General features: G+C 59.5%; 100 protein-coding genes and 5 pseudogenes. 50 read left to right on the top strand and 55 right to left on the bottom strand.

What is annotated here, in order from left to right; translation table 11 throughout:
• Positions 1-72: 72 nt before the first annotated feature.
• From CAI21_RS08845 to CAI21_RS08820, 6 genes are all read left to right on the top strand, one after another.
• Entirely contained in the window at positions 73-2,064 is a 1,992-nt protein-coding gene (locus tag CAI21_RS08845; protein ID WP_116301956.1) for a methyl-accepting chemotaxis protein, read from the top strand.
• Positions 2,065-2,587: 523 nt separating this feature from the next.
• Entirely contained in the window at positions 2,588-3,016 is a 429-nt protein-coding gene (locus CAI21_RS25895) for a nitrate- and nitrite sensing domain-containing protein (RefSeq protein WP_147305070.1), read from the top strand.
• A complete protein-coding gene (locus CAI21_RS08835) occupies positions 2,923-4,572 on the top strand; it encodes a methyl-accepting chemotaxis protein (RefSeq protein WP_404840867.1) in 1,650 nt (549 codons plus the stop codon). Before CAI21_RS25895 ends, CAI21_RS08835 begins: the two co-directional genes overlap by 94 nt.
• Before the next feature lie 537 nt (positions 4,573-5,109).
• Positions 5,110-5,298: a hypothetical protein gene (locus CAI21_RS08830; RefSeq protein ID WP_116301953.1), complete on the top strand. Its 189-nt coding sequence runs from the start codon at positions 5,110-5,112 to the stop codon at positions 5,296-5,298.
• A gap of 101 nt (positions 5,299-5,399) precedes the next feature.
• On the top strand, positions 5,400-5,765 hold the full coding sequence (locus CAI21_RS08825; RefSeq protein ID WP_116302038.1) for an antibiotic biosynthesis monooxygenase family protein: 366 nt from the start codon (positions 5,400-5,402) through the stop codon (positions 5,763-5,765).
• A gap of 52 nt (positions 5,766-5,817) precedes the next feature.
• On the top strand, positions 5,818-6,369 hold the full coding sequence (locus CAI21_RS08820; protein ID WP_116301952.1) for a YdeI/OmpD-associated family protein: 552 nt from the start codon (positions 5,818-5,820) through the stop codon (positions 6,367-6,369).
• 190 nt (positions 6,370-6,559) lie between these two features.
• On the opposite strand, the gene CAI21_RS08815 is transcribed toward CAI21_RS08820, so the two are convergent.
• Positions 6,560-8,890: a nitric-oxide reductase large subunit gene (locus CAI21_RS08815; RefSeq protein ID WP_116301951.1), complete on the bottom strand. Its 2,331-nt coding sequence runs from the start codon at positions 8,888-8,890 to the stop codon at positions 6,560-6,562.
• Between the two features lie 178 nt (positions 8,891-9,068).
• On the opposite strand from CAI21_RS08815, the gene CAI21_RS08810 reads away from it, so the two are divergent.
• The 4 genes from CAI21_RS08810 to CAI21_RS08795 all read left to right on the top strand — a co-directional run bounded on the left by CAI21_RS08810 (position 9,069) and on the right by CAI21_RS08795 (position 12,040).
• Positions 9,069-9,470, top strand: a complete 402-nt coding sequence (locus CAI21_RS08810) for a YbaN family protein (RefSeq protein ID WP_116301950.1) — start codon at positions 9,069-9,071, stop codon at positions 9,468-9,470.
• Positions 9,467-10,645, top strand: coding sequence for an NnrS family protein (locus CAI21_RS08805; RefSeq protein WP_258868076.1), 1,179 nt, complete (start codon positions 9,467-9,469; stop codon positions 10,643-10,645). Before CAI21_RS08810 ends, CAI21_RS08805 begins: the two co-directional genes overlap by 4 nt.
• A gap of 12 nt (positions 10,646-10,657) precedes the next feature.
• On the top strand, positions 10,658-11,128 hold the full coding sequence (locus tag CAI21_RS08800) for an Rrf2 family transcriptional regulator (RefSeq protein ID WP_116301949.1): 471 nt from the start codon (positions 10,658-10,660) through the stop codon (positions 11,126-11,128).
• A 201-nt stretch (positions 11,129-11,329) separates the two neighbouring features.
• Positions 11,330-12,040 carry a TSCPD domain-containing protein gene (locus tag CAI21_RS08795; RefSeq protein ID WP_116301948.1) on the top strand — a complete coding sequence of 237 codons (711 nt, stop codon included), beginning with the start codon at positions 11,330-11,332 and terminating at the stop codon, positions 12,038-12,040.
• A 185-nt stretch (positions 12,041-12,225) separates the two neighbouring features.
• Here CAI21_RS08795 and CAI21_RS08790 read toward each other — a convergent pair whose 3' ends face one another.
• Positions 12,226-12,618 carry a hypothetical protein gene (locus CAI21_RS08790; protein ID WP_116301947.1) on the bottom strand — a complete coding sequence of 131 codons (393 nt, stop codon included), beginning with the start codon at positions 12,616-12,618 and terminating at the stop codon, positions 12,226-12,228.
• A 94-nt stretch (positions 12,619-12,712) separates the two neighbouring features.
• Between CAI21_RS08790 and CAI21_RS08785 the strand changes: the two genes are divergently transcribed.
• The 11 genes and pseudogenes from CAI21_RS08785 to CAI21_RS08745 all read left to right on the top strand — a co-directional run bounded on the left by CAI21_RS08785 (position 12,713) and on the right by CAI21_RS08745 (position 20,041).
• On the top strand, positions 12,713-13,519 hold the full coding sequence (locus CAI21_RS08785) for a GNAT family N-acetyltransferase (RefSeq protein ID WP_147305069.1): 807 nt from the start codon (positions 12,713-12,715) through the stop codon (positions 13,517-13,519).
• A 30-nt stretch (positions 13,520-13,549) separates the two neighbouring features.
• Positions 13,550-13,912, top strand: coding sequence for a DUF1801 domain-containing protein (locus tag CAI21_RS08780; RefSeq protein WP_116301945.1), 363 nt, complete (start codon positions 13,550-13,552; stop codon positions 13,910-13,912).
• The gene (locus CAI21_RS08775) at positions 13,902-14,465 is read left to right on the top strand and encodes a GNAT family N-acetyltransferase (protein ID WP_116301944.1); all 564 of its coding nucleotides are present in this window, start codon (positions 13,902-13,904) and stop codon (positions 14,463-14,465) included. Before CAI21_RS08780 ends, CAI21_RS08775 begins: the two co-directional genes overlap by 11 nt.
• 2 nt (positions 14,466-14,467) lie before the next feature.
• On the top strand, positions 14,468-14,590 hold the full coding sequence (locus CAI21_RS25890) for an NAD-dependent epimerase/dehydratase family protein (RefSeq protein WP_404840866.1): 123 nt from the start codon (positions 14,468-14,470) through the stop codon (positions 14,588-14,590).
• Between the two features lie 370 nt (positions 14,591-14,960).
• Entirely contained in the window at positions 14,961-15,290 is a 330-nt protein-coding gene (locus tag CAI21_RS08765) for a Rossmann-fold NAD(P)-binding domain-containing protein (RefSeq protein ID WP_116301942.1), read from the top strand.
• Positions 15,291-15,332: 42 nt separating this feature from the next.
• Positions 15,333-15,749, top strand: a complete 417-nt coding sequence (arfB, locus tag CAI21_RS08760; protein ID WP_116302036.1) for an alternative ribosome rescue aminoacyl-tRNA hydrolase ArfB — start codon at positions 15,333-15,335, stop codon at positions 15,747-15,749.
• 25 nt (positions 15,750-15,774) lie between these two features.
• Positions 15,775-15,993: a GFA family protein gene (locus tag CAI21_RS25885; protein ID WP_220347807.1), complete on the top strand. Its 219-nt coding sequence runs from the start codon at positions 15,775-15,777 to the stop codon at positions 15,991-15,993.
• Positions 15,992-16,171: pseudogene (locus CAI21_RS25880) on the top strand (GFA family protein); the annotation flags it as partial. The gene CAI21_RS25885 and the pseudogene CAI21_RS25880, both read left to right, overlap by 2 nt.
• Before the next feature lie 53 nt (positions 16,172-16,224).
• Positions 16,225-18,150, top strand: a complete 1,926-nt coding sequence (locus CAI21_RS23725; RefSeq protein ID WP_220347806.1) for a DUF2339 domain-containing protein — start codon at positions 16,225-16,227, stop codon at positions 18,148-18,150.
• Positions 18,078-18,938: a DUF2339 domain-containing protein gene (locus tag CAI21_RS08750; RefSeq protein ID WP_220347825.1), complete on the top strand. Its 861-nt coding sequence runs from the start codon at positions 18,078-18,080 to the stop codon at positions 18,936-18,938. The genes CAI21_RS23725 and CAI21_RS08750 overlap by 73 nt, the downstream gene beginning before the upstream one ends.
• A gap of 113 nt (positions 18,939-19,051) precedes the next feature.
• A complete protein-coding gene (locus CAI21_RS08745; protein WP_116301940.1) occupies positions 19,052-20,041 on the top strand; it encodes an LLM class flavin-dependent oxidoreductase in 990 nt (329 codons plus the stop codon).
• A 27-nt stretch (positions 20,042-20,068) separates the two neighbouring features.
• Here CAI21_RS08745 and CAI21_RS08740 read toward each other — a convergent pair whose 3' ends face one another.
• Entirely contained in the window at positions 20,069-20,338 is a 270-nt protein-coding gene (locus CAI21_RS08740; RefSeq protein ID WP_116302035.1) for a YrhK family protein, read from the bottom strand.
• A gap of 116 nt (positions 20,339-20,454) precedes the next feature.
• Between CAI21_RS08740 and CAI21_RS08735 the strand changes: the two genes are divergently transcribed.
• Positions 20,455-21,189, top strand: coding sequence for a response regulator (locus CAI21_RS08735; RefSeq protein ID WP_116301939.1), 735 nt, complete (start codon positions 20,455-20,457; stop codon positions 21,187-21,189).
• Here CAI21_RS08735 and CAI21_RS08730 read toward each other — a convergent pair.
• Positions 21,178-23,823, bottom strand: a complete 2,646-nt coding sequence (locus CAI21_RS08730; RefSeq protein WP_116301938.1) for a bifunctional acetate--CoA ligase family protein/GNAT family N-acetyltransferase — start codon at positions 23,821-23,823, stop codon at positions 21,178-21,180. The two genes, CAI21_RS08735 and CAI21_RS08730, sit on opposite strands and share 12 nt — an antisense overlap.
• 287 nt (positions 23,824-24,110) lie before the next feature.
• Between CAI21_RS08730 and CAI21_RS08725 the strand changes: the two genes are divergently transcribed.
• Both CAI21_RS08725 and CAI21_RS08720 read left to right on the top strand, forming a co-directional pair.
• Complete coding sequence (locus CAI21_RS08725) at positions 24,111-24,776, top strand: TetR/AcrR family transcriptional regulator (protein ID WP_181919333.1); 666 nt, start codon at positions 24,111-24,113, stop codon at positions 24,774-24,776.
• A 104-nt stretch (positions 24,777-24,880) separates the two neighbouring features.
• Complete coding sequence (locus CAI21_RS08720) at positions 24,881-27,352, top strand: acyl-CoA dehydrogenase (protein ID WP_116301936.1); 2,472 nt, start codon at positions 24,881-24,883, stop codon at positions 27,350-27,352.
• 1,087 nt (positions 27,353-28,439) lie between these two features.
• Here CAI21_RS08720 and CAI21_RS08710 read toward each other — a convergent pair.
• Positions 28,440-29,138, bottom strand: coding sequence for a hypothetical protein (locus CAI21_RS08710; protein WP_147305068.1), 699 nt, complete (start codon positions 29,136-29,138; stop codon positions 28,440-28,442).
• A 409-nt stretch (positions 29,139-29,547) separates the two neighbouring features.
• On the opposite strand from CAI21_RS08710, the gene CAI21_RS23720 reads away from it, so the two are divergent.
• The 7 genes and pseudogenes from CAI21_RS23720 to CAI21_RS08675 all read left to right on the top strand — a co-directional run bounded on the left by CAI21_RS23720 (position 29,548) and on the right by CAI21_RS08675 (position 38,022).
• Positions 29,548-30,318, top strand: a complete 771-nt coding sequence (locus CAI21_RS23720) for an ATP-grasp domain-containing protein (RefSeq protein ID WP_220347805.1) — start codon at positions 29,548-29,550, stop codon at positions 30,316-30,318.
• The gene (locus CAI21_RS23715; protein ID WP_220347804.1) at positions 30,315-30,851 is read left to right on the top strand and encodes an ATP-binding protein; all 537 of its coding nucleotides are present in this window, start codon (positions 30,315-30,317) and stop codon (positions 30,849-30,851) included. The genes CAI21_RS23720 and CAI21_RS23715 overlap by 4 nt, the downstream gene beginning before the upstream one ends.
• Positions 30,852-30,872: 21 nt before the next feature.
• A pseudogene (locus CAI21_RS08700) lies at positions 30,873-32,896 on the top strand (CocE/NonD family hydrolase).
• Positions 32,897-33,383: 487 nt separating this feature from the next.
• Positions 33,384-33,905 (top strand): DUF4402 domain-containing protein, encoded by a 522-nt coding sequence (locus CAI21_RS08690; protein WP_181919332.1) that lies wholly within the window; start codon positions 33,384-33,386, stop codon positions 33,903-33,905.
• Positions 33,906-34,119: 214 nt separating this feature from the next.
• Positions 34,120-34,878, top strand: a complete 759-nt coding sequence (locus CAI21_RS08685; RefSeq protein ID WP_181919331.1) for a fimbrial biogenesis chaperone — start codon at positions 34,120-34,122, stop codon at positions 34,876-34,878.
• The gene (locus tag CAI21_RS08680) at positions 34,844-37,534 is read left to right on the top strand and encodes a carboxypeptidase-like regulatory domain-containing protein (RefSeq protein WP_116301930.1); all 2,691 of its coding nucleotides are present in this window, start codon (positions 34,844-34,846) and stop codon (positions 37,532-37,534) included. Before CAI21_RS08685 ends, CAI21_RS08680 begins: the two co-directional genes overlap by 35 nt.
• Positions 37,535-37,617: 83 nt before the next feature.
• Positions 37,618-38,022 (top strand): DUF4402 domain-containing protein, encoded by a 405-nt coding sequence (locus CAI21_RS08675; protein WP_181919330.1) that lies wholly within the window; start codon positions 37,618-37,620, stop codon positions 38,020-38,022.
• Between the two features lie 40 nt (positions 38,023-38,062).
• Here the strand turns inward: CAI21_RS08675 and CAI21_RS08670 are convergent, their stop codons facing one another.
• Complete coding sequence (locus CAI21_RS08670) at positions 38,063-38,791, bottom strand: helix-turn-helix transcriptional regulator (RefSeq protein WP_116301928.1); 729 nt, start codon at positions 38,789-38,791, stop codon at positions 38,063-38,065.
• A gap of 874 nt (positions 38,792-39,665) precedes the next feature.
• The gene (locus tag CAI21_RS08660; RefSeq protein ID WP_147305066.1) at positions 39,666-40,556 is read right to left on the bottom strand and encodes a HEPN domain-containing protein; all 891 of its coding nucleotides are present in this window, start codon (positions 40,554-40,556) and stop codon (positions 39,666-39,668) included.
• Between the two features lie 221 nt (positions 40,557-40,777).
• On the opposite strand from CAI21_RS08660, the gene CAI21_RS08655 reads away from it, so the two are divergent.
• From CAI21_RS08655 to CAI21_RS08630, 6 genes are all read left to right on the top strand, one after another.
• Positions 40,778-42,010, top strand: coding sequence for a protein kinase domain-containing protein (locus CAI21_RS08655; protein ID WP_116301925.1), 1,233 nt, complete (start codon positions 40,778-40,780; stop codon positions 42,008-42,010).
• Between the two features lie 63 nt (positions 42,011-42,073).
• Entirely contained in the window at positions 42,074-42,892 is an 819-nt protein-coding gene (locus CAI21_RS08650; protein ID WP_116301924.1) for a hypothetical protein, read from the top strand.
• Between the two features lie 241 nt (positions 42,893-43,133).
• Positions 43,134-44,894 (top strand): alkaline phosphatase D family protein, encoded by a 1,761-nt coding sequence (locus tag CAI21_RS08645; RefSeq protein ID WP_116301923.1) that lies wholly within the window; start codon positions 43,134-43,136, stop codon positions 44,892-44,894.
• 25 nt (positions 44,895-44,919) lie between these two features.
• Positions 44,920-45,789 carry a metallophosphoesterase gene (locus tag CAI21_RS08640; protein ID WP_116301922.1) on the top strand — a complete coding sequence of 290 codons (870 nt, stop codon included), beginning with the start codon at positions 44,920-44,922 and terminating at the stop codon, positions 45,787-45,789.
• Complete coding sequence (locus tag CAI21_RS08635; RefSeq protein WP_116301921.1) at positions 45,726-45,971, top strand: hypothetical protein; 246 nt, start codon at positions 45,726-45,728, stop codon at positions 45,969-45,971. Before CAI21_RS08640 ends, CAI21_RS08635 begins: the two co-directional genes overlap by 64 nt.
• A gap of 412 nt (positions 45,972-46,383) precedes the next feature.
• The gene (locus CAI21_RS08630) at positions 46,384-48,612 is read left to right on the top strand and encodes an IgaA/UmoB family intracellular growth attenuator (RefSeq protein ID WP_116301920.1); all 2,229 of its coding nucleotides are present in this window, start codon (positions 46,384-46,386) and stop codon (positions 48,610-48,612) included.
• 103 nt (positions 48,613-48,715) lie between these two features.
• Here the strand turns inward: CAI21_RS08630 and CAI21_RS08625 are convergent, their stop codons facing one another.
• The 39 genes and pseudogenes from CAI21_RS08625 to tssJ all read right to left on the bottom strand — a co-directional run bounded on the left by CAI21_RS08625 (position 48,716) and on the right by tssJ (position 91,190).
• On the bottom strand, positions 48,716-52,153 hold the full coding sequence (locus CAI21_RS08625; RefSeq protein WP_181919329.1) for an ankyrin repeat domain-containing protein: 3,438 nt from the start codon (positions 52,151-52,153) through the stop codon (positions 48,716-48,718).
• 423 nt (positions 52,154-52,576) lie between these two features.
• Positions 52,577-52,963 carry a type II toxin-antitoxin system VapC family toxin gene (locus CAI21_RS08620; protein ID WP_116301918.1) on the bottom strand — a complete coding sequence of 129 codons (387 nt, stop codon included), beginning with the start codon at positions 52,961-52,963 and terminating at the stop codon, positions 52,577-52,579.
• The gene (locus CAI21_RS08615) at positions 52,960-53,193 is read right to left on the bottom strand and encodes a type II toxin-antitoxin system Phd/YefM family antitoxin (protein WP_181919328.1); all 234 of its coding nucleotides are present in this window, start codon (positions 53,191-53,193) and stop codon (positions 52,960-52,962) included. Before CAI21_RS08615 ends, CAI21_RS08620 begins: the two co-directional genes overlap by 4 nt.
• 299 nt (positions 53,194-53,492) lie before the next feature.
• On the bottom strand, positions 53,493-54,374 hold the full coding sequence (locus CAI21_RS08610) for a hypothetical protein (protein WP_116301917.1): 882 nt from the start codon (positions 54,372-54,374) through the stop codon (positions 53,493-53,495).
• The gene (locus tag CAI21_RS08605; protein WP_116301916.1) at positions 54,374-54,628 is read right to left on the bottom strand and encodes a hypothetical protein; all 255 of its coding nucleotides are present in this window, start codon (positions 54,626-54,628) and stop codon (positions 54,374-54,376) included. The genes CAI21_RS08610 and CAI21_RS08605 overlap by 1 nt, the downstream gene beginning before the upstream one ends.
• Before the next feature lie 147 nt (positions 54,629-54,775).
• Positions 54,776-55,906, bottom strand: a complete 1,131-nt coding sequence (locus CAI21_RS08600) for a hypothetical protein (protein WP_116301915.1) — start codon at positions 55,904-55,906, stop codon at positions 54,776-54,778.
• Positions 55,907-56,221: 315 nt separating this feature from the next.
• On the bottom strand, positions 56,222-56,425 hold the full coding sequence (locus CAI21_RS08595; RefSeq protein WP_116301914.1) for a hypothetical protein: 204 nt from the start codon (positions 56,423-56,425) through the stop codon (positions 56,222-56,224).
• Between the two features lie 37 nt (positions 56,426-56,462).
• The gene (locus CAI21_RS08590) at positions 56,463-57,596 is read right to left on the bottom strand and encodes a hypothetical protein (protein ID WP_116301913.1); all 1,134 of its coding nucleotides are present in this window, start codon (positions 57,594-57,596) and stop codon (positions 56,463-56,465) included.
• Between the two features lie 47 nt (positions 57,597-57,643).
• On the bottom strand, positions 57,644-58,834 hold the full coding sequence (locus CAI21_RS08585; RefSeq protein WP_116301912.1) for a hypothetical protein: 1,191 nt from the start codon (positions 58,832-58,834) through the stop codon (positions 57,644-57,646).
• A gap of 231 nt (positions 58,835-59,065) precedes the next feature.
• On the bottom strand, positions 59,066-60,136 hold the full coding sequence (locus CAI21_RS08580; protein ID WP_147305065.1) for a hypothetical protein: 1,071 nt from the start codon (positions 60,134-60,136) through the stop codon (positions 59,066-59,068).
• Between the two features lie 61 nt (positions 60,137-60,197).
• Positions 60,198-60,518, bottom strand: a complete 321-nt coding sequence (locus CAI21_RS08575) for a hypothetical protein (RefSeq protein ID WP_116301910.1) — start codon at positions 60,516-60,518, stop codon at positions 60,198-60,200.
• A 66-nt stretch (positions 60,519-60,584) separates the two neighbouring features.
• A complete protein-coding gene (locus tag CAI21_RS08570; protein WP_147305064.1) occupies positions 60,585-61,310 on the bottom strand; it encodes a hypothetical protein in 726 nt (241 codons plus the stop codon).
• A 116-nt stretch (positions 61,311-61,426) separates the two neighbouring features.
• Positions 61,427-61,873 carry a hypothetical protein gene (locus CAI21_RS08565; RefSeq protein ID WP_116301908.1) on the bottom strand — a complete coding sequence of 149 codons (447 nt, stop codon included), beginning with the start codon at positions 61,871-61,873 and terminating at the stop codon, positions 61,427-61,429.
• Positions 61,870-62,247 carry a hypothetical protein gene (locus CAI21_RS23120; protein ID WP_181919327.1) on the bottom strand — a complete coding sequence of 126 codons (378 nt, stop codon included), beginning with the start codon at positions 62,245-62,247 and terminating at the stop codon, positions 61,870-61,872. The genes CAI21_RS08565 and CAI21_RS23120 overlap by 4 nt, the downstream gene beginning before the upstream one ends.
• Before the next feature lie 15 nt (positions 62,248-62,262).
• Positions 62,263-65,529: a hypothetical protein gene (locus CAI21_RS08555; RefSeq protein ID WP_147305063.1), complete on the bottom strand. Its 3,267-nt coding sequence runs from the start codon at positions 65,527-65,529 to the stop codon at positions 62,263-62,265.
• Between the two features lie 251 nt (positions 65,530-65,780).
• On the bottom strand, positions 65,781-66,320 hold the full coding sequence (locus CAI21_RS08550; RefSeq protein WP_116301905.1) for a DUF4150 domain-containing protein: 540 nt from the start codon (positions 66,318-66,320) through the stop codon (positions 65,781-65,783).
• A 31-nt stretch (positions 66,321-66,351) separates the two neighbouring features.
• Positions 66,352-67,323 (bottom strand): hypothetical protein, encoded by a 972-nt coding sequence (locus CAI21_RS08545; RefSeq protein WP_116301904.1) that lies wholly within the window; start codon positions 67,321-67,323, stop codon positions 66,352-66,354.
• Positions 67,324-67,468: 145 nt separating this feature from the next.
• The gene (locus tag CAI21_RS08540; RefSeq protein ID WP_116301903.1) at positions 67,469-68,533 is read right to left on the bottom strand and encodes a DUF2169 family type VI secretion system accessory protein; all 1,065 of its coding nucleotides are present in this window, start codon (positions 68,531-68,533) and stop codon (positions 67,469-67,471) included.
• Positions 68,526-69,746, bottom strand: coding sequence for a hypothetical protein (locus tag CAI21_RS08535; protein ID WP_116301902.1), 1,221 nt, complete (start codon positions 69,744-69,746; stop codon positions 68,526-68,528). Before CAI21_RS08535 ends, CAI21_RS08540 begins: the two co-directional genes overlap by 8 nt.
• Before the next feature lie 2 nt (positions 69,747-69,748).
• Positions 69,749-70,180: a hypothetical protein gene (locus CAI21_RS08530; protein ID WP_116301901.1), complete on the bottom strand. Its 432-nt coding sequence runs from the start codon at positions 70,178-70,180 to the stop codon at positions 69,749-69,751.
• Positions 70,181-70,239: 59 nt separating this feature from the next.
• Complete coding sequence (locus tag CAI21_RS08525; protein ID WP_116301900.1) at positions 70,240-72,315, bottom strand: type VI secretion system Vgr family protein; 2,076 nt, start codon at positions 72,313-72,315, stop codon at positions 70,240-70,242.
• Between the two features lie 49 nt (positions 72,316-72,364).
• On the bottom strand, positions 72,365-75,079 hold the full coding sequence (gene tssH, locus CAI21_RS08520) for a type VI secretion system ATPase TssH (protein WP_116301899.1): 2,715 nt from the start codon (positions 75,077-75,079) through the stop codon (positions 72,365-72,367).
• A 30-nt stretch (positions 75,080-75,109) separates the two neighbouring features.
• A complete protein-coding gene (locus tag CAI21_RS08515) occupies positions 75,110-75,742 on the bottom strand; it encodes a type VI secretion system baseplate subunit TssG (protein ID WP_258868919.1) in 633 nt (210 codons plus the stop codon).
• Between the two features lie 89 nt (positions 75,743-75,831).
• Positions 75,832-76,107: pseudogene (locus tag CAI21_RS24755) on the bottom strand (type VI secretion system baseplate subunit TssG); the annotation flags it as partial.
• On the bottom strand, positions 76,071-76,901 hold the full coding sequence (locus CAI21_RS08505; protein ID WP_220347803.1) for a type VI secretion system baseplate subunit TssF: 831 nt from the start codon (positions 76,899-76,901) through the stop codon (positions 76,071-76,073). The gene CAI21_RS08505 and the pseudogene CAI21_RS24755, both read right to left, overlap by 37 nt.
• Positions 76,898-77,797 carry a type VI secretion system baseplate subunit TssF gene (locus CAI21_RS08500; RefSeq protein ID WP_181919325.1) on the bottom strand — a complete coding sequence of 300 codons (900 nt, stop codon included), beginning with the start codon at positions 77,795-77,797 and terminating at the stop codon, positions 76,898-76,900. The genes CAI21_RS08505 and CAI21_RS08500 overlap by 4 nt, the downstream gene beginning before the upstream one ends.
• Positions 77,781-78,218 (bottom strand): type VI secretion system baseplate subunit TssE, encoded by a 438-nt coding sequence (tssE, locus tag CAI21_RS08495; protein ID WP_116301895.1) that lies wholly within the window; start codon positions 78,216-78,218, stop codon positions 77,781-77,783. Before tssE ends, CAI21_RS08500 begins: the two co-directional genes overlap by 17 nt.
• A 330-nt stretch (positions 78,219-78,548) precedes the next feature.
• Complete coding sequence (locus tag CAI21_RS08485; RefSeq protein ID WP_116301893.1) at positions 78,549-79,202, bottom strand: hypothetical protein; 654 nt, start codon at positions 79,200-79,202, stop codon at positions 78,549-78,551.
• Positions 79,203-79,360: 158 nt separating this feature from the next.
• The gene (locus tag CAI21_RS08480) at positions 79,361-79,846 is read right to left on the bottom strand and encodes an Hcp family type VI secretion system effector (protein WP_116301892.1); all 486 of its coding nucleotides are present in this window, start codon (positions 79,844-79,846) and stop codon (positions 79,361-79,363) included.
• 260 nt (positions 79,847-80,106) lie between these two features.
• Entirely contained in the window at positions 80,107-81,636 is a 1,530-nt protein-coding gene (tssC, locus tag CAI21_RS08475) for a type VI secretion system contractile sheath large subunit (RefSeq protein WP_116301891.1), read from the bottom strand.
• Positions 81,637-81,659: 23 nt separating this feature from the next.
• Complete coding sequence (gene tssB / locus CAI21_RS08470) at positions 81,660-82,208, bottom strand: type VI secretion system contractile sheath small subunit (RefSeq protein ID WP_116301890.1); 549 nt, start codon at positions 82,206-82,208, stop codon at positions 81,660-81,662.
• Positions 82,209-82,288: 80 nt separating this feature from the next.
• Positions 82,289-83,839 (bottom strand): type VI secretion system protein TssA, encoded by a 1,551-nt coding sequence (tssA, locus tag CAI21_RS08465; RefSeq protein WP_116301889.1) that lies wholly within the window; start codon positions 83,837-83,839, stop codon positions 82,289-82,291.
• Positions 83,839-84,888 (bottom strand): type VI secretion system-associated protein TagF, encoded by a 1,050-nt coding sequence (gene tagF, locus CAI21_RS08460; RefSeq protein ID WP_116301888.1) that lies wholly within the window; start codon positions 84,886-84,888, stop codon positions 83,839-83,841. The genes tssA and tagF overlap by 1 nt, the downstream gene beginning before the upstream one ends.
• Position 84,889: 1 nt before the next feature.
• A complete protein-coding gene (tssM, locus tag CAI21_RS08455) occupies positions 84,890-88,537 on the bottom strand; it encodes a type VI secretion system membrane subunit TssM (RefSeq protein WP_116301887.1) in 3,648 nt (1,215 codons plus the stop codon).
• A complete protein-coding gene (locus tag CAI21_RS08450; protein ID WP_147305060.1) occupies positions 88,534-88,734 on the bottom strand; it encodes a DotU family type IV/VI secretion system protein in 201 nt (66 codons plus the stop codon). The genes tssM and CAI21_RS08450 overlap by 4 nt, the downstream gene beginning before the upstream one ends.
• Entirely contained in the window at positions 88,719-89,303 is a 585-nt protein-coding gene (gene icmH, locus CAI21_RS08445; protein ID WP_116301885.1) for a type IVB secretion system protein IcmH/DotU, read from the bottom strand. Before icmH ends, CAI21_RS08450 begins: the two co-directional genes overlap by 16 nt.
• A 6-nt stretch (positions 89,304-89,309) precedes the next feature.
• On the bottom strand, positions 89,310-90,026 hold the full coding sequence (tssK, locus tag CAI21_RS08440) for a type VI secretion system baseplate subunit TssK (protein WP_181919324.1): 717 nt from the start codon (positions 90,024-90,026) through the stop codon (positions 89,310-89,312).
• Between the two features lie 11 nt (positions 90,027-90,037).
• Entirely contained in the window at positions 90,038-90,634 is a 597-nt protein-coding gene (tssK, locus tag CAI21_RS08435) for a type VI secretion system baseplate subunit TssK (RefSeq protein ID WP_116301883.1), read from the bottom strand.
• An 85-nt stretch (positions 90,635-90,719) separates the two neighbouring features.
• Positions 90,720-91,190, bottom strand: coding sequence for a type VI secretion system lipoprotein TssJ (gene tssJ / locus CAI21_RS08430; protein ID WP_116301882.1), 471 nt, complete (start codon positions 91,188-91,190; stop codon positions 90,720-90,722).
• 917 nt (positions 91,191-92,107) lie between these two features.
• Between tssJ and CAI21_RS08420 the strand changes: the two genes are divergently transcribed.
• Positions 92,108-93,079 (top strand): NAD(P)/FAD-dependent oxidoreductase, encoded by a 972-nt coding sequence (locus tag CAI21_RS08420; RefSeq protein ID WP_181919323.1) that lies wholly within the window; start codon positions 92,108-92,110, stop codon positions 93,077-93,079.
• 32 nt (positions 93,080-93,111) lie between these two features.
• Here CAI21_RS08420 and CAI21_RS08415 read toward each other — a convergent pair whose 3' ends face one another.
• On the bottom strand, positions 93,112-94,494 hold the full coding sequence (locus CAI21_RS08415; RefSeq protein WP_116301879.1) for a sigma-54-dependent transcriptional regulator: 1,383 nt from the start codon (positions 94,492-94,494) through the stop codon (positions 93,112-93,114).
• Positions 94,478-95,343: pseudogene (locus CAI21_RS25550) on the bottom strand (sensor histidine kinase). The gene CAI21_RS08415 and the pseudogene CAI21_RS25550 overlap by 17 nt, the downstream one beginning before the upstream one ends.
• Before the next feature lie 897 nt (positions 95,344-96,240).
• On the opposite strand from CAI21_RS25550, the gene CAI21_RS08405 reads away from it, so the two are divergent.
• From CAI21_RS08405 to CAI21_RS08375, 7 genes and pseudogenes are all read left to right on the top strand, one after another.
• Complete coding sequence (locus CAI21_RS08405; RefSeq protein WP_116301878.1) at positions 96,241-96,660, top strand: DUF4168 domain-containing protein; 420 nt, start codon at positions 96,241-96,243, stop codon at positions 96,658-96,660.
• 245 nt (positions 96,661-96,905) lie between these two features.
• Positions 96,906-97,456, top strand: a pseudogene (gene sufT, locus CAI21_RS08400) (putative Fe-S cluster assembly protein SufT).
• Positions 97,457-97,492: 36 nt separating this feature from the next.
• Entirely contained in the window at positions 97,493-98,059 is a 567-nt protein-coding gene (gene efpL / locus CAI21_RS08395; RefSeq protein WP_116301877.1) for an elongation factor P-like protein EfpL, read from the top strand.
• Between the two features lie 123 nt (positions 98,060-98,182).
• A complete protein-coding gene (gshA, locus tag CAI21_RS08390; protein ID WP_116301876.1) occupies positions 98,183-99,670 on the top strand; it encodes a glutamate--cysteine ligase in 1,488 nt (495 codons plus the stop codon).
• Positions 99,671-99,712: 42 nt separating this feature from the next.
• Positions 99,713-100,618, top strand: a complete 906-nt coding sequence (gene trhO / locus CAI21_RS08385; RefSeq protein WP_116301875.1) for an oxygen-dependent tRNA uridine(34) hydroxylase TrhO — start codon at positions 99,713-99,715, stop codon at positions 100,616-100,618.
• A 99-nt stretch (positions 100,619-100,717) separates the two neighbouring features.
• The gene (locus CAI21_RS08380) at positions 100,718-101,104 is read left to right on the top strand and encodes a ProQ/FINO family protein (protein WP_116301874.1); all 387 of its coding nucleotides are present in this window, start codon (positions 100,718-100,720) and stop codon (positions 101,102-101,104) included.
• A gap of 179 nt (positions 101,105-101,283) precedes the next feature.
• The gene (locus tag CAI21_RS08375) at positions 101,284-102,117 is read left to right on the top strand and encodes an undecaprenyl-diphosphate phosphatase (RefSeq protein ID WP_116301873.1); all 834 of its coding nucleotides are present in this window, start codon (positions 101,284-101,286) and stop codon (positions 102,115-102,117) included.
• 42 nt (positions 102,118-102,159) lie between these two features.
• Here the strand turns inward: CAI21_RS08375 and CAI21_RS08370 are convergent, their stop codons facing one another.
• The 7 genes from CAI21_RS08370 to CAI21_RS08340 form a co-directional block, all read right to left on the bottom strand.
• Positions 102,160-103,185 (bottom strand): metal-dependent hydrolase, encoded by a 1,026-nt coding sequence (locus CAI21_RS08370; RefSeq protein WP_116301872.1) that lies wholly within the window; start codon positions 103,183-103,185, stop codon positions 102,160-102,162.
• Positions 103,185-104,327 (bottom strand): lipocalin-like domain-containing protein, encoded by a 1,143-nt coding sequence (locus CAI21_RS08365; RefSeq protein ID WP_116301871.1) that lies wholly within the window; start codon positions 104,325-104,327, stop codon positions 103,185-103,187. The genes CAI21_RS08370 and CAI21_RS08365 overlap by 1 nt, the downstream gene beginning before the upstream one ends.
• A gap of 2 nt (positions 104,328-104,329) precedes the next feature.
• Positions 104,330-106,828 carry an ABC transporter permease gene (locus CAI21_RS08360; protein ID WP_258868072.1) on the bottom strand — a complete coding sequence of 833 codons (2,499 nt, stop codon included), beginning with the start codon at positions 106,826-106,828 and terminating at the stop codon, positions 104,330-104,332.
• Positions 106,825-107,508 carry an ABC transporter ATP-binding protein gene (locus CAI21_RS08355; protein WP_116301870.1) on the bottom strand — a complete coding sequence of 228 codons (684 nt, stop codon included), beginning with the start codon at positions 107,506-107,508 and terminating at the stop codon, positions 106,825-106,827. The genes CAI21_RS08360 and CAI21_RS08355 overlap by 4 nt, the downstream gene beginning before the upstream one ends.
• A 12-nt stretch (positions 107,509-107,520) precedes the next feature.
• Positions 107,521-107,904, bottom strand: coding sequence for a hypothetical protein (locus tag CAI21_RS08350; RefSeq protein ID WP_116301869.1), 384 nt, complete (start codon positions 107,902-107,904; stop codon positions 107,521-107,523).
• A 36-nt stretch (positions 107,905-107,940) separates the two neighbouring features.
• A complete protein-coding gene (locus CAI21_RS08345) occupies positions 107,941-108,807 on the bottom strand; it encodes an ion transporter (RefSeq protein WP_116301868.1) in 867 nt (288 codons plus the stop codon).
• A gap of 144 nt (positions 108,808-108,951) precedes the next feature.
• On the bottom strand, positions 108,952-109,386 hold the full coding sequence (locus CAI21_RS08340) for a hypothetical protein (RefSeq protein WP_147305059.1): 435 nt from the start codon (positions 109,384-109,386) through the stop codon (positions 108,952-108,954).
• Positions 109,387-109,686: 300 nt separating this feature from the next.
• On the opposite strand from CAI21_RS08340, the gene CAI21_RS08335 reads away from it, so the two are divergent.
• From CAI21_RS08335 to CAI21_RS08315, 5 genes are all read left to right on the top strand, one after another.
• Positions 109,687-111,048 (top strand): M20 family metallopeptidase, encoded by a 1,362-nt coding sequence (locus CAI21_RS08335; RefSeq protein WP_220347802.1) that lies wholly within the window; start codon positions 109,687-109,689, stop codon positions 111,046-111,048.
• 277 nt (positions 111,049-111,325) lie between these two features.
• Positions 111,326-112,498: a hypothetical protein gene (locus tag CAI21_RS08330; protein WP_116301866.1), complete on the top strand. Its 1,173-nt coding sequence runs from the start codon at positions 111,326-111,328 to the stop codon at positions 112,496-112,498.
• A gap of 3 nt (positions 112,499-112,501) precedes the next feature.
• Positions 112,502-113,656, top strand: coding sequence for a PorV/PorQ family protein (locus CAI21_RS08325; RefSeq protein ID WP_116301865.1), 1,155 nt, complete (start codon positions 112,502-112,504; stop codon positions 113,654-113,656).
• Positions 113,657-113,862: 206 nt separating this feature from the next.
• Positions 113,863-114,543: a DedA family protein gene (locus tag CAI21_RS08320; protein ID WP_116301864.1), complete on the top strand. Its 681-nt coding sequence runs from the start codon at positions 113,863-113,865 to the stop codon at positions 114,541-114,543.
• A 94-nt stretch (positions 114,544-114,637) separates the two neighbouring features.
• Entirely contained in the window at positions 114,638-114,856 is a 219-nt protein-coding gene (locus tag CAI21_RS08315) for a hypothetical protein (protein ID WP_116301863.1), read from the top strand.
• Positions 114,857-115,343 lie beyond the last annotated feature (487 nt).

Below are 115,343 nucleotides of genomic sequence, written 5' to 3'. Positions count from 1 at the left end.
TGGACAACACCAAGTTGCCCATCAGACAGGTTTGGCTATCTTCCCTGTTAAAACTCTGCGAGAAAGTCGGTCATGCTTATTCGTCTCAAGTCCTTGTACAGCTTGCTTTTGCTGACTTTTATTCTGGTCATGCTGGTGCTGACCGTCATGGCGCTAAGAGGGGTTGTCGCTCCCAGGTTATTTGCCATGGAGAGCGCGCTGGTTAGGCATGAGCTAGTTGCGATAGGCGAAGATATCCAAAGAGAGCTCGCGCAGGTTCAGGCTCAGCAGAGGGCTATAACTCAGCTGGTGCCCGTCTTGAAAAGCCATCAAATCGATGAGCAATTGCCCAGCCTTCTTGATCAATATGGCGAAGAAAAAGTGTTTGGAGGGGGCGTTTGGCCGTTGCCCAATCGCCGGACGCAAGGCCGAGAAAAACACAGCACTTTCTTTCACCGGGATGATTCCGGCCGGCTGGTCGAGAACTTCTACTGGAACTCGGACGAAGCGCCCAACTACTATGAGCAGCCGTGGTATCAGAACGGCCGCAACGCCCCAAAGGGCCAGTGCGGCTGGGCAAAAGCCTATGCCGATGGTGCCAGCGCGGAAGCTCGAACCAACTGCGCAATGGGGATCTATAAAGACAATACCCTCTACGGCGTTGCAACCATTGACGTTACCCTTGGCTTTTTCAACAACCTCGCCGCACGTAGCGAGGAGCGCATTAATGGGCAGGTGGTCATTTTCGAGCGTAGCGGTAAGCTCGTGAGCAATACCTCCGCCATTCCCGGCGACATTATTCTTTCCGATGTTCGTAGCCAGGCGAGGCATGCCGATATCACCCGCCAACTAGCCGGGATGAAACTCGACGAGGTTGGTTCTTCGATCACGAGATACAGAGGCTCGGACGGCAGCGAACTGACACTACTCGTTGAGGAAATAAGCGGTACGCCGTGGCTTATGGCCGCCAGCCTACCCTCATCGGCGCTTAATCGACAAAGCAACCAGCTGATCACGTTGTTGCTAGCGTTTCAGGCTCCGCTTCTTCTGCTTATGCTGGCGGCCATTATTTTTGCTCTGTATCGCTTGATGGCAAGACTGAAGAAGCTCAAAAGCAGTATCGACGACCTGTCAGCAGGCGAAGCGGATCTGACGCATCGCCTTGCAATCGGCAAAGGCGACGAGCTTGACGATATTGCGGGGTCGATCAATCGATTTATCGCTTATCTTCAGAAGATGGTTCTCGATATCAAGGTTTCCAGCGATAACATCAGCGGGTCGCTGGAAGCGCTAAAGTCCGGATCGGAAAACAGCGGCAATATATTGGCTGCTCATGCCGAGGAGACCGAGCAGGTCGCGACCGCTATTACGGAAATGAGCTATACGTCCGAAGCCGTCGCTAAGAGCGCTAACGATACGTCGGACTTTATTCGCAAGGTCAACAACCAAGCCGATGTTTCAAAGTCCCTTGTTTTCAAGGCATCTGAGTCCATGGAGGGGCTGCTGGGCAATGTAGACAACGCCTCGGAAGAAGTTAGCAAGATGAGCGCTTCGGTACAAAATATCTTGCCGATCCTTAACGCCATCTCGGACATCGCCGCGCAGACGAACCTGCTAGCGTTGAATGCTGCCATCGAAGCCGCTCGGGCCGGCGACCAAGGCCGTGGCTTCTCGGTGGTTGCCGACGAGGTTCGCGCCCTAGCCGCTAGAACGCAGAGCAGTACGGAAGAGATCAGCGCGCAGCTAAAGCAGCTGACTGAGAGTGTTGAATTAGTCGTAAATTCTATCGAGTCGACCAGAGCCAGCTCTGAGGTTACGGCGGAACACACCGCTTCGGTTAACAAGGGGTTGGATGACATGGCCGATGCCGTCCAAAAGATTCATGACTTAAGTATGCAGATCGCTTCGGCGGCAGAAGAGCAGAGCAATGCCTCACAGCAGGTGGACAGCAACGTGCAAAGCATCAAAGACATGGTCGGATCGCTGGTTAAGCAAGACGGACTTAACGCGCAGACGGCAGCGCAACTGTCGGAAGCTAACGCTCAGCTGGTTCGCCTGATTCGAGGGTTCAAGATCGAACAATAACGCAAGTATCGACGGAAGCGCCCATGAGGTTGGAGAAACTCTGAACGCAGACTCTCACCTGGAGCGTTGTATCAATCGACCAAGCGTGTCTTAGCGGTATTGTCGGCCCCTCGTAGGATGGGATTCAGGTCAAAGCCACAGGGGCCGAACCTATGCAAGCGATTGACAAAAAAGCAGATGAGTATCGCGGAGAGGACGTAAAGGCAGCTTGGCGAGCACACCTAAACGCAAAAGCGGGTGGGTTAACGCGCGAGGCAGCGCGCTGCGGTAAGTCGTAAAGCCCTTATTTCCGGCTAGAAAAGGCCGCCCCAAGGACGGAAGTACGCCTTACAGCGTAAGCTTTGCATGCCAAATCAATGCCTTTCGCAGGCCCGACCCTGCAACCCCTTCCCCACCTACCGTTCGGTTCATAATCAAGAAGGTGGTTGATTAGGGTCAACCTGCCATACAGCCTCGTCCCCTAAACTGCCGTGCCGGTAAGGCCCTTACCACTTCATTTCTGCCGCAGCACTTGGGGGGCATCATGCGCTGGTTCCATAACCTCGATATCCGTTGGAAGCTCTTGTTGTTCATTGCGCCGCTGGTGCTGGGAGTGCTGGCGTTAGCCGGGCTGCGCTTGCACGAGGCCCAGCTCGCGCGCGTGGCGGCAACCCAAACCGCCGCCTTGGCGCAGCTTAGCCACAAAGCCGGCGCGCTCGTGCATCAGCTACAAAGAGAACGCGGCCTTTCCGCCATCTATCTCGGCGGCGAGCCCGAGGCTTGGGAGCGATTGCAAACCCAGCGGCGTGCTACAGACCAAGCACTGAGTCACTATCGCGGTTTTTACAGGTGCAGAATGCAAGTCGCTACGATGGCGAGGTGCATCAGGTCATCGACCGGGCCGAGCAGGCCTTGGGCCGTCTGGAGGCTCATCGCCGCAGCGTCAACCGTGGCATGGAGCTGGGCGAGGTAATCGGTTACTACACCGGCATCAACTTTGAGCTGCTGCGGTTGGGTACGGCCGCTGCCGCGGGTGCGGGCGATGCCGAGGTCATGCGCGGGCTTATGCAATATGCAGCGCTGGGCGAGATCAAGGAGGCCGCCGGCCTGGAGCGGGCGTTGCTGGCCAACGCCTTGGCGGCCGGGGAGTTGGGCACGGCGCAGCGGCTCGCCCTACAGGATCTGTCGTCGCGCCAGCAAGCCCACGAGCAGTTGTTCGAGCGGCTGGCCGGGGAGCAGACGCTTGGCCTGCACCGGCAGTTATTGGTTGCGCCTACGGAGGCTGTCGACCGGGCCCGCGACACGGCCCTGATGGGCGAGTTCGATGGCCTTGGCGCTAGCCATTGGTGGCAGATTGCCAGCGTCCGGATCGATGCCTTGGATGAGTTACAACAGCAACTGGGCGCAGCATTGGTCGCCGAGGTCGGCGATCAGATCAGCTCTGCCCACGGTGCTTTTGCAGTCAATCTTGCTGCCATGCTGTTTGCCGTGCCCCTGATCGCTTTCGCTTGGCGCGTGAGCAATCGCATTGGCGTGCGTGTTAACCGCCTGCGTATGCTGATGCGGCGGGTGCGCAAAGAGTTGGATTTAGGCCTGCGTGCCGAAGACGAGGCTGCGGACGATCTGGGCGAGATGGCCGCTGCCCTCAATGAGATGTTGGAACGCTTTTCGTGGGTGGTCGCCGAGGTCAAACAATCGGCGCTGGAGTTGGCCTCCCCGGCCGAGCAGCTGGCGGCGGTCAGCGAGCAGACCAGTCAAGGCATCGGCCGTCAGCAAAGCCAGACGGAACAGGTGGCGACGGCGATGAACGAAATGAGCGCGACCGTGCAAGAGATCGCCCGCCTGGCCCAGGAGGCAGCGCAAAAGGCCCAGGAGGCCGATACGGAGACCTTGGCTACCCGCGAGGGGGTGCAGCAGATGCTTGCGGCTATGGAGCACTTAACCGGCGAAATCGCCCGGGCGGCAGACGTGGTGCGCCAGTTAGAAGAGCAGAGTACCCGCATCGGCAGTGTGGTCGCCATCATCGACGGTATCACCGAGCAGACCAATCTGTTGGCGCTCAATGCCTCCATCGAGGCTGCCCGCGCCGGCGGTGCCGGGCGCGGGTTTGCCGTCGTTGCCGACGAGGTCCGGACCCTGGCGGTACGCACCCGCGAATCCACTCAAGAGATCCGTACCGTGATCGAGCACCTGCAGACCGAGGCCAGCGGTGCTGCCGAGGCCATGGCGATCAGTCAGCGCGATTGCCGGCAAACGGCAGAGTTGGCCGCCGGTGCCGGCGAGCGTCTGGAAAACGTGGTGCAGGCGGTGGCGCAGATCAAGGATATGAACCTCCAGATCGCCGGTGCCACCGAGGAGCAAAGTGCGGTCGCCGCAGAGATCGATCACAGCGTCGTCGCCATTCGTGACATCGCCTTGGAAACTACCAGCGGCGCCGATCAAACCGCAGCCTCCAGCGAGCAGCTGGCACGCCTAGCACGCTCGCTGGAAGAAAGCTCGCGGGTGTTCCGGGTCCGCAGCGCGGCGTAAGCTCGTCGAAACAGGAAACAGGAGGACACCCAGCCAGCCACCCAGCCAGTAGAAGCGCTGCTGTATCGTGTGAGCGGTTGAATGGGGGAGTAAGCGATGAAGGTGGACGCCTCCCCCTCACACGGCGTCGCGGCGCGCCAGGCTTTTGGATTACACCCCAAAGCCAAACGAAGGGGAGACGTCCACTATGTCAGTAAAGCTCATCGGCATCGATGTGACAAAGTCTGTTTTTCAGCGGCGCGCAAACAATACGCCAGTTTCTAGCCGTGGAGCTTTTTGATGAGCTACAGTTACATCGTGTGGCTGTCCTGCTCATCTCTGCTCATCCGTCTGTTCGATGAAGGGGCATGCCGTCGTTGGTGCTAAGGAACATGCGGGTTCGAGACGGAGTCAAGACAACCCGCTTGTCATGTCAAGTCGTTAAGGAAGCGCTGAGCAATCCTCTTGTCCTTCTGGCGAAGTAGGGCCGCCGCTGTGTGGGGCCGGCCTGTTGGATGAGGCGATTGTTCAACAATAAGAACTAAGGAAGTTTCTGCGATGAATCCATTCGTTACCGCTTTGCTGCAGGATCTGGTTTTCTTCGGTGCTTTAATTGGGCTATCGGCATTTATCGCTAAGAAGCGAGGCCGCAATGTTTATCTTTGGGGCGCGTTAAGCATTCTGATTATTCCTATTCTCGTATTGCTGTTTTTGCCGAAGAAGAGCTATACGGTACCCAGCCGATAGCAGGGTTTATGAGCATGCCGCCGATCCCGTGCGCCGGCAACGAGGCGCGGCCCGCCTTCATGTTCGGCGTTATGTCCTGCCAAAGGGCGGAAGAGAGAGTAATGTCAGAAGCAATCAGCATCGCGGAGACCCTCGAACCTCCATATTACGCTGTGATTTTTACGTCTGTGCGTACTCATGTAGATGATGATTACCCAGAGATGGCGAAGCGCATGCTGGAACTCGCGCGCGAGCAGCCTGGTTTTCTCGGGGTCGAGTCGGTGCGGGAGAACGGCCTTGGCGTCACGGTTTCCTACTGGGCCAGCGAGGACGCTATCGGGCAGTGGAAGCAGAACCTTGAGCACCGCGAGGCGCAAAGTCGCGGCCAAAGCGAGTGGTACAGCCAGTACAAGGTGCGTGTCGCGAGAGTTGAGCGGGACTACGGCTTTGGCAATAGGCATAACACGTCGGTGGAGCCGCTGGCCTAGCGGCCGCAGAAAACTTCTGTGTTAGCGTGAGGGGAAATGGTGGGGTTGTGAAATGACAGCGAGCGATACGAGATCTCGGTTCAAGGCCAAACTGCTTCGGCCGGCAAAGCCGGGCGGCGATAGCCTTTGGGCTTTTGTCGTTTTGCCCGAGCACGTTAGCGCTAAGCTCCCTAGACGAGGGAGGACGACGGTAGAGGGTAGCATCAACGGCCATGCTTTCCGGGCCACGCTTGAGCCGGATGGCCAATTGAGTCACTGGTTGCAGCTTAACGAGGAGTTGCTCAAGGCCGCAGGTGCGAATATCGGCGACGAGGCATCGTTTGAGCTCATGTCTGTGGCGCAAGAGCCTGAACCCGATATGCCGTCCGACCTGCAGGAGGCTTTGGCGGCGTCGCCCGAGGCTCGGGCTGTGTGGGAAGATACTACCACTATCGCGCGCTTGGACTGGATTCATTGGATTACTTCCGCCAAGCAGGCCAAAACGCGTGTGAAGCGGATTAGCGATGCCTGCGACATGCTAGCGTCGGGTAAACGACGGGTTTGCTGTTTTGACCCGTCGGGTTACTACAGTAAGGCTCTCAGCGCGCCCAAGGCAGCGGATTAGGCTAAATAAGTTAGCCGGCTCGGGGAGCGGAATACTCCGCTAATATCGATCCGCCTGCTCGCCTCAGCGCTTTGCTTGCCATGGCTGGGGCAATGGACAATGGGGCTTTGCCGGGCCGTGACGTCGTCCGGCATGTGACGCATGAGATAAAAAAACGGCCCGCGCTGCGGGCGTTCTGCTTCAGTTGAGTTTACTGATGGGTTGTGGAGGCAACGGTAGTGGCGGCTGCCGGTTCGCTGCTCGGGCGCGGCGCTGGGGCCGTGACCGGGCGCTGCGGTTGCTGGCTGGTGCGGCTGCCCTTCCAGAGGAGGAAAGAGAACCAAGCCAGGACCAACACGCCGGCGGCGAAGATCACATCCCCCGGTACCCGTAGCCACACGAAGAAGTGCATCAGGTCCGACTGCACGATCGCTGGCGAGCGGGCATACCACAAGCCTTCCGTGATGCTGGCCCAGGCCTGGTAGATGCCGGCCGGGAGCAGGGACAGGAACACCATGGCAGCCAGGCCGATGTTAAACAGCCAGAAGGCCGGCTTGAGCAGGTGGTCGCGCCAAGCGGCATCGACTGTCATGCCGCGCAGGCAGAACAACATTAGCCCGATGCCAAGCATGCCGTAGACCCCGAACAGCGCCGCGTGGCCGTGCGCCGCCGTGGTGTTGAGCGCCTGTACGTAGTACAGCGACAGCGGCGGGTTGATCAGGAAGCCGAGCAGCCCGGCACCGACCAGGTTCCAGAACGCGACTGCGACGAAGAACAGAATCGGCCAGCGGTAGCGCTGCACCCAGGGCGCGGCTTTACGCAAGCGCAGGTTCTCGTAGGCCTCGAAACCGATCAGCACCAGCGGGACGACTTCCAGCGCCGAGAACATGGCGCCGATGGCGATCACCGAGGTCGGCGTGCCGGCGAAGTAGAGATGGTGCAGGGTACCGAGAATACCGCCGAACAGGAAGATGATCGTGGCGAACAAGGTCGCATCCACCGCCAGCTTAGCGCGGATCAAACCGATACGGGTAAAGATCAGTGCAATGACGGCGGTAGCGAACACTTCGAAGAAGCCTTCCACCCAGAGGTGAACGACCCACCAACGCCAGTAGGTGACCATCGACAGGTGGGTGTGTTTGCCCCACATCAGGCCGGCAGCATAGAACAAGCCGATGGCGATCGTCGATAAGAACAGAATCAGGATCAAGGCACGGTTGTCGGCCGGTTGTTTCAGGGCCGGCCATAGCGCGCGGCCGACGAGAACCAGCCACAGCATGAGCCCGATAAACAGCAGAATCTGCCAGAAGCGACCCAGATCGACGTACTCCCAACCCTGATGGCCGAACCAGAAGTTGGCATCCAGGGAGAAGAATTGATGCACTCCGAGCCACTCGCCGGCTAAGGAACCGACTACCACGAATACCAGGGCGGCATAGAGAATGTTGACGCCTAGCTTCTGGTATTTAGGTTCACGGCCGGAAACTAGCGGCCCGATATACAAGCCGGTAGCCAGCCACGCCGTGGCAATCCAGAAAACGGCCAGCTGCGTGTGCCAAGTGCGGGCAACGGAGTAGGGGAGATACTCGGCGAGCGGAAAGCCAAAGAAGCCGTGGCCTTCGACCGCGTAGTGCGCGGTAATCGCTCCCAGCGTCATTTGCGCTAGGAATAAGGCAACGACGGTGTAGAAGTATTTTGCCGTGGCGCGCATCGACGGCGTCGGTTGCTTGCCGAGTAGCGGGTCGTTTTCCGGCGGCTTGGGCAGCTCGTCTTCGTGCCGGGTGGCGACGTAGTACCACACCAGGGCGGCGATGCCGGCCAGCAGAAGAATAATGCTGGCCATCGACCACATGGCTGTGCCCGGGGTGGGGGAGTTGCCGACCAAAGGCTCCGGCGGCCAGTTGCTGGTATAGGTTATGTTGGAGTCGGGCCGGTTGGTGGTTGCCGCCCACGCGGACCAGAAGAAAAATCCGGGAAGTAATTCACGGCGTCCTTCGTCGGGCAGTGCATTGTGCGGGATGGCGTACATCTCGCGCAGTTCGGCCAGTTCCGGCGCGTTACCGAATAAGTCGCGATAATGCCGGTGGACGTATTGAATGGCCTCGGCACGCTCCGGTGATACGGTAATAATGCCTGTTTCCGGATTATAGCTATTGTGGCGCATCTCCGCCTTTAGGCGGTCGCGCAAGCCAGCCTGGGTCTCGCTCGGCAGTTCCCGGTAGTCCATGCCGTGCTGGTTGCGGGCCCAGATATTGAGCAGGGCCTCCGCTTCGCGACGGAGCCAGTCGGCTGTCCAGTCAGGCGCTAGATAGGCGCCGTGGCCCCACACCGAGCCGACCTGTTGGCCGCCGGTGGTTTGCCAAACTTGGCGGCCGGTTTGAAGTTCTTCCAACGTATAGAGGAGGGTACCGTCTTCGCTGACCACCTGCTCGGGCATGGGGGGCGCTTTACGGTAGATTTCGCCGCCTATCAGCCCTAAGGCTAGGAAGGAGGCGACAAAGAGGATCCCGAGGATCCACCATAATCGCTTGGTTGGGTTCATAATGAATGAGCCTCCTTGAGTGGAATGAAAAGCTGTCGCCACAAAGATTCTTATTAAATGAATCTTTAGGGGTTGCTGAAGATCCTCTCGCTATCGGGAGCAAGCTGTAATGATCGGAATCAAGAACGCGATAAAAATGTATGTAAAATGAATCTTAATGAAGACTAGGAGGTCGACCATGTCTGAGCTGGTTCCTGCTTTACATCGTCGCGTGCCTTATCTGTGCTTGTCTTACGTGTGCATTGCCTTAGGGGCGGCGGGCGTCATATTGCCGTTATTGCCGACGACGCCATTTTTGTTATTGGCCGCTTGGTCGGCTTCTCGCGGCTCGCCAAGGCTTGATCGTTGGTTGCGCCAACACCCTCGCTTTGGCCCGGTTTTGCGTGCTTGGCGCGAAGAGCGGGCGGTGCCGTTACGGGCAAAGAAGCTCGCCGTTGCCCTGTTGGCGAGTAGTTGGGCAATCTTATGGTTGACCGGAGCGCCAGGATGGCTGCTGCTTGGCACCGCCGGCTTGTTTTTATGCGTCGGCGGTTTCGTTTGTACGCGGCCGTCGCCGTACCGCCCTCGGAGTACAATATGATGACGCAATCACCGCCTCCGCTGTTAGCGTATCCCTTTCGTCCTTTCTTCCTGCTTACAGGCGTGTATGCCGCCGTTAGCATCGTCGCTTGGCTTGGTTTTCTTTATGGCGGCTGGCCGTTGCCGTTGGGAGGACACGCGGTTTATTGGCATGCTCACGAAATGCTGTTCGGCTTTATTGCCGCCGCGATCGCCGGTTTCTTATTAACGGCGATGACCAACTGGACCGGAGCACCGCCTTTGAAGGGAGGCGGGCTGCTTGCCTTGTTGCTGCTTTGGTTGGCGGGACGGGTGGCAATGTGGCTGACAGGCTACTTGCCCAGCGCTCTGGTGGCCGTGGTGGATATCAGCTTTTTGCTGGCGGTAGCGCTCTATGCCGGTACGGTGCTGAGGCGTTACGGTAATCGACGCAACTACTTGCTGGTGGCGGTGTTACTGCTGTTTGCCGTCGCGAATACCCTGATGCATTTGCAGTTCATGGGGTGGGCGATGAGCGCGGTGTTAGGGCAGACGCTCGCGTTCAACCTGATCACACTGTTAATGGTGATTATAGCCGGTCGAATAACGCCGGCTTTTACCGCCAATTGGTTAAGGATGCAGGGCCAAGATCCGGCTCAGGTGCATCGTTCGGAGCGTTTGGACCGCTGGGTTTTGATTGTCACCGCCCTGATGATTCCAGCAGATTTAATAATCGCTTATGCTTGGGTAGGCGGTTTGGTTGCACTGGCGGCTGCATTGGTCAATGGTGTGCGGCTCTGGCAGTGGTCGGGGTGGCTCAGTCGTCGGGAACCGCTATTGTGGATTCTGCACCTGGGGTATCTCTGGTTGGTGGTAGCCCTGGTGCTGAAGGGGCTAACGCCATTCTTAAACTGGCCGGCCAGCATTTGGTTGCATGCGATGGGCGTAGGTGCCGCCGGCGTTTTGATCCTCGGGGTGATGACGCGGGTCGCGGTGGGACATACCGGGCGGGCGTTACATCTGGTCCGCTGGGGTGTGCTGATCTACCTAGCGGTTAATATTGCCGCCGGGTTACGTTTGTTGGCTGCCACCGACCTGCTCGACTACCAGTTAGGCCTTAGTTTGAGCGGAGGCGCCTGGAGTCTCGCATTTCTACTCTTTGTCGTCCTGTACTGGCCGATTCTCAGTCGTCCCCGTGCCGATGGCCGGCCGGGGTGAACGAGGGGCATCATGCATATTACTCGCTATACCGATTATTCCCTGCGCGTGCTCATATTCGTCGCGCTTAAAGGCGAACAGCTTAGTACCATACGCGAGATTGCCGATAGTTACGGCATTTCTAAGAACCACTTGATGAAGGTGGTCCATGAGCTGAACCGTAAGGGCTATTTGGGCACAGTGCGGGGGAAGAACGGCGGGGTGCGCTTAGGGCGCGCTCCGGAAACAATCAATATCGGCGAACTGGTACGGGCTACCGAGCAGGATTTGACCTTGGTGGAATGCTTCGGGCCGGATAATGCGTGCGTTATCACCCCGTCGTGTCGATTAAAAAACGTGCTGGCCGAAGCGCTTGAGGCTTTCTTCTCGGTGTTAGATCGCTACACCCTGGCGGATGTGCTGATTGCGGACGAGCGAGCGCCGCTGGTCCAGTTGCTGCGTATGGACTGGCCGCGGTCGCGGACATCGCAGGAGGAGGTATGAGCGGCTAATAGGCTTTCTACATATGGTAGTGTTGTGCTCTAGGAAGCCCCATATAGTGTGTTATACTTGCCGTTTATCCAGGGCGGTCGGCAAAATCTCCTCGCGTCGCGGCGCGGAGGCGTAGGGAATCAGCTTAAGCTGGTGTACATTAAGCCGCCATTAGCCGTTTCTCCAAGGATTTGTTTCAAGGGCGGGGCCTATATGACTATAAAAGTTTCCAAGAAGATCGTCGGTTACGATGTAGTAAAGCCGGGTGAAGACAAGCCGGAGCCGGCAGCCGCTTCCGAGGAGCAGATCGAACAAATGCATGAGCTGTTCCAGCGGCCGGAAGTGTTGGTGGGACAGACGTACAAGGTCAAAACCCCGCTCTCCGAGCATGCCCTTTACGTGACGATCAATGATGTAGTGCTCAATCCGGGTACCGATCACGAGGTGCGGCGTCCCTTCGAAGTTTTTATTAATTCGAAGAATATGGATCACTTCCAGTGGATCGTTGCGCTGACTCGGATTATCTCTGCCGTATTTCGTAAAGGCGGCGACTGCACCTTTTTGGTTGAAGAGCTACGCTCGGTGTTCGATCCGCGCGGCGGGTACTTCAAACGCGGCGGTAAGTTCATGCCTTCCCTGGTCGCTGAAATCGGCGATTGTATAGAGCAGCATTTGCGCTATATCGGCATGATCGAGGATGATGAGATGGACGAGCACCAAAAGGCGTTCATCGAACAAAAGCGTGCCGAGTTCGAGAATCAGTGGTCGGCAAATAAACCGGACCTCAAACCAAGTGAAAAGAGTGAGCTTAAGGGCGAATACCCTGACGGTGCGCAGCTGTGCAGTAAGTGCAACACTCAGGCCGTGGTAATGATGGATGGCTGCATGACGTGTTTGAGCTGCGGCGATTCTAAGTGCGGTTAGCAGAAAGGTTGACCTATCGCCCCGTTTGAAGCGGGGCGATAGTTTTTCCTGGCCTGTCGGCGGCCGTCTAGGCTAAGTCGACGAGCATAGCGAATATGCGGTGCTTATTCGCCTGCCAAGAATGTCTATCCCTTCAAATACAAGGCGTTACAAAGCCTTCTTAAAGAGAGCGGTAGGCTCTCGCTCTACCGTTGCGCTTGCTCTTGGTCGGCGGTTGCAATTTCCCAGGCGGTGACCAGGGCTGCATAGGCGTCGTCAACTTCCTCTCTTGCGGCATCCCAAATAGGGGCCGGCGCTTGTTCCAGCGACTCGAAGTCTTCGTTAAGTTGTCGCCAAGCGTTGGTCACGGCGATAACATGTACTTCTTCGAATTCTTCCGGTTGCTCCTCGGCTTGCTCGGCTAGCGCCCTGACGCGTTGGCGCCAGTTAGCAATCTGCTCGGCCATATCTTGCCGATACGCTTCTCGCTCGGCGCGAACGGTGGGGTCTGGAGGGACGGGCTCGGTAGCGGCGATAGGGGTTGTTGCGGTTACCGCTATCAATAATCCCAAGCACAAAAGCAGAGTCGTTCGCAGCATACGTTCTCTCCTAAACTTATCTCGTGTAGTGAGGAACTGAGCGCCAACATTTCAAGAGCACGCAAAGACAATACTAAGAAGGGGCATGGAAAGCATGAGTGATTCTTCTATGGACGCGACCTCGGACGCCGCAGCGCTGTTAGCCGACGAAAATTTGGTGGAGTCGTTTCGTCAGCATGCCGATTGGCAGGCTTGTGTCGCTTATCGGGAGGACGACGGTGTTTTGCTGATGGCAGGGAATACGCCGTTTCCCATTCTTTACCGCAACTGTGCGCTGCGGCTTGACGCGACGTTACGCCCAAACGATGCCTTTGCCCAGGCCGAGCGGTTTTTCGCGGCGCATCGGCGCCACTACTCCTTTATCACGCGGGGTAAGGACAAAGGGTTGGAACCTGTATTGCGGGAGGCGGGGTTTGTCGAAAGAGTTGCTTCTCCGTGTATGTTGATTGAGAAGCCGGCAGTGGAGCCGACGCCGCCGGCAGGCGTGCGCGTCGAGCGGTTCGCGACAACACAGCATGTGGCGGATGCCGTTTCGGTGTGTATGAAGGCGTATGCTTTGCTCGATTTGCCCGGCGAGGAGGTGGCAGCCTTTTTCGAGTATCCCGAGCGCTTACTGACGCGCAACGTTACTGGGTTTGTCGCCTACCGGAACGACATGCCGCTGGCGACGGCGTTGACCCTACACAGCGGACAAAGCGCCGGGGTGTATTGGGTCGGTACGACACCGGAGGCGCAGCGGCAAGGACTTGCCGGCCTCTGCACTGCATTGGCGACTAATGCGGGGTTCGCTCGCGGTGCGAAGGTAGTGACCTTGCAAGCGACCTCGTTTGGTGCGCCCGTCTATCGTCGCCTTGGTTATAAAGTTTACGATGAGTTTAAGTTTTTCATGCGCAGTGAATAAGTGTATGCAAGAGCCAGAAGCGAGGAAAATATGTCACGGATCGATCGATTACTCGACGATATTCGCGCGACCGACGAGGCTCGGTACGAGCTGGTACAGCAATTGCGTGCCATCGTCTTCGAATTGAGCCCCCAGGCGACGGAGGAGGTGAAGTACGGCGGGTTATTATTTTTGCAGCGAGAACCCTTTTGTGGCGTATTCGCCTACGCAAAGCATGTATCGGTCGAGTTGCCGGAGGGGCATGCGTTAGTCGACCGGCATCAGGTGTTAGAGGGGCAGGGTAAATACCGACGTCACATTAAACTACGCGACCGCGACGATATTAGCCGTAAGTACGTCAAAGACTATGTCCAACAGGCCCTGGAGTTTTGCGTAAACAAAAATGCCTCATGAGAGTGCCCGTTTATATTTGCGGCAGTGGCAAGCAAGCGATCTTGCGCCATTTGCCGAACTGAATGCCGACCCGCGGGTTATGGCGCATTTTCCCAACCGCTTGGATCGGGCACAAAGCGATGCCATGGCCGAGCGCTGCCGAGCCTTGATCGAAGAGCGCGGTTGGGGCTTTTGGGCGGTGGAGGAGAAGGCCAGCAATACATTTATCGGTTTTGTCGGCTTGCATACGCCGGCGGCGGATTTGCCGTTTTCGCCTTGTGTCGAGGTGGGTTGGCGGCTGGCTTACCCTTTTTGGGGCAAGGGGCTGGCTACGGAAGCGGCTAAAGTTGCGCTGCAGATTGGTTTTAATGAGTTACGGCTCGATGAAATCGTATCGTTCACGGCCGTTAGCAACCAGCGCTCTCGGCGCGTGATGCGAAGGCTGGGGATGCAAGCTGCGGGGGTGTTTGAGCACCCAGCGATTCCGGCGGGGCATGCCCTGCGACGGCATTATTTGTTCCGCTTGTCGGCAGCGGCGTGGCGAGCGGGTGCTAACGAGGAGATACGATCTTGAAGGTGTTGGTGCTGGGGGGGACGGGGCAGATCGGTGCCCAAGTGACGCGCGAGCTACATCAACGGGGGGCTTGGGTCGGCGTTTTGTGTCGCTCCGCTAGGAGTATGGAAAAGCGGAGGCTTTAGGCGCTACGCCTCTGGCTGGCGATATCAAAAAGCCGGCCGCTTGGCTGGGGCAGCTTGCTCGTTACGATGCGGTGATTCATCTAGCCTCCACATTCGATGCGGATATGGCCTTAACCGATGCGAACCTATTGGCCGCATTGAGCGAAACGTTCGCGGCCGGCTCAGGCCGGAAGCGCTTACTCTATACCGGCGGCGGTTGGCTGTACGGTAACTCGCGACGAGTGCTGGATGAAACCGCGCCCTATGATCCGCCGCCGGAGTGGCGATGGGCGGCCGAGGCGGCACAGCGCGTTGTCAGACTGGATGGCGTTGAGGCCTGTGTCGTGCATCCGGCAAATGTGGTCGATGCAGGCGTGGGGCGCCCCCTATATTGCTTGAGGACGCCCAAGAGACGGGCCGGGTGCGGTTGCCGGTTGCGCGTGATGCGACATGGCCATTGGTGGAGCAATCCGCACTGGCTGTCCTGTATGCACTGGTGCTTGAAAAAGGCCTTCCCGGAGAAAGTTATTTAGCGGTTACCGAGGCTGGCGCGCCGGTTGTCGATCTAGCCGATAAGGTAAACGGCTTGCTCGGGTTAAAGGAGGAGCCGGTCTTTGTATCGCCGGAAGTATGGATGAATCAGTATGGGTCTTGGGCCAGCGGTTATGGCCTGAGTCAGATGTTAGCCGCGACCAAGGCTAAGGATGCATTAGGCTGGTAAGCACCTATCCAACGCTTGGTACGTTATCGTTTTTTAAAGCTTATGTTACAAATATCCCGTCAAGTCTCTATTCCCGAGTCGGAGATCGACATTCAGTTTGTTCGTGCTCAAGGCGCTGGCGGGCAAAATGTCAACAAGACGTCTACCGCGGCGCATTTGCGTTTCGATATTCCGGGATCGTCGTTGCCGCAGGTCTATAAAGATCGCCTATTGAGTTTGCGCGACCACCGAATAACGGCCGACGGGGTGGTGGTGATTAAAGCGCAACGTTACCGAACGCAGGAACAGAATCGGGAGGATGCCTACGCTCGATTGCAAGCGCTGCTACGTAGCGTTGCGGCGACACCGAAGCCGCGTAAGTCGACCAAGCCGAGCCTCGCCGCCAAGCGTAAGCGCTTGGAGAGCAAGACCAAGCGGAGCCGTTTGAAGGCGGGCCGCGGAAAAGTGACGGATTTTTAATAACCCAATCCGGAAGGGGGTAGGTATGTATCAGGGCGGGTGTTTATGTGGCAAAGTTCGCTATGAGTACGAGGGGGCGTTCGATGAGTTGTCCATGTGCCATTGCAGCCAGTGTCGCAAGGCTCAAGGGTCGGCGTTTGTTGCCGTTGCGCCTATCCGCTCGGCGCAGTTTCGGCTTGTTACGGGGCAGGAGTATTTAAAGGAATATCGCGCGCGCCGAATAAGGCGCGTGTTTTTGCCGTGAGTGCGGCAGTCCGCTCTATAGTGCGCGGGACGATCGCCCGGAAGTGAAGCGCCTTCGAGTGGGTACGTTGGATGGTTCGCCGCAGTTTGGTACGCGTTATCATCAGTTTGTGGGTTCGAAGGCAGATTGGTTCGAGATAGGCGACGATTTGCCGCAGTATACCGGTTTAGCGAAGTAGCTCGCTTCGTAGGCTCTGGCCCGGGACGCCAAGAACAAAAATAGGGGCTTTGCTTGATTATTAGCTTATTGGTGGGGGTTCTCGTCGGGGCGCTGCTCGTTGGCGGCTTAGGGTGGGGAGTCGGTAACGGCCTGTTGGCCGGTATTGTCGGCGCGGTGTTATGGGAGCTTCGGCGCACCCACGAACGCCTCGATCAGCTGCGCTGGGAGCAGCAGCGGCTGCAACGGCAATTTAACGAACTAAAAAACCAGCCACTGGAAGCCGCCGATGCGCGATCGGCCCCGTCTTCCGCCCCTGAAGCCGCAAGCGCTACCGCTAAGGCCGATGGCGAAGTCGCCGCTACGCCGCCGGTGGTCGAGGTGGCCGCGCCAGGCGCTGTTTTGCCGGCTACGGCTGCGGTGTCGACGAAGCGGCGCGAGTCGCCGGCCGTGCCCGCTTGGCTTCTGCGTTTTTTTACCACTGGCAATGTCGTTGCCAAAGTGGGTGCGATCCTGCTGTTTTTCGGTGTCGGCTTCTTGATGAAGTACGCTGCCGATCGAGCCTATTTTCCGATTGAGGTGCGAGTTGCTGCCGTTGCCATGTTGGGCATTGCTTTGCTTGCCGGCGGCGTACTGTTACGGCGCCGGCAAGAGGCTTACGGAACGCTTTTACAAGGCGTGGCCTTCGGCCTTCTGTTCTTAAACGTTTTTGTTGCCGCCAACCTGTACCAGATGTTACCGCTTGTGCTCGGGTTTGCGATTATGCTCGGGCTGGTGCTGATCGCCGGTGTTTTAGCCGTGGCGCAGGACAGCCGGGTTCTAGCAACCTTGGGGAGTGTGGGCGGCTTTCTGGCGCCGGTTTTAACGGCGAGTAGCGATGGCAGCCACCTACAGCTGTTTACCTATTACGCACTATTAAACCTCGGCGTACTCGGCATTGCCTGGTTCAAAGCCTGGCGAGAGCTGAACTTGGTCGGTTTCCTGTTTACCTTCGTCATGGGCGCTGCCTGGGGAATTTTTGCCTACCGACCGGAGGTGTATCTAAGTACTCAATTCTTCCTGGGCTTGTTCTTCGTGCTGTATGTCGCGGTAGCCATACTGTACGCCTTGCGCCAGCCCCTGCGGTTGCGCGGTTATGTCGATGCCAGCTTGGTGTTCGGCGTGCCTTTGGCGGCGTTTGCTTTACAAGCGGCTTTGGTGTCGCAGTTCGCCCACGGTGTCGGTACGAGCGCAGCGGTTGTTGCGGCGTTTTATTTCCTGCTTGCCGCCGTCTTATGGCGCCGTTGGCCGACCGAGCTTGGTTTGCTGTTTAAGTGTTTCACTGCTTTGGCAATCGGTTTTGCCAGCGTTGCGGTGCCGCTGGCTTTGGATGGACGTTCGACGGCTGCGGTGTGGGCGCTCCAGGGTGCGGCACTGGTGTGGCTAGGCCTGCGGCAACGGGAAGTGCTTAGCCGTATTGCCGGCCTCTTGTTGCAAGTAGCGGCTGCTACGGCGTTTTTGCTGAGTATTGAGCAACACGTTGCCGACCGGGCGGTGTTCAATGCCTTTTTCCTCGGCGCCTTGATGGTGAGCTTGGGCGGTTTGTTGAGCAGTGCCTTGCTGCGTAACAGACCGAAAGCCCATTGGGAGGCGGCCGCCTGCGCGGTTGCGCTGGCCTGGGGGCTGATTTGGTGGTTTGGAGCAAGCCTGTTTGAGTTGCACCGGTTGCTCAGTGTGCAACAGGGGTTGAATGCTAGCTTGTTGCTGTTTGCCGGCAGTGCCTGGTTGATGAGTGCCGTGGCGCGGCGGTTGTCGTGGCCGCAGTTGGGCGTAGCGAGCTTGGGCTTGTTGCCTGTGCTTGGCTTCATGGCGCTCGTTCAGTGGTTGCTGCCGGCGGTGGTGCATCCTTTTGCCGGTTGGGGGTGTTGGCGTGGGGCGCGGCTTTTGCCGTGCAGTACCGCTTGCTCTACCTGGGGCAGCTGGGTGCGCTCCATGCCGGGCTGCCGGTTTGGCATCAGCTGACGCTTACGCTAGCTGCGGTGCTAAGTGCCTGGAGCTTGGCCTGGGTGGCGAGTTCCTGGTGGCCGAGCGGAGGCGAGGCGGCGTGGTTAGCGTGGGGGGCTGTGCCTAGTCTTCTGGTCGCCGGCTTATTGCTGAAAGGGGAGCGCTTGTATTGGCCGGTGCAGGTTTATCCGCAGGTATACCGCGGCGACGGTCTGTTGCCGTTCGTCGGCTTTATTGCCCTGTGGAATTTAGCTGCCTGTAGTTTGCCGGTACAGCCGGTTGGGCTCCCCTACCTGCCTTTGCTTAATCCGTTAGAGCTAGTGCAAGCGCTTAGCTTGCTGCTGCTGGCCTATTGGCTGCGCGGGCTAAGTCGTTGGCCTAGCCGCGCTATTCGGCTGCCGGAGGCGTGGCTGCAACTGGGTTTCGGTGCTTTGGTTTTGGTTGTGTTCAGCACCGTACTGGCGCGTGCCGTGCACCACTGGCAGGACGTTGAGTACGCGCTGGGGGCATTGTTCGGTTCTATGGTCTTCCAAACCAGTGTGTCGATTCTTTGGACCTTGATGGCGCTGGGTTTGATGACCTATGCCCAGCGGCGGGCGGAGCGCGTGCTTTGGTTCTGCGGGGCCGCTTTATTAGGATTGGTTGTGGTTAAGCTTTTCCTTATCGACTTGGCGGGAAGCGGGACTTTAGCGCGTATTGTTTCCTTTGTGGCTGTGGGCGGCTTGATGTTGTTGATTGGCTATCTGGCGCCGCTGCCGCCGCGGGACGGCGGCCATTCGCAGCAGCCGGTCGCTGAAGGCAGTTAGTTGTCTAGGCAGGATGCTGAAAACGCTTTTTCAGCATCCTGATAGTCGCCGTACTTTCCCTGCGGTTTGTCGATAGCTTGCTATCTTTCCCCGCGCGCTGCTATAAATGGCGAATGATTCCATTCTCTGTGCTTGATCTTGCCCCTATCGTAGAAGGCGGCACCGCAGCTCAATCGTTTCGGCGAACCCTGGATTTGGCGCAACACGCCGAAACCTGGGGGTATCGCCGATTTTGGTTAGCCGAACATCATAGTTTGCTTGGTGTGGCGAGTGCGGCGACGGCCGTGCTGATCGGTCATGTGGCTAACGGAACCAAGACGTTGCGCGTGGGAGCCGGTGGAATCATGCTGCCCAATCACGCGCCGCTGGTGATTGCCGAGCAGTTTGGTACCTTGGAGTCGCTTTACCCGGGACGGATCGATTTGGGTGTGGGTAGGGCGCCTGGTACGGACCCGACCACTTCGCGGGCGTTACGCCGCAATTTGGCAACGGACCCGGACGATTTCCCGAACGATGTTGCCGAGTTGATGGCGTATTTTCGTCCGGCGCAACCTGGGCAGGCCGTGCGAGCGGTCCCAGGGGAGGGCTTGAATGTTCCCATCTGGATCTTGGGCTCGAGCTTGTTCGGGGCGCAATTAGCGGCTGCCATGGGTTTGCCTTACGCTTTTGCGTCGCATTTTGCGCCGGCGCAGATGATGCAGGCAATCGAGCTTTATCGTTCCTTGTTTCGCCCCTCCGAGCAGTTAGATAAACCGTACGTGATGCTTGGCTTTAATGTGTTTGGTGCCGACGAGGAAGGCCAAGCTCATTATCTAGCAACCTCGATGCAACAAGCATTCGTTAATCTGCGTACCGGGCGTTCCGGTCCGTTGCCACCGCCTGTTAAAGGATATTTGGAGAGCTTGCCGGCGCCGGCGCGGGCGATGCTCGACGATGTGTTGTCGTGCTCGGCGATCGGTACCCCCGAGCAAGTCCAGGCACAGCTGCGGGCATTTATCGATCGTACCGGCGCCGATGAGTTGATCGTCACTTCGCAGATCTTCGATCATCGGGAGCGCTTGCGTTCGTTTGAAATTGCGGCCGAAGCGCGGGAGTCTCTTTAGGGTCGTATCTGCGCGCTTAGCGTTTCTCTATGTCTTCCATTTTCCGGCCGGGGCAGGCTGCGCCTCGTGCGCTTCTTGTTTCTTCCGCCAGTCGCGAGCTAGCTTCATCGCGATGGTATTGCCGATGTTGCCGATCAGCATGCCCGTGCTGCCAATGATAAAGAACACCGTTCCCAGATTCTGTATCTCCCGCAGAAAGAGAATGCTGCCCGCCACGAAGCAGATGTTGCCGATTAAGCCGATAGTCGTGTGAATCCAAGTGTATTGTTCTACGCAGCGTGTTAGTAAGTCGTTCATACAGCGGGAAATGGTTCCGGCTAGCGGCTGCGCCAAGAGGTTGTGAGATCCGGTAGTGACAACGGCGCAGTTAGCAATTAGCATTTGGTAATAAACCACAATACAAGAGCAAACAGATGCCGAAAGCATCGATCCTTATCGTTGATGACGCTCGTCTCGTACGAGGATTTATAAAAAAAGCTTTCTCCCGGACCCGCGACTACGAGCTTCAGGAAGCCGAGGACGGCACCCAGGCACAAGCGGCGTTGCTAGCAGCCCGTTACGATCTCGTGCTTTGCGATTGGGATATGCCGAATATGGACGGGCACGCCTTGTTGCAATGGATGCGGGCGCAGGCGGACGAGCGTCTTGGCCGCACGCCTTTCATCATGGTGACCAGTAGCGGTGAGAAGGAAAAAGTCCTCCAAGCGGTCAAGGCTGGCGTGAACGGGTATTTGGTGAAGCCGTTCACCGCTGCTCAGTTGACCGATAAAGTGCACGAAGTACTAGCCCGCCAGCAACAGCAGAATGTCGATGAGGATATTCCTGACGAAGAGGCCGGGGCCTACGTGGCGAACCTCCGTTACCGAGAGGAAACGCTACGGGTACAGGTGGCGAACATTACGACCAAGGGGCTATTAGGAAAGTATAAGGCAAGTCTTGCCGGCCCTAGCTTGTTGTCTTCCGTCGTGGCGGAGCTGCCGCGGCGAGGCTCGGATAGCCCGGTATCCATCAAAGGCTATATCTATCGCATAGAAGCTGGCGAGGATAGTTGTACCCCGAAATATTTGCAAGTCGGAGTACGCTTTCAAGAGCTGGATGCCGATAAGCGCGAGTTTTTGATCGATTGTATTGCAGCCTTACGTTTCTGACTCTTGTAAGGACTTGCTAACGTGCTTAACACCGTAGTCTTCCTGGCTGGTACGGATGTCGAAGTTTAGTCGTTGCATAAGCTTTAGCATTTTTCGGTTATGGCTGAGGACGTCGCCTTCGATCCGTTGAATGCCTCGGTCGGCAGCGGTTTCCATGAGTTTTTCCATCAACTTTCGGCCGACTCCCCGGTGTTGCCAAGCGTCGGCGATGGCTAGGGCAAACTCGCAGCTTTCGCCATCTGGGTTGAGGGTGTAGCGAGCAACGCCAATTTGTTCTTCCCGACCTAATTCTTCGTGTAGGGCTACCAGTGCCATCTCGCGGTCGTAATCGATTTGCGTCAGCCTTACGAGCATCTGCGGCGTAAGTTGATTCAGCGTTTCCATGAAGCGGAAATATTTACTCTCCTGAGAGAGGTTGTGGACGAAAGCCTGTTCGGCCTCGGCATCTTCCGGCCGAATGGGGCGGACGGTGATTTGAGTGCCGTCCTTTAATTCGAGGGTGCCGACCAGGGAGGTCGGATAAGGGTGGATGGCCATGTGGCCGTAGCGTTCTTCGTTGTCCTGTGGCTTTTCGATGGAGAAGAACGCATCCACAGCTAGGGCTCCGGTCTCGTCTAATACCAGCGGGTTGATATCCAGCTCGCGGACGTGCGGCAGCTTACTGACCAAGTCCGACACGCGAAGCAGCACGTCTTCTAAGGCGCGCATGTCCACCGCGGGTGCTGAGCCGTCGCTCTTGAGGTGTTGCGAAATGCGGGTGCGGAGAATGAGGTCGCGGGCAATGAAGGTGTTTAATGGCGGTAGCGCGACCGAGCGGTCGCGAATAAGCTCAACCAAGGTGCCGCCTGCGCCGAAGCTGATGACCGGGCCGAACACAGGGTCGTGCGCGACGCCGACGATCAACTCTCGCCCGCTAGGTTTGTTATGCATCCGCTCCAAGGTCACGCGGTTAATGTTCATGCCGGGGCGGGCGCTCTGTGCGGCGACGATGAGGTCCGTATACGCCGCTCGTACCGCTTGCGCGTTGCCGATGTTCAATCTGACTCCGCCGATTCGCGATTTGTGGGCGATGTCGGGGGAGCTGATCTTCATTGCGACGGGATAGCCTAAAGACTCGGCGACAACCAGTGCTTCGCTGGCGCTGTGCGCTTCTACGGTTCTGACGACAGGGATACCGAAAGCGGTCAAAAGGGCTTTCGATTCCATGCTTGATAGCGAATGTCGGCCCTCTTCTAGGGCGGCTTCGATGATGAGGCGGGCGCCTTGAATATTAGAAGGTTGACGGACCGACATCGGGCCGGGCACTTGCAGCAATAGTTGTTGGTTGCGGTGATAGTGGGCCAAGTGGCTGAAGGCTTCGACGGCTGCTTCCGGCGTGTCGAAGTGAGGTACTCGGCTGTTTTGAAACAGGTCGCGCGCTTTACGCACCTGGGTATCGCCTAACCAGGAGGCTAATACCGGTTTGCGGCTATGTTCGGCGGCCTTGAGTAGACTTTCGGCGACGGCGGCCGGTTGGGTGCGGGCGTGCGGCGAGAGTAGAGCGACAATCCCGTTGATGTCTCGATCTTCTAGGCAACAGGCTGCGGCTTCGGCATAGCGCTCCGGGCCTGCGTCGGCACGCAGATCGACTGGGTTATTTACTGGCGAGGGGATAAGCGTTTCCAAGTGCTTCCGCGTTTGCTCTCCCAACGGCGGAACCGTCATACCAAGCTCCAGCGCTCGGTCGGTGGCGATGATGCCGGGGCCGGCGCCATTGGTCAAAATGGCCAAGCGGTTGCCGCGAACGCGATGCCCGCAGGAGAGAACTTGGGCGGCAGAGAATAATTGCTCTACGGTGAAAACGCGCACCGCGCCGGCTCTGGCCAAGGCCGCCTCGAACACATCGTCGGCGCCCACTAGGGCACCGGTGTGCGATAGCGTTGCCGGACTGGTTTCCCGGTGTCGGCCGGCTTTCATGACGATCACCGGTTTTATGCGCGCCGCCGCGCGCAGGCCGCTCATGAAACGCCGCGCATTATGGATCGCTTCGACATAGAGCAGGATGCTGCGAGTCGAGGCGTCGGTCGCGAGAAAGTCCAAGACATCGCCGAAGTCGACATCGAGCGCGTCGCCTAGCCCGAGCACCGTAGAGAAGCCAATCTGCCGTTGGTCGGCCCAATCCAGAATGGCGTTGCATAACGCCGAGGATTGCGAAATAAGCGCCATTTGCCCCGAGTGAGCCATGCTGCGGCAATCGCTGAGGTTGAGCTTCCCTCCGGGCCGGAGCAGCCCCATGCAATCGGGGCCGATAAGACGGATGTCGTGGCGCCGCGCTATGGCGATGAGCTCTTCCGAGCGCCCGTGGGCGTTCTCGTGCGGGCGGCGGAATCCCGACGATAGTATACAAACCGCGCGGATACCTTTCTCGCCGCACTCCTCTAGGACATTCGGTAGGGTGCGAGATCGCGTGGTGACGACGGCAACATCGACAGGCTCCTCGATGGCGGTGACGGAAGGGTAGCTCGGGCGCTGTTGTACTCGTCGATGGCCAGGGTTGACGGCATACACGGGCCCTTGAAAGCCGCTGGTCGCGATGTTGCGAAAAACCCGTTTACCCAGACTGTCGTCGCGGTCGCTAGCGCCGACAACGGCCACTGATGCGGGGTTGAAAAACGGCTGAGGTAGTGTCTAGCCATATCCCTACTCCAGTGTGCTCCTTAAAGACGTTCTTGTTCGCTGTTATGGTCTACCGCCTCCGGCGAGAGCGGGGCTCTTGGCTGCGGCTCACCGAGGAGTAATTACCACGTTTCTGTCTACTGTACCCCGGTTTTCCTTGCTTTGCTCTACCGACATGGTGGTTCTACTTGACGACGTTTTGATTCGAACGTATGGTTTAAACGGACGTATGAATTAAAGCGATCCGTTGCCGAGGAGACAGTCGATTGGCTCAACAAGCGGATACAAAAGAGCGCATCCTCGATGCGGCCGAAGCGTTGTTTTCCGAACATGGATTCGTGAACACGTCTATGCGCAGCATTACCCAGTCGGCCAATGTGAACCTCGCGGCCGTGAATTACCACTTCGGGTCTAAGGAAGAGCTGATCAAGGCAGTGTTCGCCCGCCGCCTGTTACCTCTGAATGAAGAGCGCATACGGCGCCTGGACGACGTGTTGGCGCAAGGCGTGACGCTTGAGCGTTTGTTGGAAGCCTTTATTGCGCCGCATTTGGAATTGAGCCAAGACCACGAGGAAGTGGGCGATCGTTTCGTCCGTTTGATCGGTCGCGGTTACACGGACCACGCCGAGTTTTTACGGGATCATATTCATCAGCTCAACAAGCCTTGCGTGGCTCGTTTTAAAGAGGCTTTTGCGGCGGAGTTGCCGCATTTGCCGAGAAAAGAACTCTCTTGGCGCTTGCACTTCTTGGTCGGTGCCGTCGCTCATACGATGGCCGGGCCGGACATGATTCGTTTGATGGCGGGGCGTCGTATTTCCGATCACGGGAATGCGCAAGCCTTGGTGCAACGCCTTATTCCCTTTCTGGCAGCGGGTCTACAGGCTCCGTTGCCGGAATCTCTGCCCGATCTTGAATTACGACATGCAGGCTGACGTCACCGATCTTTCGGGTTGGTGAACCGGCGAACGATAAAGGAACCCCGTAAGCGGGGAGATCGTGGCGATAGACGTTTGTTATTTTACTGGAGGGACTACGCATGTCTGCGCTTTTAGCCATTTTAGTACTGGTGGCCGGTGCCTGGGCACTGGCGTTTGCCGGTGCGTCCTTGAAAGTTTGGACAGCCGCCGTGGCCGTCTATATCGGCGGCTTGCTCGCAACCGGCGTTTTGGGGGCCGTAGGCACGCTAGTGGCAGCGGTTATTTTTATTCCCTTTGCCGTTTTGTTGAACGTTACCGCCTTGCGTAGCGTATTGATAACGAAGCCTATCTTTGCCACTTTCCGCAAAGTCTTGCCGCCGATGACGTCGACCGAGCGCGAAGCGCTGGAAGCCGGGGATACCTGGATTGAGGGCGATCTGTTCCAGGGGGCGCCGGACTGGAATAAGCTGCTCAATACTAAAGTCACCGAGCTTTCGAACGAAGAGCGGGCGTTCATCGACAATCAGGTCGAGACCTTATGCCGGATGATCGACGAAGACAAAATCGTCCGCGAAGAACACGACCTTTCTCCGGAAACCTGGGAATATATTAAGAAGGAAGGCTTTTTCAGTCTGATCATTCCCAAGCAGTACGGCGGTCGGCAGTTCTCCTCCCTGGCGCAGTCCACGGTTGTTACGAAAATTGCTACCCGCAGCATTTCCGCCGCCGTTACCGTGATGGTGCCGAACTCGCTCGGCCCCGGCGAGCTGTTGATGCACTACGGTACCCAGGAGCAGAAGGATTACTGGTTGCCGGGCTTGGCAAAAGGCGAGCATATTCCGTGCTTTGCGCTCACCGGCCCTGAAGCCGGCTCCGATGCCGGTGCGATGCCGGATACCGGCGTTGTCTGCAAAGGCGAGTATGAGGGTAAAGAAGTCCTCGGTATCCGCCTCAACTTTAGTAAGCGTTACATCACGTTGGCTCCGGTGGCGACCTGCGTCGGACTTGCGTTCAAGCTCTACGATCCGGAGGGTTTGCTGGGCGATCAAAAAGACGTTGGTATTACCTGCGCTTTGGTGCCGGCCGAACACCCGGGTATCGACATCGGCAAGCGCCACTATCCGATGGGCCTTGCCTTTATGAATGGGCCGATTCAGGGCAAGGACGTGTTCATTCCGTTGGATTGGGTAATCGGCGGCAAAGAGATGGTCGGCAAGGGCTGGCGGATGTTGGTGGAATGCCTCTCCGTGGGCCGTGCGATTTCGCTGCCGGCGCTTGGTACCGCAGCCGGCAAGATGACGTACCGCATGACCGGCGCATACTCGGCCATCCGGCGCCAGTTCAAGCTGCCGATCGGCAAGTTTGAAGGCGTGCAGGAAGCGATGGCGCGGATCGGGGGCTATGCGTATCGTCTAGAAGCCTCCCGCGTGCTGACGGCCAGTGCTGGCGACAACGGCATCAAACCTTCGGTCGTCTCGGCCATTGCCAAGTACCACATGACGGAGATGATGCGCGTCGCACTCAACGATGCGATGGACATTCACGGTGGCCGCGGCATCATTTACGGCCCGCGGAACTATCTGGGTTACGCTTATCAGGCCATTCCCGTCGGTATCACCGTGGAAGGGGCTAACATCCTGACCCGTAACTTGATGATCTTCGGTCAAGGTGCGATTCGTTGCCATCCGTTCGTCTTTCCGGAAATGGAAGCGGCGCGTAATCCCAACGAGCAGGAAGGTCTGGAAGACTTCGATAAGCTGCTGTTCGGTCATATCGGCTACTCGGTCAACCGTGGCGCGCGTGCGTTTACTTTCGGTCTGACGGGGGCGCTTTTCGCCAAGGCGCCGGTATCCGGGCCGACGGCCGGTTATTATCGTCAGTTGACGCGGATGAGCAGCGCGTTGGCCTTCGTTTCCGACGTCGCGATGGGTGTGCTTGGGGGCGAGTTGAAGCGTAAGGAACGCCTGTCGGCGCGCCTGGCCGATGTGCTCAGCCATTTGTATCTGGCAACTGCCGTACTGAAATTCCACTACGATGCGGGGCAGCCGGAAAACGAACTGGCTTACGTGCAATGGAGTGTCGAGAACTCGCTGTATGAGATCAGCAAAGCGTTCGACGAGTTCTTTGCCAACTTCCCGAACCGCGTTATCGGCCGCCTCATGCGCACGGTTGTTTTCCCATTAGGGCGTCCGTATCGGCAGCCGGCCGACAAGCTCGGCGCTAAAGTCGCCAACCAGATGATGGAGTTAGGCGGCGTACGCGACCGTGTTACCCAGTATGGTTTCTGGGCCGAGCAGGACGAGAACGACATCACTGGCCGTATGGAAGTCGCACTGCGGTTGTTGCCGGAAGCGGAGCCTGTATTCAACAAGTTCCAGAAGGCGGTTACGAAGCTTGATGTGCCTTCGTTCGATTTCGAGGAACGTCTGCAAGCTGCTGTCGCGGCGGGAGCGCTCAGCGACGGCGAGGCCGACCTGGTGCGCCGCTACGAGAAGCTGCGTTATGAGGCGATTATTACCGATGCTTTCGACAAAGAGGTGTTGGCGCCTAAGTCGCAGCGGGAGCCGGAGCTGGCGAGCGAAGTGGCGTAGGCGTTTGCTTTGTGGCTTGTAATGAGGGGCGGGCTTTGGCCCGCCTTTTTTGTGCTTTGGGGTGAAGGCTTTTGGGTGTTGGTTGGGGTTAGGTTCTGGTGTTGGTGGTTAAGTTTGGTGCGCTTCGCGCGATTGGTTTGGAAGGCGGGGTTCCGCCCCCGCACGGCGGGTTCCTTTTCTTGCTTGCCCAAGAAAAGGAACCAAAAGAAGGGCAGCCCGTTGTCTCGCCCCGCTAACGCGGGGTTCCCTGCGCTTCTCGGCTTCGAGCGGGGTCTGCCGACGGGCCATCCTTGGCCCGACGACAGACGCGCGGCTTGCCGTCAATGGCCGTAGCCCTTGGCAAAAGCCGCAACGCGGTATCCGGCGCCGACAAAACGCCCCTTCGGGCGGCTCAGAGACACGCCGTGGCGTTGTTGCCGTCCTTGCCAAGGACGACGCCATTGACGGCGGACGGCGCCTAGCCACAACGTGTCTCTGAGCCGCAGAGGCCTTAACCCAAGGCGTATCGCTCCCCAAGGGCCTTGTCGCTCGAAGCCTGCGATGCTCGGCGAGCCAAAGGGCGGGGTAAGAGCACTCCGTTCACCGCCTCTGCTATCCCTAACCCGCCTAACGCTGTTAACCGGGTTGGCGTTTGTGCCTAGGGAAGACGTTGATCGAAGGGGCTTGCTCTTGCCCGTTGGCGCTGCCGAGCATCGCAGGGGCTTTCGGCTAAGGCCCCGTAGGGGTGGCCGCCAAGGATGGCGGCCATTCGCCCGTCAGGCCAGGGATGGCCTGTCGGGCGAACCCCGAAAACCCCGAGAAGCGCAGGGCACCCCGCGCAGCGGGGCAGCGCCTCCGGGTCGCCTTTCTTTTGGTTCCTTTTCTTTGGCGACGCAAAGAAAAGGGACTCGCCCAAGAGGGCGAAACAGGCCGTTATGCATCGCTACAGGCAATAGCGACTAAGCGCAGGCCCGATTCCCGCCGTGCGGGGGGCGGAACCCCGCCTTCTAAATCAAGCGCGCGAAGCGCACCACACCAAACCACCAACACCAGAAACTAACCACAACAAACAACAAAACGCCCCCACCAAACCTCCCCAAACAACTAGTTAAGACCCAGTAAAATCCGCCCCCGCCGCCTTCTGCATCAGGTAGGCTGGCGACCGCCATATAACAACCAACCAAAACGCCGCCGCGGTCACCAAACCGCTGACCATACCCAACACGCTAAAACCGGGATTAACGAACTCTAACCACAGCCCCATCGCGCTCCCACCTAGCAAACCGGCCCCCAGATACCAGAAAGGCGAAGTCCGCCGACGCTCGGCAAGCATGTAATGAACGGGCAACCCAATAATGACAGTACCGATATACGTAACGACAAGAAAAGCGCCAATGAATATCAGCTCAAGAGCGCCTAAACCGTTGCCCTGCGACACGGCGACCCACACAGCCAGCAACGCGGAAGAAAGCATCGGGGCGAGCAATGTTCCCAGCGCAACGCGAGGAATTTTACCGAGCACACGGCTCACGTCGCCCGACCGGTTCAATTGCCCTTGCTTGCGCGCTCGATATACCAAAATCACGGCAACGAACTGCATAACCGGAATCAGCAGCCAAGGAGAAATAAACGCTTCCCGCCAAGTCATATCAACCTGATATTGGTCGATAATTTTCGCTACCTGATAGCCAGTTAAAATCCAACCGTATACCGTAATCGCCGCCACTGCCATAACCGCCTCCCGCGCCCACACCTGACGCCAAGCAAGCCCTACGGCAGCGACCAACGACAACCCGCCTGCGAACACGAGCCAACTACTTTGAGATTGCAAGGCCGCCCAGAAAGCGTAAACCGCATAAACTCCAAAAAGGCCGGCGAGTATCTTCAACATGTTTGTTTTAACGCTCGTAAAAAGTGGGCAACAGGCGCCACAAAACTTAAGTGTTTGTTATTACGCATCTGCCACCGGCCCTTGCGGAGAAGTAAAACAACGCGGCGAAGCACGCTTCGTCGCGTTGCAGAGGCTCTTAGTTTGCCATGCGCGGGCAGTAGCCCAACATAAGTAACACAAGCTATTAATGGTTTGCTAATACCTCTGCATGCCAACAGGCTGCCGAGAACGGCACGATGACGGCGAAAGGTCGTCGCTGCCGTTTCTCAGCAGCCCGTCGGCGTCGGCGGGTTAGGGATATACCCGGCATGCAAGCGAGGACGCAGTGACAAAAAACGTTTTTATCATTGGGCTGGATGACTTTCAGCGGCAAAAACTGGCAACCATCCATAACGCCGACCGCTATGCCTTCCACGGATTACTCGGCTTTGACACGGTGGTCAAACCCCAAGACTTCTCTTTCCAAGACTTACTTAACCAAGCCCGGCGGGAGTTACAAAACTTTCCCGGCTCCGTCGACGCCATCATTGCGCACTGGGATTTTCCCACCAGCGTACTCGGCCCCATTCTTTGCCGCGAGTACGGCATACCTTCGCCTTCGCTGGAAAGCGTGCTCAAGTGCGAACACAAATACTGGAGCCGTGTCGAGCAACAACGCGTCATCCCCGAGTGCGTTCCCCGGTTCTTCTTATTCGACCCGTTCGACAACCAAGCCGTAAACAAAATCGAGCTTGAGTTTCCTTTTTGGATCAAGCCCGTTAAGTCCTTCGCTTCACAGCTCGGATTCAAGATTAACAACGAGGGGGAGTTCAGACAGGCGCAGGCAGAAATATGTGAAGGCATTACAAAAATAGGCAGTGCCTTCGATGAAGTTTTACATATGGTCGATCTACCGAGCGATATTCGGGCAGCGACCGGTATCAGCTGTATCGCCGAGGAGATCATCTCAGGTATACAAGCCGCACCCGAAGGAGCCGTGTTTCAAGGCGAGTACAAGGTGCACGGTGTCATCGACATGCCCAAAGACCGCCACGGTAAGAGCTTCTCGCGCTATCAGTACCCCTCGACGTTTCCCGAAAAATACAACAGCGAATGATCAACGCCACCGAGCGCTTCCTGCGCCATATCGGCTTCGATAACGGCTGCTTTAACGCCGAGTTCATGTGGGATCAGGAACGCGACAAACTCTGGCTAATCGAGGTCAATAACCGTATTTCGCAATCGCACAGCGACCTCTTCTACAAAGTGGACGGTATGTCCAACCACGAAATCGCCATTGATATCGCCCAAGGCCTCCGGCCGACCATACCGTACCGTAAGGGCAAGTACCGAATAGCGGCTAAGTATATGATTCCCCACTACGAAGACGGCATCGTGCGCCGTATTCCAAGCACACAAGAGCTGGCCAGAATAGAGCAACGCTTCCCCGACACACACATCGAGCTCGATGTAAGCCCCGGCACTCGCTTATCGGAGTTGCCCAATCAGGACAGCTACCGCTACGTCCTCGGCATCCTCTTTCTGGGAGCCGATAGCCCCGAACAACTGCAACGTAAGTTCGAAGCCTGCGTTGACGCCATGCACTTCGAGTTCGAGCCGATACAGAAAACCCAAACAAGCGGACAGTAAACGCTTGCTTAGGGGGTGAGCATGCGAGAAGTAACCTCGTTACCCTACTCGGTCCGCGAGATCGAGAATATTTTCATTACGATGAGCGACGGTGCGCGCTTGGCCGCACGCATTTGGCTACCGGAGGCTGCCGAGCAAGAGCCGGTGCCTGCCATACTAGAATACATCCCATACCGTAAACGCGACATTACGCGCGGGCGCGATGCAACCAATCACGCCTATCTCGCCGGCCACGGGTACGCCTGCATCCGTCTGGACATGCGCGGCAGCGGGGACTCGGACGGCATCGTCACCGACGAATACACCCGCCAAGAGCAAGACGACGCCGTCGAAGCGATCGCCTGGATCACCGAGCAACCGTGGTGCAACGGTAACGTCGGCATGATGGGCATCTCCTGGGGCGGCTTTAACAGCCTACAGGTCGCCGCCCGCCGCCCGCCGGCACTGAAAGCCATCATCAGTGCCTGCTCGACCGACGATCTTTATGCCGACAACATGCATTACATGGGCGGTTGCTTACTTGGCGACAATCTCTCCGAGGCCACCGTTATGTTCGCCTTCAACAGCCTGCCGCCGGACCCGGCAATCGTCGGCGAGCGCTGGCGCAGCATGTGGTTCGAACGATTACGCGGCAGCGGGCTTTGGCTCGAAACCTGGCTCGAACACCAACGCCGCGACGATTACTGGAAACCAGGCTCGGTTTGCGAGAATTACCAAGCCATTCAATGCCCGGTGCTGGCCGTCGGCGGTTGGGCGGACGGCTACACCAACGCCATTTTCCGTCTACTCCAACACCTGGACGTACCCCGCAAAGGTCTCATTGGCCCCTGGGGCCATAAGTATCCCCACGCCGGTGTGCCCGGGCCTGCCATCGGCTTTTTGCAAGAAGCGGTACGCTGGTGGGACTACTGGTTAAAAGAGCGCGACACCGGCATTATGGACGAGCCGATGCTCCGGGTATGGATGCAAGATAGCGTACCGCCGGACACATCCTACGAAGCCCGGCCCGGTCGCTGGATTGCCGAGCCGTGCTGGCCCTCGCCTAACATTAAGGAAACGCACTACCGACTGGGGCCCAACTGCATCGCCAGCAGCGTCAAAGAAGCCGTGGAACACCGCGCACTTGCCGTGCAATCCCCGCTCAGCGTCGGCATGTTCGCCGGCAAGTGGTGCTCGTACGCCGCCACTCCCGATCTACCGCACGATCAACGGGAAGAAGATGGCGGAGCGCTAATTTTCGATAGCGAGCCTTTAACGGAATCGCTAGAAATTTTCGCGCGCCACAGGTACAACTGGAGCTGACCGCCGACAAGCCGCTGGGCATGGTAGCCGTCCGCTTATCCGACGTCGCCCCCGACGGGAAAGCGACCCGCGTCACCTACGGCCTACTCAACCTAACCCACCGGGACAGCAACGAACACCCCAAACCACTGCAACCAGACCGCCGCTACACCGTCGGAGTGCGCCTTAATGGGATTGCCCAGAGCTTTCCCGCAGGGCACCGGCTACGGCTTTCCGTATCCACCTCATACTGGCCGCTGGCCTGGCCGCCACCGGAACCGGTAACGCTATCCGTCATGACCGGAAGCAGCACATTGATTTTACCCGTCCGTAAGCCGCGACCTGAAGATAAGCAACTCTCCGAGTTCGGCGAACCCGAAGGCGCGCCGCCGCTAGATATCCAACTGCTCGAACCGGGAGAACACAATTGGCGCTTGATTCGCGACTTGGCGAAGGACGAATCCACACTGGAAGTCGTCAACGACCAAGGCGCCTTCCGTATCCAAGAAACCGACACGGAAATCCGACGCAGCACCTACGAGTGGTACACCTTCCGCGGCGGCGACTTCACCTCCCCGCGCGGCGAGACCTACACCGAGCGCAGCTTCCGACGCGGCGATTGGTCGATCGAGGTGATTACCCGCACCGTACTCACCTGCACAACCCAAGATTTCCACATCCATGCCCAGCTCGACGCCTACGAGCAGGATCGCCGCGTCTACTCGGAAAACTGGGAGCGCACCATACCTCGCGACTATCTATAAGCTCCGAACGATGTGCCAACACCAGCCGCGCGGCAACCGCTACCTGGTCTTCTTGCCCATCGTTAAGGCGGCGGTTCACCTCGCAAGCACCACCTCAACGACGGCCCCCAACCAAGGGATTAGGAAGAATGCCCTAGCGGCAGAAGAAAACCTGCCGGCCGAAGATGTTGAAAAAGATCAACCTCACCCTATCTAACTAAGGGCACCGAATCTTTCCCTCGTTTCAAGGCTTATCCGCACGGTTTGAGCAGGATCGTCGAAGGCCACGAGCCCTCCCGGCCTCCGGCGATCGCAGCTTACTTAGCTTCGACCGTCCTACGAGATCGTTGGGGAAACGAGTTCGGGGCCGCGCCTCAACGTAAAACCAAGCTAATAAACCCTATGGCGCAATCGACGCTTGCGGCAGTGCCGATCGAGCGATGCCGTTCCCCTACCCCGCGCCATCGGTGACACCGTTAATATTCACTTCATGATGAGGGACCGCATTATGATCGACAGGAAACGTTTTTTTCGCCGACCAAGCGCCGCCCTTGCCCTACCTGCCGCACTGTTATTAGTGCCCGCCATAAGCTCGGCGGAAGACTCGGCCACGGCCAACACGGCCGCCGAGATCTTTACCGCCTTAACCATTGAAGTAGACGACGTCGACGACACCCTCGATTTCGCCCGCATTGCCCAAGACAGCGTTGGCGGTACCGTCACGATAGCTCCCGACGGCACACGAACCTGCGGCGTTTTCTTCTGCGAAGGAACGCCTGCCGTACCGACATTCCACGTTGAGGGCGAACCTGAATACGCCTACACCATTACCTTCGAGGAAGACGTCACGATCGATCACGTCACCGACCCCGAGTCGATGGCTATCAACGACTTCACACACAATGCCACGGAAACGCTGGATACCGAAGGCGAAGAGAGCTTCGAAGTCGGCGCAACGCTGAACGTTGCCGCCAACCAGGCAACAGGTACCTATGAAGGCACCTTCGACGTAACGGTCGCTTACGAGTAATAACAACAACCAACACCGCCGCTTCCGGCGGCGGTGTTCTGCGCTCTCCAACCGTAGCTAATGCGGGATAACTATGAAAAAGAATATCGCTGTTCCGAGTTTTCTCGGTGCAGGTGGGGCATGGTCGTCTGGCACTCGAAAACTCACGCGCCCACCTCGCCGCCGGCGGGTATACTGCCTTGGGCTCATACTCATACTGGCCGGACTCATCGGCATGCCTGCGACAGCGGGCCTGTTGGTAACGCCTAAACGCCTGGTGCTCGAAGGCGAGCAAACGCACGCTCAGGTAACCTTAGCGAATCGCTCGCAAGAGCCCATGACAGTAAGAATATCGCTGGTTAACCGGCAAATGACGCCGGAGGGGCGTCTGATCGCCCCCACATCCGGCCACGAGCAGTTCTTTGCCGACCAGCTCTTACGCTACTCGCCCCGGCGGGTGCGACTTCCCCCCGGCGGCAGCCAGACAGTGCGCATCGCCCGCACCGCCGCCGATACCCCAGACGGCGAATATCGCTCGCACCTGCTATTTCAGATCGAACCTTCGGGCAACGAACCCGTTGACCTCAATGTTGGCGAGAACAACCCGTCCGGGCTGGACATTCGACTCCACCCCGTATTCGGCATCTCGATTCCTGTCGTTATTCGAATAGGGGAACTTGCCGCAACAGCCAACATCACCGACCTCCACCTACACACCGACGGCGACCGCCCGCAAGCGACATTCACCCTGCAACGTCAGGGCGATCGCTCGCTGTTCGGCGACATAGCAGTGTACTTTCAACCCGAAGACGGCCACGAGGAACGCGTCGGCCTGCGGCGGGGCTTGGCGGTTTATCCGCCGCTCGAAGCGAGACAGATAACGATTCCGCTCAATATCCCTCCGGATTCGCGCCCCTCCGGTCGGCTCCGCGTCGAGTATAACGCTCAGGAGGGCCGACATGCGCGGCTGGCGGAAACCGAGCTGCAATGGTGAGTTAACGTCGCGCCGCAGGCTCGCTGTAGATCGTTCCCTGCAACTGCTCGCCACCTTGCTTGCGCTACTCTTGATCCAGGATACAGCGTGGGCTGAGTGCCAAATACCCGAGCAGGTTTTCGCAGAAGAACATCTGCGGATCGCGAGCGTTCGGCTCGACCAAAGCCGGCTCTTGCTGGAACCGGCGCTATTCCTCTATGTCGACGAGGCCGACGAGCTTTATCTGCCGCTGGACGAGCTTACCGCCGCCCTGCACTTCCCCCTATCCCGCCGGGAAGAGCATGTTATCGAGGGATGGTATATAAGCCCCGAGCGCCGCTTTCGGCTCGATGCCGACCGCTGTCAGGTCACCCTAGGCAGCCAACAAAGCCCGATAGCGCAACCGCACCTTCGCGCGCACGACGGCAGCATCTACGTACACGCCGACGCAGTGCAGCGTTGGTTTCCCATCGAGCTGCATTTCGACCCGTTCGAGCAAGCACTTACCGTCACACCCCTTGAGACGCTACCCCTACAACGGCGACAGGAACGGGCTCGCCGCTGGGCACGGCTGCCGCCGCGTAGCGCCGAAACCGACGCAACCGTCGCACCGCAAGAACTACCCTATCGCACGTGGGACTGGCCGTTTATCGACGTCTCCGTAGAGCAACGACTGCGAAGGGGCGACGACGGTACCGATTACGCCAGTCGCTATAAAGTCGTCGGGCGAGGCGAACTGCTCGGGCACGACACCCTGCTCGCCATCGCCGGCAGCGACAACGAGCCGGTTCGCGACATCACCGCCCGCACCGGCCGCAGCCATCCAGACCCGGTGCTATTAGGGCCGCTCCGCGCCCGTCACTATGCCCTAGGCGATATCAGCATACCGGGGCACGCCTTAATCGCCCGGCCGGCCCGCGCCCGAGGCGCCGAAATATCCAATTTCCCGCTGCACCGCCCGCGCGAGTTCGACCGTATCGATCTCCGTGGCGAGCTACCCATCGGCTGGGAAGTGGAGCTTTATCACAACGGTCGCTTGATCGATTTTGCGCGTGACATCGACCACTACGACTTTATCGACGTGCCCCTGCAATTCGGCACCAACCGCTTCCGGCTCGTCTTCTACGGCCCGCACGGCGAAGTACGAGAAGAGCGTTTTCAACGCATTGTAGGGCCAGGCATGATTCGGCCGGGCGAGCATAATTACCGCGTCATCGCCGCCCGTACGCGCGACGACCGGGGCTGGCAAGAACTCACCAGCGACGACAGGCTGTTCATCGACTACCAATACGGCGTCCACCGCCTCCTGTCCGTTGGCGGTAGCTTCCGCAGCCTCGAGGACGAAGACGAAGAACAACGCCATTACACCTCTCTCAACCTCAGCGCGGCGGCACCTTGGGCCTTCGCTTACATCGAAGCGGCGGCCGACGACGCCGACGGCCGAGCGGCGAGCATCGATCTCAGCACCCAGATCGGCCAAGTCAACCTGACCGGACGCTCGGCCCGCTTTTCCGATTTCGACAGCGAACGCACCCGCATCGGCGGGCCGGGGCAACTAAAAGCTCAGGACTTCATCGGGCTGCGCAGCCGGCTACCGACCACCGCCGGCGGCATCCGCCCATCGATCGACATCGGCGCACAACAAGAGGACTGGACCCAAGGCGAACGAACGGAGCTATTCGGCACACTCGCCGCGCAAAGCCGCTTCTGGCGTGCATCGCAACGAATCGACAGCCGCCGGACAGCCACCGAAGAGCGCAGTTATCGCCTTGCCTATACACGCACCTTGCTCAGCATTCGCCGCCATCGTTTCAACATTCGCAGCGAACTCAATCAACAACTGCGGCCGCAACACGACTTCACCAGTGCCAGCATCACCGCCGACTGGAGAGCGTTTCCTGCCGCCACCGCCCGCGTGGGCTACATCCACGGTTGGGCGGACGACACCTCCCGCGTCAACGCCGGCCTGAGCTGGCAGCGCCACGAGATAGCCATCGGCACCAATGTCAGCGTTGACGATAGCGGCCAGATCTTTGCCGGCATCTCCGCCTCCTTCGGCCTTAGCCACTCGCCGCAACAACAACGCTGGATACGCTCTGCCCGCGCGCAAACCGCCGCCGCAGCTATCGATGCCGAGGTATTTCTAGACGAAGACGGCTCCGGCACACGCCGAGCGGAGGAGCCGGCCTTAGCGGATATCACCGTCCGCGCCGGCGGCCAGCGCATGCAAACGGATGCCGGCGGTCGAGTCCACCTCCAGTCGCTAGCGCCCTATCGACCGCTCACCGTCAACATCGACGAGCGCAGCGTCGGCAACCCGTTCTGGGAAGTCGTCCAACCCGAAGCCCCGCTTCTGCTCCGGCCGTCGCGCACCGCGCAACTGCAACTCCCGATCGTACCGGTCGGTCGCGTAGAAGGTTTCGTGTCCACGCACGACGGCAGAAACGCCTCCGGCATTCCAATTCAGCTCCTGGATAGCGAAGGCAACCTAGTAGCGCAGACGCGCACCGCCTACGACGGCTTTTACACCGTCGAGTCCGTCCGCCCCGGGCGCTACCTACTGCGGGCGGAGCATACCTCGCGCCGGCTGTCGGCAAGCGCCGCGCTGGCGGTCAAGGGCGAATCGCAACAGCTCGACCTTGTTCTAACGCCTCGCGACGACCACCCCCAACCATGACGAAACAAGCCATGCATGCAACACGACACACACGCCCCCACACCATAAGAATCAGGCACGCCATCTTAGCTGCGAGCCTACTGATGGCGCCGCCGGCCGCCGCGGAGCTGACCCTCACGAACACGCGTAGCTTAGCTTTCGGCGCCTTCGCACCCGGCAACAGCAGCGGCTCGGCCATACTCACCCCAGGCAGCACCCGAACCTGCCTGGGCACAGTCACCTGCATCGGTTCGACATACCACTCGGCAAGCTTTCTCCTGGAAGGCGAACCGGCGAGTAGCTACTCGCTGCACCTCCCCGAAGAAGCGATCATGACAAACGAGAACAACGACACCTTACTCGTCGACGACCTTACCCATAACGCACCCGGCGCACTCGACAGCACCGGTACGCAGACATTCAATGTCGGCGCCACCCTACACATCTCCGGCTCGCAGCCCGCCGGCAGCTATAGCGGCAATATCGAAATCACGGTGGAATACGAATGAGTGAAGGCGTTAGTACGCCTTCACGCTGAGGTTTGCCGGTTCAGAGCAGATCTTGCTGAACCGCGGCGGCAATAGCCTGAGCGCGATTGGTAACATCAAGTTTCCGATAGATATTGCTTAAGTGAAATTTAACCGTGCCTTCGGACAGTTGGAGAATCTTCCCGATTTCCCACACCGTCTTGCCATCGCTGGCCCATTTCAGAACCTCCTCCTCTCGCGGCGAAAGCCTCTGCGGAGGCAGCGGACGCTGGGCGCTGCGCATTGCGTTATGCAATGCAGATGTGGCACTGAACAAAGCCCACTCGGCGGCAGGTGTTAGGGTGTTTTTATCTACACTCAAGGAGCAAGCCGTTACTATCCGTGAACGCCCACCCCTTATGCAGCAAGCAAAACCCTCGCGAAGGCCAAAGTCGGCGGCCGCTTCAAAGAACATGCCGGGGCAGTCTTGCCCTACCCTCGCGTAGGCATCTTGCCACGGGTAGACGCCCTTATACTCGCGTGCATAACGAATAACCGGATCGACCTTGGCAAAATTTTCGGTAAGGTAAGTCTGTATCCATTGAGGGTGATAGCTATGATTGACCACTTTCTTGATAGGGCCATGGTCTACAAGATCGATCTGGCAAAGAATAATGCTGCCGCACCGGGTAACGTTCTGGAGCCAATCTAGCGTCTCGGGCATCCCCTTTTCCGGGTACGACAAACAGCTCAAAATATGCTCAACAAGCCCTGCGAGAATAGTTTTATCGACGTCGTAAGGCGTCAGCATGGCTAGATCCAGTCCTTTTGGTACTAACGGTAGCGCTGACTTATAGCCGCCGGGTCGCGTTCCTTCCCGTCGAACACGACTATTTCCAAATAGATCTAACGACCAACAAGGCAGCGCGTAGCCGATTCCATTCGAAAGAGGTACCGGAATTATAGACTTATGTGCCCCTAAACGTTAATTCGGCGTGCTTTTGCCGCTCTTAGGTATGTTCTTCTCGGTATCGGAATCCATTTCGGTTAACGCTTACCAACACAGCGCCCCCGATGGAGAGAAGTTTGTAACGATGTAGTCTCTCGCCACTCAACCCAGGTTATAGAGTGGTTGCTTGGTTAAGCAGTCTTTCTTTCTCATGCGAAGTGCTTGGTAATGATCCTCAAGAAAGAGGAGCAACTCCGGGGGGAACGACAGTCGGCGCGCCAACTCAAGCATTCCTCTGACTTCGTAGATACGCCGGTTCAGCCCAGGAGCGTAGTCATTGGCTTGCCGCGCTGTCGCGAGTTGTCTGGCCGTCTGGTCTCGAACGGCTCTGATTGTCGCGCACACTGCGCTGGCTTGGAAAAGGCAAGTTTTGTTTTCTCCAGACTTTCCATTCTCATCCATATCTTGGCGGGTACAACATACCGGCTCCATAACCCAACTCCATGGTCGACGAAAGGGTAGGCAGCCCAGAAACCACACCTACCGCCTCGGCACTTAAGCAAATATAAAGTTAGCGTTACCGAATTCGTTAACGTCGACCACTGGCCGAACGGCTAGGTGACGTCTAGCCTGTTTCGTGGGGAGGACGTAAGCGGGAGCCCCTTAGCAGGTATCCCCCGCATTACTGGCGCCCGGACAAACGCTCTCGCCCACCTTGTAGCAGGCGAGCGTCCGTTTAGAAGCTCTGGATGCGCTCGCGGCAGGATTGCTCGACCAAACTTCTTAAATGCTCGACTCGCTGAGCCAGCCACTCCAAATCCTCGCGACTGGCCTTGAATTTCTTGTTATAGCGGGACTCGATGTAGGCTTTCTTCAAAAGCTCGAAGCGCTTTTTATCCTCTTTCGTGACGTGCGGAAAGACGGGTATGAAACGCGGATCGCAAGTTACAACTTGTTTGCGGAGCTTTTCGATGTCGTGCTGCTTGGCTTTATAGCCGGTATAGACCAACAGCACCGTATTATAGAAGCGCTCGACGGATTGATGGAGCTCGAAGGCAGCTTTGGCATAGCTACCGCGCTCGAAGGCATTCTGAAAATCGATAAAAAACTCGTCGGCGCTATTAAACCAAAACTCAAAGTCTTCCTGAGCCTGCTCCTTACGCTCTTTCGCATCCAGTTCCCGCGGCGGCTCCAGTTCCACCCGGCCGCTGTCGTAGAGCACGATGCCTTCTTTGTAGAGATCGGTGTAGAAGTAATGCCCTTCCTGCAGATGCTTCTGCAACGGTCGGCAGTCTTCCACAATCAGGTTCGGCCAGGTCTTTAAGGCCGGATGCTCATGCACCCGTTGCTCGACCTTGCTCCACAACGGTTTGGATTTCTTCGTCCGCACCAGATCGGTGACCACCAGCAGATCGTAGTCGCTGCGGTATTCGTAGGTGATGTGCCCTTCGACGTAGCTGTCCTCCACCCAATTACCGCGGGCGTAGCTGCCGAACAACACGATCAGCTCCACGTCCACCAAGGCGGTGATGGTTTCAACAATTAAACGCAGCTCGCGCTGCTTATTATCCGGTAGGTGGGAAATATCCGTTTTCATGATGTCCAGCGGATCTCTTGATAAGAACAAACCTCGATTCTTACAGATTGAAGATCCTAAGGAAATAAGAGTGGGTTAAGCGGATAAAATGTCACGACTTTGAAAAGACGACCACGGCGAACGACGTGGCGCAAAAGATAAAGCTCGCCGCCCGCGTTCAGGGCTTACGAAGGCTTCACCACCCAAAGGATACCCCTCCGCGACATTAATTGGCGTAAGATGGCTCAGCTTCTGAAAAAGCACTTACAGTCATGGCAGAAAACGCACCTTTTGAAACGCTGCTCTTAAGCGCCGCCAACGGACGTCGGGTCGTGCACCTTGATCGTCCCCCGCTGGCCCGCGGGGGCGAAGGCACGATTTATCGTCTGGCAAACGAGCCGTTGGTGGCGAAGCTCTACCATGAGCCAAGTACCGAGCGCGAGGCCAAGCTTGATGCCATGCTGGCCGATCCGCCGCGCCTACCGCCGCTACAAAAGCATGGCCGCGCCTATCCGCAGCTCACCTGGCCGCTGGGCCGGCTGGAGGACACCCGCGGGCGTTTTCTTGGCTATGCGATGCCGAAGCTTGAGCTTGAGCGCACCGCGCCGTTGGAGTATTTGCTCAGCGCCCGCGGCCGACGCGCCCTCGGCTTGCCGGACGATTACCGCTTCCGCCTGAAAGTCGCCTACCAGCTTGCGCACCTGGTCGCCGAACTCCACGCCCACGGCCATCACCTGATCGACCTCAAGCCCGGCAACTTCCATGTCTATACGGACGCGCCAGTGGTGGCCGTACTGGATACCGACGGCTTCAGCATCCGCAGCACCGAGCGCCAATACCCCGCGCACGTCTACACCGACGGCTACATCGCGCCCGAAGCGCTGCAACAAAGCCAGCCCCCCGAACAGCTCGGCGAGGCGCAGGATCGTTTTGCGCTGGCCGTCGTTCTGTTCCAATTATTGAATCAGGGCCTTCACCCTTACCAAGGGGTGCCCAACGGCAGAGACCAACTGCCCGCAACCAATGGCGAGCGCGTCCAAGCCGGCCTCTACGCCTATGCTCGCCAGGCACACCCGCAGCTTGCTCCCTCGCCCTGGAGTATCCACAGCCACTTCGACGAAGCCCTTCACGATCTGTTCGAGCGGGCCTTTCTGAAAACGCGGCATCGGCCTGCCGCTCAGGAATGGACGGAGGAGCTTAAGGCGTATTTAGACCCGCACGGAAACCGTGTAAGCGCCTGCACCGCGGACGCCGATCACCTTCAGTTCCGCAAGGGCTGCCCTTGGTGCGCCAATGCCGCCGACACCCGACAACAACCTGCCCCCAAAAATCCGACGGTAAAAAAAGGCCACAAGCAAACGAAAAGCCCCGTCAAGCAATGCCCAAGCAACCGCCAGCCTCTATCGCGTCGATGGCGCTACCGGCCAACGCACGCCGCTAACGCTCGCGGCAAGGCTTGGCAACCCGATGGGAGGGCACAGGTACGATATTGCCGGAATCGATAACGAGCACGCCATCGTGTTCAGAGGTCGCCGCCCCGGCACGATGTCGAAAAACGCATCGACGATATGCTACGCGCACCTCCGGACACGCTAAGCACGGTCAGCGACGGCGAAAACCTGATGCTGTTCGAATGGCCCACCGCGCGGATCGAGGACCCTGCCGGCAATTTCCGCGGTTACACGGTGCTAACCGATAACAAGATCTATCACAGCAACCTCGGGAGCGAACTCGGCCTCCCACCGTATGGCTGGAGCAGGCAAGAGCGCCGGCTCACGTTAGCAAAACACCTATGTACGCGGCTCGCCGACCTGCACAACAAAGGCCATTGCGTTATTGCGCTGGACCCTCGCAAAATTCACCTGCCTTACATTTCCTTTCAAGAGCCGAATGTGCGTCTGACAAGGTGCGCGAACTTTAGCATCAACAGCCACGATGGTAATCGTCATCCGGCACGACAACGGCCTTCGCCCGAGTATACGCACCCTCAGGCGCTACTGGGGCAAATCGAGGCAAACGCCTTGGGGCAACGGCAGGACGAGTACGCCTTAGCCGTCATTCTCTTTCAGCTACTTAACGTCGGGATTCACCCCTACGACGGCGTCTGGGAAACCGGCGAGAAAACCGGCCGACGCACACGGGAACTACGAGATAGGGTAGCGCAACGGCTCTACCCCTACGGGCGCAAAGGCAACGCTCGGTTACGCCCCATGGCGGAAAGTAAGCACAAGACCTGGTCGCGCCCGCTACAGCGGATGTTCGAGCAGGCATTCGCCAAGCAACGGCCGCCGTCGGCGAAACAGTGGTTACGGCAACTGGAGCGGGAGACGGCCGAGCCCACTTGGATGCGTCGCCTCTTCGCGGCTGTGCTGCCACAGTACACGTAACGAAATCCCGCTGCCAATTGCCTGCGGCCACATGGTCGGCAAGGCATTGGCGATTGAGTTAGCACCCTCCGCCACAACCCCACCGGCAGACCTTGTTTCGCCCGCCTCGCGACATAACCCAACCGCATCGAAACGCCGTTTATCGCTCACCGAAAACGTCAAGAACACCTAATAAAACCGTCATAACACGCCCCTATGCTGCCTCGCCTGGGAAAACAGCAAAAACAAGGTAATTCCATCCATGGACGATAAATTTCCGCTGCGCCCCCTATTGGGCAGCTCAATCAGCCGACGTCAACTATTGGGCAAAGCACGCGATTCGCTCGCCGGGCTTGCCGTTGCGAGCGTATTGGTAGGCTGCGAGGTCGACGCCGACTCGGCGTCGCTCGACGGCACGCATCCGAACCCTTTTCTACACGGCGTTGCCAGCGGCGATCCGCTAACCGATAGCGTCATTCTCTGGACACGCGTCACCACGAGCAGGTATGACGCCGTCCCGGTCACATGGCGCCTCGCGCGCGACCCGAATCTGCAAGACATCGTCGCCACCGGCGAGGCGCTCGCCGTCGACGAGCATGACTACACCGTACACATCGATCCTGGCGGTCTGGAGGCCGGCAGCGTGTATTACTACCAGTTCTCGGCGCTGGGTCACGACTCGGCCATCGGCAGAACGCGCACCGCACCCAGCGGCCACATCGAACGCCTGCGGCTCGCCTTTTGCTCCTGCTCCAGTTACTCGCACGGCTTTTTCAACGCCTACCGAGCCCTCGCCAACCGGCGCGATATCGACGCCGTGCTGCATCTCGGCGACTACATCTACGAATACGGCCCAGGCCAATATGCCAGCGACCGCATGGAAAACGACGGCCGCATCGTCGAACCCGGCCACGATATCGTGCAGCTCCAGGACTATCGCACCCGCTACGCGCAATACCGGCTCGACCCCGATCTCCAGGCCGTCCATCAACAACACCCGTTTATCGCCATCTGGGACGACCACGAATCGGCTAACGATTCCTGGATGCATGGCGCCGAGAATCACGACGAACAAACCCAGGGGCGCTGGGAAGTACGCCGAGCCATCGCCGAGAAAGTCTTCCACGAATGGCTGCCGATCCGCCCTTACGCGGCCGACCATTACCAGCGCATCTACCGCAGCTTCCGCTTCGGCGACCTGGTCGACTTGTTTATGCTGGACACACGCTTGTACGGCCGCGACGAGCCGGCCCACCGCATCCCCATCGATGCCCGCACCCTACAAGACCCGAACCGGCAAATGCTCGGCGCCGAACAGGAAAGCTGGCTGGAACACGGCCTGTATAGCTCAAACTGCACCTGGAAGCTGATTGGGCAGCAAGTCATGTTTGCCCAACTCAACCTACTCCCCGCGCTGCCGATCCTAAGCAACCTGATGGATCGCACCAAGCTCATCGGCCCCATCGTCGGGGCCATGCCGCTGGTCGGCAACCTCATCTCCGGCGACGGCCAATTGCTCAACGTCGACCAGTGGGACGGCTACCCGGCCGCACGCGCACGCGTGATGAACATGCTGGCGAACATCGACAACCCCATCGTCCTCAGCGGCGATATTCACACCTCCTGGGCTAACGAACTCACGCCCACCCCGAACAATCGGGTGCGCTACTCGCCGATCACCGGTCGCGGCAGTATCGGCGTCGAGTTCATCACGCCTTCCATTACCTCGCCCGGCCTCGGCATTCTAGACCCGGTGGCCGACTCCCTACGGGTGGTCAACCCGCACATCAAATACGTCGATCTGCGCCGCCACGGTTACGTGCTGCTCGATATCACCCATGAGCGCACACAGGCCGAATGGTGGTACATCGACACGCTCTACCAGCGCTCCGCCACCGAGTACTTCGGCAAAGCCTTCACGGTAACCGCCGGCAGCCCCGTACTCGCCACCTCTCGTCAGGTCACCCAAGCGCGCCCGGACGCACCGCCGCTGGCGCCCATGACGCCACGCACCACAACCTGACACCACGCGCAACCGGAGAACATCGATGAAACGCTTAGCTTATAGCGCGGCTTTGCTCGCCTTCCTGTTGGCATTGCAAGGCTGCGGCAGCGAGTCGGACAACAACGACAGCGCCGACAACAATCCGCCGCAAGAGGAAACGCAACCGACGCTGCGCTTTATCGCCGTTGGCGATACCGGCACCGGCGGCGAGCGCCAATACCGTGTGGCCGACGCCATGCAGCAAGTCTGCCTCGAACGCGGCTGCGACTTCGCCCTAGGCCTTGGCGACAACATCTACGAGGTCGGCGCCGGCAGCCCCTACGACCCTCAATTCGAGGAAAAATTCGAACTCCCCTACCGTAACCTCGACTTCACCTTCTACATGACCCTCGGCAACCACGACAATTCCCTGCTGACCGGGCTCGGGCTCTACAACGATCAGGGCCAAAATCAGGTTGCCTACCACTACCGTGCCGACCGGAGCAGCGAGAAATGGTACATGCCTTACCGCTATTATTCGGTTGAGCACGAACATGCCTTATTCATGTCCTTAGATTCGAACCCGCTCGTCACGCCCGGCGATAATCACCCCAACCGCGGCCCCATCACCGGCTATAAAGAAACCCAAACGCGGTGGTTTCTGAGCACGGTGGAAAGGTCGCCGGCAACCTGGCGTTTCGCTTTCGCCCATTACCCCTACATTTCCAACGGGCGCCACGGCAATGCCGGCCGCTACGATCTCATCCCCGGCCTAGGCATACGCTATAAACGGTTTCTGGAAAAACGGTTTGCGAGCATGTCGACGTATTCTTCGCCGGCCACGATCACGACCTGCAATGGCTGCCGCCCGTGGAAGACTGCCCCAACACCGAGTTCATCGTCAGCGGCGCCGGCGCGAAACAAAGGCCGCTAAGCAGCCTGCAAGCCAACTCAAGCTTCTATCAGGCGGGCGAGGTCAGCGGTTTCTTCTGGATCGAAATCATCGGCGACACCTTCTACGGCGCCGCCTATGAAGTCGATACCGACGGCACGCCGGAACTCGTCTTCGAACGCAGCTTCGTGCGTCGTGGCGCACTGGCCGCGCAAGAAGACTAATCCGGCCAGTAGCGGATCGGCCGCTCGACCACTAAGTATGAAGCGGCGCGCCTCCCCGGCGCGTCGCTCCAACTCGACAAGCCGCTAAACAGCCCGCCCCTCCTCTGCTCCAAGCGCCTATGGGCGTTAAATCAAATAGTGAAATTAGATCTTTTCCACCTTCCTGAATTAATATAAGCCTCTTCAGCGGCGCCTTGATCATGTAGGGGGATGGTTAACGCACCGCTTTCCACGACGACGCGCAAACAACACATCAGCTCTTCCGGAAGTAATAAAGCTCCAGTAGAGGCGTCGTTTTCGTCAGGCCAGCCACTTGGCCTGTAACTTGGGGGGAACGGGTAGCCCGGCCGCCGTTCTACGGCTGCCTGAGCAATGCCTCTCTACGCTACCCGCCGAACAGTACGGATTGGTTATGGCCACCTTACAACTCATTCTTTTCGCCATCATCATCGTCTCATCGATCGTTAGCCTCATCAGCTATTACTCCCGCCGCGCCGATAACAAGGCCGCCATGCGCGAGCTGCGGCAAGACGGCCAGGCCATTCGCTTACTCGATAAAGAAGAACGGGCCTGTATCGAGGCGCTTGATAACGAGTCGCTCAGCCCGGTGCCAACCGTCGAGCTGCTGGCGGATTCCGTCTTTCGGATCGAAGGGCCGTATCTACGCCACGGTATTTCCGGCGGCAACGGCGGCGAAACCATGCACGACACCATCGGCGGCGTCGAGGTCGTGCTGCCTTACGATGCCACCGTCTTCCTCGCCCCACACAATGTCGCCGAAGTGGTGCTAACGCCAAAGTTTGCCCTCGTCGTACGACTGAACGATGCCTTCGACATCCGCGGCGGCTACGCGCGCGCCCAAGCCGAACGCAAGCGCCAAGAGCGGTGGACGTCAGGCGACACAGGAGCGCTGTCGGTAGCCGAGTCTGCCGCCGCCGACGCGCAAGCACACGCCGCGCCCGAGTCGAGTGCCGACAACACCAAAGCCGAGCACCCGGAAGCGCAGGCCATCGAATCCGCGCAGGTGCTCGGGCAACGAGAAGAAACCCCAGCCGAGGCCGCCGCCCGCAACCATCCGGGCTACGGCATACTGGCCGCACTGGCCATGCTAGCCAGTTTCATCTCGCTCCTTATCGCGGGCAACAGCCTAAGCCCCTGGCCTTGGGTAATCGCAAGTGTTGCGCTACTGGTACTCGGCCAATGGCTGCTCCTGCGCCGGCGCAAAGCCAAACCGCCGCAACCGGTAAACCACGTCCGCGGCAAACTAACGCTGCTCGAATGGCGCAACCCGAGCGACAACACGCAGCGCTGGCAACTTTACGTCGGCTCCGACCTGCCGGTGACGCTACCCAAGCACTGGGCGCCGTTTTTCACCGCCAAGTCCGATGCGACGGTAGATCTCGATGTCAGGGTCGACGACCAGACCATCGTGCGCTACGGCAATACCCTCTCGCTCGACAACGAGACCCGCCACTTCCCTCCTATCCACTGGGGGAAGCACTTATTGCTCGCGCTCACCGGCTGCTTGATGGTGGCCATTGCTTTGATCAACAACGACCAAATCAGACTGGATACCGCGCATGTACAAGCGGCGCTATTGAACGGCGAACCGCAAACGCTGACCGACCCGGAACGGGTACTGGCTCAGCCGCCGAGTCCGGGCACCATGGTTCGCCTTCAAGGAGAGGTGCGCTGCCAGCTGCCCCAAGACGACCATGACGGTTTGCGGGAGGTGAGCTGCCGCCAAGTACGCTGGGGCGCGCCGGCGCCGCAGGTTGCCGATGTCGAACTCGACCCGGAGCTGGTTCGTCTCTATAACGGCGAGCTCCTAAGCACGCAACGCGACCGCAGGCTGGAGCTGATGGTGCAAATGGAGGCGATCCGCAGCGGCAACCACCGCGGGGGCACCACCGAGGTACACCGCCTCAACAACCTCGGCGAACTGATCCTCGCCATCGACCGCGAGTGCACGAGCCGTACCTCCGGGTCGGCCCGAGCCTGCGGCCAATTGCGGAACTTACTGCTATCGAATGTCGCCTTCTTCGGCGATACGCCGGCCCCGGACAACTGGAACGCGCTCGTGGAATATGCTCGTAGCGAGCAGTTACACAGCGGGGCCGCCAATCGATCCACGGTAAGAAACTTACGTTCGCACCTAGAACAGCTGGGCGCAGCACAAATGACGGCTCAGTACACCCCTCACCTGCGCGACGCGAACCGCAGCCAACAAGGCGGCGTCGTGCTGCCGCTAGCGCCGGCGGATGCCGAAATACTGCGTTACTCGGCACCCCAGAACTATGTCCAAGCGGTATTCCCGAGCGCAAACGCCAATAGCGACCTGACACCGTGGGAAGTGCAATGGCGGGCTTATCAGGCCTTATCTGGCGACGAAGGCCTATGGCCGCTGGATCTGACCGGACTGGTTACGGGCCACCGCAGCGACAACAACGGCGGCTTGATTCTCGAAGTCACCGCCGAGCGAGTACCGGAGAACGTCCTCCCCGCCGCACTTCGTTTAGCCGCATTACTCATGGGCATGCTGGTGCTGGCGATACACGGCGCTCTGTGGCTACTGAAGTTCGCCCGCGCCGAAAAACGCAAGCAGGCCATAGACGCGCATTACGCAGCACTGCCTCGCTAACGGAATCGCTCGACCGCCTCGGGCGGGGTTCGCGCATTCAAAACAGCGAACCTCGCCCAGGCATTATTGTTCGTAATGCCTGCTTGGTAGCGATCGCCCTGCCCTACTCCCTAGGCGGTAACGAGCATCCAAACATGTTGCTCTGAAAAAACGCACTGATTTCCCCGTTCCAGTCAGAGTAGAAGAACTCATCGCCGCCCAAACGGACTATTTCTTCCGTGATGTCGCAGGGATCGCCACCGATTTCCAAGCCCAGGCGAACGAACTCATTATTGCCATGCCGAGCCGCGTGCACGAAGGGCGACTGACCGTGGCGGTTGCGGCGGTTCAAATCCCCTCCCGCACGTACCAACAAACCCAGTGCCTGCCGATGCTCCCTAAGCAGCGGCGCTCCTGCAGGGCCACTGCGCGTCGAATTGGGCTCTTGGCCGAAACCGACACCAAGCAGAGACAACGGCGTGTCACCGCTGGACGATTCGAAGTTGGGATCAGCCCCGGCCGACAGCAGCGTCCCTACACAGTCCGAAAAGCTGCTTTGAGGTGCGCTCCTACCTAACGCCGGCTGCTGCATCTGGACCATCAACGCTGAACGGCCTTCGGCATCCGGCTGGTTGATCGGTGCTCCCGCCGCGACCAGTGCGGGAATAAGCCCGCAGCGGCCAAGCGTTACCGCACGGGAGAGCGGCGTGTCGCCATCATATTGGCCGTCAAGACCGCCATGGCGTCCAAACAGCTCTACCAGCGCCTCAATCTCTTCATCCGGGAACGGCGCTCCAATTAGGCGATGATAGACGCTCGCATCGCCCACAATGCGGGCATCGCGCTCGAGCAGCAGGCGGGCCGTTTTAAGATGACGGTCGCTCAGCTCGTCGGCGCCGAGCGCGCGAAGCAGGGCCTGATCGAGCGCGTCCTGGGGCATCCGATCACTTTGCAATAGCGCCTCGACTTGACCGACGCTGCCGCTCCCGGCCCAGTATCGCAAGGCCCGCGCCCGATCCTCGGGGCTCGGGTTGGGCAAAACCTCAGCAACATCCTCGGCACCATGCCTGGCAGCCACAAGCAACGGATTATCGCCATTGGCATTGCGCCGCTGTGGATCGCTCCCCGCATCGAGCAGCAAACGCGCTACCCGCGCGTTGCCCGGCCGCATGGCCGCATGCATCAGCGCAGTGAAACCGTGCGCTGCCGGCTCATCGACCGCCGCTCCCCGGCTAAGGAAAAGTTCGACCAAGTCGTCACGGCCAAGTTGCGCCGCCAGGGTCAGCGGCGTCTGACGACCGTGCCCCGGCACATCCGCGCTATCGAACTCGTACAGGCGGTCAAGCGCGGCTCCTTGCGCCAGATAAGCATCGACCACCGCAACCGGAGCATTTACCAATGCATCGAGAAAATGCAGGTCATCGAACGGATAACCCTTCCCGATAAGCTGAACGGCCGTCGCCGGAGCCTTCTCAAGCGCCAGGTCCAGAGCATCGACTGACCTGTCGGTAGCCGGCTCATGGCAGGCTATGGGAAACGGAACCTGATGGCTCAAAAAGTGTTCGACCGGTCTCGTCCAGCCTTGGAAGAGAGCAAGACACAGACCGGCCTGCAACAGCTCGGGCGAATACGCCGCCTGAGGCTGTGGCAATCGCTGATCGTACTGGACCAGCACCGCCAGCGCGCTAGCGGCAGCGTTTCGCACAGCAAGGTCCGCCAGAGCAACCGGCTGCTCCGCGTATGGCCCCGCCGATGGCGCTGCCAGATCGGCACCGTCCTCGGCAAGAGCCGCCAGTATGCGCCACTCATCGTTGGCCACGGCAAGCCCCTCGGGGGTGGCGATCGCACCTGCTTCTTGATAGGCCCCTTGCAGAAAACGCACCAATGCCGGCCGAGTCCCCTCGCGCAAACTCTCTTGTCGCGCCACTTCGCGCACCGCGCCCCACTCGCGCTCACCCGCCGCGCTTTCCCGCAGCACGTTCCGCAATTCAAGGTCCGCATGGTCGAAGACCCGGGCACGCAATAGGCCGCGGAGCTGCTCGTCCAGTACCGGGGTAGCGGCCGCTTGGTACACCAAGCCGAAATTGCGTGCGGAGTTCGCCCGCAGCGCCCGCTCCAGCCAGTAGCCGGGATCGTCCGCTATCCGATCTTGCCAGTGAGGAATAAGTGCACGGAGCGTCTGCTCACTGTTCGAAGCCAATGCATGTTCAAGCAAATCCTCATACTCGATACGCCAATAGTCCGCCGAGAGGTTGAATGCGTGCTCCTCGGTCAGCTGCACTGCACGCGTTGCGTCGTCTCTGCCGATAGCCTTGAACAAAGCCGATTCGGGAGACGCTCCCCAATACCAGGGCAGCGCAACGGCGACGGCCAACACCGCCGCAGCCATTCCGCCTGCGACCCAGCGCCAAGGCGTTGATCGGCGATTCGCACTCGCCGGCTGCACATTAGCCGCACTGCCTGATGTCGTACTAGCCGCACCGACGGATGCCGCGCTAACGCTTGGCGGCGGTGTCTGGGCATCTTGCGTACCATCCTGCAAGGCACACAGACCGCAGGTGTCTGTGAAATAGGCATGATCCGCAACCCGCTCGCACTGCCGAAGCCCGCCCGGCTGCAGAAGCGTACGCAGGTGCTCGGTCCACTCGGCTGCGGAAGGCCGGTGCCGCTCATGCTCGAACGCCTGATCGAACAAAGCGCGTGTCGAAGCGGCGAAGAAGCGGTGAGTACTCCATGGCGAAGGCAGTAACAGCGCATTGGACCGTCTCCCATACGCATAAAGCCCCGCTCGGATGCGCTCCCCATTGCTTGGCGGCACTTGCGCACCCGGCCTGGGCACGCCCTGATAGGGGTGCAGCCCTTGGTTGAGCAGCTGGAACAGAATAACCGCGAGCGCGAAGCGGTCCTGCTCCTCGCCCAACCGATCCGCAGTCAGGCCCTGCCGCAAGGCCTCCGGCGCGATATAGCCGTCCGTGAACACCTGTGCCGGAAAACGCTCGGCATCCCCACGAATACTGAAACCGTCGGTATCGAGTAGTGCTACAGCCCCCTGGTCGGAGTAAACGTTGATATTCCCAGGCTTTAGATCGATGACGTGATGCCCGTGGGCATGCAGTTCGGCAATTAGGTGCGCGAGGTTATATGCCGCCGTCACCCGATACCGGTAATGCTCCGGTAAGTCATAGGCGCGGCGCGCCTTTGCGGAAAGGAGGTTATCCAGCAACGTCGCGCGACGCAGATCCACCAGCGGCATCGCGTAGCCGAAGAAGTTGCCGCGCGCATCCTCCAGCAGACCCACCGGCCAAGTCAGCTGGACGTAACGCCGCCCCCGCCGCTCCAGCACCGGAAGCTCGGGCGGATCCGCCAGCATGGCTTCGACCTTCGCGCGGCGCTGTAAATCCGGGCGGTGGTAGAGCTTAGCCACCAGCGGCGGATCGCCGGCTAATCGATAGATCGTGCCCTCGCCACCCCGGGCGATGGACTCCCCTTGCAGATGTACCGGCCGTCGCGCTTGCGACGTAACCAAAACGAGGTGCATTGGATGCGAAGTATTATTTGCCATGATTATTTTCGGATCTGCGGTGAGTAGGTCGGCCGGGGCAAAAGCGAGGTTTAGCGTTTGTTTTTCCGGCATGGATCATCGTGCCGTTCTCGGGGGCAGCGTACCATAACCGTCAGCGGCTGATCCCGAAACGCTTGGAAGGTAAATTTGCGAAAGATCAAACGGGCGCTTCGGACTCCGCATAATGCCAATGCAGCAACAACACCTCTCGGCGCGCTAGTCGCAGCCTTCGTCGGCCAACCAACAAGCACCCGCCCGGCACAACGCCGGTTGATTGGATGGCCTCTTGTTCCTTTGCTCCTCTACGGCTTAGTCTATTTTTAATCGGCGACCTAGAAAGATCCGATTTCAGTCTTATCTTTGCGCAGGTCAGGCAACAACTACGCCGACAGATAGGGGCGAGATAAAGGGTCGTTCATGTTATTACCTCCGCGCATCCATCACCCGGATGCCGTATTGCGGTATCTGCTCATCCGCCGTGACCAGCACCAGCCCTTCGGCCTGCACCTGCGCGATCAACATTCGGTCGAAGGGGTCGGCGTGCAGTCGCGGCAACGCACCGGCCTGCTCGCCATGGAAAAAAGTGATCGGCAAATGCTCAAAGCCTTCTTCTTCGACGATGCCATCGAGGTCGTCATCCACTTCTAATTTCCCCAACGCCCGCTTGATAGCGATCTCCCAGCCGCTGGCCGCGCTGACAAACACGAGGCTACGTTCATCGGCAATCGCCGCGCGCGCACGCTCACCCAATTGCGGGTCATCGCTCAGCCACCAGAGAAACGCATGGGTATCGAGCAAAAGCCGTCTCATTCCTGCCCCTCGAAAGCGCGAATCACCTCGTCCGGCGTGGCGTCAAAGTCCGGCGCCATCGTGATCTTACCGGCCAGGCGGCCAGGCGTACGCTGACGCCGGCCGTCGCGCAGCGGCAAAAGCTCCAGATAGGGCTTGCCGGCTTTCGCGATCACCACCCGCTCGCCCTGGTACACCTTCTCGGCCAATTGCGAGAGCTTGCTCTTCGCTTCGTGCATGTTGACTTGCATAGCTTACTCCTTAATCCCTTTCTTTAAGGAAACGCTGAATGTAGCGCATCCCTTCGCTGGCCGCCCAAACCTAGTCTAGCTTAGCTAAGCTTAGATTAATTAGTAATGACTTGTCTAGCCAAGATTGCCGAACACGCGGGGAAGCGAGGACAGTTAAGCGATGGCCGCCTCGATGGCCAACACAGGATAGGGGTAGCAGACCGGACAAGCCCGCTCGAACGACCCGTCGGCGGCATTCCGAAAGCACCCGCTCTCGTATCGGATACCCTTTCCTAGCGACTCAGGCGGCACGCCACCCGTTAGCTCGTAGCGTCGGCGTGCGCGCCGCCCCCTGCCGCCATAAGCGCCCGTGCCTCCGCCTCGCCGACCCGCCGCCAACGCCCGTCCGGCTCCCGGATCCAATTCGGCAGGGTGCCGAGTTCCTTGGGCTCAAAACGCCGATAGTTACTGTCGGGATCAAGGTCGCGGAGGTATGCGATTACATCGCCACCATGAGTTTCGTTCGCCATATATTGAAAGGAATATTCATCCGAACCGGCCGGGCGACTCATAAACTGCACAATATGCCGCCACGCCCGCTCTGTTTTCTTATCGTGCCCCTCATAGCCCGCACCCGCGACAACAACCATACGCGTCTGAGCAGGGTAGCCGTCTCGCAACAGATCCCACCCGGGCCGAACGACATACAGGGCAGTTGCGCTGCGCAGGTTGGCATAACCGGAAGGATAGTCGGTAATACAGAAACTCGCGTCCTGAAAGCGCACCCGATCCACCCCGTCGCCGAACCGGTGCGGGATATGCACCAACTGCCGAACACGGTCGAACACGATAAAGCGTCGGTATAGCGGCTTCAATGCCCCCCACATGATAAACGGGTAGACCAACGCCGCAAAGCCCAGCCCAAGCAACAAAATCACCCCACTGCCGATGGCCGTGAAGAGGAGGATAAAGGTAATGGCGAGAATCAAGCTCCCAAACCCGAGACAAAAATACAAGGCCGCGAACGGCGAGTAGCCAACGACCAAGTACTCGCCGAAAGTTATGCCGCCGCCAAAAAGCACCTCTTCTTGGTCCTGCCGCCATAACACGGACGTGTCGTTGACCGGCGATACCGGCAGTTTACCCTCCCGTAGCGCCCGCGCCGCTTCCGCATGGCTGGGCCCGCCCCGATAAACCGGCATTACTGCCACCTCCCAGATTGGTTCAGATCCCACTTAATCAATTCGTCCTCAAGCGGCACCTCGGCCACCCGGCAGTCTGTGTCCGTGATAACGACCGGAGGCGGCGGCTCATGCAATTCGGCAATGCGCCGATACTCCGCCTCGTTGAACGAGCCGTACCTATCGGGGCGCGACAGCCCGCCTTGCGGATTGAACGTCGCCTCCACGTATGTACCATCGAGCGCCACCAATAGAAGAGCAACAGCAACTACCAACCCTTTACCCCGTTAAACGGTGTCCCGGAATGCACCTCGCCAACTGTTGGAATGTTAGACCTGCCCCTGGGCCACGGCACCTAAGCCAAAAACAACAAAGCCGCCCGGCGGCGGCCTTGTCTCATGCACAGCGCCCAGTTGAGGGCGCTAGTCGCACCCCTCATCCGTCAACCAACACGCCCCGGCCTCGCGCAAGGCCGGTTGCCAGGGATCGCGGTGGAAGAGTACGCGCAGGGCGGCAAAGTAATTCGGGCTTTCCTGAGTCACATAGGCCCACAGCCCCCAAGGCCCGTAAGGCAAAGCCGTCCCCAGTGGACGCGGCCGCCTCACGCCGTACGGGTTACCCTCAGAACCATCACTTAAACCAAAGACAGATCGAAACTCCAATATGGCACGATCTCTAGCAACCCGTTGGCGACCTTCAAAACGAGTATCCTGGGGGGTATCGGAACTCAATCGAAGCCTATTGGGAGCAAGCTTTTCGAGTTTGAATCGTGGTCCAGGCTCAATAACTACCAAAGTATATCCGGGATACTTCCAACTCAGATACCGGCGCGGATGACGACTCACATTCCGTGGCCTGAACTCTCCCCCATAACGTTTTTCTAAGCCCTCAATCCCACCGCGATCATTCAATTGGGCATCGACGCTTGCGTGCAATTCCGCAAAATCCACCTCGTGCAAAGCATTTACGAATTTTTGACTACAACACCCTCCTGCTTTGGGCAACGATGGGCCAGCAGAGATGCTCTGTGGAACCATTCGACGCCAATACGACTTCGGGCGACCAAAGACAACAAACACCTCGTTAAAGTCCAACACCCGCATATCATTCAAGGTGAGTTCAACAGACTGAAACCCCGACTGCCCCTCAGTAGCCATCCGCTTCTCGATAAGCGCGTCGATAGCCTCTCGGATTTCCTGCAAATCACCCAACGCAACGTCCTCTGGCGGAGCCGCAACGATTGCTTGCGCCAAGGTATGCAAAGCCAGCACGGCCACGGGCAGCAGCCCCATCAGCGCAGCCGTCACCCCTCGGCGCGGCCCGGCCTGCTTCCATAGCGTCACCACCCCCTGCGCAATCACCACCAGGAAACCCAGCGACGCCAGCAATAACAGGAGATAAAACCCGTCCAAATGCCTGTCAACCCTGTGGGCATAATAGATCTGGTCGATCACCATCTCGGTGATCACAAACCACACAAACCAGATAAACCCGACGGCGACCAGCCACCAACGCGACTCCGGCTTCTTTAACGGCCCGTGGAAAAAACTCATTATGCGTTTGACAACCTCTTAGACAACATGTGATCCGGATGCCCGCCCGTTTCGATCACATGCAGCGCCGAGACGGCCACCTTGTTATCCGGCCAAACACCGATGCCCAAAACAGCAAGGCCCACCGACCTCGTCGAGCGCGGTGGGCCTGGGTTGTAGCGACGACCTACCTACGAGCGCGCGCTTCGGCTTCCTCGTCCCGGCGCGCCTTCGCCCAGGCCCGCTCCGCGCCCACCAGGCTTAGCGCACTGAACGGAAACAGCGGAATACTGCCAATCAACACCAGCCAGGCGCCCCACTTCGGCTTACCCGCCGCTATGACCAAGCCCCCACAAAGGCCAAACCACTGATCCCCATCAGCACGAGCATGAATATCCCCATGGGCACGAATTCTTCATAGATCGAATTCACCTGCCGCAGGACCATCGGCAAAACCGCCAACAGCAATAGCGCATTGAGCGCCAACCCACTAATCAACCAGCCGTTAGCCGTCTGCCACGCTTTCGCAAATTCTTTCATTGTGGTTCTCGCTTTACGCCCGAATCGTGACACCCGCTCACTCGTCGCACCCGGCCTTACTCAGCCAACAAGCCCCGGCACGACGCAAAGCCGGCTGCCACGGATCTCGGTGAAAAATCAACCGTGCACCGGCCACATAGTTCCGGCTCTCGTGCCACACATACAGCCACACACCGTAGGGCCCTCGGTCCAATCGGCGCAGCAGGGTTTCCGGCTGAGCGACCCTTTGGTCGCGGCGCCCCCGATCTGCATAGGAGAACGCGCCGCGCACACAGACTTGGCGAGTTTCGTAGTGGCGCCGCGCACGGCTGACTGTCTGCAACCGCTCCGGCACTTCCCACTCGCTACTCACGCGAAAGCGGTCACCGCCCAGCGGCTCGACCTGTACACGCTCCCCGACGTCCACCACCGCCAAGATATGCCGCGGATACTTCCAGGCCAAGTACAACCCCCAGTCGGGAATATCTCCGGCGTAATTGCCAAGCGTTCGCCGCAACCCGTCGATTCCCCCCACACCCGCCAGTTGTTGATCGACGCTCGCCCGGACCCGGGCAAAGTCCTCCGGCAGCAGGCTTCGGGCGTGGGCGGAGCGCGTCAAACACAGACGCGCCTCATGACTACCGACAAGCTGATCCTCGACCGGCACCCCACGCCGCGAGAAAGGCTTTTTCCTCCCCAAGACGAGAATGCCGTCCCGCGCTTCGAGCACCGTCACATCGGGCCACTCGAACTCCACCGCCTGATAGCCGGGCTGCCCCGGCACCTGCATCCGTTGGGCGTGCAAGGCCACAACCGCTTGCCCGAGCGGACGCGTATCAACGCTCTGCGCAGGCGTGAACCAGTGCGCGTAGACCACCACGTTGAGGACCAGCAAGGTCGCGGGCACGACGCCCATGCCGACCATCCACCCTGCCCGTCGCGCCCCGACATGCCGCCCGAATAACACGGCAAACTTGACGATCAAGGCCAGCAATAGCACCGACATCACGAAGGAAAGGGTGTACTCAATCTCATACCTTGGGAAGCTTCCTGAGAAGCTTACTAGCCAGCGGTTGAGAAAATGCTCGTACGCCAGCGCCTCGGCAAATAGATACCAGCCGAACCACAGCACGGCAAAAAACACCAGCCACCCGCGGGCGTGCACGTCCACCTTGGCGTCATGCTTTGTCATAAACGACCGACCTTGTTATTCATACTTATGCATTCCACGCTAGCCCCTTAGGATACCGTCACCTCAGCGCCGGCCACCTCTTCTCCATCCCGCTTGACGCAGACGTAGAAGTCCACCCCCGGCAGCTCGTCGTACGCTTCGGCACCGTGAAACGCTCTGATTGCCTGACGGTAATAACGCCGGAGCGGCTCAAAGTCGGGCGTCGGCACGACCAGCTTATAGCCTTGCCGATCCGGCAACGGCAACCAGTCCGCATCCTTCAGAATCGTGCTTAAAGCTTGCGCGCGCGCGTCCCCGGCGGCGGGGTCGCCGTTCTCTTGCGGGACTTCTAACGGTTGGGCGAAGGCGCCAAACCGGCGCACCATGTTATCACGCCAAGCGGAGAGCGCCGGGCGCACCATTAACGTCGGCTTCGCGTCGCTGATGCCGACCACCTCGGCCGTGACGTAGTGGCGGCCCGCGGCGACGGCTACCGACACCGGATTCATCAAATTCTCCCAGGCCTTGAGCACCTTGTTGAGATCCTGATCCCACGCCTGGACGACCTCGGAGTTGTCATTGCCGCGCTTCCCCCACGGGCCGTGTTTCAGCCAATACTCTTCTTGGCTGTCTCGGAAATAAGGCATCAGCAATGCGGCTCCGACAACGATCAGCAAGGATGCCACCGCGATGATCGGCCCGACCACGAGGCCACCGACCATAAGCCCGACAAGCCCGACCAAGGTACCGACAAACACCACCCCGTGCAGCACGGCCAAGCGCATATCGTAGGCACTGGCCGCCGCTACCGAATCCGTATAGCTCGTATACAGCGACGAGAGCGAAGCGGCCACGTTCAAACGTCCCGCAAGCCGGCTGCCGACGAGCCGCGCCACGGCGCCCCCTCCCGCCGCTTGACCGGAACCGATCCCTAGCAGGTAAAGCCCGTCTCGCCCAAGCCGAGCCAGATCCAACATGCCGCCGACAAGCCCCGCCAGGCCGCCGACGAACTTGATCAACTCGTTAATATCGCCTTTGGCATTGTTGTCGTTCAACAGCTGCTGCAAGTTATGCACTTCCAGCCCAAGGCTCAAGACGGTCATCCCGCCGCTCCCCGCTAGCCCCCACTGCCGCCAAGGGGTGCTGCGCAAAGCCGCTTGCAGGTTGCGGTGCTCGGCTTCGAGCCGGTCGAGTTCGACGCTGCGGGCATGCCCTATGTCATCGTACTGAGTGAGCCGCCGACCTTCTTCTACCGCCAACGACTGATTATCGCGCGCTTGCTCGAGCCCGCGCCGGCTGTCCTCCAGCGCTTCTCTTGCGGTACTCCAGCTGGCCCAGGGTATGGATGGTTGCGGTCGAGTTGATCAGCCGGACCGTGGTTTCCGTGCCAGTCGCCTTCTCAATCTTGATGAAAATCTAACGGAAACCACGCGGCACGCCGGTTGGTTGGATATCCTCTTGTTCGGTAGTACGCGATAAACTTCTTTATGTCACCCCATCAGCCTGACATAAACGCCATAAAGTAAAATTGGCGCAGCGAAGATAGTTGGCCCAATCCACGACCTCCACCACTCGCGTGCCACCACGCGCTCAACCTGTGAATCCCCGTTTCGCACCGGACGCCTCTGCCAATCGCCCTCGCCAAAGCCGGAAGGCTCCCAACCCTGCCGCCGGGCACTCGCTTGATCTAGCCCCCAGGGATAGCTCGCCGCTGCGAGACGGGCGGCTCGCACCATATGGTCCGCGCGGCGCTGCGAAATATTACGCCAGTAGTACTTCGGACGGTTATGCTCACGGTCATAAGCCGCCGTCACCGGATCCAGCTCGCGCACAGGCTCAAAGATCGGTACATCGGGCAGCGGGCGCGACACGTCCATGTACTGCTGCCAATACTCCCACAACGCCTCCACCTCCCAACTGTCATGGCACGGCTGCGGGCAAATCAGGAGCTCGTTACTATAACGATGAACCAGTTGAAGCTTGTGCTCCACGCCTGCCGTATAGCCCGTATGAGAAAGTAGGTAGGCGTCGAACTCTTCAAAAGGCAACTCAACCGCACCGCGCCACCGCGGGATGACCACCATCCCGGTCTGCCGGTTGAGCCAAAAGTTGCCCTTATTCGAAAGCAGCTTGGACTTCTCTACCAATGTCAATAGACCGAAAATAGCTATTGGCACCGCAAGATATAGCCAGACATCCATTATCGCCGACATTCCGACGACTAACAGCACAAAACTGATTATCACGAAGGATGCATATACGAAGATACCAGTGAGCACCCGAAAGACACCTACGAAAGCCTTAGGGTTTCCCAGCCGTTCCCAGAAGAGCTTCTGATGATGTTCTGGGCGCTCAGGCCACTCATGCGTAAAAATCTCATCGACATCGGCGTTACAAGCCGCCATATGCTCGCTACAGTGCACCCCTCTCAGCCCTACTAAGGGCGCACGCCTTAAGGAATTGGAAACAAATCCTTCCAAATCCTTTGCCTGAGCCCCCGAAGCGCTTGCCCGCGTGCTATCGTACGCCGTCTCCGCGTAGTATTCGTTCGTCGTCGTCATCCCGCGCCCTACCTAAAAACCAAGGTGTCATAGACCCAGCCCGGTATATTCCGGTTAATGTCTACTGGATCAGCCGACTCCGCATCTTCGTCCCCCATAGGAAGGAGTAAACCGTCTTCGGTTTTGTAGCGCACCCTCGCGCGCCACATCCAGTAAACGCCGCAGCTTGCACGCCATAGGCGGCGGCCGCGCCATGATCATAGGGTACGATCGGTATGACGATATTCTCGCCCTGCCCGCTTTCCTCGCTCCGGGCCTCCTCCAACTCGTCACGAGGCTGGGCTTTCAGCTCGCCTAGCGGAATATCCAGCCAATCATAGTCCAGGTCGTGAAGGCGCAAGAAGGCATGCGTTCCTCCCTTGTCGGCCGGGATGATGTTCACTCGCCCTTGTTCTGCATTTGGACAGCGTCGCGAGCCAATGGCAAGCAGGCTTGAACCAGGCTGTTACTAGGCCGCAGGCGCTGCCAGTAAACCGACCCTCGCCAAACGCCGAGTCAGACCGTAAAAGTTGTCGCTCCCCAAGAAAACCTCGCTCAATCGCAAAGTCTTGCGGTCCCGGCCACTTTTGTAGGTAAGTACGAGCCGAGAAGGTTCTTGCTCTACAGACGTCACCTTATTAAAAGGAATGGAGGTCACTTTTGTAGACAGTGGCAGTGAGTTGATAACAAGGCGGTCTTCGTAGACAAATAGGAACGGCCTCGTACTGAAAGACAATCCCAAGCCAAGCTGAGCAACGCCAACACTCAGAAACAGCCCGCCCAGCAAAAGCGAGGCCGGAAGAGCGAAAAGCGCTATCGTAGCGAACACCGCGCCAGTGCCAATAAGCGAGCCTGATAACGCCAAGTGATACTCTCTCAAGGGCGACTCGGCTTCACTAGGTGCATCCGCCTGTAGACGATCCGCATGTTCAATGATCCGGCAGCCCGCTATCATGCCAACCACGCCGGCCGGCAAACTTACAACGCTGCCCATGATGAACAAATGGCCGGCCAGCCGTACCTGCTTAAATAACGCCGCGACCGGAGCCAAGAAAATCACGCTAGTCAAAAAGACAAAAAAGTAAAGCAGCTCACGCTGCTCCGCCTGTGCCCACGTCCCAGATTGGCAATCGCATAAAGATAGCCGGCAATCAACAACGCATTCACGAGCAGTGCTGCCGCGCCCCATAACCATAACTTACCCGTACCGTTCATATGCCTTTTCAGTTCTTCTCTTTTCCAAAGTCCGTTAATTATTCTGCGCGCCTAACGCCCTAACTGCCCAGTGAGCATTTTCAGCGGGAGGAATCGTTAGCCGGTGCGGCGGCTCGCAGACGGGGCCTTCTCCGCCTGCTGACGATCCCGGTAAGCTAGCATGGCATCAACCCCGTGCTCCTCGGCGTATTCCTTCAGCGCCTTCGGCATCGAGTTCCATTCGGCTTTCCAACTTAGAAACGGATCCCGCAACGCCCCCTTTTTCCACTCATCCCAACTACCGAGGCCTGGCGTCCTGTTCGGATACTCGGCCAAGGCCGGCACATCCGGCAACGGGCCGTCCTTGTCCATGTATTGCACCAAGAACGACCAGATCGCCAGCGGCCGGTCGGGCCCACCGGCGCTAGAGTCCAGCACGCACATTTGCTTGCGCTCAAGATGCATAAGCACAATCTGGTCTTCGTTGTTTCCCGCACCGGTGGCCCCGATAGGCTTAAACGCACGCTGGTGGTACGCTTCAGTCTCAGCAAATGGAAAAGTCAACGTTTTCTTCTGAAAAAACCGGTATCGAAATAAACAACACCGTTTTCTCGATCGAAAATCATAAATCGATCCGCATCTGGACCAAGCAACTTTTCCGCCGCATACCAAATAAAGAAAGCAACCACAGCCAAAAAAAGCCCAATCAGGAAAAACAAAGTATATTTTCCAAAAACCCCAAAAAAATAAAAATCACCGAACCAATGCCAACAAAAGGGGGCAGTAACTATCACATCACCTTTCCATCCCCACGCATCTTTCGTTGGCACGCGACAAACCTTATCATCAATTTCAATCTGCGATTCATAGTCAATAAAAGGTCTATACACGCGTTTAGGCAACGGCGTTGCAAAACGAAACACCCCTTCTCTCGGCATTAGAGCTCCCTCAATTCAGAGACGGATGCGGTTGCTATGCGCGACAAGACGCATTAGCCGTAGCTTGTCCTCCGCCTCGATCCATTGATCTTCGCCTAGCTCAGGCTGATCACGATCGCTGGCCGGTAGGGCTGGTAATACAACCTCGCCATCCCCATACAAGTCAACCCGTACTTTTGCCTTAAGCTCATATTCACCCGCTTGGCCACGGGGAAGCTGCCACTGATAAATTACCGTTTGCGGCCCATCAACTTGCTCGCGGAAAATATCAAGATCTTCTTGCAGCTTCTCCCAATCGCCCGCTCCCATGTTGAAGAGTCCACCACTCTTGCGCATCCACAGCTCCACAAAAACACGGCTGCGATTCTGCAGCAGAAGTGGGAAATGTACGGTTATTACAGCTTCACCGTGTTGCATTTCCGCGAAATCTTCTGCCAACGCTTTGCACCTAAGGTCGACAGCAGGCATATAGATCGCCTCATGAAGCGCCAGGTAGGCGGTTTCGGGACGTTCATACCACCAGCCGAACTTATCGTGCGGCGTATCGCCCGGCAGGTGCCCCGCAAACCGCTGACTACGTTCCACCTCAAGCACATCAAACGAAAACGGCTCGCCGATTCTGCCAATCGGTACCGACCCCGTTCCTTTTCGCAAGAATAGCTGTTCACCCTGCTGATAAAGCCGGGGCGTTCGCCCCACCCTTCGTTGAGTTAGCGGTGGCGCCTCTTGAACGCTTAACAGCACATCATCCGAAGCCCGAACATAGACCGACGTCATAAGAACGCCATTCAACCGATCACGCCAGACATGCGCGCGCTCCCGCCCACGCCACACAGTTTGGATATGGCGCCGAGGCCTCAGCCCATTGACACTAAACGGCCCATTCGTTAACCACTCCTCTAAAGGCGTATCCTCGGTAAACACCCAGGTAAGCAAGGCGTAACCGGCCAAAATAATCGCTACACCTATCAGCCCCGGGATCCCGCCGATCAGCGCTAGCGCTAACTTGGCTTTAACTCCGACAATGAGTGCCGCCCCGATTTTCGCACCCATTCCTAGCGTAGCAGCGGTTGAGATCGCCGACCCCAACGCGATAGTACCGTAGGCAATGGCCGCATCATCTCCGCGTCGAAGCGCCTTTTCCATCGCATATAGCGATGATCCTGTGCTATAGATACCACCGGCAGTACCTAATCGGCGGGCTGCGAGATTCACTCTGTTGGCACGAGTTCCAGGTGAAGCATCAACCCCCAGCGCTTCATATCGGGCTTTCATCAATCCAGCAGTGACAGCAGCAAAGTTGATAATTGCGCCAGAACCTTGCATAAAGGTAGTCAGCTCTGCCTGAGAAGCTCCTTTGTCAAGGAGCTCCGATGTCACATTCGCAAGGTTCCACCCTTCAATAGCTAGAAGAATAGGATATATACCATTCGCGATAACACGAGTATCGCGCAACTGCCTACCGGCTTCAGCTAATCGACCTGGGTCACGAACAACAATGACGTTGACATTAGTTTCTCGTAAGCCGTCACCAATATTCTGGTACGTTTGTTGCCGGACAAAGTGATTGGTGCTTAGCCCGTGGCCTTGACGAAAGGCCTCGGCACTAGAGGCACCCATTAGGTTGCCTTTCTTATCGTAGACATTGATTCGAACGGACCCGCCGCCCTTGATCTCCAACGTCTCATCAGGGATCCTCAGCCTTGCTCGCATCTCCCGTCGGGTGTCCCGTATCTCTTCGTTAATCTCCGCAACATAAGCGCTCACGACGCGAAAACGGCCATCTCTTGTTTGGCCGTTAGCGTATTCCCCAACTGTCATCGTCTGATACTCAAGCTGGCCCAGCAAGTCGCGGCTTGCGGTCGAGTTGATCAGCCTTACGGTTCCTTGCGTCCGTGTCTCGTTCTCAATGAGGTCTGCTGCTTTCGCGAAATTGTCGATCAAATCCCCGACAAGCTTCATCCCTTTTTGTCCGGTTTGGAGAAGTTTGTTCGGATTAGCCTTAGGACTGCCAGGCGGTTGGATCGCCATATTGGGGGCCAAGCGGTCTTCACCTTCTGCAGCAGGTGGGATCAGGCGCTCGTGTAACGGGTGCCCCGCATCAGGATCTAAAATCTTGCCTAATAATTGATGCCCAATATCTTGCTCAGTAAGCTCGACAGGGTTAGGAGCACTAACTTCTAGCTCCAAATCCATGCTGTACTCATGATCGCCCAGCTTCGCCACCAGCTCCTGCACGCACAGGAACAAGTGCGCATAGCAGGCCTGCTCGTCTGGATCGCCGGCGGGCAGCGTGGCGTAATCGTCAATAGCGGCGATGAGGTTGTCCAACTCTGGATTAGTGGTATCCAAGTACTGAACCAGCGCGGCCTTGGTTTCTTTAATCCGCTCCCTCAGTGCCTTTCGGCGTTCGACACCTAGAGCTAACTGGATGTCGTCGTAACTCAGTTGACTTTGCCACTCCTCGCGCTGTTCTTTGGCTTTTTTCCACTCCCGCTCTAAATCACTCGGCTGGCCGGGGCGCTCAGCAACGCCCTCCAGCTCCGGATCCGGAAAATCCGCGAAGAAATATCGGTTAGCCAACAGCGCGGAGTCAAACCATGGGGCAAATGGAAATTCGTTAGCTTTCTCTCCCTCATGCTCTGGATTCCGTAAATCCTCCAGTAGTTTCCCCATTTCCGCCCACGCTGTTTGATAGTTTTCCGCGAGCTTAGTAACAATCCCTAAGTGGTCGTCTAATTCGACCACGGGTATCTGCGCCCGCTGCAACCATTTGAGCGCATGCAGGTGAACCACATCGGTGATGTTGCGCACGCCGGCGCACTGCTCGTCGGGCGCGCGTTCGGGGAAGCGCTCGGCATAGCCTGAAAGATCAAGTCTGCGCATGCGCAGCGCGCGCAACGCTTCGGCCTCGGCAAGTTGCTCATCGGTCGGCATCGGCGGTGGGGTGTCGCCGATATGTTCTTCGGCCAGGCCGCCCATCGAGTTGATCCGCTCCCAACTCCATTGCACGTGGGCGTAGCACATCTCAACCGTCACCGGCTCGCCATCGATCCGATAGGGGACGAGGATACGAGCGTCCGGCTCCCCGGTCGGCTCTCGTTCGTCTTCGCCCGCCAGTTCTGCAAGGTTGACGTCCTTGTAAAAGCCGCGCCCGACCGAGCGAAGCTCGCGCCAAAGCCGTCCTTCGACGAAAATGTAGAGGTAACCGTCAGCTTTTGGCAGCGCGGTTTGCTTGGCATCCCGCTCCGGCGTCGTGTAGCACAGGGGAAGGATCGGCACCGAGATGTCTTTTCGCGTGCCAGGCGCCTGTTCCCGCGACTGCTCGATATCCTCTCTCGACTGTGCCCGCGTTCGCCCGAACGGAATATCCAGCCACCCGAATCGCGAATCGTTGAGGCGTAACACAAGCCGGGCCGTTTTGCCCAGGGCGGGCAAGATCAGTTCTCGGTGGCCGTCCAGCAGGTGGGCGGTGTCCCCTAGCGCTCGCTGCGGCGCACAGGCTAGGGGGTCGTTGTTGTCCGCGCCGGCGCTCATTCCTCATCCTCCTTCGCCGCCATCCGGCCCTTGACGAAAGCCGAGTCAGCGCCAGCGACATCCAGCACATAAGCATCCGGCCGCTCCTCCGGCTCAAGCTCGGCCGGATTCCCGGCCGATAGCGCCTGCGGCGGTGCGCCGGAGGGTTGCATCAACGGGGCCGGCGGGGTGTTTTGGTTGTTGGAAACCATCAGGTCGTGGGCGCGCACAGCCGGCTCGCCTTCGATCAGCACGTTCGGCGAGGCGGTGAGGAATTCGGCCTGGCCTTGGGTGGTGCCGGATCTCACCCCGCCCTTGCGGCCCGGCTCGTTGCCGGTGCTTTTGCTGAACACGGAGGCCTTGGTGCAAACCGGGTGGCCGTTGATCTTGACCGTGCCGGCCGTTTTGGCGGCGTCCTTGGATTGGGCGACGTTGACGTAGAGGACGTCGGTCGTGCCGCTGCCGCTGGGGGTGCGGCAGATGTCGTCGGTTTGCAGCACGCCGCCGGAGCCGGCATGGACGGCGGTTTTACCGTTGATGAGCACATTTCCAGCCATTGCTTTACTTCTCCTTGTATTTTACCCGGCTTCAGGCCGGCGTCAGGCAAACGGCGCCGCGCACCGGCGCGTTGGGGGTTTCGCACACCAGTACCGGCCCCGGCGCGGGAAAGCCGTACTGTTCGAGGCCGCGTTGGTGGTCGTACTCGGCGGCGGTCAAGGCCAGTTGCAGCGGCAGGGCGGCCACGCCGACATCGCCGAAGGCTTGGTGCAGCCGCTGCTGTTCGGGGCCGCGCTGGCCGTGCCAGTACTGTTGCTGGATCTGGTACCACTCCAGTTCGCCGGCGACTTCCGCACCCAGGGCATGGGAGACGGCTTGTAGCTGGCCGGCGTCGAGTTCGGCCTGTTCGAGGGCCGTTTTGATGGCGGTGCGCAGGCCCATGAGGCGTTCGGTTTCCGCGTTACCGACGGCCGGCTCTGGCTCACTGGCCCAGCCCCGCAGCCAAGCCCGTACCGGCTGCTCGCCGGGCGCGCGGGTGAGTACGACAGCGGCGGCCGCCTCGCCGGGAACTAGGCCTTGGGTGGCGCCGAGCGTCATGACCCGGCGGGCCCGAGCAAGCTCAAAGCAGGTGGCCACGTCGACTAACGAGTCGACCGCGGCAAAGATCACACTGTTGGCCTCGGGGTCGTTGGCAAGCTGGGTCAGTGCGCTGGTGCCGCTTTGGCCGCTGGTGTCGAACTGCCAATCGCAAACGGAAAATGCGGGCGCCGCTTCTAAGGCTAGCGCTTTGATCTGCGCTGGGTCTAACGCTTCGCCACGTAGGGTCGATTGCGCCGGAAGAAGAACGTGCAAGCGCCTGTCATCCGTCACGTATTCGGAAGGCAACGTTTTTTCCAGTGACGCCAACGCGTAACCCAACATCAGGCCGACACGGTCAGTCGGGCTAAGTTCGAGTGGCAACAGCGCTTCGTCAATGGCGGCCGTCTGTAGCGGTTTATCGCCGCTACCATCCGGGGCCGGCACTGTGATGACTTTATCCGGCTTAGCCCCATTAATCTTCAACTGCACCGCCCCTTGCGCGGCGTAATCGCCGGTACCGGCCAGGGTGCAAACCCCGGTGGCGATCAGCGCTAGCGGCTCAGGGCGCGCGGCCTTTGGCGGCTGGGGCGGTACTTCGGCGTTCGCCTTTTTTTGCCGAGGATTCGTTTCATGCCGTCACTTCCTGTTCCGCGTGTGGCTCCGTCTCGTGCTCGGCCTGCGAATGCGGGGCTTGTACCAGCACCCAAGCTTCGCGCGGATCGCTGACCGGCCAGGGAATACCGACGCGCCAGACGAGATAGAGCTCGCCGGCGTCGGTGTCCACCTGCAAGGTGTCGCACTGCAAGGTAAGCGGCTGCCATCGGTTGTCGATTACGAGGAACGCTTCCGGCGTCGGCTGCGGCAGTTCGAGTTCGACCGCGCCGGGGTGGTCGGGGAAGAACCCGCGCAGGCTAAGTTGTTCGCCGCCTTGGAAGGCCTGGGGAAAGCGTTGATCCTTGGGCGCGCAGTTGAATAGGCTGGCCGAGACGTTACGCGGATACGGACAGTGGCCGTCCTCCAGCGCTTTCAGGTCGAAGCCCTTTTGCTCTTCTAGCCGCGGCTGCCAATGGCTCGGGATGGGGCCGTAGCCGGCCGGCTCGGGTTGCTCTGTGGGGCGGACGATAAAGCGAGGGCCGCGTTCGATTTGCGGCAACGGCTGGCCGGGTTCGACGCGACCGCGGTGGGCGAAGCCGCGCCCGACGGGGTTGCGCTTGTCGACCTTGTCGCGCTTGTCGTCGACGCCGCCGAAGGCGTGTTCGTAGCGCAACGGCAGCGGCCCTAAGGCTTTGGCATCGGTGGGCGCGGCGCCGAGCAGGTTTTTCTTCCATTGCCGCTCGCCGGCAATAAGCAGTGTTTTGCGCCACTGGCTGCCGTCGTTAAAGCGCAGTGCGGCTTCGACTTCCATCGCCCGCACGCCGGCTTTCGGCGGATGCGCCGTTCCGCTCAAGAGAAACTCGGCGCCGGCCTTGAAGGGCACCATTTCGCTGGCGGCGGACAAGCTGCTGCTATCCGGCTCGCCGTGGTAAGCATCGGCCCGAACCAGTTCGGGCGTTTCGGCCAGGGGTTCCAGAGTGCCGTCGACGGCGAAGCGGTAGCCGATTTTCACCGCCAGCGTGAACTGGCGTTTGCGCTCGAGGCTCCAGCCGAGTTGTAGCGCGGCTTCCCAGTCGCTTTTATTGACCAGTTCAAGCATGGCGTACCTCCGGCTCGGGCTGGGCGGAAACGGCCGACAACAGCGGTTGGAGCGCGGTGTGGCGGCGGTGCTGCCAGGCCTGCGGGTGCGGCACGGCGGTGCCGGGGTTTATCAAGGCTAATAGTGCCAGTGCATCGGCACCGGCGGCGCCGGCTTGCGCGGCGGCCCGCTCGGCAAGCGCCGTCGGCGTCATGGCGCGGCCGTCCAGCCAACGTGCCTCGGCCGACCAGCGGGCCTGCACCTGCTGCCAGTGGGCGCGGGCGGCGGCACTATCGGGCAGGGCGCCCCCCTCTTCCACCGCCTGTTGGCTGTCGCCTTCGACCACGGCCAGCCGCGGTTTCACCGGCAGAGCTTCGCCGAACACCGTCTGCCAAGCGGCTGCGGCAGGCTCGGCACTGGCCGGATTATCCAGCGCCGCGAGCAGCGCGGGGACGATGCTTTGGCGGCCGTATAAGGCCAGCAGCGGCAGGCCGGCGGCGGGGTTATGTTCGGCGTAGCGTTCGAGGATGGGAAAGTCGTCGGCTTCGCCCGCTAGCGCGAGCAAGCGTAGCAGCGCGCCGCTGTCCTTATCCTGGGCGTGTTCGAGCGCGGCGCGTAGCGCGGTTTTGGCGTCGGGGTCTTTGCGTAGCAGCCCTCCCCAAAGGGCGGCCTGCTGTACCTCGGCGTGCTCGGCGCGGTAGTACGGCGGGAAGCGCTCGCCACTAAACTCGGGCCGGTCGGCGGCATAGCGCAGCGCGGCGGCTTGCAGCTCGGGCTGTTTGTCTTGCGACTCGGCATGCGCCAGCAAGCCCTGCGGCAAAGGTTGGCCGAGGCGATGGTAGTGCGTAAGCAAAGCCAACCGCAGCGATTCCTTGTTTTGGTACAGCGCTTCAAGCTCCGTATCCAGCGCTGCCGGCGGAAACAGGCCGAAGGCGTCAAACACCGCCTCCAGCAAGCCCGGCTCGGCCTCGGCTACAGCCAGACCGTGTTGTAGGCCTTGCGCGTTGTCGCGCAGGCAGGCGACGGCCACGGCCACGAAGGCCGCGGGCGGCTTGGCGGGGGTTTCTTCGGCGTAACCGGCACGGGTCAACATGTCGAGGTAGCGCACCAGGCGCCACTCCAGCTTGGTCAACCCGTCGGCGGGGAAGCTCGGCTGCGGCAGCAACAACTGCCGTTGCCGATAGAGGCCTTGGGCAGTTTTCAAGTGCCCTTGTTCGTCGAGCAGCTCGTTCACGGTTAGTTCAACTCGATAGTGGCGCTCTGGAAAGTCATCCGCTTCTCGGCGAAGCCGTCCAGCCGCTTGCCGTCGATGACGATGCGGCCGTCGGCGCTCAGCTCGACGGTGCTTTCGCCGGCTTGCAGCACCAGCTTTTTCCCGGCCGTTAAGTGCAGGCGGCCGTCTTGGTAGCGGAAGGGGATGTCCTCGCCCGCCCGGCGCAGGCGGCCGGTGACGATGACGGCCTCGGCGGCGCGCGGGTCGGGGGCGAGGGTGACGGTGTCGCCTTCGGCGAGGTAGTCGACGTGGCTTAAGTGGCCGGCCACCGGTAGGGTGAGGCCGTCGTGGCGGGCGACGGTGAGCGCTTCGCCGGCGCGGGCGCTGACCACCGTGGCCAGTTCGCCGGTGGCGGTGGTGCGAGCGTGGGAGATCGGGGTGATGTTGTTGTTCATGCAGCGCTGCTCCTTAGCAAGGCCGGGGCGCCGTGCGCCCCCGTGGTATTCGACGGGTTTTAGTTCTCGCCGAGGTTTTGGCCCTTGATGGCAATGTTGCCGCCAGTAATCTCGACCTTGGGTGCATCCACGGTGAGGTTGCCGTCGGCGGTGATTTCGATCGCGCCGCCGCTTTGGCCGATGTGGATATTGCCGTTGCCTTGCCCTTTGACGGTGATCGCACCGGCCGAATCCAGGGCGAAGTCGCCCTGTTCGACGAGGAAGCGGATGTCTTCGTCGGCGACGTTGAGGGAGAAGGCGTTGCCGGTCTGCACCACCAGGTCTTGGCCGGCATCGAGTTCGAGGTCTTGGTTCTCGGCGGTGACGCGTACGTTCTCGTCGGCTTTGAGCAGGAAGTCGGTGGCGGCCTGGTATTCGATCTCGCCTTCTTTGGTCATCAGCCGTTGCGATTGCTCGACGGTGATGTCTTGATCGGCGCCGACTTCCACCGTTTGGTTCTCGCCGGATTCGATGAGCATGTTGCGCCCGGCGTAGAGTTCGACGTCGCCCTTCTCGCTCGCCATCCGGAGTTTGTGCGCACCTTCGGTGGCGTCAAGCGTGAGGATGTTCTCGCGGTCGCGGGTGAACAGCTCGATACGCTCCTCGCCCAGCCGGTCGTCCATCACCAGTTCGTTGCCGCCCCAGGTGCGCAGCACGTTTTGGCTGCGGTTTGCGGCGGTAACGGGGCTTGGGGTGTTGGCGTTGTTGAGCGCGCCGAGGATGAGCGGGCGGTCGAGGTCGCCGTTGAGGCAACCGACCAGCACTTCGGTGCCGGCGTGCAGCGGGAAGTGGATGCCGTGCTCGCCGCCGCCGTAAGGCTGCATCAGCCGCACCGGGTGGCTGGCCTCGGCGTCCGGCCGGTCGCTTAAGTCAAACGGCAGGCGGATGCGGTAGCGGCCGTCTTCGTCGACGTGGGCGTAGTCGCCGCCGGCGGTTTCCACTTGGCCGTGGAAGGTGGTGGCCGTCTCGCGGCGTTTCTCCAACACCGGCGGGCGGTACGGCGTGCCGGCACGGATCAGGTGCAGGGTGTTTTCGTAGGTCATGCCTTGGGCGTCGCCGCCGTAGGCTTGGGCGGCGTTCTGATCGCCGCTATGCTCGACGGCGATCACCAGCCAGTCGCCGTTGACGGCGCGTTCCGGGCAGTCGCTGAGCGACAGCCGCCGCCCCGGCATCAGGCCGCGGCAGTCGCTGCGCATGATGACGACGTCGCGCTGCCAGTCGAGCAGCTCCTGCCGCAGCTTGGCTAAGCGTTGCCCCTCGGCATCGTCGCCGAAGTGTTCGCCATAGAGGTAGGCCGTGCCAACGGCGTAGACATCGGAGCGGGTTTCGGTCTCGACTTCCAGCCGCTGGTCGGGGGTGCGGTCGTTGCTGTCTTTGAGGATAAGGTTGGCGGTATTTACCGCCCACTCGCGGCTGAACTGAAACACGGCCTCGGACAGGCGGTCTTGCCCGCTTTGGACGACATACGGCAAGTGCACCATGCCGAGCCGTTCGGACAGGGCCGAGGCATCGTCGGCGAACAGGACGACGGCGCGGCGTTCGGTTTGTTCGAAGCCGAAGAAGACGCCGTCGAAGGCCAGCTGGCGGCTGATGAAGTCGTAGTCGCTCTCGTCGAACTGCACGATGTACTCGCGCTGCGGGTAATCGCCGTTAAGCTCGAACTCGAACGCCTCGCTGCCGATGCCGGCTTCCTCCAGCACCTCGGTGACGATCTCCTCGACGGTTTTGTCGAGGAAGACGCGATTATGGCGGGCCTTTTTCAGCCGCCACAAGGGGGAGCTTAGCTCCAGGCGGAAAACCGGCCCGTCGCTGCCCTCGCGGGTGAAGTTCACTTTGCTGATCACGCCGTGAATCCGGCTTTTCTGGCCCGACCAGCGCATCGATAAACAGGCCTCGGAGCCGAGTAGCGGGTTGCCGTCGAAACCGGTCGGCGCCGTGGCCTCTATGATGAAACAGTAGTCGTCCGATAAGACGTGCCGTTGTGACTTGAAGCCGGTTACCGTAAAGGTGCCGGCAGCTACTTGTTGGATGTCCAGCTCGTAGTGGCTAGTGCTGGCCCCTACTCTGCCGAGCATATCTTGCGCTGTATTACTCATCCCGTTCTTGCGCCTCCCTAGCTCCTGATGTCTGCGCGTTAACCGCAGGTTACGCTTCTACCGCGGTCAACGGTTCTGGTTCCAGATCCGCGAACACGCAGCTCAACTGGCCGTTCTCATCGCGCTCCAGCGTCAAGAGATCCGGCATGTCATCGTCTGCCATAAAGCCGAGCAGGCTGTGGGCGATGCCCGGCAATAGGCGTTGTTCCAGTAAGGCTTCGACGAAACGCGCACCGCTGTCGCTGACGTCGCACTGGGCGGCGAGGTAGTCCACCACCTCGGGTTGGCAGCGCAGTTGGATGTTGTGCGTGTCGTGTAAGCGTTTGGCGACGGCATCGAGCTTGAGGGCGATGATGTTCTTCAACGCCTCGCCGTCGAGCGGCCGGTACGGCACCACTTGCATGCGCGCCAACAGCGCCGGTGCGAAGCGGTTGAGTAGATACGGTTTGATGGCCTCGTTCAGCTCGCCGTTGCTCGGCGGGGTCCACTCGGCGGCGGGCTCCGCCGTTGCATCGGCGGCTTCGGCCTCCACCACGGTTTCCGCTTCCTGCGGCGGCAGGCAGAGGTCCATGAGCTGCTCGGCACCGAGGTTGGACGTCATCAGAATGACGGTGTTGCGGAAGTCGATCTCGCGGCCTTCGCCGTCGCGCATGAAACCGCGGTCGAAAACCTGATAGAACAGGTTCATCACGTCCGGGTGGGCCTTTTCGACTTCGTCGAGCAAGACCACGGAGTACGGCCGTTGGCGCACGGCTTCGGTCAGCACGCCGCCTTCGCCGTAACCGACGTAGCCCGGCGGCGAGCCTTTGAGCTGGGAGACGGTGTGGGCTTCCTGGTATTCGCTCATATTAATGGTAACGAGGAAGCGCTCGCCGCCGAATAAGGTGTCGGCGATGGCGCGGGCGGTTTCGGTTTTACCCACGCCGCTAGGGCCGGAGAGCAGGAACACGCCCAAGGGGCCGTCGGCCTTGCGCAAGCCTGCTTTGGCGGCGCGCAGGCTCTGGCCGATGGCGGCAATTGCCGGCTCCTGGCCGATAACGCGGCCGGCCAAGCGGTCCTCGAACTCCATGAGGGTGGCTGCTTCGTCGCGCATCATCCGGCCGACCGGCACGCCCGTCCAGTCGGCGACGACGCCGGCGACGGTGGCGGCATTCACCTCGGCCTGCACCATGGCGCTTTCGGTTTGCAGCTTGGCCAGCTCGCCGCGTTCGCTGAGTGCGGCGGCGCGCGTCTGCTCGGCGTTGTCGCCGCCGTTGGCAAGCGTTTGCTGGTGTTGCTGGATGCGCTGCACCAGCTCGCGCTCGGTCTGCCACTGCCTTTCCAGCTCCTGCATCCGAGTGCGAGTGTTGTTGAGTTCCTCGCGCAGGCTCTCTTGCAGGCGCTCGTCTACCGGCAGGCCTTGCCGCCTTTCTTCGGCAAGCGCTTCCAGGCGCCGCTCGATGAAGTCGGCATGCTCGCGCGCCGCTTCCAGCTCCTGCGGCTGACTGGCCTGCCCCAGGCGAATACGGGCGGCGGCGGTGTCGAGCAGGTCGATGGCTTTATCCGGCAACTGGCGGCCGGCGATGTATCGATGCGACAGGCTCACCGCGGCGACCACGGCGTCGTCGGTAATCGGCACGCCGTGGTGCTTTTGGTAGTGCTGCTTGAGGCCGTTGAGCATGAGGATGGCGCGCTCTTCGTCCGGCTCGTCGACTTTGACGACCTGGAAGCGGCGCTCTAGCGCGGCGTCGCGCTCGAAGTATTTTTTGTACTCGGACCAGGTAGTGGCGGCAACGGTGCGCATTTCGCCGCGGGCCAGGGCCGGCTTGAGCAGGTTGGCCGCGTCGCCCAGACCGGCTTCGCCGCCGGCGCCGATCAGGGTGTGCGCTTCGTCGATGAAGACGATGGTCGGCTGGTCGGCGTTTTTCACTTCTTCGATGACTTGCTTCAGGCGTCGCTCGAATTCGCCTTTGACGCTGGCTCCGGCCTGTAACAGGCCGAGGTCCAAGCCGTGCAAGCGGACGCCTTTGAGTTCTTCCGGCACCGAGCCTTCGGCGATCTTTAGCGCCAGCCCTTCGACCACGGCGGTTTTGCCGACCCCGGGCTCGCCGACCAGGATCGGGTTGTTCTTACGGCGGCGGCAGAGAATGTCGATCACCATGCGGATTTCTTCGTTCCGCCCCAGCACCGGGTCGATACCGCCGGCGGCCGCCTTGGCGGTGAAATCGGTGGTGTATTGCGCCAGCGCGCTGTCTTCGCGGCTACCGCTACCGCCGCTCGCTGCGCTACCGCCGGCAGCTTTGGGTTGCTCAACGGCTTGCGAGAGCAGGCGCGGACCTTCTTCGCGTAGCCGCTCCAGCGGGATCTCTTCCAAGGCTTCGAAGGCCACGGCGCCGGGCAGACGCGGCGCCAGCTCGATGAGGGCGTCGATCAGGCTGATGGTTTCGATGCGATCGCCGCCGTAGTGCAGGCTACTCGCCAACCAGGCGCGCTCGAACCATTGGAACAACACGGCGGAGAACGCCGGCTTGCTCGGATTGCCTGCCCGCAGACGGGCGATGTTTTCCATCACCCCGCTCCACAGGCGATCCTGATCGATACCGAAGTGGGCGAGAATCCGCTCGGCATCGCGGGCGCCGTCTTTTTCAAGCAGCTTAACGACAACGTGTTCCACCTGGACTTCGTAGTCGCTGCGAGCGCCGGCGAACGCGGCGGCGGCCTCGACGGTTTTTGCGCAATAGGGGCTAAGGCGCTCAAGCAGGATTCGAATTTCTTTGTTATTCATGGGTCTGCGATCCTTCGTCGTTGTCTGATCTTAAGCGGCGTTGGCGAGCGTTTCGGATGCCGCTGCGCCGTTTTGGTTATTACCGGCTTGATCGCCGCTCAAGCGAATATCGTAGGTGTAGGCCGAGCCATCGCCGAGCCAGGTCGACCAGCCCAGGCGTAAGCCTTCCTCGCCCAGACGGCGGCCCGAGCCGGCTTCGGCCTGCACTTTCAGGACGATCTCGAACTCGCGGCTACGGTCGAGATAGGCCGACACGGCGCCCAGTAAGCGCTGCCCTTCTTTCTGCTGCGGCAGCAACGCCTTGGCATCTTTGGCCTCCAGCGTGCCGACTTCGATCCGCACCCGGCCGCCGGCTACCACCATGGCATCGCCCAGCAGGCTTTCGCCTCCCAAGGCGATGCCTTGGCCGAGGCCGACGTTGTTGTCCATCTCCACCCACTGCGGCACGCGGTCGAAGACTTCGACGTCTAGCCCCGGTAGTAAGCTGCGGACCAGGTTGCGCAAGCCGGCCGCCGAGCGTACGCGCCGACCGCTCAAACCGGCACTGCTCGGCACGTCGGCATCCGCCATACGGCCGCCGATGGCGGCGAGGTTCGCTCGATATACCGAGTCCGGCCGCTCGGCCAGCGGATGCTCCAAGCGCCAGGCTTTGTACAGCAGCACGTAGAGCCGGTGGTTGAACACATCCAAGAAGGCGCGCAGCGTGGCGGAGCCGGGTTCGTCGCCGGTGGTTTTATCGAGAAGTAATGCGGCATCGGCGCATCGACGCCGTACAGGCCGAACACGTTGGCCCGCAGCTCTAAGGTGCCGTCGTCCTGTAAGGTGCAATCGCGCAGGTCGGCGCCCGGAAACACCAGCTCCGGCACCGGCCGAACCCGCAACCATTTATCCAGCGCGCCGCCCAACTCGCCGCGATCGCGCCACAGCGTTTCCAGCACCCGTAGGGCCTGGAAGAATTCATACTGGCTGGCGTCGGCCAGCAAGTCCTCGATCAGAGCGGGGAGCTTTGGCCAAGTCGGGGTGCCCATACGAACTCCTGGTGCGACGGTTGGCAGACGATCCGCGTCTGAATGAATTCATTAAGATTAGCCGATAAGCTGAAGAACTGGTGCAGCACCTGCCCGAGCAGATAGATATCGGCCTTGGACAAAAAGTGCTCTTCTTGCAGGGAAACGGTGATCTCCAGCCCCCGATGTAAGATGCCGTGCATCATCCGGTTCATCGGCCGCGCTTCGGCCCCGACCACGCCTTCGATCGCCGGCGCGTTATCGGCACGCTCCGTCCAATCGAACAGCTTCAGCAACTGTTGCAGCGCATCGCGATCGGCGAAGGAGCCGACATTAAGGGCGAGCAAGGCATTCAAACGCCATGGGTATTCGCTGGCCGACGGCGGCTGCCACAAAGGCGTGGGCCGGGTGATATTGCGGAATTTCACCCCGCTTGGGATATCCGAGGTGGAGACGGTAATCTGATCTTCGTGCAGATACTGCCGCGGCACATGACCGTTGCAGGCCGTAAGGTCGCAGGACAGACTCTCCGCCTCGAACTGATCCGAGCCGCCGACGGTGATGTAGGCCAGCGGCATGCCGGTACCGTGATCGCGCCGAGTGGTGTGGTAGTAGCGGTCGCCGTCGCGGCGCAGACGCAGGGCGTACAACGGCTGGTATTCGTTGATCGTGCCGGTGCGGTATTCGCGACCGCGTACCGAGTCGACGCTGTAGATCTGCACCTCGTCGCGCAATTTCACGTCGGCTACCAAGCGGTATTCGGTGCTGCGGTGGTCGACTTCCACCGGCTCGCTTTCTTCGGCAAACAAATTCACTGCGGGTACGCAGTACAACCGTATATTCTCGGCGCGAGCTTATGCTCGGGCGGCAAACGCATGCCGCACTGGAGCTCGATCTCAAAGCGCTGGCAGTCCTCCGGCCATTTAATCTTTTGCAGCTGCTCAAGCGCGACGAAGAGAAACTTCTCGCGCGCGCAGAAGTAATCGTGCAGTAAGGCGAACCCGGGCTGGCCGCGCTCGACCAGCGGCAACATGGCCTCTTCCGGCTCCAGGTGCATGGGGCGCATGCACGCCTGCCCGCCGAGTTCGATAACCTTTGTCTGGCCGGCTTCTTCGACGTGCACCCGCACCCGCTGCAAGCCGTGGCAAAAGCCCTGATAGAGCGCCAGCGCCAGCGGCTGGTCGGCGTGCAGGAACAGCGGCAGCGCGTCGAGTTCCAGGTCTTCCAGTGCGGCGGTGCCGTCGAGGCGGAAAGCGAGCCGAATCGAGGTGTAACTGTTGGCCTCCTCGGCGGTGACGCGTTCGATCGACAACGGCATAACGCGCACATCGCGTAGGGTTCGGAAACGGCAGGCAACGCCTTGCTTGCCGACCGGCACGGAGCAGACTTCGGAGCCGCCCTCGATGGTGCAGTCCGCCTGCCGATGACTTTCGGGGCGAAACTCCATAATGGCCGTCGAGGGGTAAGGGCTTAGCTGCTGCGGGCAAACCTGGGCCAGCAATTGTTGGCTGATGGCGGTTTCGCTGGCTTCGATGCGCTGGCGAATGCTGGCCGTCAAGTAAGCGGTGCCTTCCAGCAACCGCTCGATGTAAGGGTCGCGGTCGCGCAGTTCGCTCAAGTTGAGCATACGCGCCTGTTCGGGATAGGCGCGGGCGAATTCTTGCGCGGCCTCGTGCAGGAGGCGCATTTCCGCTTCAAAGTAGTCGCGCATGGTTACCTCGCACGCCCGTGTCGTTGATACGGGCATGCCCTCCAGTTTCGAAGAACGTCTTGAATTGGGCGAACGAGCCGTCCGCCAAGGCGCCGACGACCTCCAGCGCCACCACGCAATCGTGCCGGTCCTGCGCGGTGACATGCACCTGCACGTGTTTCAGGCGCGGTTCGTAGCGGGTAATGACGTGTTGCACGGCGGCGGCGAAGTCTTCCAGCGAATAGGGCAATTCGCTGTACAAGCTCGGCACGTCGGGCATGCCGTAGTCGGGTAAATGTTGCAAAACCCCGGAACGCGAGTTGAGCAAACGTGTCAAATGATCTCGGATGCTGCGCACGGTGGACTCGGCGTCGTGTCGCTCGCCGAGCGAGCTGCCGTCCTCGTAGCGCCCGAGTAGTATGTCGAACAAAGCTTGAGCCATGCCGCTATATGCCCTGCGCTGAGATTACAATTTCGCTGCGGAGCGACGCGGAAACTCTGTTTCGGCAACCGGCAAACTCGCTGCGGGACCGCCTCATCATGGTTGCCGTCGCTCTAAGACAGCGTTTCAAGAACCCGCGCCCAGCCGCCGAGCACGGCAAGGATGCAAAGAGTGTTCGGATGCGTCTATTGCACTTTTGAATTTCCAATAATGCTTTTTCCAGAAGCTCGACGGTCTGCCAGGTCGGATGGGCCGTGTCCCGCCGATGACCCTCGCCATAAATCACGCTATAGATGTCCCTGACCGCTTGCACTTCTTCCGGACGCAAGCTCATTCCGCACTCCCCCATTCATCCAGGATATCGAAGAACGAGATCGGCAACTCGGCCGTACTGAAACCGCTGGCATGGAATTCTAAATAACGGTCCTCGAACTGCTCATTCACCACCGCGCCATATGCCGTCCAGCCACGCTGGTTATCCCCTAAATCGGCAAGGTAAACGGTGTGATCGCTATAGCGAACAATGCGAGGAGACTCTTCTCCCGAAAATGTCGCTCCTTTCGCTTGGAGAGCGGCACGCCACAGACTGGCTACGGGTTCCGATGGCGGTATTTCCACATCGCCTTTATGCGTGAACATGACCTTCGGGAAGTCGGACACAGGAATTGCATCCTGTTCCTGAACGTCGAGAAGCCTCGACCATTCTTCCGAGCTAACAACCGTTAAGGTCACCTCGCCCTGCGGCCAACGTATCCACACGCTTGGCTCCGCATCGGCAATTTTTATCCGCTCGAAGCCGGCGTCTACCGAGATACCGAAGATTCCCAACGAAACGGGAATTGCCGCGTCCGAAACAACAGGCAGCGTTCCATCCAATGCGGCAACCACGTCGCAACCGGCCCCTTCGCACGAAGCGACGATAGGGCTGGTGTAGATAGCACCTGTCAGTAACGCGGCAACCGCGAAGGTCGACAGTTTCAACATGGCATACCTCCATCAAAACAACAGCGCTGAGTCTGCTAGAAGACACGTACCTGCCTATGTTGCAGGCGACGCGCCCCAATAAGCTCGGATACTGCCCACGACGGACTCATCGGGCGAGAACCGGAGCCGGCTGCGCCGGCTCCAGTACACAGGCCCAATTACCGGCCTTCGTTCCAGGAATCGGCGAACTCGATGTTGCCGTCCACGAAGGTCCAGGTGATGCGGCCGTAACGCATAGCGACTTCTTCAAGGTGCGGGTAACGCTCCTTGTCGAGGTCCTTAACGTTGTGCATCGTCGGCTTAACGGAAGTGATCTTCACGTCGTGCAGCGTGTGACGGAAGTATTCCTTCTCGTTGCCGGTGTCGTCGATGCGATACCAACGCAGGGTCAGCTCTTTCAGGGTCTGACCGTTGCTGCACGCTTTGTACAGGTACGGAGAAGCACTGTCGAACGCCTTGGTGATGACGAACGGTTCGTGCTTACGGGTACCCGTCAGAGCGCCGGTATCGTTGTCGGTCGGGATACGCAGTTCGTGATCGAAGTGCAGAACTTCGATGCTGCCTTCCCGGTCGGCGACAGTAACGGCACCTTCGATGTCGTTGCCTTGATCGTCTTTGATCCACATATAGGCAGGAATTGCCATTAAGATAACCTCCTGTTGACAGAAATAGCGTCCTAGTAAAGCCGGCGGTCGCTGCCACGACCGACCGGCCCTACCAACCCCGAGCCTAAGAGTGGGCGGGTGCCCGCTCCCCTGTTCGAGGTCATGCTCTTCACGGACGGACGAGCCGACCGTCGCCGGACACATACCCCGGCGATCGTCCCGATGGGACGACGAAGTTTGTCGACCTGGGCGTTAAGTGGCGCGAACGCCCGCCCAACCCCCGGTCGGCACCCTCCGGTTTAGCCGCCTTTACCTACAGGCAGCTGCGAAACCAACGACAGCTGAATATCCACACCTTCGATCTGGAAGTGCGGCATCACAGCCATGTTGACGCGGTAATAGCCCGGGTTTTCCGGAATTTCGAGCACTTCGACGAAGCCGTCGCGCAGCGGGTGAGTCGCCACCAGTTCCGGGTCCGGGTTGTTCATCTTGGTGACCAAACCTTGCAGCCAGTCGTTCAGCTCGTTCTCCAGATCCTGCCGGCTCTTGGACGCGCCGATGTTCTCCCGTTGCAGCACTTTCAGGTAATGCGACAAGCGCGATACCAGGTAGATGTACGGCAAGCGCGAGTTAATACGGCTGTTGGCCGTGGCTTCGGCGGTGCTGTACTCGGCCGGCTTTTGCGTCGAGTTGGCGGAGAAGAAGCAGGCGTAGTCGCTGTTCTTGTAATAGCTGAGCGGAATGAAGCCTTGGTCGGCGAACTCCAGCTCTTTGGTCTCGGAGATAAGAATCTCGGTCGGAATCTTGGCCTGCACGCCACGGCCGATGTCGTAGTGATGCAGCGGCAGATTCTCGACTTTACCGCCAGCCTCGGGGCCGCGAATGTTCACCGTCCAGCCGTGATCCTTGAAGCTGCGCGACATGTTGGCGGCGAACGCGAACGTAGCGTTGCCCCACAGGTATTTGTCGTGAGTCTGGCCGTTGACGTTCTCTTCGTAGTTGAAGGAGCGTACCGGGTTGCTCTCGCCGTAGGGCATGCGCAGCAAAAAGCGCGGCAGTACGAGGCCGACGTAACGGGAGTCTTCCGTTTCGCGGAAACTGCGCCAGCGGGTGTACTCGGCCTTCTCCATGTAGGAGGCCACGTCCTGGATCTTCGGCAGTTCTTCGACGGAGTCCTTGCCGAAGAATTTGGAGCCGACCGAGCCGAGGAACGGGCAGTGCGACGCGGCGGATACCTTGGAGATTTCCTGCAACAAGGTGATGTCCGGCGGCGAGCAGTCGAACTCGTAGTTGGAGATCACCGTGGAAATCGGCTGACCGCCCGGGGTGTCGTACTCCTGCACATAGAGGTGGTTGTACAAACCGGACTGGGTGACGTCGGGCACGTCCTCGAAGTCTTCCAGCAGCTCCTCTTTGGAAACGTCCAGCAGCTCGACCTTAATGTTGGCTTTCGGATCGGAACGATCGACCAGGAACTTAAGCCCCCGCCAGGCCGACTCGATCTGCTGGAACTTCTCATGGTGCATGATCTCGTCGAGCTGCTCGCTCATCGCTTTGTCGATGCGCGCGATGTACTGGTCGACCAGCGTTTTGTCGATACGCTCGACCCGGTGCTCGCTGCTGCTGGCCAGGTCGAGAAAGACCTGCAAAGCCGCCGTTAGGCGCTTTTCCAACGGCACGTCGGCCAGGACCTTGTCCTGGAAGGTGTCGATGCTGACCCGCTCGCCGACCGGATTGATATTGACCATGCCGCAGAGGCGCTCGTAGATCGAACCTTCCTCGACCTCGACGGCAGCCCCTGCTTGTTGCGTTTGTTCTTGCGTCGCCATGACTATGCGTCCTCCCCTCGATCTCAGGCCTTGTCGCCGTCGCCTTCGCCGTTCGACTCAGGCTGTGCGGTGGCGTCTTCGGTCATCGGCGCCAGCTCTTTCAGCTCGGCCATCAGCCCTTCCAACTCCGGCTGGCTTTGCAGTACCCGCTCCAACTCGCGGCGGAACTTGCCGTTGTCGAGCAGGTTGGATTTCAAGTCGGTGAGCAGATTGCGCATGGCCAACATGTTGTTCAGCGCCGGCACCTGCTTGGCGACCTGCTCCGGATGGAACGATTTGAAGCTGTCGAACTTGAGATCGACTTTGATCTCGGAGTCGTCGTCGCGCAGCTTGTTATCCACCGTGTAGCTGATCGACGGCGATAGATCCTCAAGGACCGACTCCAGGTTGTTACGATCGATCTGCACCCGCTCGCGCTCGGCGATTCGGCCGCTGCTCTTACCGTTGCTGTAGTCGCCCATAACCAAGAGCTTGAGCGGCAGCTCCAGCTTCTTTTTCGCGCCCCCGGTCTCGACGTCCAACGTGATATTTACGCGTGCCTTCGGCACTTCGTGTTGGAAACTCTTTGCCATAACCCTGACCTCCCCTTGTATGTCCGGTTTCCGTTGGCAGACTGCTCACCGGTACGATGCGCAGCCTCCGCTGAGTCCTATTAATAAATCGCTGCGGCGGCCGTCAGATCGGCCTGACAGATCTTGGCTTTCAATTGCGCCAGTTGCGCTTTGACATCCGCCTCGCTCAGCCCCGCCTTTTTGCCGCCCGACTTGGTCGCCTGCTCCAGCGCCCGCCAAACCTGTACGGCGAAGTCCGGCGCCCAGTTCGCCGCTCCGCTGTCTTCCAGCTGAGTGGCTAAGGCATGTAGCGCCGGATAGGCGAGTTCGGCGCGGCCTTGGCCAAGGCAAATCCGCGCCTTGGCTAGCGTGACGGCAGCGCGTTCGCGGGCGCTTTTCGCCGGGTGTGCGTCCAGCACCGCAAGCCCGGCCGCTAAACCGTCCGCCTTGGCGGCTGCCTTGGCGTCGGCTTCCGGAATATCGCTCTCGACCGCCGGCGCGGCATGACCACCGCCCTCGCCGCCCGCTTGCCGAAGCTCGTCGAGCCAGGCTTCGCAGCTTGCGGCAACGAACGGCTCGTCGTTGTCGTAGCGCAACTCGACGAGGCCCGGCAGGCGCTCCAACAGGCCTCGGGTTTCGTTAGCGATCAGCGCGGCCAATTGCGGCTGGTTCATCTGCGTCGCCGCCTGCTCGGCCCATTGCTGAAGCTGTAGGCAGAACTGGCCGCCGGGCTCCATAAAGGCCGATTCGCAAGCGAGGAAGGCATCTTCCCAAGCGTTTTTGCCCATCGCCGTTTCCACTGCCGCCAATGCCGGCTGCCGCGGCGCGGGAATACGCGTGCGACCGCCTTCGTTCGGCGGCAGGGGCATGCCGCCCCAGCGGAATGCCCGGGCATAGCCCACCATGCGCTGCCAATCGCGCTGCTGGCGTAGGTACGTCAGAATCTCGCGCGTGGCGCCGGTGAACTCTTTATCCGAGCCGATTTTGCCGCCTGCGGCACTGGCTGGCGGCGGCGGAGCCGATGGGGTAGGTTCGCGCCGCTGCGGCGCCTCTTTATTCGCGGCCGGCTGATCGTTACTCGGCGGCGCTGCCGGTGCGGACTGTTGCTGCGCCTTGAGCCGCTTGGCCACCGCTTCTTTTAACTCCCGCCACGGCGGAACCATATCGGGTAGCCGCTCGCCGATTTGGGCAAGCAACGCTTTGATCGCCTCCTGCAAGGATTCCAGGGCAGCGGCATCGGAGGCGTCCGGCACGTGCTCAACGAATGCGACAAAACGCGGGTTGTTTAACCAATCGATCGCTGCCTGCCGGGCATTCGGCCGCTGCGGATGGCATTGCTCCCACCAGTTCTCAAGCACGAAGGTATAACCGCGCACGACGTCGGCGAGCGCGGCAACGCCTTCTTCGCGCAATTCGGCTAAGGCGAGATAACCGAGAACGCGTAAATCCTTGCTTTCTTTCGAGAGGACGCTCGCGGCCAACTCTTTAATGCGGTCGAAATCCGTCCCGCTCAGCTTTTCGACTTCGGTTTTAATCGCCGAAAAATCGTCGCTGTAGCGCGGATCTTCGCCGCAGGGGTTGTCACCCGCAAGCGGCGTTTGAATCAGCGACAACATTTCGCCGGCCTCGATAGCGGTAGCCGCCTCGCCCATCAGCTACCACCTCCGCCGCCGAAGCCGAACATAAAGTCCAGCAAGTGGCCTTCTTCCATCTGCGCCAGGCGCTGCGCCAGTGCCGACGGGGATACGCCTTCGGCAGCTTCCTTCTCGATGTCGAGCACCGAGCCGTCCCGCAGGTCGGGCTGGAAGCAATGCCCCAGGTACGCCGCCGGCACCGGGCGGAAAAAGACGGTCAAACCGCCCTTATGCGTATCTGTGGCGTAGCTCCAGAAGTAGTTCGGCCGCCATTGGCCCGGGCCGATAACGCCGTCGATCAAGCGCAACCAGAACACCAATACGCCTTTTGCCTGCGCCGGGTCGGCCGGTAGCGGCACGCGCATGCCCCAGGTCACCCGCAGCGGCGTGCGCCGCACGACCTGCTGCAAGGCTTCGACGAAGGTGTGAATCAGCGCCGCGCGCTGCTCGACGCTTGCCCCGGGCAAACAGGCATGAAATGCCGCCACCGGCGTCTCGCGCAGCAAATCGATTTCGACCGCGCTCAACGATTCGGGCGATTCGGCGCGGCCCGCCCCCTTTAATACGTCGATACAACCCGTCAGGGTGCTGAACGGTTCCGTCCGCCATTGCTGACGGCTGATGTCCGCCGCCCCCGAGAAGAAGGTGTCGTAGGCCAGGGGAATGCCCGCCGGTCGTTTCGCCAGCCAATGCGGCTGCGGCAGATCGAAAATAACGAACGGATACTGTCGGCCGCTTTGGTCGCTGCTCGGAATCAGCGTCGCCAATACCGTTCGGTCGTCGGCGGAACCGCTGAACACGCAGTGCTGGACCGGGGCCTCCGGGTACATCTTGTCGCCTTGCAACGCCGTTCGCCGCGACAATAAGGCGTGTCCTTCCTGAACCCATTGATCGATGGCCAGCACTTCGCGCTGTTTGACGTTGTATTTAATGAAGTCCGCGCGGATCGGCAGCTTACCGAAGCAACCGACTAACTCCTCGACCGAATCCGGCTTGACGGGCTTAGCTTGTTTCGCCTGTTTGGCCGGTTTAGCGGCCGCCCGATTCTGTTTCAGGAACCCGAACATTTCAGCGTCCTCCTCGCGAGCTGTTTACCGCCCAGATATCTACGCCTGCGAACGGGTCGGCCGGTAGGCCGAAGCCGATCAGCTGCCGCCGAAACACGTTATGTTGACGGTCGGCCCGGACGCGAAAACGAACAGTGACGGGGGAACCGTTGCTACCTTCCAACTCCCATTCGGCGAGATAGACCGTGCCGCCTTCGTGGCTGATCTTGGCATCCCGTAGTAAGTGGAAGAGCCCCCAATGGCCGGTGGCCCGTTGTTCGGCCCGCACCTGCCCGCGTTGGGAAACGCCGGATACCCGCGCGCCGATACGATCGGCATCGCCCGGCCAGGAGAAGCGCCGCCACTCTTGCGGCTCATTGCGGTAGCGATAAACGTGGCCGTTGGTCTCCAGCACCATCTCGCTTAGCCCCCGCACCGGTACCGGATATACGTGGAACGTCATATCGGGGTCCATGCCGCCGCGGCGGAACAAGCTGTAGCTGACATGGCGAGCGCCGCCCAGAGAGCGCAGGAAGTCTTGGCTAAAGCCTAAGCCCAGCCCTAGCCAACGACGCTCTTCCCATCCCTGTCGCTCTTCGTCGATGAAGGCGGAGAGGTCCCGCTCGATGTAGTTCCACAACACGCCGTCGTCCGGCCGGAAGAATTCCGCGACATCGTCGACGGCGGCATCCGGGCCGTTAGCGGCGAACGGAAATTTGCCGTTAATCTGCTGGCGGTAGACGTTAAGCACGTTGTTCCGCCAGTCGCGCTGAACCTGCTGCCGAGCCTCGGTGAGCACAGCCCCCCAAGCGAAGCGAATCGGCTCGATCAGGAACGGCTCCATGGCCTGCCGGGTGCGCATTTCGGTGCCGCTGAGCAGGCCGTTGGTCATGACCCAGCCGCCGTAGAGTTCGCTTTGCGCACCGCCCGTCAGCATGCCGGCCGCAAAGTTCTTCGCTTCCCGCGCCGGATCGACGGAAGCGGCAATACGCTCCAGGTCGTTCTTCGCGCCGGAGAGCACGGTGAGATACTGGCTCATCGGCTCGCTGACGCTTTGCTGCTCGGCGGGGTTGGCGAAACGGCGCAAGTCGGCCAGGCGCACGTCCAGCTCGGCGACCCGGTTGTAACCGCTCATGGCATCGGCCATCCGCTCCGGCGAGATGTTGCCGCCGCGCAGACGGGAGACATCGCGGTCGGTGAGGTTGATGTTGCGGGCTGTCGCCTGCATCAACTCGGCAATCGGCCCGTCGCTACGTGCCAACTGATTAAGGATGGACACGCCCTCTTCCAGCGAGCCGAAGCGCCGCGGCGTCACACTACCCAGGAACGTCAGCCAGTTTTCGGCGTAGTCGCGGAAGTAGTACTCGCGAATGGCACGTTCCAGGTGCTGGGCCAGCTCGTAATCGACGACTTCGTCTTCGGAGTCGGCCTCGCCCGGGTTATCCAGCTCTTCGCTCAGCACCCAGTCGCCGCGGGTCGCGCCTTCGACGACCAGGGCAATCTCCGCCCGCACAAAGCTATCCCACGCCTTCGCGCTATACACGCCCGGCACTTGGTGATCGCTACGCAGTACTCGGCGGTTCTGGCCGGTGACCAGATCGTCGACACCGATAGGCTCGAAGTCGACGTTGCCTTTGTTGACGATCTGCTCGTAGAGCTGTTCGGCATTCGGCGGCGTCCGCAGGTGATTCTGCGCCTGAGTGATAAGCTCATTGCGCGGCTCCCACTGGATATCGCCTTCGCGGGAGAGATAGAAGCGCACCATGCGCTCCATATGCGGCGCCCGGTTGCGAACTTCCCGATACGGCTGATCGACGTCGGCAAAAGCGACTTGCTGTGCCCACAGGTCGGCCAACAGCGGCGTGGCTTCGTCGATGTCCAAGCGTTCCGGCACGCGAACGGTCATGAGGTAGACCTTGAGCGCCTGATAGTAATTATCGCGCAACCGCTCGCGGCCCTGGTTGTCGGCTGTCTCCCAATGGCGCGCGTGATTCTCTAACCGATGCTCCAAGGAACGGACGATTCGGTCGCGGAACATGCCGTCCATGGTGGTTTCGAGTACCGACTCCAGTGCCGGAATCTGCCGATGCCCGGTGTAAACACCGATTCGGGAGACGAGCGGACGATTCTGCTGGTACTCCAAGAGGGTGTGGTAATGGTCGTACACCCCTTCCAGCGCGCGATACTGCTGTTGCGGCTCGGCATACCCGGTGCGCACGACCTGGCGCAGTTCGGACACGGCACTGGTGCCGCTGGCAAGCAGTAAGCCGTTAGTCGTGAAGGCGCCGCTGAGGGTCAACACGGTGCCGACGATCACAGCCAGCGCAGACCCTAGAGCCGCACCCTTTAGCCAACGCTCGGTAAGAATGCGGCGACGGTTACCGCGCACCAACGACTGCAACGGGAAGATGACGTCGGTGAACAGGTTTTTAATAAAGTAGGCTTTCGGTTGCCCGGTGCGCGCGGTCGGCTCCTGCGCAAAACCGAACGCTTGCCGTAAGTTACCGACCAAACGCTGTAACGGTGTACCTTCCTGCGTACCGCTGGTGAAATAAACTCCGGCGAAACGCGGCGTCTCCTGGTACGGGTTGGCACGGAACAGCAGGTGGATAAACTCAGTAAGCTTATCGGTCGCAGCGTCGAACTGGTTCGGGAAGTCGAACAAGGTCGCCTTGCGCGTCATGTTCCGCTGCATGGCGAGCTTACGCAGGCGCAGCTCGCAGAGCTTGCCGTAGAGCTCCCGCATCCGCTCCTCGAACACGGTAGCGGGGTCCTGCTCTTCGTCGGTTTCCAGCAGGTAAGTACCCCAGACCTGGTTACGCTCGGTTTCGCTCAGATCCTCGAAATAGGTTTCGAAGCCTTGGATCAGGTCGCACTTGGTGAAAACGATGTAGACCGGGAACACCAACCCGAGCTGCTGCATCAGCTCGTTGATACGCTCGCGCAGGATCTTTACGTGACGTTCCAGCCCCTCGCTATCCGCCGTCAACAAGTCGCTGATACTGATACAGATCAGTACGCCGTTAATCGGCATCCGCGGCCGGTTACGGCGCAACAAATCGAGGAAGGTCAACCACTCTTCGCGGTCGTCATCCTCGGTGGTGTAGCGGCCGGCGGTATCGAGCAGAATCGCCTGATCGGAGAACCACCAGTCGCAGTTACGGGTGCCGCCGAAGCCGCGCAAATGCAGATCGTCGGCATTTGCGTAGGGGAAATGCAGACCCGATTGCCGCAACAGGGTACTTTTACCGGCCGCCGAAGGGCCGATGATCATGTACCACGGCAGCGCGTAAAGCGCGGCCTTGCCGCGATAACCCGCGCCTAGCTCGGAAGACTTCAACGAGGCGATCGCCTCGTTCATCTTCTCGCGAATCGACTCCAGCTCCGCGGCGCGATCGTCGTCGCCGCCCTCGCCCTGCTCGGAGAGATCGTTTACCAAGCGATCGCCCTTGCGGGTGCTGACGAACAGTTTAATGCCGAAGTACAACGCGGCCACAAGCACGGCGCCGCCGATCATCATCAGGCGAGTGCTGGCGGAAGTAATGCCTAACAGCGGACCGGCATACCAGATAAGCGCAATGACCGCGATCAGGCCGATTAGCGAACTGCCGAAGCGGGAGATGACCAACCGCTGCAGAATAGAGAAGACTTGCATCCAGCGCCCGCTCATTCTTCGCGCCCCCTGCCCTGGCTGTTATTGCTGCGCGTGCGTGCTTGCCGAGCCGCATAATGATCGGCCAAGGCAGCGGCCTCACGCTCGATATTCATAACGCTACGATCCGTCACGTTATAAGTTACGGTTGCGTAACCGGCGTAGCCGAAGAACACAACGGCGGCGGTTACCACGCCGATCACCCAAAACGGCACGTGCGCCCTACACGCGAAAAGACGCTGGTTTGCACCGCCCCATCGGGGGATAAACGCGGGTCGGCAACGCCCCGATAGCCGTCGATCTGGCTGCGCAAATCGACCTGCAAGGCCATCAGCTGCTCCAGGCCGCGCAACTTGTATATGCCTTCGAATCCAAGTTGTAGACAAACGTAATACAGCTCGAGCAGATTGACGTTCTGCTCGCCCCCTTGACGGAGCTTATTCAAGCGCTCGAAGAAGCCTTCTCCGGCTAAATGTTCGCCGAAGAATTCCAGCTGCAACGGACGGCCCATCCAGTCCAAACGACCGGGCCATTCCGAGGCCATCACCGCCTCGTCGATAAACGCTGCCAGAGCATACTTAGCGTCCTGCACGGTAGCCGTATCGATCTGCCGCTCGAACGCCATCCGCTCCAGCACGTCAAAACCGCCAAGCACCTGCTCGCGAAAATCGTCGGGCAGGTTCAACTGCGCGTCGCGCTCCGCCCGCAGCGGCGCAACCAGCGCAAACAGCTGTGCGGAGCACTCCAGCAGGGGGTTAATCTTGAGATCAACCTTTTCTTCCATGTTTTATTACTCGTTAACCGTGACGATTTCTATGCGAGCGCCCTTGAAGGTGAGCGGCATGTAGAGCGCTAATGTTTGGTGTTCGCAAACGCGCTGCCAGAAATCGCCTGCCTGTTCGAGGCGGAAATATTCGTAACCACTCTTGATCGCCAAACGGCCGGGCGGCCGCTGACAGTGGGTGATGCGCACCCCAGGCAAGGCCGAACTCAAGATAAGTTCGATATCTTCCCGCGCACCGCATTTGGCTTGGCGGGCAAACTCGGCAACCCAGCTCGGATCGTGATCGTCGTGCAGCACCGCGAGGAAAATACTCGCGCCCTGCAGCAAGCGGATGTCGACGTTCTCGGCTTTGTAGAGCGCGTCGCTCTCGCGTTGGAGCTTGATGCCTGCGCTTTGCTTGGGCATCACGTCGGTCAACAACACGCGCAGCATTTCGTCGAAACGCTGAAAGACCGAGGTGAGGTCGCCGTGCGAATACTGCGGCAATTCGCCCGCTTTAGCGTCGGGCCGGAAAGCAACGAGGCTGGAAGCAAGCTGCGTCAATTCGGAGAACAAGCGCTCCGGGTGAAAACCGAGGTTGCCGCGTAAGTGCTGCAAAATGGCAAGTGCCGGTCGCAAGGTCTGCAACAACAGGAATTGACTCAAATCGCTGGCGCCGAGATCGCCGCCGGATGCTTCCTGGCGCTCGCTCAGCACGCGAACTTTGGCCTGCATCAACTGCATCAAGCCATCCATCAACTCGATGCCGCCGGCGCAGCCTCAAGATGACAGACCGGAGGCACGAACTTTTTATTCAGGGCGAATGCCCCGTCGACACCCCGCACCAGCTCCGCAAGCTTAACGGAGACAAAATGCTCCTGTGGTTCGCCGGTCTGGAACAATCGCAGGTTCGGCCGCCCGACCATGACCTCACGCACGCGCGCGGGATCGTGCTCGTCCGGAATCTGATCGAAGCTGGCGGCCCAGGCGCCAAGGCGACTATTGTTCTGATAGCCGGCAATACCGCTAACGCTGTCGTTGCTAGGGATAGCCAGCATGACCTCGACATGGTCGCCGCTGGCATCGAGCTGGCACGATAACGCCTCGTCGGCATTACCTTCGTAACTGACCAAACGACCGTCAGGGAAAATAACGTCGCAGGCAAGCAGCTTGTACTGCCCGTTGGCAAGCGAGTCGCTATCGATTCGGTGACTTAAAATTCCCCAATTAAACGGCGAGAGACTTTTAGCGCGAAGATGTTGGTATTTTTCTAGGTAGCGGTCCCACAGCTGAAAATGCTGCTGGCCGAGAAAAACCCCCTCGGCCCATACCACCTTCCGTAGCCCTTTCATGGCAAAGCGTCCTGGCAATAACTGGATGCATTTAGGAAACGTCGGGGCGCCTCAGCAGGCACCCCGATAACCGACAGCGGGACGATTAGTCCTCGACAGCGACGGTGTTCCCCCGAAGCGAAACTTTGATATTGCGCGACAAACGCCGCGTCACATAGTTGCTCGGCAACGGTTGAATGCTTTTCCAACCCTGTTCGCCAGGTTCGCGGAAAATCGCCACCGCACCGACATATTCGGCCTGATCGTGGCGATCCATTTCGAAACGGCGTTGATCGGCAGGGTCGATCACCACCTCTTCTTTCATGACTAGGCTGTCGCCTAGCGCGGCGATATCGTCTCGCCACAAATCTTCGAACGTAGCATTTTCGAATGCCTGTGCACTGGAGAGCTGATAAACCCTCACCACGACGGGCAAAGGTTCGTTAAACTCGTTCATGTTTAAGTTGGCGGTAGACGAAACGCCAACCCGCAAACTCGGCGATGCACACGCACTCAGCAACGCCGCGAGCAACAGCAGAAACGAAAGCCGCAAAGCGGCGCCGTTGGAGCCTTTCATGATCGCAATACCCCCTACGCGATATTGTTTTTTGCTTCAAATAAGCCAAAAATGCCGGTGTAGACACCTGTTCGCGCGCTCGTGCATAGGCCGCCACAAAAGTGGGTGCAACGAAATGCAGGTAGCGCAGTGTTTGATCTTCTTGAACGGTTTCGTTCTTTCCGCGACCGAACGTCGCCCGTAGCGCTTGTTTCCACGCATAGGCGGCGCTGCCGGTTTCCTTTTGCCCACGCTTTAAAGCCTGAGAAACGGCATCGTCGAGCGCGCTTAGCAAAGCGACTTGATGCGCCACGAGATCGTCAAATAGAATCTCTAAGCGTTGCGCACCTTCGTCGTCGTCGGACAGCCACTCGTTAATGACTTCTTGCGAGTCTTTGCCTCGAAAAGATTCGAATTCGTCGGAAAAATGCGAGATAACGGCAAGCCGAACTCTTCGCCAAAGCGCCGCTGCCCCTCGATCAGGCGCGCGAGCCCCTGCGCGATAGCACGGTCGGCGGTAATGTCGGACTGCGGCTTAGACTGGGCCCGTTGTTTTTGGCCCCGTTTAGATACAGCGCTGCCACGCACTGCTGCAGGTGCGGTATTCCCTGTTTCCATGTTCCCCCCGGCCACTCGCCATCGCTGTAAAAAGCCGACGCGAGTGCCATCGCAATTCCATAATCCGTGATTTTAGCCACTCCCTTATCGGCGAGACGGGCGGGAGCGGCTATGGACCAAATTAGTATCACTTTATGCAGCCAGGTGTCAATGCAAACGACGACCCAGAACCTTTTTCAAAACGCCTCCAAGCAAACCGCACGCGGCACACAAACGACTGTTAAAAAAGGCAATGTGAGAAAAAACTAAGAACACCTCCCGTCACGTAGCCGACCATGACACAATGGCTTTCGGGAACACGCAAGAACAAGGTACGCCGTATGAAAATAGCCCTCGTAGGAGCCGGTCTGGCAGGGCTTACCTGCGCCCAAAATTTACATAGGCAAGGACATTCGACAACGCTATTCGAAGCGTCCGCCAAGGTTGGCGGACGTACTGCATCGCCCGTCGGCAGGGCCGAAAATTTGGATGATGGCGCGCAGTATTTCACCGCTCGGGACGAGCGCTTCCGCCACCAAGTCCAACAATGGGTAGCCACCGGCCTCGCCGCAGAATGGCAGGCTCGCATCGGAACCTGGGAAGGCGGGCGCTTCTTCGAGCGGCTGGCGAGCGAACCCCGTTTCGTGGGCACGCCGGATATGAGCGGTTTTTGTACGGCTATGGGCGAACGACTTAGCGTGCGCTACGACCATACGGTGGTAGAAATAAACCGGCAAGGCGGCCAATGGACGCTATCGTTCGCGGACGAAACGGTTTCAACCGAGGCATTCGACGCTGTCGTTACCGCCGTACCGGCACCGATCGCCGGTAAGCTACTGACAGCCAATCCACAGTTGGCACAACAAGCGGAAACGGTTGCCATGTCGCGCTGCTGGGCGGTAGGGCTGAGATTTTCGCAGCGATTGCCGATTCCTGTCGACGGCGCTTTCTGCAAACATCCCGTTTTATCCTGGATTGCGCGCAATAACACCAAGCCCGGCCGTCACTGCGACGAGCAATGGTTGCTACATGCGACGCCGGAGTGGAGCGCTCAGCATGCCGGCCTTGCCGAGGACGAGGCCGCGACCCTGCTTATCGACGCATTTCAGGCGCTGACCGGCCATGCCGCACCGCCGCAAAAGGTCGCCGTTTACGAATGGCCTTATGCCGCAAGTCTGAACCCGCTGGACGCGGGTTACCTACTGGACGCGGAACTTAGACTCGGCGCCTGTGGCGATTGGTGTCACGGCAACCGGATCGAAGGCGCCTATTTAAGCGGCCTAAAATTGGCGGAAGCGCTCGGCAAGCTTTGAACGGGGAAAGTCGCTTTTGCCTCGCCCGGTCGTTAGTCTTCCACTTCGCTACCCAGACGACGGTACAACGTGCGTCGGCCAATACCAAGCAAGGCAGCCGCTCGACGTTTATTGCCATCGACGAGCTCCAGCACGTGACGAATGTAACGCTGCTCCAACTCTTCAAGCGTGGGTAGCATCGGGCCATCGATTAAGCCTTCCATCAAACTGCTTGAACTTGCCTGCAACTGCTCCGGGCTGCCCTGAATCCGGTTCGGTAGATGCTCAACCCCGATTGTCCCGCCATGGCAAAACGTTACCGCACGCTCGACGGCATTTTGCAACTCGCGCACGTTGCCCGGAAAGCCGTATGCCCGTAAGCGCTCTAAAGCGGCGCTGGAAAAGCTTTGGATTCGACGCTCCATCTGCGCGCTGAACCGCTCCAAAAAGCGCGCCGCTAAAAGCTCCAAGTCATCCTCCCGCTCTCGCAAAGGCGGCACGTTAAGGGTGAAGGTTTCCAATCGAAAGAAAAGATCTTCCCGGAAATCGGAGTCTCCCCGCAGAGCATCCAAGTCGCGGTTAGTTGCCGCGATAATCCGCACATCGACCGGCACTTCTTTTTCGCTGCCTACGGGGCGAATACTGCCTTCCTGCAATACGCGTAACAACTTCGCCTGCAACGCAAGCGGCATCTCGCCAATTTCGTCAAGAAAGAGCGATCCGCCGTCGGCTTGCCGAAACAAACCCTTACGCGCCTTCGCCGCCCCGGTAAAAGCGCCGGTCTCGTGCCCGAAAAACTCGCTCTCCAACAACTCGGCCGGAATGCCGGCGCAGTTGACGGCCATAAACGGCCCGGCGGCGCGGTCGCTTTCCTCGTGTACCGCCTTCGCCACCAACTCCTTGCCGGTACCGCTTTCGCCGATGATCAACACAGGGCCGCTGGCCTTAGCCAGCTGGCGGATTTGATCGAACAGCACTCGCATCGGACGGCTTTGCCCGACCATGCCGTGAAAACTGGAATCGTCCAACAACTCCCGGAAACGCCGCACTTCGCCACGCAGCTTACGGGTGTCGAGAATGCGTCGCACGCAAAGTAGAAAGTGCTCAAGGTCGAGCGGCTTGGTAAGAAACTCGTCGGCTCCGGCCTTTAACGCTGCTACCGCCTGCGCAATGCTGCCAAACGCGGTAATCACCAGAAACGACGGCGGTGCATGTATACCGCGCACGCGCTCCAACAGCTCCATCCCGTCGGCGCCCGGCAAACGAATATCGCTAATCACCAAATCCGGCTCGGTACGCGACAACTGAGCCAAGGCCTCCTCGGCGCTACCGACCGCATACACGTCAATGCCGGCATCCTCTAATTCCTCGGCCAGAAGGCGCCTGAGCCCCGCGTCGTCCTCGACCAGCAATACTCGCTCAACCCGCTCGCTCACTCTCAACCTCCTTTGCAGCCTTCGGAATGCGCATCCGGAACAAAGCCCCCCCTAACTCGCTCGCATCGACCTCAATCTCTCCCCCATGCTCTTTGACAACACCGTGTACGACGGCCAGACCTAGTCCGGTACCTTCACCAACCGGCTTGGTGGTAAAAAAGGCTCAAACAGCGACGACCTAACGTCGTCGAGGATACCGGGCCCGTCATCCTCGACCACGAACTGAACGTCGTCGCCGACTTCCTCCCAACTCATCCGAACCTGACCGCCCGGCGTCGCTTGCGCCGCATTCCGTAATAGGTTGACCAACGCCTGCTCCAAGCGCACCGGATCAACTTCTAGATTGGGCGCCGAGCGCGGTTCGACCAACTTCAACGACGCCCGGTAACGCTCGAACTCACCCTCCATCGCGGTCGCTGCCGCAGTAACCAACTGCGAGGACAAGGTAGTGCGGCGTCGCTGCCCCGGCACACGCCCGAAGTCGAGAAGCTGCCGTATGATATGGCTCAATCGCTGAACTTCGTAACGAATACTTTCCAGGTTAGCAATCTGCTTTTCATCCAGGCTCGGGTCCCGCAGCCCCCGCTGGGCCTTACCGTCGATGACGCTCAGCGGCGTCCCCAACTCGTGCGCGACACCCGCGGCCAAACGACCGATCGCCGCCATTTTCTCCGCCTGCCGCAACTGCTGTTCCAGCTCCGCCTGCGCATTCTTACGGGCCACCAGCTCGCGCTCGGCACGGGCCATACTATCGAGCATGCCGTTTAATGCCTTGCCAAGCTCGGCGATCTCCCGCGGCCCTTCGGCGACGGCTCTGTGCTCTCGTTCGCCCCGCTCAACGCGTGCCATACTCTCTGTCAGCGCTTGCAAATGACGGCCAATCGCGGCGCGATGGCCCCACATGATCATCCCGCCCGTTAACAGAACCAACAGCAACATCAATGCCAACGCTTGCGCACGAAGCTGGCGAATATCCTCGGCGAAGTCCGAATGCCGGCGAGTAACCTGCAACAAACCGTTGATTTGCCCACCCGGCCCGACCAAGGGCAGGAAATAGGAGTAGACGGTACGCCCTTCGATGCGTTCGTACTCGCCCGTGCCGCCACGGTCAGACGCTAAACGCTCCACCTCCGTCTGACTGGCCGCGGGCCGAACCGCGCCGACAGAGGCGATAAGTTTGCCATCCTTGTCATAGACATAAGCCCCGTAGACCTGTCGAATCTGAAACACCGACGCCAGCGCTTGCTCGACGTTACCGGCCCAGCCTTGCTCCAAGCTGTAACTGACCGGCAGCCGAATAGCCCGCGCCACCAGCTCGACATCCTGCTGCAAACGCTTCTCGGTCCCCTCCTCCACTGTCCATAACAAGAGATAGCTAAATACGGCCATAGCCAGCATAAGCGGGACGACGACACGTAATATGAGCGTTAATCTGAGGCTGATCTTGGACCCTTTCACAGTGTATCCTTCTTACTCATGTGTCATTTCGACACACTAAAACGGCTTAATATTAGGTGCAAGGACTCCTGCCACAGCACTTTCACCTTCCCTAGCAACAGGCTTGCCGAGAGTGCGGTAACAGGCCGTCGCAAAATAGCTGCAAGTCAATGCTGACGGCTTTCTGCAGCGCATTCCTCCCTGCTAACCGGTCGGTAACGGCCCTAGCATTCGTCACCGAGCAGAAAACTCTTGGCACATCTCCTGCAACATTCCGGCCGACGACAATTCATCCCAAAGGAGGATTACATGCGCAACATCGTTACCTACACCAGCCGTGCTGCCGTACTGAGTCTGCTGCTTGCTGCGCCGATGGCGTTCGCACAGGGCACGATGGGTGCTCAAGGTCAGCAAGAAGCGCCGGCCCAGACCTACGAGGCTCCGACCGGCCAGCAACAGGCTGCGGACTTCTCCGACGACTCTTTGAACCAGTTCGCCGACTCCTATGTCGATATTCTGGATATCCAGCAGGACTTCACGGCGCGCTTAGAAGGTGCCGAAGATCCGGAGCAGGCCCAGCAGCTACAGCAGGAAGCCAACGAAGAGATGGTGCAAGCCATCGAAGACAATGGCCTCAGCGTTCAGGAGTACACTGAAATCGCGCGGGCTATGGACACCGATCCGGAGCTGCGCCAACAGGTTGTCGAGCTGGTGACTGCACGCCGCTAAGCCCTGACTCCCCGGCCTTTTTCAAGGACCTGTGACACTCCTTTTGAGCCCCCGCCCCGGCGGGGGCTTTTCTTTGGGTACATCACGTTTTGGTGAGGTGGGTGTATTGTTGGGGGTGTTTTCTGGTGTTGGTGGTTAAGGGTTGGGCGCTGCGCACCACCCCACACCCAACACGGAACATTCAGTGTTTCTCCAGGCTTTGGTAAAATACCCGCGCCAAAACCATTTCCGTCAGGAGGCCTGACATGCGTGGCCCACATAACGAACCGGTTATTTTCCAGCGCGACTGCGATGCGGTAATGATTCCCGGCGGCGATACCGGTACGATCCCGATGGGTGCCGAAGGCGTGCTGACCCAAGCGCTGGGCGGCAGTTTTACCGTCTACATTCAAGGCAACCTGTTTCGCATCGCCGGCGTCGACGCGATGCCATCGGCAAAGAAGTGCCAGAACCGCCGACGCTCCCTGAGAACGCGACGGAAAAAGACGTCGAAGACCTCATCTGGGCGCAGATCGCTACCTGTTACGATCCGGAGATTCCGATTAACATCGTCGAGTTGGGGCTGGTATACGAGTGCAACATCACCCCGCTAGGCTTCGACGAGCGTCAGGTCGATATCAAAATGACACTGACCGCGCCCGGCTGCGGCATGGGCGACGTGCTTGCCGACGACGTGCGCGATAAAGTGCTCATGGTACCGACCGTGGTCCAGACAAGTGTTGAGATCGTATTCGATCCGCCCTGGAACTACGACATGATGTCGGAAGCAGCCAAGTTGCAAACCGGGCTGCTATAATCCGCGGCTCATAATAAACAATAAGGGCGTCATCGCATGCCGAAAGCCTCTGAAATTAAGAAAGGCTCTATCGTCGAGATCGACGGCGAACCGCATATTGCGCGCCAGGTCGAGGTGAAGAGCCCCTCCTCCCGAAGCGGCACGACGCTTTACAAGATTCGCTTCGTCAACCTGCGAACCGGGCAAAAGCAGGACGCAAGCTGCAAGGGCGACGACGGCTTCGGCAGCATCGATTTCCTGCGCCGGGAAGTGCAGTTCTCCTTCCGCGACGGCGAAGACTACACCTTCATGGACAATGAAGACTTCAGCCAGCACACCCTCAGCGGGGAAGAACTCGGCGAACAAGCCGGCTACTTGACCGAAGGCCTATCCGGCATCATGGCATTGCTAGTGGAAGATCGGTTGGTCGGTATAGAGCTGCCGCAGTCGGTCAACCTGGAAATTGTCGATACAGCGCCCGGTATCAAAGGTGCCAGCGCCACCGGCCGCACCAAACCGGCAACCCTCAGTACGGGTATCGAAATCCAGGTTCCCGAGTACCTTGCTGTAGGCGAGGTGGTACGCGTTAACACCGAAACCGGTAAATTCATGTCCCGCGCCTGATCCTCTCGCGGGACACGGCCCCTCGAATTAAGGAAACTGCGTTTTGTTCCGAGCTTCGACTAGGCGGCTTGCACAACTTCGGCAGGAAGCAGACCCCGCCCTACTTACTGCCGGCAAAAGGGCATCGAGAAGGAAAGCCTGCGGGTCAACCTTGACGGCGAAATCGCCCAGACGCCGCACCCCAGGGCGTTGGGTTCGGCGCTTACCCATCCGTGTATCACGACCGATTACTCCGAGGCTCTGCTTGAGTTCATCACGCCGCCCTATCCGGAGTTAAGTGATACCTTACGGGCCTTAGGCGATATTCACGCTTTCGTTTACCGCAACCTCGACCAAGAGCTGCTATGGGCAACCAGCATGCCCTGTGTCGTGGGCGGCGATGAAAGCATCCCTATCGCTGAGTACGGCAGCTCTAACGTCGGCCGAATGAAGCATATATATCGTCGCGGCCTCGACCATCGTTATGGCCGTATCATGCAAGCGATTGCCGGGGTGCACTTCAACTATTCGCTGCCCGAAGCGTTCTGGCCGGCCTATCAACGCGTATTGGGGGAGCAAGGCTCGTTAAAGAATTTCCGCAGCGAGCATTATTTTCGGCTCATCCGCAACTTCCAACGTCACGGCTGGTTGATTTCGTATTTATTCGGCGCATCCCCCGCCTTATGCCGCTCGTTTCTGGCCGGCCGAGAACACAACTTTGCCCAGTTCGAACAACACACGCTGTACGCTCCCCACGCGACCTCGCTGCGCATGAGCGATATCGGCTACAAGAACAAGGCGCAAGCGGGACTTAAGGTCTGCTACAACACCCTCGAAACCTACATCGCCAGCCTGACGCGTGCGATTACGACACCCGCCCCCGACTATGCGGCTATCGGCACGCAAGTCGACGGCACCTGGCGACAGCTGAACACGAATATTCTACAGATCGAGAACGAGTACTACAGTTTCATCCGTCCCAAAGCCGTTGCCGAGTCCGGCGAGCGCCCGACGCTCGCACTCGATCGCGCCGGCGTGGAGTACGTTGAAATTCGCGCGCTCGACGTCAACGCTTTCGACCCGATGGGCCTGGACGCGGCGCAACTGCGTTTTATCGAGGCCTTTCTACTGCTTTGCTTACTACAAGACAGCCCGCCCATCGATCATGACGAGCAAGCGGAAATCGGCTACAACCAAGCCCAGGTTGCCGTTCGCGGACGCGAGCCCGGCTTGACGCTGCGACGACGCGGCGAGCATATTCTACTGAGCGATTGGGCGACCCATCTCTGCGAAGCGATGGCAGAGCTTTGCGAAATCCTCGACCAAAACGAAGACGAGCCGGTCTATCAAGCGGCCTTGGACGACCAGATCGGCAAAGTGCGCGACCCTGACCTTACGCCGTCGGCACTCATGCTCAGCGATATGCGGGAGCATAACGAGAGCTTTATCGAGTTTGCGCTTCGACTCTCGACACAGCATGCGGCGTTCTTCCGCCGATGGCCGCTAAGTACGGAGGCACGCCTCGACATGGAAGCCGCCGCGGCAGCGTCCATACGCGAACAAGCCGCTATCGAGGCGGCCGATACGCTGGACTTTGAAACCTATTTGGCGAACTACTTTGCTCAGCAGTAAACTAAGCGTTTGCAGTGTTTCCGAGCCCGAGACTTCTCTCCCATGTCTGCCATTGTTATTGCCACGTTCTATAAATTTGTACCTCTCGATGACTGTCAGGAATTGCAGACACGCTTGCAGGCTCACTGCGAGGCAATCTCGTTAAGAGGCACGATCTTACTCGCCCATGAAGGCATCAATGCCACGGTGGCGGGCAACCGCTCAGCCGTAGACTCCGTCCTAAGCTGGCTCCGAGGCGACGCGCGTTTCGCCGATCTTGCCCATAAAGAGTCGACCGCCAGCGAGATACCTTTTCAACGCATGAAAGTGCGCGTTAAAAAAGAAATCGTCACGCTCGGCCAACCGGAGGCAGACCCTGTCCACCGGGTAGGCACATACGTAAAACCCCGCGACTGGAATGCGCTTATACAAGACCCGGATGTGGTGGTGATCGACACGCGCAACGATTACGAAGTCGCCATCGGCAGTTTCGAGGGCGCCATCGACCCGGGTACGGAAAAGTTCCGCGACTTTCCCGCTTATATCGAGGAAAATCTGGACAAACGGCGCCACAAGCGCGTGGCGATGTTTTGTACCGGCGGCATCCGCTGCGAAAAATCTACCAGCTATTTGCTGAATCAGGGCTTCGAAGAGGTCTATCACTTGGAAGGCGGCATTCTTAAATACCTGGAAGAGGTGCCTGAGGAAAACAGCCTTTGGCGAGGCGAGTGCTTCGTCTTCGACGAACGAGTCGCAGTCAAGCACGGATTGGCGCTCGGCAGTTATGACGCTTGCCGCGGCTGCGGCCGTCCGATCAGCGAAGCGGACAAAGCGGCGGCGACTTACGAGGAGGGCGTTTGCTGCCCACACTGCCACGCTACGCTCGCTAAGGAACAACGCGAGCGTTTGCGAGAAGCGCACAAACAACGTTTACTAGCCCGTCGCCGACAAAAGGCGCAACCTGCCTGAGGTGCAGCTTGTCGCGGACTTGAGCTTTGGCATTTCCCTTCGCCAAGGCATTTCTGCGACAATCGCAACGGCCGAGATTAACGCTTATGGAAAGCTATCATGTCAAAGAGTGAGAACGAGAAGCTGAAACGCGCGCAGAGAACGCGGGAATTCCTTGCCCAGCTGGCGGAGCGCTACCCTCAGTGCTTCACGCGCGATCCGGCCAAAATCAGGCCGCTGGCGATCGGGATTCAACACAAGCTGCGGGAAGAGTTAAATGCCGATGACGAGTGGAAAGAGACGCCAAACTGGCTTATCCGGCAGGCGCTCGCCCTGTACACTCGCTCCGGCGCCTACCTTAACGCTATTGTCGAAGCCCGCCCGCGCATTAACCTAGACGGCAGCGAAGCCGGCACGGTCACCGAGCAAGAACAGGCGCACGGCAAAGAACGGTTGGAAGCCTGGAAGAAGCGGCGGGCAGAACGACAAAAACCAAAAACCGCGTAAGCCGCGCAAGCCTACGATCAGTGCCGAGGAGCAAACCCAGCGCAAACTGGAAGCCCTCGCCAAGAAATTCTCGAAAAATTAATTCGCCGGCAGGATGCCGGCCGAGCCGGGCCGATGGCGCTCCCAAGCAAGCGCCTTGCGCTTAGGCTCGCGGCTATATCATCTAGGACGACATCATTATGAGCCTGCTAGAGATTATCGTCCTTGCCGTGCTGCAAGGACTCACCGAGTTTCTCCCCATTTCCAGCTCGGCCCACCTGATTCTGGTGCCCCTGCTTACCGAGTGGAAAGATCAAGGGCTAGCCTTCGATGTTGCCATTCACATCGGCTCGTTAATTGCCGTCATGCTTTACTTCCGGCGCGAAATTCAACGCATGACTTGGCAGTGGGTCGAATCGGTACGCCGGCGGGATGTCAGCAACCAGGACGCTCGTCTGGCCTGGGCCGTCGTCTGGGGCACGATTCCGGTCGGGCTCGCGGGCCTGGCGCTGAAGGGGCTGATCGAAGGCGATATGCGCACCGATATCGGCGGTGTGGTCATGGCCGTCTCGCTCATCGTGTTCGGCTTGCTGCTGGGCTGGGCCGACTGGAAGCATCGCGGTACTCGCAACGAGTACAACCTGACCTGGAAAGACGTGCTGATTATCGGCTGCGCGCAAGCTATCGCCCTGATTCCGGGCACATCGCGCTCCGGCATCACGATCACCGCCGGCCTCATGGTGGGCTTGAGCCGCGAGGCTTCAGCCCGATTTTCCTTCCTGCTGTCGATTCCGGTGATCATTCTCGCGGGGGGCCTGATGACGGTGGACCTGATCCGCGTGCAAACCGAAGTCGACTGGTGGTCGATGTTCCTCGGCATCGTTATCTCGGGCATCAGCGCGTATCTTTGCATCCATTATTTCTTGGCCTTCATTCGCCGGATCGGGATGCAGCCGTTCGTCATCTATCGCCTTGTGCTCGGCGGCATACTGCTGTACATCTTTTTACCGCCGTTGCTGCGGGCTGCCGGCTAAAACAGATGGCGGCGCCGGAGCGGTAAGGCTCCGGCGCCGCCTTCAGCGCCCCAGTATCCGCTCCCATAGCTCTTGCAGGCTGTCGCGGTCGCGCTCGCGCTCGACTTCGGGCGCAATGGTTTCTATGGTGATCTGGTAACGGCCGCTCGGGTCGGGCACCAAACGGTAGCTGAACACGAAATCGCGCTCCGTCTCCATGAACTCGAAGGCCTGCCCGTAGCGCATATCGTGCACATAGAGCCCGTCGCTGCGTCGCTCGACCTTGAAGTAACCGTTACTCACTCTATCCAGTCGACGCACCGCCTCCTCGTTCCTGAACGGCCGGAGCAAATGGTGGTTCTTGCGGAACGACTTGAACTCGATATCCGACGTCGAATCGAGCCGCGAATGGAAACCGACCCAAAATCGATCGTCGGTTTCGGCGATCCCCCGCCAGAGGATGTTATTGAACAGGGTTGGCTTGACGAACAAGCGGTCCGCTTGAATCCCCTGGACATGCAGCTGTTCTTCGAAAACCGACTGTACGTGAATCTTGTTGATCAGAGTAAAACCAAGATAGGCCGCACTTAATGCCATCGCGCCATAGCCTAGCCATTGCCGGGCCGGCCGCTCCCGCCGAAGGAAAAAGATAATCGGCACCGCTATCAATAACGGCAGGGTAAACAGCGGATCGATAACGGAGATGCTGGCGATGGTAAACGCCGTGTTGTCGAACGGCAGAAACAACTGGATGCCATAGCTGGTAAAGGCGTCAATCACCAGATGACTGAGCAGCACCAAACCGCACAACAACGACCACCGCACCCAGGAAACGCCATCGCGGCGGTACAGACGACTCAGCGCCCAGCCCAACAAAGGCGTCAGTAAGGCTATAAACAACAACGAATGCGTGATGCCGCGGTGAAAGGTCAACGCGTTGAGGTCGCTCATCATGGCGCCGATCGGCACATCGATATCGGGCACCAAAGAGATGGCCGCGCCCCACAGAATGGCCTTATTGCCGATGCGTCGCCCTAGCACCGCGTTGCCAATCGCGCCGCCGAGCAAAATATGGCTCAATGAATCCATTAGTACCCCGTCAACTCCATATACCCTTGCCCGCTCACCGGCTCGCCATTAGCCGAACCTTCCACTCGCAAGGCGCCTTCCCAATAACGAAACGCGCCGCGCAACTCCTGATCGTGCAGACGCGGTATCAGTTCCAACTCCAACCCCTCGGCCGGAACGCGCATGCGCCAGCGCAGCGGATAGCGGGTACCGTCCCCCAACGGGCTCGACCAGTACTCAAGCGGCTCCGCCTCGACCTCGCCATAGCGCAAAGCACGACTACGGCCATCGACCTCGACCAACACGCCGTGGCTCAACGGATCGATGCTGCCGTCGGCACGCCGCAAATGGAAAAACATCAATTCGCGGCCGTCGTCGAGTTGCAAGGAGAACCAGTCCCAGCCGACCTGATCCTCGCCCAGGGCGCTACTGCCCCACTCTCGATCCAACCAGCTATCGCCTGCGACCTCGAACACGGCATCGCCCAAACGCAACTCGCCTTCGGTCGCCAAACGGGTAAAGGAGTAATAGTGCGAAGCATTGCCGGCCTCGGGGCCTTTCCGGCTGTAACCGCGATCGCCCTGAAGTACCAACGGCTTGCGACTGCGCAGGCGTAGCGTAAGGCCGATACCGTCCTGCGCCGCCTCTACCCGCAAGGTCTCCCGATCGGGCGCACCGTATAACGCCCAGTCATCGAGCCACACTCGAAACGGCTCGGCCTGCGCACCGGCCAAATCCAGCGCGGCACGGGAGAAGCGTTCGAAATGATGGAATTCCTCGCCCTCGGTGTCGGTGACGGCGAAGTGCGCCATATACAGCTGATTGCTCGCCCAGAGCGAGCGCCGTGCCGGCGGCTCGGGGTTGAGGGTGAAGCGAAAAAACGTCACCTGGTAACCGAAATGCCGGCCTTGCGCCGTTTTCACATTGCCGGTCACGTACCACCATTCATGACGATACTCGGGGTGAGGCCCATGATCGGCGGGAAATTCGAACGCTCGCGGTGCTTCGACCCGGGCAAAGCCGGTCAAATCCGCCTCCCCCGCAAGAATCCCCATCACCGATAGCCGCGTCGCTTCCTCCTCTACCGGCGCCGGCCGCATCCACCAGAGCGCCAGCATGGCCAACAAGAACAACGAGGCGATCGCAAGCAACCCTTTCGCCATGGTCACTCCTCCCGCAACGCTTGCGCAGGCACGCTACGCGCCAACCGCCACGCGGGGTACGCCCCGGCAAGCAGGGCCGATACCAGCGCCAAAGCCAGCGCTTGTAGTAGCTCGCCGCCGTTAACCGAAATAAGCATACTCCAGCCGAAGGAGCGCTGATTGATTACCAGGATTAAAGCCGCCGCCATCGCAAGCCCCAACGGAATCGCAAGCAGCCCGGCAATCAACCCCAGCACGCCTGTTTGCAGGGTTACCAGCACGCCGACCTGACGAGGGGTAAACCCGGTTGCCCGCAGCACCGCAAACTCCCGCCCGCGCTCCAGCGCCAAGGCCAATAGCGCGCTCAATACGCCAATACCGGCGACGATCATGGCGAGCAAACGCAGCACATGGGTAATAGTGAACGTTTGGTCGAACACGTCGAGCGAGGCTTGGCGCAGCTCCCGGTTCAACTGCAACGACACCGGCGCACCGGCGGCGGCCGCTTGTAGATCCTCTCGCAAGGTCGATAAGGACACCCCCGGCTCGGCATGAATGCCGAGGCTATCGATGCCCGGATCGTCCCAATAGCGTTCATAGCTGCGCCGGCTAATCACCACAGCCCCTTCGCTGGTGGAGTAGTCGTACATAATGCCGACCACCGGAAAATCCCGCTCGCCTTCGGCGGTGGCCAAGCGCAGGCGATCGCCGAGTTCCACACCGTGATGAGCGGCGAACGGCTCGGTCACCAAAGCCGCGCCCGCGTCCTGAAAAGCAGGCCACAGCGCCTGCGGATCGCCTTCCTTGAAGCGGAAGCCGCTCTCGCCAAAGGGCGGAATATCGAACGCGCGTAGCCGTACTCGCTGCTCTCCCCAAGCAACACGTACGCTGCGCGTGGTACTGTACCAGTCAACGCCCTCCACCGCCGCCAAGCGCTCGATGAGCTCCGGCTCCAACCCCTCCGGCGAACCGCGCAGGGCGCTGACGTAAACATCGGCGCGCAGCGTCGACTCCAACCACAACGAGAAGGTATGGCGGAAACTGTCGACCATCACCCCAACCCCAACCACAGCGGAGACCGCGATCATCAGCGCCGCGATGGCCACGGCGGTGCGAGAAAGCCCGGCCCGGACGCTACGAGCGGCCATGCGCCCCAAAAGACCCAGCGCAGCCCCCAATGGCCGCACCAACAAACGGGTTAGAAGCAACGTCGACGCCGGAACGAGCAAGGCCGCTCCCAGAATCAACGCAAACAAGCCCGCGAAGTTCAACACCAACTGCTCGCTGCCGGCCAGCAGTAACACCCCAAGACCGATGAGCAGCACGCCGAGTCCGGCAAGATACGGTACGGCGCCGCGCGCCCGTTGCTCCAGACTGGCGCGGGCCAGAATCGCCCGTGGCGGCGCTGAGGTTGCCTCCCAGGCTGGCGCCAAGGCCGCTAGCGCGGTTGCCCCTACCCCCAGAGCAAACCCCTTGAATAGCGACAGCGGCGCCAGCTCCGGCTCCCGCACCGCGAGCACGAAATACAAATCGTTAATGGTGCGCGTCACCAGCTCCAGCAGCAACTCGCTAAGCAGGATGCCTAGCCCGATGCCGAGTGCCGTTCCCACGGCGCCGAGCACCAAAGCCTCGACCAGAATCAGCCGAAAAATCTGCGCTCGGGTAACGCCCACCGCGCGCAAGTTGCCGATCAGCGGGCGACGCTGCACGACCGAAAAGGTCATACTGTTGTAGATAAGAAAGGCACCGACCAGCAAGGCAAGCAAGCTGAAGGCGGTAAGATTCAACTGAAAGGCCGCCGTCATCTGCTCCAGCGCCGCGGCCTGATCGGCCGCGCTGACCAATTGCGCGTCGGCGGGCAGATAGCCGGCGACGGCGTCGGCCTGCCCTTGCGCAAGAATTAAATCGATACGATCCAAGCGGCCGAGCTTGCCCAGCAGCTCCTGCGCAGCCCCGATATCCATAACCAGCACATCGCGCAGGCCTTCGCGGTCGATAGCGCGCAACGGCTCCAGCAGACCCAGCACGGTAAGACCGACCTCTTGCCCCTGAACGACCACCGGCAAACGGCCGCCTTCGGCTACCCCTTGCCGTTCGGCATCGGCGGCGAGCAACAAAACGGCATTCGGCCGAAGCAACCAATCGCCGAGCGCTGCCGGCGCTCGCAGCCCGCCCAAGGCCGGACGAATGGCCCCTTCCGCCAGCGGTCGACCCCAAATCCGCAACGTGGCACCCGTTTTGCTCTGTACTTGGCCTTCCACCACCGGTGCGGCACGGTGAAAGCCGGCTTGTCGCAGTTCGGTATAGAGGCGTTCTGGCAGTCCGCCGGGACCCGGCAGTATCTGATGAGTGGTGCGGCCGGTCAGGGCCTCGTGGGAAACGCTAAAACCGCGGCTGGCACTTTGGTTGGCCAAGTCGACCGCGACGACGACGGCCACCCCCAGCGCGATCCCCAGCAGCGCCAAGCCCATTTGCCACGGGTGGCGCAAGAGGTAACGCAGGCTCGCTCGCCATAAGATCACCGTCCGGCCTCGTCTTGCAGACGACCTTCGTGGAGCCGCAAAACCCGATCGGCCCGCTCCGCCACCTCGTCGCTATGGGTGACGATCAACAGCGTCATGCCCTGCACGGCGCTGAGTTCGAACAACACGTCGAGCACACGCTCGCCAGTCTCCCAGTCCAACGTGCCGGTGGGCTCGTCGGCCAATAGCAACGAGGGCCGGTGCACCAGCGCCCGGGCGATGGCAACCCGCTGTTGCTCTCCGCCCGATAGACGCTCCGGATAGCTATTGCCCCGATCGCCAAGCCCCACGCGCTCCAGCAAGTCCAAAGCCTCCTGCCGCCGCGCCTGGCTCGTCTCGCCGGTTAGCTCCAGCGGCAGCAACAGGTTCTCGGCCACGGTCAGCGTCGGCAGCAAATTGAAGAACTGGAAGACAAAGCCGATGTGATGACGACGGAACAAGGTGCGCGCCGTTTCGTCGAGCGCTGTCAGATCCGTATCGGCAATCCGCACGCGACCGCGATCCGGACGATCGATGCCGCCGATAAGATTAAGTAGCGTCGACTTGCCCGAGCCGCTGCGGCCGACCAGGGCGACTCGCTCACCCTGGTCGATAGCGACATCGACGCCGCTAAGTACGCACCGCTCGCGCTCGCCCTCTCGGTAGCGCCTTTCGATAGCAGTTAGTTCGACCAGCGCCACGGGTTAACGACCTTAGACGAGAGAGAATAGTTGATAGAAAAACGGCCCCCAGGCCAACAGCATCAAGCCGGCAACTGCCAAATCGGTCCAGATGATCCGCGTCCAGCGGGCATAGGCTTCGGTATCGGCCTCTGCTTTAGCCTCGCTTTTCCAAACTTTGGCCATCAACACGTCAAACATGATCAGAAGAAACAAAATGGGCGCCATCGCCGGCACCACGCCGCCACGGAACAAATCCCAATTGCTCTCGTAACTTGCGGTATCGACAAGGCCGACCATAAAGACAGTGAAAAGCGATGCACCCAGCAACATCAACCGTAACACACCCAACTGACACAGGAACTGGCCGATGCCGAGTTGGGACGGGGCATTGGATTCGGTGTTTTCCGCGCTCATACAGACACTCTCACTATTGGATTGCGTTGTTCACGACTAATCGGGGCGACGCCCACTATCGGGCTGTTCGGCAAGCCTTGACTGCAATTGCTCGACTTGAACGCTCAAACGCCGCAGGTGTGCCAACATTTCCTCGCGTTCGGCATGGGCTCGTGCCTCGGCGGCGGCGCGCTTCTCGTCTTCCTCTTCCCAATGCAAGGCCTGCATCGTGTTGACGATGATACCAATGAACACGTTGAGAATCGTCAAGCTCGATATCAAAATAAAGGGAATGAAGTAGAGATAAGCATGGGGATACGCTTCCATCACCGGACGCGCGATTCCCATCGACCAGCTCTCCAGCGTCATCACCTGAAACAGCGTATACATCGACGCTCCCACCGAGCCGAACCAGTCGGGGAAAGTCGCGCCAAATAGCTGCGTTCCCATCACGCCGAAAATGTAGAAGACAAGAACCAGCAGAAAGACGATCCAACCAATGCTGGGAATGGCCGCCAGCAGCGACTCGATGATCATGCGCAAGCGGCCAATGGTGGATAACAAGCGCAGTATCCGCAGTATCCGCAAGCTACGCAGGATGGAGAACGGCCCGGAGCCCGGCACCAGCGACACACCGATGATGAAGATATCGAAAACGTTCCAACCGCTACGGAAAAAGCGCGGGCCGAAAGCATAGAGCTTGACGATCATCTCGACGACGAAAACGCCGAGTACGAAGTGTTCGACACCGCGCAGGAAGCCGCCGGCATAGGCCACCGCCGTCGGCGAGGTTTCCAAGCCTAAGGTGATCGCATTAAGCACGATTAGCGTAACGATAACGTTACGCGCCCAGGCGCCTTCAATCCATTCGCCCACACGCTGGCGAAAGGTTTGCGGCTGCGTAGTCTCCAATGCTTCGTCCATACCCTATAATACTCCCCCCGTAATCACCGCCGGGCCAGGGCGATCGATAGGCCGAGAGCGGGCATTATACCGGTCCGCGGGTGAATAAGAATGATGGCCTTGGCATCTATTCAAGCAACAGGGAAAACCCCAAGCAAGCTTAGTTTATTGTTCTAGAGCGCGTTGCGCCGCCCAAAGCAGCCTATGCACGCGTTCGCCGGCTGCGCGCGCCGCTTCGACCTGCTCCGCATTCAAGCCGTGGAGCGCGGCAGTCAGCGCCAGATCGACCTCGTCGCGCCCTGCCGAACCGCGCAAGTCGTGCACCAATCCGCGCCCCTGTCCTTCGCAAGGGTTGCCAACCTCTTCGCGAAACGCATCCCCCCGAGGACCGACCAAGCAATTGATAACGTGATGAAGGTGATAATGAATTGCTGGGGCTTTCTCCCCATCGGCAGCGAACTCGGCATGTAATAAAGCCGTTTGTAGCTGCTGCCGCACGGGATCTTGCTCAGCCGCGCTAAGCAACGGCAATGCACAGCCTAAACATAATAGCCAAGCACATACTTGCTTCCGTAAGCCATCAACAAGATGCTTAGGCATATCGGTGTTCTCCTCGGGAAACACGGAATCACTCCCTTACCCCTCCGACCAAACGAGCCTGGCCGGAGACACATCGCAGCTCGCCGGCAAATGCAATGACCGTCGTCCCAAACGTACGACGCTGTCGAACCGAAACGGCTTGAGAGCTCGAGTAGGAGTACGAACCTTAGGAAGACGCGTTGAATTAGACAATATGCCCGGTTGCGACAAGAAGGAATAGACCAAACGCTACAGACCGGTAGTTCTTAACCGCCAAAAGCTTGGCGAATCAATTTGGGAATACTAAGTAAGGGCCCTGGCATGGATATTCAAAAGACCCGTCGGCGGATTGAGGAAATCTGGGACAACAGCATCATTCCAACCTTAGCCGAATACATCCGAATTCCGAACAAATCGCCGCACTTCGACCCACATTGGGTAGAAAACGGCCATATGGACGCAGCGGTAGCGCTTATCGAAGCTTGGTGCAGGCAGCACGCTCTGCCGGGCATGACGCTTGAAGTGATACGCTTACCTGGCCGCACCCCGCTACTATATATGGACATCCCCGGCACGGGAGACGATTGCGTTCTACTCTACGGGCACCTTGACAAACAACCCGAAATGTCCGGTTGGCATCCGGAACTAGACCCTTGGAAACCCGTGCTTAAAGACGACAAGTTATACGGCCGAGGCGGCGCCGACGACGGCTATGCTGCGTTCGCCTCCTTAACCGCGCTCCGACTGCTGCACGAGCAGGGCATTTCTCATTCGCGCTGCGTCATCCTGATCGAAGCCTGCGAGGAATCAGGCAGCTACGACCTCCCCTTTTATATCGATGCGCTGGCCCATCGCATTGGCACGCCGAGCTTGGTGGTATGCCTCGACTCCGGTTGCGGAAACTACGAGCAACTCTGGTGCACTACCTCGCTACGCGGTATGGCCAGCGGCGTGCTGCGCTGCCATGTCCTTGCCGAAGGCGTGCATTCGGGCGATGCCAGCGGCATCGTGCCGTCAAGCTTTCGCATTCTTCGCCAACTACTCGATCGGCTGGAAGACCCAGCTACCGGCGCGATTCTGCCGGCAGCGTTTCACGCGGACATCCCTGCCGAACGCTATCGACAAGCACAGGCTGCCGCGCAAGTACTCGGCGACGGCGTGTTCAACAAGTTCGCCTTAAAAGGCGACACGCGCCCAGTTACAACCGATCGCGCCGAACTGATCCTGAACCGAACCTGGCGCCCGGCGCTTGCGGTTACCGGAGCCGCCGGCCTACCTCCGCTTGAGAACGCGGGTAATGTTCTACGGCCTAGCACCAGCCTAAAGCTTTCGCTTCGGCTGCCGCCAATAATAGACGGAGAACTCGCCAACGCTGCGCTCAAGCGTCTGCTCGAAGCCGAACCGCCGTACGGAAGCGAGGTCGTCTTCGAACCGGAGCAGGCCGTAACCGGCTGGAACGCTCCCTCATTGGCGCCCTGGTTAGGCGAGGCTTTGGAGCAAAGTTCGCAACGCTGGTTCGGCGGACGCGCGATGTACATGGGAGAAGGCGGCAGCATTCCCTTCATGGGGATGCTTGGTGAGAAGTTCCCGCATGCGCAGTTCATGATAACCGGTGTACTTGGACCCAACTCCAACGCACACGGCCCCAACGAGTTCCTCCATATCCCGACCGCAAAAAGCTGACGGGATGCGTTGCCGATGTCATTAGCACCCATTTCAGGAGAATGTGACGGACTCGGAAACTTCGATACCCGCCTACGCTTTTGCCCTATACGCGGAAGCGACGACTACTTAAGATGCGCGGTTTTCCGAACTCGACGAAGGCCGGAACCGCTTAGGCAAGCAACTTCAGCAACATACGTGGCAGATAAGGACGTTTCCCCCGCACTGGATCCGGCGGGCCACCGGATACCTGAGCGAACCAGACGAGCTCGTACTCTACGGCTCGGCGGGAGGAACGATGAAAAGACTGTTATTACTTCTCACCCCGTTTGTGCTAGCGGGCTGCCTGGCCGACGACAGCAGCCCAGAAGCCTGTCGCTATGATGCCAATAAAGCCCTCGACCAAGGCCGATGGGACCGAGCCATCAACCTGCTCCAAAGGAGCAGCTGCCGTTCGGCGTACTCCGACGACGAGCGGCTGTTAAATCTTGCAGCCGCTCATATCGGCCGTGCCGGTTACGACATCGTCGATGTACTAGAAGAGCTTATCGATAACGACGACGGCGATGCCAGCGACCGTCTCATCGAAGCTTTCTCCCGCATGGGCGCCAGCCGCAGCAGCCTGAGCGATTTAGATCGCGCGCAGCGCTACCACCTCGATATGTGGGCCGGCGCGGCAACGAGTATGGCGCAAGCCTGCAGCAACCCGGACCACCTCGGCACACTGCATAAAGATGCCTGCCTCTTTAACGGCCTCATGGCCGCCGCCAAAACCGGTAACACGATCGGCCTATTAGTCGGGACGGACGATTTATCGACCTGGCTCAGCGGTAGCACCGACGGCCTGAGCTGCACCAACGATCGCAACGACAACGGCACAGTCGACACAGCGGAAATCACGGCTTGTTCCTTACAAGCAGCCCTGGCAGGCGGCACAAGCGGCACCTGTACCAATGGTATTGCATGGGAAGTCGAAGGTCCGTTGCCGGAAGGCCTGAGCGAATTGAATTTCGTCGATAACGTCGGTAACACCGTCGCCACGGCTACGCCGTATCGCTTTACGGTCGCTGCGGCGGGCGCTTGCGCCGGCGAAGACGACAAAGAAAGCTGGCGATTGATTGACCAACAAGAAGTGCTTGTGACGTCCGGGTTCTGTGCCCGCACCGACCTCAATAGCGAGTACGCGGAAGCGAACCCGCAGCAGGACATCTGGCCCTGCCCGGTGCTCAATGGCGAGGGCAATGGCTCGCTGACGGTAACGAATACGTTGATCACAGCGCTTAACGAAGATGCCGATACGCTGATTAGCGTTCTACCGGCCAGCCAACGCGAAGACGCGAAAGAAAACATCGACGATCTACGGCGGGATATCTGCAACGACGGTACCGCGTCCGGCTGCACTCAGGATGCCGACGGCAAATACCACATCACGCCAGCGGCCTTAGAGCATTATCTGGAAAACAGGAGCTAAGCGATGCGTCGGAATAACACATATAACGCACTCGTCGTCGCTGGCGCCTTGGCTCTTGGAGTTAGCGGCGGCGCGCAAGCAAGCAGCTACGAGTATCCTTCCCTGCACAAGGACCCGCGCGTGCTTGGCATGGGCGGCGCCAATGTCGCCGTCGGCGGACACACTCGCTCTATGTTCACCAACCCGGCAGGTTTATCGCGCGTCAAACGCGGCCTACAGGTCGACATCCTGCCGCTGCAGATCGCCCTTGGCGACAACGTGAACAGCTTTGGTAGCGACCTCACCGACGCCCTCGATATCGACGACGATGACGAGCAACGCGAAGAGCTCAACGCCGTGCTGCGCGAATACCGCGGCGAGAACCTGCACCTAGGCCTCGGAACCCTGCCTGCGGTTAGCTGGCGCGGCACCGTTGCCGGGCACGACGTCACCTTCGCCGCCGGCATGCTGGCGGACACCCAGCTCAATGTTCGCGCCCATCAAGGCATGGGTAGCGAAGGTTTGCTGGCGGTCAACGGCGGCGGCGTCTTCGGTCCGGTATTCGGTGCCTCTTACGACTGGGAACAGTTCAGCTTCGGCGCCTCGGTGAAGATGTTGGAAAGACACGGCATCAACCGCAGTTATACGGTTACGGAGATCATCGAGTACACCGACGACGACAACGACAAAGACTTCTCGGACGACGTGGTCGACGGTAGCGCCGTAGGCATCGACTTAGGCGTGATCTACGATGCCATGCCGGCGCACCCGCTACGCCCTACGGTTGGCTTTTCGCTGCTAAACGTCGGTGACATGGACTTTGGCGACGCGGGCGTCATGCCGATGACCGCGAACATCGGCGCCGCCATTCACCCCGAAGTGCCCTACATCGCCGGACTAACGCTTGCTCTTGACTATGTCGATATCTTCAACGGTTACGAGCAGGATAAGGACCGGTTAAAACGGCTGCACCTCGGAGCCGAAGCGATGATCTGGCAAAACCGGCTGACGGACTTTGCCGTCCGTGCCGGCCTGCACCAAGGTCATTTGACGGCAGGTGTAGAGATGCGGTTAGCGGCCATCAGCTTCGGCTTGATGACCTATGCCGAGGAAGTAGGCGCTTACGGTGGTCAAGACGCGGATCGGCGCTATATGGCAACCGTAAACATCGGCTGGTAAACCGCTAGCTTTCGGGAACGGTTCGGCACTTTCCACGCTCGAACCGTTCCCGGGAGTTCTTCTCCCCCCGCCGGGCTGGTATCATGTGCGATACACGCTAACCGTCTCGGCACCCCCGAGCGCGTTGCGAACATAACGAAAGAGCTTTTTCGCGCCTACTTAACGGACACCGAACCCGAGGCGACCATCCCCATCAACGGGAGGGATTGACCGTCGATACCATCACTCACTTTCTCAATGAACATCCTGGCTGGATTGGCCTGGCGTTGTTCACGATTGTCTTTATCGAGTCGCTGGTACTCGTCGGCTATCTCATACCCGCGGCCACCATTTTGTTGGCCGCCGGTGCGCTGGCCGCGACCGGTCACGCGGATTTATCGGCAGCACTCATAGGCGCGACGGCCGGCGCGGTGCTTGGCAGCACCGCCAACTATTGGGTGGGAACACGGTTTCGTCCGCAGTTACCTCAATTATGGCCATTCAGCAAGCATCCGGAGATGCTCGAACGCAACCGCCAGTTTGTCGCCCTGCACGGCGGCAAGAGCATTCTTTTGAGTCGGTTCACCAAGCCTTTGCGACCTGCGGTTCCCGCCGTAGCCGGTATGCTTGACATGAATCGCAGCCGTTTCATGACCTACAACGTACTTGGCTCCGTCCTTTGGGCGCCGGGCTACCTGTACGGCGGCTTTATGATGGCCAACTCGGCCAGCTTCGCCACGACGAACCCATTGCAGCTTTCCATGCTATTACTGCTCCTTACCGGCCTGATCTGGGGCAGTTACTTATTAGTCAAGCGCATCGTCGCCAGCCGACGCGAGCTCAGCGATATCGACCTTGAGCTTGAACTGAAAAGCCACCGTCGCCAGCAAGAATCAGGTAAAGATTAAGCTGGAACCACCGGCTTGCCCCTGCGGTCTAACGAAGGAGTATTCCCCCCACCGCAACGAGGAACACTGCTTCCATACAGGGAGGCAACCCGGCATGAAGCCTTGGCGACGATTAAAGCGCGAACTTAAGGTCATTCGACTCGGCAAGCCGGGCATGCGGTTTGCCCATCATTACCACCGCCACCAGCGACGACAAGAGCCTCGTTGGCGAGCGACGTTGTTGGTCGGCCTCGGATTTCTGCTAACGACCATCGGTGCCATTCTCGGTTTTGCCCCGGCGCGCCGGGTATTGTATTCGGCTTACCGGGCTTAGCCATATTAAGCGCCCGCCTTCGCTTTGCCGCCCACCTGCTGGATCGGATGGAGATCCTACTCCGCAAGCTTATAACCCCCGTTCGTCGCGCTTAGCAATTTCCCTTATCTTCTCTGGCGAAGCAGGCTTACCTGTGAGGTAAAGCGCTGCTCGCCGGCAATCGCTACCGTAGCGTTTTGGTGGGATGGATGTTTGGTTGTCGCAAGGTTTTTCTGTTGCGGTTAGTTTCTGGTGTTGGTGGTTTAGGGTGGTGCGCTGCGCGCAATTGATTTAGAAGGCAGGTCCCGCCCCGCACGGCGTCTGGGGTCTGCGCTTAGTCGCTATTGCCTGTAGTAATGCTTAACGCCCTGTTTCGCCCTCCTGGGCGAGTTCCTTTTGGCTCAGACCCTCCCTGGTCTTCGGCCTTCGGCTCGCTTAGCGCACCTCATTCGCTCCCGGCGAATGAGTCTTTGCGTCGCCAAAGAAAAGGAACCAAAAGAAAGGCGAC

This window comes from Alkalilimnicola ehrlichii (assembly GCF_003399765.1).
In the GTDB taxonomy this organism is placed as follows: Bacteria; Pseudomonadota; Gammaproteobacteria; order Nitrococcales; family AK92; genus AK92.
The sequence above is the reverse complement of the archived record's forward strand: the minus strand, read 5'-3'. Positions and strand labels throughout refer to the sequence as shown.

What these genes read in the sequence shown, in the direction of transcription:
- CAI21_RS08845 (WP_116301956.1), top strand. Translation starts at nt 73, where the DNA reads ATGCTTATTCGTCTCAAGTCCTTGTACAGCTTGCTTTTGCTGACTTTT.
- CAI21_RS25895 (WP_147305070.1), top strand. Translation starts at nt 2,588, where the DNA reads ATGCGCTGGTTCCATAACCTCGATATCCGTTGGAAGCTCTTGTTGTTC.
- CAI21_RS08830 (WP_116301953.1), top strand. Translation starts at nt 5,110, where the DNA reads ATGAATCCATTCGTTACCGCTTTGCTGCAGGATCTGGTTTTCTTCGGT.
- CAI21_RS08825 (WP_116302038.1), top strand. Translation starts at nt 5,400, where the DNA reads ATGTCAGAAGCAATCAGCATCGCGGAGACCCTCGAACCTCCATATTAC.
- CAI21_RS08820 (WP_116301952.1), top strand. Translation starts at nt 5,818, where the DNA reads ATGACAGCGAGCGATACGAGATCTCGGTTCAAGGCCAAACTGCTTCGG.
- CAI21_RS08815 (WP_116301951.1), bottom strand. Translation starts at nt 8,890, where the DNA reads ATGAACCCAACCAAGCGATTATGGTGGATCCTCGGGATCCTCTTTGTC.
- CAI21_RS08810 (WP_116301950.1), top strand. Translation starts at nt 9,069, where the DNA reads ATGTCTGAGCTGGTTCCTGCTTTACATCGTCGCGTGCCTTATCTGTGC.
- CAI21_RS08805 (WP_258868076.1), top strand. Translation starts at nt 9,467, where the DNA reads ATGATGACGCAATCACCGCCTCCGCTGTTAGCGTATCCCTTTCGTCCT.
- CAI21_RS08800 (WP_116301949.1), top strand. Translation starts at nt 10,658, where the DNA reads ATGCATATTACTCGCTATACCGATTATTCCCTGCGCGTGCTCATATTC.
- CAI21_RS08795 (WP_116301948.1), top strand. Translation starts at nt 11,330, where the DNA reads ATGACTATAAAAGTTTCCAAGAAGATCGTCGGTTACGATGTAGTAAAG.
- CAI21_RS08790 (WP_116301947.1), bottom strand. Translation starts at nt 12,618, where the DNA reads ATGCTGCGAACGACTCTGCTTTTGTGCTTGGGATTATTGATAGCGGTA.
- CAI21_RS08785 (WP_147305069.1), top strand. Translation starts at nt 12,713, where the DNA reads ATGAGTGATTCTTCTATGGACGCGACCTCGGACGCCGCAGCGCTGTTA.
- CAI21_RS08780 (WP_116301945.1), top strand. Translation starts at nt 13,550, where the DNA reads ATGTCACGGATCGATCGATTACTCGACGATATTCGCGCGACCGACGAG.
- CAI21_RS08775 (WP_116301944.1), top strand. Translation starts at nt 13,902, where the DNA reads ATGCCTCATGAGAGTGCCCGTTTATATTTGCGGCAGTGGCAAGCAAGC.
- arfB (WP_116302036.1), top strand. Translation starts at nt 15,333, where the DNA reads ATGTTACAAATATCCCGTCAAGTCTCTATTCCCGAGTCGGAGATCGAC.
- CAI21_RS25885 (WP_220347807.1), top strand. Translation starts at nt 15,775, where the DNA reads ATGTATCAGGGCGGGTGTTTATGTGGCAAAGTTCGCTATGAGTACGAG.
- CAI21_RS08745 (WP_116301940.1), top strand. Translation starts at nt 19,052, where the DNA reads ATGATTCCATTCTCTGTGCTTGATCTTGCCCCTATCGTAGAAGGCGGC.
- CAI21_RS08740 (WP_116302035.1), bottom strand. Translation starts at nt 20,338, where the DNA reads ATGAACGACTTACTAACACGCTGCGTAGAACAATACACTTGGATTCAC.
- CAI21_RS08735 (WP_116301939.1), top strand. Translation starts at nt 20,455, where the DNA reads ATGCCGAAAGCATCGATCCTTATCGTTGATGACGCTCGTCTCGTACGA.
- CAI21_RS08720 (WP_116301936.1), top strand. Translation starts at nt 24,881, where the DNA reads ATGTCTGCGCTTTTAGCCATTTTAGTACTGGTGGCCGGTGCCTGGGCA.
- CAI21_RS23715 (WP_220347804.1), top strand. Translation starts at nt 30,315, where the DNA reads ATGATCAACGCCACCGAGCGCTTCCTGCGCCATATCGGCTTCGATAAC.
- CAI21_RS08690 (WP_181919332.1), top strand. Translation starts at nt 33,384, where the DNA reads ATGATCGACAGGAAACGTTTTTTTCGCCGACCAAGCGCCGCCCTTGCC.
- CAI21_RS08685 (WP_181919331.1), top strand. Translation starts at nt 34,120, where the DNA reads ATGCCTGCGACAGCGGGCCTGTTGGTAACGCCTAAACGCCTGGTGCTC.
- CAI21_RS08680 (WP_116301930.1), top strand. Translation starts at nt 34,844, where the DNA reads ATGCGCGGCTGGCGGAAACCGAGCTGCAATGGTGAGTTAACGTCGCGC.
- CAI21_RS08675 (WP_181919330.1), top strand. Translation starts at nt 37,618, where the DNA reads ATGGCGCCGCCGGCCGCCGCGGAGCTGACCCTCACGAACACGCGTAGC.
- CAI21_RS08670 (WP_116301928.1), bottom strand. Translation starts at nt 38,791, where the DNA reads ATGCTGACGCCTTACGACGTCGATAAAACTATTCTCGCAGGGCTTGTT.
- CAI21_RS08655 (WP_116301925.1), top strand. Translation starts at nt 40,778, where the DNA reads ATGGCAGAAAACGCACCTTTTGAAACGCTGCTCTTAAGCGCCGCCAAC.
- CAI21_RS08650 (WP_116301924.1), top strand. Translation starts at nt 42,074, where the DNA reads ATGCTACGCGCACCTCCGGACACGCTAAGCACGGTCAGCGACGGCGAA.
- CAI21_RS08645 (WP_116301923.1), top strand. Translation starts at nt 43,134, where the DNA reads ATGGACGATAAATTTCCGCTGCGCCCCCTATTGGGCAGCTCAATCAGC.
- CAI21_RS08640 (WP_116301922.1), top strand. Translation starts at nt 44,920, where the DNA reads ATGAAACGCTTAGCTTATAGCGCGGCTTTGCTCGCCTTCCTGTTGGCA.
- CAI21_RS08630 (WP_116301920.1), top strand. Translation starts at nt 46,384, where the DNA reads ATGGCCACCTTACAACTCATTCTTTTCGCCATCATCATCGTCTCATCG.
- CAI21_RS08625 (WP_181919329.1), bottom strand. Translation starts at nt 52,153, where the DNA reads ATGGCAAATAATACTTCGCATCCAATGCACCTCGTTTTGGTTACGTCG.
- CAI21_RS08620 (WP_116301918.1), bottom strand. Translation starts at nt 52,963, where the DNA reads ATGAGACGGCTTTTGCTCGATACCCATGCGTTTCTCTGGTGGCTGAGC.
- CAI21_RS08615 (WP_181919328.1), bottom strand. Translation starts at nt 53,193, where the DNA reads ATGCAAGTCAACATGCACGAAGCGAAGAGCAAGCTCTCGCAATTGGCC.
- CAI21_RS08610 (WP_116301917.1), bottom strand. Translation starts at nt 54,374, where the DNA reads ATGCCGGTTTATCGGGGCGGGCCCAGCCATGCGGAAGCGGCGCGGGCG.
- CAI21_RS08600 (WP_116301915.1), bottom strand. Translation starts at nt 55,906, where the DNA reads ATGAGTTTTTTCCACGGGCCGTTAAAGAAGCCGGAGTCGCGTTGGTGG.
- CAI21_RS08595 (WP_116301914.1), bottom strand. Translation starts at nt 56,425, where the DNA reads ATGAAAGAATTTGCGAAAGCGTGGCAGACGGCTAACGGCTGGTTGATT.
- CAI21_RS08590 (WP_116301913.1), bottom strand. Translation starts at nt 57,596, where the DNA reads ATGACAAAGCATGACGCCAAGGTGGACGTGCACGCCCGCGGGTGGCTG.
- CAI21_RS08580 (WP_147305065.1), bottom strand. Translation starts at nt 60,136, where the DNA reads ATGACGACGACGAACGAATACTACGCGGAGACGGCGTACGATAGCACG.
- CAI21_RS08570 (WP_147305064.1), bottom strand. Translation starts at nt 61,310, where the DNA reads ATGGTTATGGGGCGCGGCAGCACTGCTCGTGAATGCGTTGTTGATTGC.
- CAI21_RS23120 (WP_181919327.1), bottom strand. Translation starts at nt 62,247, where the DNA reads ATGCCGAGAGAAGGGGTGTTTCGTTTTGCAACGCCGTTGCCTAAACGC.
- CAI21_RS08550 (WP_116301905.1), bottom strand. Translation starts at nt 66,320, where the DNA reads ATGGCTGGAAATGTGCTCATCAACGGTAAAACCGCCGTCCATGCCGGC.
- CAI21_RS08540 (WP_116301903.1), bottom strand. Translation starts at nt 68,533, where the DNA reads ATGCTTGAACTGGTCAATAAAAGCGACTGGGAAGCCGCGCTACAACTC.
- CAI21_RS08530 (WP_116301901.1), bottom strand. Translation starts at nt 70,180, where the DNA reads ATGAACAACAACATCACCCCGATCTCCCACGCTCGCACCACCGCCACC.
- CAI21_RS08525 (WP_116301900.1), bottom strand. Translation starts at nt 72,315, where the DNA reads ATGAGTAATACAGCGCAAGATATGCTCGGCAGAGTAGGGGCCAGCACT.
- tssH (WP_116301899.1), bottom strand. Translation starts at nt 75,079, where the DNA reads ATGAATAACAAAGAAATTCGAATCCTGCTTGAGCGCCTTAGCCCCTAT.
- CAI21_RS08500 (WP_181919325.1), bottom strand. Translation starts at nt 77,797, where the DNA reads ATGCGCGACTACTTTGAAGCGGAAATGCGCCTCCTGCACGAGGCCGCG.
- tssE (WP_116301895.1), bottom strand. Translation starts at nt 78,218, where the DNA reads ATGGCTCAAGCTTTGTTCGACATACTACTCGGGCGCTACGAGGACGGC.
- CAI21_RS08485 (WP_116301893.1), bottom strand. Translation starts at nt 79,202, where the DNA reads ATGTTGAAACTGTCGACCTTCGCGGTTGCCGCGTTACTGACAGGTGCT.
- CAI21_RS08480 (WP_116301892.1), bottom strand. Translation starts at nt 79,846, where the DNA reads ATGGCAATTCCTGCCTATATGTGGATCAAAGACGATCAAGGCAACGAC.
- tssC (WP_116301891.1), bottom strand. Translation starts at nt 81,636, where the DNA reads ATGGCGACGCAAGAACAAACGCAACAAGCAGGGGCTGCCGTCGAGGTC.
- tssB (WP_116301890.1), bottom strand. Translation starts at nt 82,208, where the DNA reads ATGGCAAAGAGTTTCCAACACGAAGTGCCGAAGGCACGCGTAAATATC.
- tssA (WP_116301889.1), bottom strand. Translation starts at nt 83,839, where the DNA reads ATGGGCGAGGCGGCTACCGCTATCGAGGCCGGCGAAATGTTGTCGCTG.
- tagF (WP_116301888.1), bottom strand. Translation starts at nt 84,888, where the DNA reads ATGTTCGGGTTCCTGAAACAGAATCGGGCGGCCGCTAAACCGGCCAAA.
- tssM (WP_116301887.1), bottom strand. Translation starts at nt 88,537, where the DNA reads ATGAGCGGGCGCTGGATGCAAGTCTTCTCTATTCTGCAGCGGTTGGTC.
- icmH (WP_116301885.1), bottom strand. Translation starts at nt 89,303, where the DNA reads ATGGAAGAAAAGGTTGATCTCAAGATTAACCCCCTGCTGGAGTGCTCC.
- tssK (WP_181919324.1), bottom strand. Translation starts at nt 90,026, where the DNA reads ATGCAGTTGATGCAGGCCAAAGTTCGCGTGCTGAGCGAGCGCCAGGAA.
- tssK (WP_116301883.1), bottom strand. Translation starts at nt 90,634, where the DNA reads ATGAAAGGGCTACGGAAGGTGGTATGGGCCGAGGGGGTTTTTCTCGGC.
- tssJ (WP_116301882.1), bottom strand. Translation starts at nt 91,190, where the DNA reads ATGAAAGGCTCCAACGGCGCCGCTTTGCGGCTTTCGTTTCTGCTGTTG.
- CAI21_RS08420 (WP_181919323.1), top strand. Translation starts at nt 92,108, where the DNA reads ATGAAAATAGCCCTCGTAGGAGCCGGTCTGGCAGGGCTTACCTGCGCC.
- CAI21_RS08405 (WP_116301878.1), top strand. Translation starts at nt 96,241, where the DNA reads ATGCGCAACATCGTTACCTACACCAGCCGTGCTGCCGTACTGAGTCTG.
- efpL (WP_116301877.1), top strand. Translation starts at nt 97,493, where the DNA reads ATGCCGAAAGCCTCTGAAATTAAGAAAGGCTCTATCGTCGAGATCGAC.
- trhO (WP_116301875.1), top strand. Translation starts at nt 99,713, where the DNA reads ATGTCTGCCATTGTTATTGCCACGTTCTATAAATTTGTACCTCTCGAT.
- CAI21_RS08380 (WP_116301874.1), top strand. Translation starts at nt 100,718, where the DNA reads ATGTCAAAGAGTGAGAACGAGAAGCTGAAACGCGCGCAGAGAACGCGG.
- CAI21_RS08375 (WP_116301873.1), top strand. Translation starts at nt 101,284, where the DNA reads ATGAGCCTGCTAGAGATTATCGTCCTTGCCGTGCTGCAAGGACTCACC.
- CAI21_RS08370 (WP_116301872.1), bottom strand. Translation starts at nt 103,185, where the DNA reads ATGGATTCATTGAGCCATATTTTGCTCGGCGGCGCGATTGGCAACGCG.
- CAI21_RS08365 (WP_116301871.1), bottom strand. Translation starts at nt 104,327, where the DNA reads ATGGCGAAAGGGTTGCTTGCGATCGCCTCGTTGTTCTTGTTGGCCATG.
- CAI21_RS08350 (WP_116301869.1), bottom strand. Translation starts at nt 107,904, where the DNA reads ATGAGCGCGGAAAACACCGAATCCAATGCCCCGTCCCAACTCGGCATC.
- CAI21_RS08345 (WP_116301868.1), bottom strand. Translation starts at nt 108,807, where the DNA reads ATGGACGAAGCATTGGAGACTACGCAGCCGCAAACCTTTCGCCAGCGT.
- CAI21_RS08340 (WP_147305059.1), bottom strand. Translation starts at nt 109,386, where the DNA reads ATGCCTAAGCATCTTGTTGATGGCTTACGGAAGCAAGTATGTGCTTGG.
- CAI21_RS08335 (WP_220347802.1), top strand. Translation starts at nt 109,687, where the DNA reads ATGGATATTCAAAAGACCCGTCGGCGGATTGAGGAAATCTGGGACAAC.
- CAI21_RS08330 (WP_116301866.1), top strand. Translation starts at nt 111,326, where the DNA reads ATGAAAAGACTGTTATTACTTCTCACCCCGTTTGTGCTAGCGGGCTGC.
- CAI21_RS08325 (WP_116301865.1), top strand. Translation starts at nt 112,502, where the DNA reads ATGCGTCGGAATAACACATATAACGCACTCGTCGTCGCTGGCGCCTTG.
- CAI21_RS08315 (WP_116301863.1), top strand. Translation starts at nt 114,638, where the DNA reads ATGAAGCCTTGGCGACGATTAAAGCGCGAACTTAAGGTCATTCGACTC.